Annotated in this window: 102 protein-coding genes and 6 pseudogenes (1 of these 108 running past the window's edge); 86 read left to right on the plus strand and 22 right to left on the minus strand. The window is 56.1% G+C overall.

Annotation, left to right across the window (positions count from 1 at the left end):
- The 6 genes from AC06G8_RS10555 to glnA all read left to right on the plus strand — a co-directional run.
- Positions 1–266: the 3' end of a YdcF family protein gene (locus tag AC06G8_RS10555; protein WP_480285242.1), read on the plus strand. The gene continues 445 nt to the left of window position 1, outside the view; only the last 266 of its 711 coding nucleotides appear in the window; its start codon lies beyond the left edge, outside the window; the stop codon is at positions 264–266.
- Between the two features lie 122 nt (positions 267–388).
- Positions 389–1,402, plus strand: coding sequence for an AAA family ATPase (locus tag AC06G8_RS10560; protein ID WP_447664753.1), 1,014 nt, complete (start codon positions 389–391; stop codon positions 1,400–1,402).
- A 22-nt stretch (positions 1,403–1,424) separates the two neighbouring features.
- Complete coding sequence (hflX, locus tag AC06G8_RS10565) at positions 1,425–2,750, plus strand: GTPase HflX (protein ID WP_480285243.1); 1,326 nt, start codon at positions 1,425–1,427, stop codon at positions 2,748–2,750.
- Positions 2,751–2,769: 19 nt separating this feature from the next.
- A complete protein-coding gene (locus tag AC06G8_RS10570) occupies positions 2,770–4,005 on the plus strand; it encodes a methionine gamma-lyase family protein (protein WP_480285417.1) in 1,236 nt (411 codons plus the stop codon).
- Positions 4,006–4,097: 92 nt separating this feature from the next.
- Positions 4,098–4,511 carry a MerR family transcriptional regulator gene (locus AC06G8_RS10575; RefSeq protein ID WP_048745897.1) on the plus strand — a complete coding sequence of 138 codons (414 nt, stop codon included), beginning with the start codon at positions 4,098–4,100 and terminating at the stop codon, positions 4,509–4,511.
- Between the two features lie 35 nt (positions 4,512–4,546).
- A complete protein-coding gene (glnA, locus tag AC06G8_RS10580) occupies positions 4,547–5,875 on the plus strand; it encodes a type I glutamate--ammonia ligase (RefSeq protein WP_447664676.1) in 1,329 nt (442 codons plus the stop codon).
- Between the two features lie 213 nt (positions 5,876–6,088).
- On the opposite strand, the gene AC06G8_RS10585 is transcribed toward glnA, so the two are convergent.
- Positions 6,089–6,502: a cupin domain-containing protein gene (locus AC06G8_RS10585; protein WP_480285244.1), complete on the minus strand. Its 414-nt coding sequence runs from the start codon at positions 6,500–6,502 to the stop codon at positions 6,089–6,091.
- Between the two features lie 36 nt (positions 6,503–6,538).
- On the minus strand, positions 6,539–7,375 hold the full coding sequence (locus AC06G8_RS10590; protein WP_480285245.1) for an SDR family NAD(P)-dependent oxidoreductase: 837 nt from the start codon (positions 7,373–7,375) through the stop codon (positions 6,539–6,541).
- 209 nt (positions 7,376–7,584) lie between these two features.
- Between AC06G8_RS10590 and AC06G8_RS10595 the strand changes: the two genes are divergently transcribed.
- The 3 genes from AC06G8_RS10595 (at position 7,585) to AC06G8_RS10605 (ending at position 9,647) form a co-directional block, all read left to right on the plus strand.
- Complete coding sequence (locus AC06G8_RS10595; RefSeq protein ID WP_480285418.1) at positions 7,585–8,130, plus strand: TetR/AcrR family transcriptional regulator; 546 nt, start codon at positions 7,585–7,587, stop codon at positions 8,128–8,130.
- Positions 8,131–8,379: 249 nt separating this feature from the next.
- Positions 8,380–8,835, plus strand: a complete 456-nt coding sequence (locus AC06G8_RS10600; RefSeq protein ID WP_480285419.1) for a GNAT family N-acetyltransferase — start codon at positions 8,380–8,382, stop codon at positions 8,833–8,835.
- Between the two features lie 239 nt (positions 8,836–9,074).
- A complete protein-coding gene (locus tag AC06G8_RS10605; RefSeq protein WP_480285246.1) occupies positions 9,075–9,647 on the plus strand; it encodes a hypothetical protein in 573 nt (190 codons plus the stop codon).
- A gap of 136 nt (positions 9,648–9,783) precedes the next feature.
- Here AC06G8_RS10605 and lexA read toward each other — a convergent pair whose 3' ends face one another.
- On the minus strand, positions 9,784–10,407 hold the full coding sequence (gene lexA / locus AC06G8_RS10610) for a transcriptional repressor LexA (RefSeq protein ID WP_447664679.1): 624 nt from the start codon (positions 10,405–10,407) through the stop codon (positions 9,784–9,786).
- Between the two features lie 210 nt (positions 10,408–10,617).
- Here lexA and AC06G8_RS10615 point away from each other — a divergent pair, with 210 nt between their 5' ends.
- From AC06G8_RS10615 to AC06G8_RS10635, 5 genes are all read left to right on the plus strand, one after another.
- Positions 10,618–11,082: a LysM peptidoglycan-binding domain-containing protein gene (locus tag AC06G8_RS10615; protein ID WP_480285247.1), complete on the plus strand. Its 465-nt coding sequence runs from the start codon at positions 10,618–10,620 to the stop codon at positions 11,080–11,082.
- Between the two features lie 161 nt (positions 11,083–11,243).
- A complete protein-coding gene (locus tag AC06G8_RS10620; RefSeq protein WP_447664681.1) occupies positions 11,244–11,435 on the plus strand; it encodes a DUF896 domain-containing protein in 192 nt (63 codons plus the stop codon).
- Position 11,436: 1 nt separating this feature from the next.
- Positions 11,437–12,423, plus strand: coding sequence for an aldo/keto reductase (locus tag AC06G8_RS10625; RefSeq protein WP_447664682.1), 987 nt, complete (start codon positions 11,437–11,439; stop codon positions 12,421–12,423).
- A 96-nt stretch (positions 12,424–12,519) separates the two neighbouring features.
- Positions 12,520–13,035 (plus strand): hypothetical protein, encoded by a 516-nt coding sequence (locus AC06G8_RS10630; RefSeq protein ID WP_232312963.1) that lies wholly within the window; start codon positions 12,520–12,522, stop codon positions 13,033–13,035.
- Between the two features lie 53 nt (positions 13,036–13,088).
- Complete coding sequence (locus tag AC06G8_RS10635) at positions 13,089–13,874, plus strand: HAD family hydrolase (protein ID WP_480285248.1); 786 nt, start codon at positions 13,089–13,091, stop codon at positions 13,872–13,874.
- A 177-nt stretch (positions 13,875–14,051) separates the two neighbouring features.
- On the opposite strand, the gene AC06G8_RS10640 is transcribed toward AC06G8_RS10635, so the two are convergent.
- The gene (locus tag AC06G8_RS10640) at positions 14,052–14,594 is read right to left on the minus strand and encodes a 1,2-dihydroxy-3-keto-5-methylthiopentene dioxygenase (RefSeq protein WP_480285249.1); all 543 of its coding nucleotides are present in this window, start codon (positions 14,592–14,594) and stop codon (positions 14,052–14,054) included.
- Positions 14,595–14,749: 155 nt separating this feature from the next.
- Here AC06G8_RS10640 and metH point away from each other — a divergent pair, with 155 nt between their 5' ends.
- From metH to AC06G8_RS10715, 15 genes are all read left to right on the plus strand, one after another.
- The gene (gene metH / locus AC06G8_RS10645; protein WP_480285250.1) at positions 14,750–18,190 is read left to right on the plus strand and encodes a methionine synthase; all 3,441 of its coding nucleotides are present in this window, start codon (positions 14,750–14,752) and stop codon (positions 18,188–18,190) included.
- Between the two features lie 31 nt (positions 18,191–18,221).
- The gene (rnz, locus tag AC06G8_RS10650) at positions 18,222–19,178 is read left to right on the plus strand and encodes a ribonuclease Z (RefSeq protein WP_480285251.1); all 957 of its coding nucleotides are present in this window, start codon (positions 18,222–18,224) and stop codon (positions 19,176–19,178) included.
- A 498-nt stretch (positions 19,179–19,676) separates the two neighbouring features.
- Positions 19,677–21,923 carry a DEAD/DEAH box helicase gene (locus AC06G8_RS10655; protein WP_480285420.1) on the plus strand — a complete coding sequence of 749 codons (2,247 nt, stop codon included), beginning with the start codon at positions 19,677–19,679 and terminating at the stop codon, positions 21,921–21,923.
- Positions 21,924–21,996: 73 nt separating this feature from the next.
- Positions 21,997–23,337 carry a ribonuclease H-like domain-containing protein gene (locus AC06G8_RS10660; protein ID WP_480285252.1) on the plus strand — a complete coding sequence of 447 codons (1,341 nt, stop codon included), beginning with the start codon at positions 21,997–21,999 and terminating at the stop codon, positions 23,335–23,337.
- Positions 23,334–24,173, plus strand: coding sequence for an HAD-IIA family hydrolase (locus tag AC06G8_RS10665; RefSeq protein ID WP_480285253.1), 840 nt, complete (start codon positions 23,334–23,336; stop codon positions 24,171–24,173). The genes AC06G8_RS10660 and AC06G8_RS10665 overlap by 4 nt, the downstream gene beginning before the upstream one ends.
- 34 nt (positions 24,174–24,207) lie before the next feature.
- Positions 24,208–25,026, plus strand: coding sequence for an Fpg/Nei family DNA glycosylase (locus tag AC06G8_RS10670; protein WP_480285254.1), 819 nt, complete (start codon positions 24,208–24,210; stop codon positions 25,024–25,026).
- Positions 25,027–25,029: 3 nt separating this feature from the next.
- Positions 25,030–25,869, plus strand: coding sequence for a deoxyribonuclease IV (locus AC06G8_RS10675; RefSeq protein ID WP_480285255.1), 840 nt, complete (start codon positions 25,030–25,032; stop codon positions 25,867–25,869).
- Positions 25,866–26,237 carry a cyclic-phosphate processing receiver domain-containing protein gene (locus AC06G8_RS10680; RefSeq protein WP_480285256.1) on the plus strand — a complete coding sequence of 124 codons (372 nt, stop codon included), beginning with the start codon at positions 25,866–25,868 and terminating at the stop codon, positions 26,235–26,237. The genes AC06G8_RS10675 and AC06G8_RS10680 overlap by 4 nt, the downstream gene beginning before the upstream one ends.
- Before the next feature lie 11 nt (positions 26,238–26,248).
- Positions 26,249–27,031: an ABC transporter ATP-binding protein gene (locus AC06G8_RS10685; RefSeq protein WP_480285421.1), complete on the plus strand. Its 783-nt coding sequence runs from the start codon at positions 26,249–26,251 to the stop codon at positions 27,029–27,031.
- Complete coding sequence (locus tag AC06G8_RS10690; protein ID WP_447664692.1) at positions 27,028–28,044, plus strand: SAM-dependent methyltransferase; 1,017 nt, start codon at positions 27,028–27,030, stop codon at positions 28,042–28,044. The genes AC06G8_RS10685 and AC06G8_RS10690 overlap by 4 nt, the downstream gene beginning before the upstream one ends.
- A 125-nt stretch (positions 28,045–28,169) precedes the next feature.
- A complete protein-coding gene (locus AC06G8_RS10695; protein ID WP_480285257.1) occupies positions 28,170–29,732 on the plus strand; it encodes a serine/threonine-protein kinase in 1,563 nt (520 codons plus the stop codon).
- Between the two features lie 143 nt (positions 29,733–29,875).
- Positions 29,876–30,118, plus strand: a complete 243-nt coding sequence (locus tag AC06G8_RS10700; RefSeq protein WP_480285258.1) for a hypothetical protein — start codon at positions 29,876–29,878, stop codon at positions 30,116–30,118.
- 176 nt (positions 30,119–30,294) lie between these two features.
- Entirely contained in the window at positions 30,295–31,854 is a 1,560-nt protein-coding gene (locus tag AC06G8_RS10705) for an ABC-F family ATP-binding cassette domain-containing protein (protein ID WP_447664695.1), read from the plus strand.
- A 140-nt stretch (positions 31,855–31,994) separates the two neighbouring features.
- Entirely contained in the window at positions 31,995–32,693 is a 699-nt protein-coding gene (locus AC06G8_RS10710; RefSeq protein WP_447664696.1) for a response regulator transcription factor, read from the plus strand.
- Complete coding sequence (locus AC06G8_RS10715; protein WP_480285259.1) at positions 32,690–34,063, plus strand: HAMP domain-containing sensor histidine kinase; 1,374 nt, start codon at positions 32,690–32,692, stop codon at positions 34,061–34,063. Before AC06G8_RS10710 ends, AC06G8_RS10715 begins: the two co-directional genes overlap by 4 nt.
- Positions 34,064–34,156: 93 nt before the next feature.
- On the opposite strand, the gene AC06G8_RS10720 is transcribed toward AC06G8_RS10715, so the two are convergent.
- Positions 34,157–34,639 carry a C40 family peptidase gene (locus AC06G8_RS10720; RefSeq protein ID WP_447664698.1) on the minus strand — a complete coding sequence of 161 codons (483 nt, stop codon included), beginning with the start codon at positions 34,637–34,639 and terminating at the stop codon, positions 34,157–34,159.
- A gap of 197 nt (positions 34,640–34,836) precedes the next feature.
- Between AC06G8_RS10720 and AC06G8_RS10725 the strand changes: the two genes are divergently transcribed.
- The 4 genes from AC06G8_RS10725 to AC06G8_RS10740 are packed head-to-tail and all read left to right on the plus strand — an operon-like array spanning position 34,837 to position 37,917.
- Entirely contained in the window at positions 34,837–35,697 is an 861-nt protein-coding gene (locus tag AC06G8_RS10725) for a carbon-nitrogen hydrolase family protein (RefSeq protein ID WP_447664699.1), read from the plus strand.
- Positions 35,698–35,729: 32 nt separating this feature from the next.
- Positions 35,730–36,398: a GNAT family N-acetyltransferase gene (locus AC06G8_RS10730; protein WP_480285260.1), complete on the plus strand. Its 669-nt coding sequence runs from the start codon at positions 35,730–35,732 to the stop codon at positions 36,396–36,398.
- 41 nt (positions 36,399–36,439) lie between these two features.
- Positions 36,440–37,108, plus strand: a complete 669-nt coding sequence (locus AC06G8_RS10735) for a GNAT family protein (protein WP_480285261.1) — start codon at positions 36,440–36,442, stop codon at positions 37,106–37,108.
- Entirely contained in the window at positions 37,108–37,917 is an 810-nt protein-coding gene (locus AC06G8_RS10740) for an MBL fold metallo-hydrolase (protein WP_480285422.1), read from the plus strand. The genes AC06G8_RS10735 and AC06G8_RS10740 overlap by 1 nt, the downstream gene beginning before the upstream one ends.
- 75 nt (positions 37,918–37,992) lie before the next feature.
- Here AC06G8_RS10740 and AC06G8_RS10745 read toward each other — a convergent pair whose 3' ends face one another.
- Together AC06G8_RS10745 and AC06G8_RS10750 are read right to left on the minus strand one after the other, a co-directional pair.
- Complete coding sequence (locus tag AC06G8_RS10745) at positions 37,993–39,828, minus strand: ABC transporter ATP-binding protein (RefSeq protein WP_480285262.1); 1,836 nt, start codon at positions 39,826–39,828, stop codon at positions 37,993–37,995.
- Positions 39,812–41,557, minus strand: a complete 1,746-nt coding sequence (locus AC06G8_RS10750) for an ABC transporter ATP-binding protein (RefSeq protein WP_480285263.1) — start codon at positions 41,555–41,557, stop codon at positions 39,812–39,814. Before AC06G8_RS10750 ends, AC06G8_RS10745 begins: the two co-directional genes overlap by 17 nt.
- 593 nt (positions 41,558–42,150) lie before the next feature.
- On the opposite strand from AC06G8_RS10750, the gene AC06G8_RS10755 reads away from it, so the two are divergent.
- Positions 42,151–44,199 (plus strand): endonuclease MutS2, encoded by a 2,049-nt coding sequence (locus tag AC06G8_RS10755; protein WP_480285264.1) that lies wholly within the window; start codon positions 42,151–42,153, stop codon positions 44,197–44,199.
- Between the two features lie 52 nt (positions 44,200–44,251).
- Here AC06G8_RS10755 and AC06G8_RS10760 read toward each other — a convergent pair whose 3' ends face one another.
- Complete coding sequence (locus AC06G8_RS10760) at positions 44,252–44,911, minus strand: thiamine diphosphokinase (protein WP_480285265.1); 660 nt, start codon at positions 44,909–44,911, stop codon at positions 44,252–44,254.
- Between the two features lie 134 nt (positions 44,912–45,045).
- Here AC06G8_RS10760 and AC06G8_RS10765 point away from each other — a divergent pair, with 134 nt between their 5' ends.
- The 3 genes and pseudogenes from AC06G8_RS10765 to AC06G8_RS10775 form a co-directional block, all read left to right on the plus strand.
- A complete protein-coding gene (locus AC06G8_RS10765) occupies positions 45,046–45,690 on the plus strand; it encodes a trimeric intracellular cation channel family protein (protein ID WP_480285266.1) in 645 nt (214 codons plus the stop codon).
- A complete protein-coding gene (locus tag AC06G8_RS10770) occupies positions 45,690–46,205 on the plus strand; it encodes a low molecular weight protein-tyrosine-phosphatase (RefSeq protein WP_480285267.1) in 516 nt (171 codons plus the stop codon). Before AC06G8_RS10765 ends, AC06G8_RS10770 begins: the two co-directional genes overlap by 1 nt.
- Before the next feature lie 171 nt (positions 46,206–46,376).
- Positions 46,377–46,695: pseudogene (locus tag AC06G8_RS10775) on the plus strand (transposase); the annotation flags it as partial.
- Positions 46,696–47,057: 362 nt separating this feature from the next.
- Here AC06G8_RS10775 and AC06G8_RS10780 read toward each other — a convergent pair.
- Positions 47,058–47,789 (minus strand): alpha/beta hydrolase, encoded by a 732-nt coding sequence (locus AC06G8_RS10780; RefSeq protein WP_480285268.1) that lies wholly within the window; start codon positions 47,787–47,789, stop codon positions 47,058–47,060.
- A gap of 402 nt (positions 47,790–48,191) precedes the next feature.
- Here AC06G8_RS10780 and pdhA point away from each other — a divergent pair, with 402 nt between their 5' ends.
- From pdhA to AC06G8_RS10825, 9 genes are all read left to right on the plus strand, one after another.
- Positions 48,192–49,256 carry a pyruvate dehydrogenase (acetyl-transferring) E1 component subunit alpha gene (gene pdhA, locus AC06G8_RS10785; protein WP_048745914.1) on the plus strand — a complete coding sequence of 355 codons (1,065 nt, stop codon included), beginning with the start codon at positions 48,192–48,194 and terminating at the stop codon, positions 49,254–49,256.
- Positions 49,257–49,298: 42 nt separating this feature from the next.
- The gene (locus AC06G8_RS10790) at positions 49,299–50,276 is read left to right on the plus strand and encodes an alpha-ketoacid dehydrogenase subunit beta (protein WP_447664709.1); all 978 of its coding nucleotides are present in this window, start codon (positions 49,299–49,301) and stop codon (positions 50,274–50,276) included.
- Between the two features lie 117 nt (positions 50,277–50,393).
- The gene (locus tag AC06G8_RS10795) at positions 50,394–51,734 is read left to right on the plus strand and encodes a dihydrolipoamide acetyltransferase family protein (protein WP_480285269.1); all 1,341 of its coding nucleotides are present in this window, start codon (positions 50,394–50,396) and stop codon (positions 51,732–51,734) included.
- 3 nt (positions 51,735–51,737) lie between these two features.
- Positions 51,738–53,153, plus strand: coding sequence for a dihydrolipoyl dehydrogenase (lpdA, locus tag AC06G8_RS10800; RefSeq protein WP_076356085.1), 1,416 nt, complete (start codon positions 51,738–51,740; stop codon positions 53,151–53,153).
- A gap of 271 nt (positions 53,154–53,424) precedes the next feature.
- Positions 53,425–54,219, plus strand: coding sequence for a thymidylate synthase (thyA, locus tag AC06G8_RS10805; RefSeq protein ID WP_480285270.1), 795 nt, complete (start codon positions 53,425–53,427; stop codon positions 54,217–54,219).
- Positions 54,216–54,710: a dihydrofolate reductase gene (locus AC06G8_RS10810; protein ID WP_447664712.1), complete on the plus strand. Its 495-nt coding sequence runs from the start codon at positions 54,216–54,218 to the stop codon at positions 54,708–54,710. The genes thyA and AC06G8_RS10810 overlap by 4 nt, the downstream gene beginning before the upstream one ends.
- 208 nt (positions 54,711–54,918) lie before the next feature.
- Entirely contained in the window at positions 54,919–56,406 is a 1,488-nt protein-coding gene (locus tag AC06G8_RS10815; protein ID WP_480285271.1) for a glutamate synthase subunit beta, read from the plus strand.
- A gap of 221 nt (positions 56,407–56,627) precedes the next feature.
- On the plus strand, positions 56,628–57,752 hold the full coding sequence (locus AC06G8_RS10820; RefSeq protein ID WP_447664714.1) for a hypothetical protein: 1,125 nt from the start codon (positions 56,628–56,630) through the stop codon (positions 57,750–57,752).
- Between the two features lie 46 nt (positions 57,753–57,798).
- Positions 57,799–60,294, plus strand: a complete 2,496-nt coding sequence (locus AC06G8_RS10825; protein ID WP_480285272.1) for a DNA topoisomerase 3 — start codon at positions 57,799–57,801, stop codon at positions 60,292–60,294.
- Between the two features lie 88 nt (positions 60,295–60,382).
- Here AC06G8_RS10825 and AC06G8_RS10830 read toward each other — a convergent pair whose 3' ends face one another.
- A complete protein-coding gene (locus AC06G8_RS10830; protein ID WP_447664716.1) occupies positions 60,383–62,179 on the minus strand; it encodes an ABC transporter substrate-binding protein in 1,797 nt (598 codons plus the stop codon).
- Between the two features lie 204 nt (positions 62,180–62,383).
- On the opposite strand from AC06G8_RS10830, the gene AC06G8_RS10835 reads away from it, so the two are divergent.
- Positions 62,384–62,578 (plus strand): hypothetical protein, encoded by a 195-nt coding sequence (locus tag AC06G8_RS10835; protein ID WP_447664717.1) that lies wholly within the window; start codon positions 62,384–62,386, stop codon positions 62,576–62,578.
- Positions 62,579–62,667: 89 nt separating this feature from the next.
- Here the strand turns inward: AC06G8_RS10835 and AC06G8_RS10840 are convergent, their stop codons facing one another.
- Positions 62,668–63,420 carry an HAD family hydrolase gene (locus AC06G8_RS10840; protein ID WP_480285273.1) on the minus strand — a complete coding sequence of 251 codons (753 nt, stop codon included), beginning with the start codon at positions 63,418–63,420 and terminating at the stop codon, positions 62,668–62,670.
- 259 nt (positions 63,421–63,679) lie between these two features.
- Positions 63,680–63,898, minus strand: a complete 219-nt coding sequence (locus tag AC06G8_RS10845; protein ID WP_076356071.1) for a hypothetical protein — start codon at positions 63,896–63,898, stop codon at positions 63,680–63,682.
- 176 nt (positions 63,899–64,074) lie between these two features.
- On the opposite strand from AC06G8_RS10845, the gene AC06G8_RS10850 reads away from it, so the two are divergent.
- The 4 genes from AC06G8_RS10850 (at position 64,075) to AC06G8_RS10865 (ending at position 68,085) form a co-directional block, all read left to right on the plus strand.
- A complete protein-coding gene (locus AC06G8_RS10850) occupies positions 64,075–64,797 on the plus strand; it encodes a phosphonate ABC transporter ATP-binding protein (RefSeq protein ID WP_447664719.1) in 723 nt (240 codons plus the stop codon).
- Positions 64,798–64,866: 69 nt separating this feature from the next.
- A complete protein-coding gene (locus tag AC06G8_RS10855) occupies positions 64,867–65,475 on the plus strand; it encodes a DUF3298 and DUF4163 domain-containing protein (RefSeq protein WP_480285274.1) in 609 nt (202 codons plus the stop codon).
- 111 nt (positions 65,476–65,586) lie between these two features.
- Positions 65,587–67,203, plus strand: a complete 1,617-nt coding sequence (locus tag AC06G8_RS10860) for an amino acid permease (RefSeq protein ID WP_480285275.1) — start codon at positions 65,587–65,589, stop codon at positions 67,201–67,203.
- Positions 67,204–67,431: 228 nt separating this feature from the next.
- A complete protein-coding gene (locus AC06G8_RS10865; protein ID WP_447664722.1) occupies positions 67,432–68,085 on the plus strand; it encodes an MOSC domain-containing protein in 654 nt (217 codons plus the stop codon).
- Between the two features lie 114 nt (positions 68,086–68,199).
- Here AC06G8_RS10865 and AC06G8_RS10870 read toward each other — a convergent pair whose 3' ends face one another.
- On the minus strand, positions 68,200–69,198 hold the full coding sequence (locus tag AC06G8_RS10870) for a YpdA family putative bacillithiol disulfide reductase (protein ID WP_480285276.1): 999 nt from the start codon (positions 69,196–69,198) through the stop codon (positions 68,200–68,202).
- Between the two features lie 135 nt (positions 69,199–69,333).
- On the opposite strand from AC06G8_RS10870, the gene AC06G8_RS10875 reads away from it, so the two are divergent.
- Entirely contained in the window at positions 69,334–69,840 is a 507-nt protein-coding gene (locus AC06G8_RS10875) for an ADP-heptose synthase (protein WP_076356059.1), read from the plus strand.
- Positions 69,841–69,894: 54 nt separating this feature from the next.
- Here the strand turns inward: AC06G8_RS10875 and xerS are convergent.
- Together xerS and AC06G8_RS10885 are read right to left on the minus strand one after the other, a co-directional pair.
- Positions 69,895–70,968 (minus strand): annotated as a pseudogene (xerS, locus tag AC06G8_RS10880) (tyrosine recombinase XerS); the annotation flags it as partial.
- A 156-nt stretch (positions 70,969–71,124) separates the two neighbouring features.
- On the minus strand, positions 71,125–72,258 hold the full coding sequence (locus tag AC06G8_RS10885; protein ID WP_480285277.1) for a metallophosphoesterase: 1,134 nt from the start codon (positions 72,256–72,258) through the stop codon (positions 71,125–71,127).
- 218 nt (positions 72,259–72,476) lie between these two features.
- Here AC06G8_RS10885 and AC06G8_RS10890 point away from each other — a divergent pair, with 218 nt between their 5' ends.
- A complete protein-coding gene (locus AC06G8_RS10890) occupies positions 72,477–72,983 on the plus strand; it encodes a hypothetical protein (RefSeq protein WP_447664726.1) in 507 nt (168 codons plus the stop codon).
- 45 nt (positions 72,984–73,028) lie between these two features.
- On the opposite strand, the gene AC06G8_RS10895 is transcribed toward AC06G8_RS10890, so the two are convergent.
- The 3 genes from AC06G8_RS10895 to AC06G8_RS10905 form a co-directional block, all read right to left on the minus strand.
- A complete protein-coding gene (locus tag AC06G8_RS10895; RefSeq protein ID WP_480285278.1) occupies positions 73,029–73,748 on the minus strand; it encodes a hypothetical protein in 720 nt (239 codons plus the stop codon).
- A 2-nt stretch (positions 73,749–73,750) separates the two neighbouring features.
- Positions 73,751–74,635, minus strand: a complete 885-nt coding sequence (locus AC06G8_RS10900) for an ATP-binding cassette domain-containing protein (protein ID WP_480285279.1) — start codon at positions 74,633–74,635, stop codon at positions 73,751–73,753.
- 266 nt (positions 74,636–74,901) lie between these two features.
- Positions 74,902–77,247: a heavy metal translocating P-type ATPase gene (locus tag AC06G8_RS10905; protein ID WP_480285280.1), complete on the minus strand. Its 2,346-nt coding sequence runs from the start codon at positions 77,245–77,247 to the stop codon at positions 74,902–74,904.
- 193 nt (positions 77,248–77,440) lie between these two features.
- Here AC06G8_RS10905 and AC06G8_RS10910 point away from each other — a divergent pair, with 193 nt between their 5' ends.
- The 5 genes from AC06G8_RS10910 to AC06G8_RS10930 all read left to right on the plus strand — a co-directional run bounded on the left by AC06G8_RS10910 (position 77,441) and on the right by AC06G8_RS10930 (position 82,825).
- Positions 77,441–77,860 carry an ArsR/SmtB family transcription factor gene (locus AC06G8_RS10910; protein ID WP_480285281.1) on the plus strand — a complete coding sequence of 140 codons (420 nt, stop codon included), beginning with the start codon at positions 77,441–77,443 and terminating at the stop codon, positions 77,858–77,860.
- Positions 77,861–77,966: 106 nt separating this feature from the next.
- Positions 77,967–78,905, plus strand: coding sequence for a tyrosine-type recombinase/integrase (locus AC06G8_RS10915; protein WP_447664731.1), 939 nt, complete (start codon positions 77,967–77,969; stop codon positions 78,903–78,905).
- 216 nt (positions 78,906–79,121) lie between these two features.
- Positions 79,122–80,204 (plus strand): endospore germination permease, encoded by a 1,083-nt coding sequence (locus AC06G8_RS10920; protein WP_447664732.1) that lies wholly within the window; start codon positions 79,122–79,124, stop codon positions 80,202–80,204.
- Positions 80,194–81,660, plus strand: coding sequence for a spore germination protein (locus AC06G8_RS10925; protein ID WP_480285282.1), 1,467 nt, complete (start codon positions 80,194–80,196; stop codon positions 81,658–81,660). The genes AC06G8_RS10920 and AC06G8_RS10925 overlap by 11 nt, the downstream gene beginning before the upstream one ends.
- A 1-nt stretch (position 81,661) precedes the next feature.
- Positions 81,662–82,825, plus strand: a complete 1,164-nt coding sequence (locus AC06G8_RS10930) for a Ger(x)C family spore germination protein (protein WP_480285283.1) — start codon at positions 81,662–81,664, stop codon at positions 82,823–82,825.
- Positions 82,826–82,895: 70 nt separating this feature from the next.
- On the opposite strand, the gene AC06G8_RS10935 is transcribed toward AC06G8_RS10930, so the two are convergent.
- Positions 82,896–83,939, minus strand: a complete 1,044-nt coding sequence (locus AC06G8_RS10935) for a Gfo/Idh/MocA family protein (RefSeq protein ID WP_480285284.1) — start codon at positions 83,937–83,939, stop codon at positions 82,896–82,898.
- Between the two features lie 167 nt (positions 83,940–84,106).
- Here AC06G8_RS10935 and AC06G8_RS10940 point away from each other — a divergent pair, with 167 nt between their 5' ends.
- The 20 genes and pseudogenes from AC06G8_RS10940 to AC06G8_RS11035 all read left to right on the plus strand — a co-directional run bounded on the left by AC06G8_RS10940 (position 84,107) and on the right by AC06G8_RS11035 (position 104,971).
- Complete coding sequence (locus AC06G8_RS10940; RefSeq protein ID WP_480285285.1) at positions 84,107–85,009, plus strand: helix-turn-helix domain-containing protein; 903 nt, start codon at positions 84,107–84,109, stop codon at positions 85,007–85,009.
- A 468-nt stretch (positions 85,010–85,477) separates the two neighbouring features.
- Positions 85,478–86,038: a GNAT family N-acetyltransferase gene (locus AC06G8_RS10945; protein WP_480285286.1), complete on the plus strand. Its 561-nt coding sequence runs from the start codon at positions 85,478–85,480 to the stop codon at positions 86,036–86,038.
- Between the two features lie 104 nt (positions 86,039–86,142).
- Positions 86,143–87,738, plus strand: coding sequence for an amidohydrolase (locus tag AC06G8_RS10950; RefSeq protein WP_480285287.1), 1,596 nt, complete (start codon positions 86,143–86,145; stop codon positions 87,736–87,738).
- A gap of 28 nt (positions 87,739–87,766) precedes the next feature.
- Positions 87,767–87,967 (plus strand): hypothetical protein, encoded by a 201-nt coding sequence (locus AC06G8_RS10955; RefSeq protein WP_447664739.1) that lies wholly within the window; start codon positions 87,767–87,769, stop codon positions 87,965–87,967.
- A 22-nt stretch (positions 87,968–87,989) separates the two neighbouring features.
- A complete protein-coding gene (locus AC06G8_RS10960) occupies positions 87,990–88,976 on the plus strand; it encodes an aldo/keto reductase (protein WP_447664740.1) in 987 nt (328 codons plus the stop codon).
- Positions 88,977–89,019: 43 nt separating this feature from the next.
- Positions 89,020–89,589 carry a DUF1003 domain-containing protein gene (locus tag AC06G8_RS10965; RefSeq protein ID WP_447664741.1) on the plus strand — a complete coding sequence of 190 codons (570 nt, stop codon included), beginning with the start codon at positions 89,020–89,022 and terminating at the stop codon, positions 89,587–89,589.
- Positions 89,590–90,059: 470 nt separating this feature from the next.
- Positions 90,060–91,472 carry a right-handed parallel beta-helix repeat-containing protein gene (locus tag AC06G8_RS10970; protein WP_480285288.1) on the plus strand — a complete coding sequence of 471 codons (1,413 nt, stop codon included), beginning with the start codon at positions 90,060–90,062 and terminating at the stop codon, positions 91,470–91,472.
- Complete coding sequence (locus tag AC06G8_RS10975; RefSeq protein ID WP_480285289.1) at positions 91,469–92,038, plus strand: nitrous oxide reductase accessory protein NosL; 570 nt, start codon at positions 91,469–91,471, stop codon at positions 92,036–92,038. Before AC06G8_RS10970 ends, AC06G8_RS10975 begins: the two co-directional genes overlap by 4 nt.
- Positions 92,039–92,041: 3 nt before the next feature.
- Positions 92,042–92,860 (plus strand): ABC transporter permease, encoded by an 819-nt coding sequence (locus AC06G8_RS10980; RefSeq protein WP_480285290.1) that lies wholly within the window; start codon positions 92,042–92,044, stop codon positions 92,858–92,860.
- A complete protein-coding gene (locus AC06G8_RS10985; protein ID WP_480285291.1) occupies positions 92,853–93,575 on the plus strand; it encodes an ABC transporter ATP-binding protein in 723 nt (240 codons plus the stop codon). The genes AC06G8_RS10980 and AC06G8_RS10985 overlap by 8 nt, the downstream gene beginning before the upstream one ends.
- 51 nt (positions 93,576–93,626) lie before the next feature.
- Complete coding sequence (locus AC06G8_RS10990; RefSeq protein ID WP_480285292.1) at positions 93,627–94,136, plus strand: TlpA family protein disulfide reductase; 510 nt, start codon at positions 93,627–93,629, stop codon at positions 94,134–94,136.
- Between the two features lie 351 nt (positions 94,137–94,487).
- Positions 94,488–95,234, plus strand: coding sequence for a type I methionyl aminopeptidase (map, locus tag AC06G8_RS10995; protein WP_447664747.1), 747 nt, complete (start codon positions 94,488–94,490; stop codon positions 95,232–95,234).
- 174 nt (positions 95,235–95,408) lie between these two features.
- The gene (locus AC06G8_RS11000; RefSeq protein ID WP_480285492.1) at positions 95,409–95,657 is read left to right on the plus strand and encodes a hypothetical protein; all 249 of its coding nucleotides are present in this window, start codon (positions 95,409–95,411) and stop codon (positions 95,655–95,657) included.
- Positions 95,614–95,718, plus strand: a complete 105-nt coding sequence (locus AC06G8_RS11005) for a sigma factor-like helix-turn-helix DNA-binding protein (RefSeq protein WP_447664748.1) — start codon at positions 95,614–95,616, stop codon at positions 95,716–95,718. The genes AC06G8_RS11000 and AC06G8_RS11005 overlap by 44 nt, the downstream gene beginning before the upstream one ends.
- A 289-nt stretch (positions 95,719–96,007) precedes the next feature.
- Positions 96,008–96,502 carry a hypothetical protein gene (locus tag AC06G8_RS11010; protein WP_480285293.1) on the plus strand — a complete coding sequence of 165 codons (495 nt, stop codon included), beginning with the start codon at positions 96,008–96,010 and terminating at the stop codon, positions 96,500–96,502.
- Between the two features lie 90 nt (positions 96,503–96,592).
- Entirely contained in the window at positions 96,593–98,812 is a 2,220-nt protein-coding gene (locus AC06G8_RS11015; RefSeq protein WP_480285294.1) for a hypothetical protein, read from the plus strand.
- Positions 98,813–98,847: 35 nt separating this feature from the next.
- Entirely contained in the window at positions 98,848–100,725 is a 1,878-nt protein-coding gene (locus AC06G8_RS11020) for a hypothetical protein (protein WP_480285295.1), read from the plus strand.
- A gap of 19 nt (positions 100,726–100,744) precedes the next feature.
- Positions 100,745–103,177: a fibronectin type III domain-containing protein gene (locus AC06G8_RS11025; protein ID WP_480285296.1), complete on the plus strand. Its 2,433-nt coding sequence runs from the start codon at positions 100,745–100,747 to the stop codon at positions 103,175–103,177.
- Between the two features lie 448 nt (positions 103,178–103,625).
- Positions 103,626–103,946 (plus strand): annotated as a pseudogene (locus tag AC06G8_RS11030) (ATP-binding cassette domain-containing protein); the annotation flags it as partial.
- Positions 103,947–104,437: 491 nt separating this feature from the next.
- Positions 104,438–104,971 carry a TetR/AcrR family transcriptional regulator gene (locus AC06G8_RS11035; RefSeq protein ID WP_447664000.1) on the plus strand — a complete coding sequence of 178 codons (534 nt, stop codon included), beginning with the start codon at positions 104,438–104,440 and terminating at the stop codon, positions 104,969–104,971.
- A gap of 26 nt (positions 104,972–104,997) precedes the next feature.
- Here AC06G8_RS11035 and AC06G8_RS11040 read toward each other — a convergent pair.
- Positions 104,998–105,396 (minus strand): annotated as a pseudogene (locus tag AC06G8_RS11040) (TetR-like C-terminal domain-containing protein); the annotation flags it as partial.
- 53 nt (positions 105,397–105,449) lie between these two features.
- Positions 105,450–105,657: pseudogene (locus AC06G8_RS11045) on the minus strand (TetR/AcrR family transcriptional regulator); the annotation flags it as partial.
- A gap of 160 nt (positions 105,658–105,817) precedes the next feature.
- Between AC06G8_RS11045 and AC06G8_RS11050 the strand changes: the two are divergent.
- Genes AC06G8_RS11050 through AC06G8_RS11065 form a run of 4 tightly spaced genes read left to right on the plus strand, consistent with a single transcriptional unit; the run spans position 105,818 to position 108,430 of the window.
- Positions 105,818–106,561, plus strand: coding sequence for an ABC transporter ATP-binding protein (locus tag AC06G8_RS11050; RefSeq protein WP_480285297.1), 744 nt, complete (start codon positions 105,818–105,820; stop codon positions 106,559–106,561).
- The gene (locus AC06G8_RS11055; protein WP_480285298.1) at positions 106,533–106,763 is read left to right on the plus strand and encodes a hypothetical protein; all 231 of its coding nucleotides are present in this window, start codon (positions 106,533–106,535) and stop codon (positions 106,761–106,763) included. Before AC06G8_RS11050 ends, AC06G8_RS11055 begins: the two co-directional genes overlap by 29 nt.
- Positions 106,747–107,652 carry an ABC transporter ATP-binding protein gene (locus AC06G8_RS11060; protein ID WP_480285299.1) on the plus strand — a complete coding sequence of 302 codons (906 nt, stop codon included), beginning with the start codon at positions 106,747–106,749 and terminating at the stop codon, positions 107,650–107,652. Before AC06G8_RS11055 ends, AC06G8_RS11060 begins: the two co-directional genes overlap by 17 nt.
- Positions 107,645–108,430: an ABC transporter permease subunit gene (locus AC06G8_RS11065; protein ID WP_480285300.1), complete on the plus strand. Its 786-nt coding sequence runs from the start codon at positions 107,645–107,647 to the stop codon at positions 108,428–108,430. Before AC06G8_RS11060 ends, AC06G8_RS11065 begins: the two co-directional genes overlap by 8 nt.
- Positions 108,431–108,538: 108 nt before the next feature.
- On the opposite strand, the gene AC06G8_RS11070 is transcribed toward AC06G8_RS11065, so the two are convergent.
- Positions 108,539–109,483 carry an NADP-dependent oxidoreductase gene (locus AC06G8_RS11070; RefSeq protein WP_480285301.1) on the minus strand — a complete coding sequence of 315 codons (945 nt, stop codon included), beginning with the start codon at positions 109,481–109,483 and terminating at the stop codon, positions 108,539–108,541.
- 559 nt (positions 109,484–110,042) lie between these two features.
- Between AC06G8_RS11070 and AC06G8_RS11075 the strand changes: the two are divergent.
- From AC06G8_RS11075 to AC06G8_RS11090, 4 genes and pseudogenes are all read left to right on the plus strand, one after another.
- Positions 110,043–110,204 (plus strand): annotated as a pseudogene (locus tag AC06G8_RS11075) (DinB family protein); the annotation flags it as partial.
- 133 nt (positions 110,205–110,337) lie between these two features.
- On the plus strand, positions 110,338–110,718 hold the full coding sequence (locus AC06G8_RS11080; RefSeq protein ID WP_480285302.1) for a MerR family transcriptional regulator: 381 nt from the start codon (positions 110,338–110,340) through the stop codon (positions 110,716–110,718).
- Between the two features lie 198 nt (positions 110,719–110,916).
- On the plus strand, positions 110,917–111,285 hold the full coding sequence (locus AC06G8_RS11085) for a hypothetical protein (protein ID WP_480285303.1): 369 nt from the start codon (positions 110,917–110,919) through the stop codon (positions 111,283–111,285).
- Between the two features lie 1,116 nt (positions 111,286–112,401).
- Positions 112,402–115,323, plus strand: coding sequence for a sensor domain-containing protein (locus AC06G8_RS11090; RefSeq protein WP_480285304.1), 2,922 nt, complete (start codon positions 112,402–112,404; stop codon positions 115,321–115,323).
- Positions 115,324–115,343 lie beyond the last annotated feature (20 nt).

A 115,343-nucleotide genomic window follows, 5' to 3' on the forward strand; every position in this document is an offset into this window, starting at 1 on the left:
GGGCGACAAGCACGTACGAGAACCTGGTGTTCAGCCGGGAGGCCGGCGAGGCTGCCGGCATCAAGTCCTATCTGATCATTACGCATGAATATCATGCCTCCAGGGCGCTCGACATGGCGCGGTTCCTCGGATTTCCCGACCCGGCCGTGAGCTCCGTCAAATCCAAAGTGCTCAACGCGGCAGCCAACGAGACCCGCGAGACGCTCGCTTACGGCAAATGGCAGCTGGACAAGCTGCTCATGCTGGTCGGGCTAAAGTCCGTATGAAATCTCTGCGCAATCGTTCAAAGTCCGATCTGAAGTCTGTCTGATTCTGTTAATATGGCTCTGCTGTCCCGAATACAATTGGTAGAGCCATTCAATTGCAGGAAGGACAGGTGATGCCGCGGATGAACGGACACGCCGCTTCGGGACATCAGGGCGCGAGGCCCTCCCGCCAAATAAATGTCGTGCTGCGAAGCCATGAGACATACGGTCTTGGAGCATCCTCTGCAGCCGCCCAGCAGGTCGATTATCCCGAGCCTGCGGGGGCCGTCAGGCAGGCCCCCGCAGCCGATCCATATGCCGAGATCCAAAAGGAAATGGAGCATATGGTCGGCATGGAAGGGGTCAAATCGCTTATCTATGAAATCTATGCCTTGCTTCTGATCAGCCAGATGCGCACGGAAGCCGGGCTCTCTGGCGGAGCGCAAGTCTATCATATGATATTCAAGGGCAATCCCGGCACCGGCAAGACGACGATTGCACGCATCGTCGCCAAGCTGTTCCAGAAGATGGGCCTGCTGTCCAAGGGACATCTGATCGAGGTCGAGCGGGCGGATCTGGTCGGCGAATACATCGGGCATACCGCACAGAAAACCCGCGACCTTGTGAAAAAGGCGCTGGGAGGCGTTCTGTTCGTCGATGAAGCCTACAGCCTGGCAAGAGGCGGGGAGAAGGACTTCGGCAAGGAAGCGATCGATACGCTCGTCAAAGCGATGGAGGACTACCGCAGCCAGTTCGTCCTCATTCTGGCAGGCTATCCGCTCGAGATCGAGCATTTTCTCCTGACGAATCCCGGCCTGCCTTCGAGATTCCCGATCCAGATCGACTTTCCGGACTATTCGGTGGACCAGCTCATTCAGATCGCGGAGCTGATGGCCAAGGACCGGGACTACTCCTTGCTCCCGCAAACCGTCTTCAAGCTGAGGAGCCATCTGATGCAGGAAAAGACGGCAACGCTCTATTCGTTCAGCAATGCCCGCTATGTCCGCAATCTTATCGAAAAAGCCATCCGCCATCAGGCCGTCAGGCTCCTCAACCAGTATGCGTCTACCAGTCCCGGCAGACAGGAGCTCATGAGCATCCGTCCGGAAGACATGCGCTGGGAGGGGAAGGTCAAGCAGCCTGGTGAAATCGGATAGGGCGAAAGGAGCTTCCCGAAGCTTGGATACGACAACCTATGAAACGGATCACGGCATGCCCGACAGGGCCATTCTCGTCAGTCTGGTCACCCAGGAGGCGAAGCGCGGCCCTTCGGATCCGGAGCATTCGCTCGAAGAGCTCGCCAACCTGGCCGATACGGCCGGCGTCGAGGTGCTTGCTACCGTCATTCAGAACAAGGAAGCGCCGGATCCCAAATGGCTCGTCGGCAAAGGCAAGGTCGAGGAGATCCGCGCCGTCAAGGATGAGCTCGTCGCGACGACGATCATTTTCGACCAGGAGCTGTCCGGAGCGCAGGTGCGCAATCTCGAGGAATCGCTCGATGCCAAAATCATCGATCGGACCCAGCTTATTCTCGATATATTCGCCGGAAGGGCGAAAACCCGGGAGGGCATCATCCAGGTCGAGCTCGCCCAACTGAGCTACCTGCTGCCGCGACTGTCGGGACATGGAAAGAATCTGTCCCGCCTCGGCGGCGGCATCGGCACTCGCGGTCCGGGGGAGAGCAAGCTTGAGACCGACCGGAGGCATATCCGGGGACGAATCTCCGATCTCAAGGCCCATCTGCGGGAGCTGACGCGCACCCGCGAGCTGCACCGGGAGCGGCGGCGCAAGACGGGCGTGACCCAAGTCGCGCTTGTCGGATATACGAACGCAGGCAAGTCGACGCTGATGAATGAGCTCACGCTCGCCGACGTGCTGGTCGAGAACCGGCTGTTCGCTACGCTGGACCCGACCTCCCGGGTTCTCGTGCTGCCAAGCGGCAACGAAGTCGTGCTCACGGATACGGTCGGCTTCATCCAGAACCTGCCCCATGATCTTGTGGCCGCCTTCCGCGCCACCTTGGAGGAAGTCGCGGAGGCGGACCTGATCCTGCATGTCGTGGACAGCTCTTCTCCGATGCGGCGCGAGCAGATGCGCGTCGTCGAGGAGCTGCTTCAGCAGCTCGGGGCATCGGACAAGCCGCTCCTGCTCGTGTATAATAAGAAGGATCTGGTCGGAGGAGCGCTCAGAAGCCTGCTTCCGTCCAGCGGTCCTCGGCAGCTGCTCATCAGCGCCTACGACGCTGAAGACCGGATCCGCCTGCTGGAGGCGATCCAGGACGAGCTTTCGGGGGAGACCCGGTTGTTTGCCTTGCCGGCCGACCGCGGAGACCTGATCGCGCTAGCCTACCGTTGCGGCGAGGTGCTGGAGCGGGAAGCGGACGGCGACGTCCTATTGCTGACGGTGGAGCTCAACCGCGCGGATTACGAAGTGAACGGACATAAGCTGGAGCCATACCGCCAGTCGCGGACCAGCGCCGGAATTACGACACAGCAAGGAGACTGAATACAAGTTGGACAAGCTCATGAAGCTTGCGCAGGCGGCAGAAGCGAAGGTTCAATCCCGATTCGCGGAATTGGACCTCGTCGCCGAGCGCAATCAATGGAAAGTCATCGAAGCGTTTCAGAAGCATAAGGTCAGCGATTTTCATTTCAACGGATCTACCGGATACGGTTACAACGATCGGGGGCGCGAAGTGCTCGATCTCGTGTATGCCGACGTCTTCCGGTCCGAGGCCGCTCTCGTGCGGCCTCATTTTGCGTCCGGGACGCATACGATCAGCACGGCGCTGTTCGGACTGCTCCGTCCCGGGGACGAACTGCTGTACGTGACGGGGCGTCCTTACGACACCTTGCACAAGGTCATCGGCAAGCCCGGCGACGGCACTGGCTCCCTTCAGGATTGGGGAATCCTCTACAAGGAGGCGGCGCTGGCGCCGGATGGCGGCGTCGATTGGGAAGCAGTGGAGACGCTCATTACGGAGCGGACCCGCGTCATCGGCATCCAGCGCTCGAGGGGCTACGACTGGAGAGCTTCGTTCACCGTCGATCAGATCGGAGAGATGGTCCGCCGAGTAAAATCCTTGAAGCCGGATGTGCTCGTGTTCGTCGACAATTGCTACGGCGAGTTCACGGAATTGTCGGAACCGACCGAGGTCGGAGCCGATCTCATCGCAGGCTCGCTCATTAAGAACCCCGGCGGCGGACTTGCCGCGACAGGCGGATACATAGCGGGCAAGGCCGATGCCGTCCAGGCGGCCGCCTACCGGCTCACGGCGCCGGGCATCGGCTCCGAGGTCGGAGCGATGCTGGATACGCTGCGCGGCATTTATCAAGGACTGTTTCTGGCTCCGCATCTCGTCGGGCAGGCATTGAAGGGAAGCGTGCTGTCGGCGACGATGTTCGAGGAGCTCGGGTTCGAAACGTCCCCGGCCTGGAACGATCCGCGCACGGACCTGATCCAGGCGATCCGTTTCGGCTCTCCTGACGCTCTCACGGCATTTGTGCAAGGCATTCAGGCGGCGGCGGCTGTCGACTCGCATGTCGTGCCGGAGGCATGGGACATGCCGGGATACGAGCATCCGGTCATCATGGCGGCCGGCGCGTTCATCCAGGGAGGCAGCCTGGAGCTGTCTGCCGACGCGCCCATCCGCGAGCCTTATATCGCGTACATGCAAGGTGGATTGACCTACTCCCATGTCAAGTACGCTTTGCTGCAGTCGCTTCAAAGACTGGAGCAGCAGGGCATTATTGTCAGTTAAACTTACACAAGAACCTAACATGACTTGACACCTTTATGTCGCGCGATTACAATAGGTTCATAACTTATCGCGATTGGAAGGTTGATGTGAACATGGCTGACGATATACGCCGCAATATGGCTTTGTTTCCGATCGGAATCGTGATGAAGCTCACGGACCTGACCGCACGCCAAATCCGCTATTACGAGCAGCATGAATTGATTGTCCCGGCGCGGACTTCGGGCAACCAAAGGCTGTTTTCCTTTAACGACGTGGAGCGGCTGCTTGAGATCAAATCCCTCATCGAGAAGGGAGTCAACATCGCCGGAATCAAGCAGGTGATGAACCCGGTCTCCAAGGAATCCGAGGATGCGACCATCATGACGGAGATTTCCGAAGTGAAGCGCCGCGAGCTCAGCGATTCCCAGCTCCGCCTGCTCCTGAAGCAGCAGCTGCAAGAGAAGCGCCCTGGCAAAGCTTCGCTCATCCAAGGCCAGCTGAGCCGTTTTTTCCCGAACAAACGCTGACAGCAACCTATTATATGATGTGAGGAGTAGATACGGTGAGTTACAACAAAGAAGATATCAAGCGCATCGCCAAGGAACAGAATGTCAGATTCATCCGTCTGCAGTTCACGGATCTGCTGGGCACGATCAAAAACGTCGAGATCCCGGTCAGCCAGCTTGAGAAAGCTCTCGACAATAAAATGATGTTCGACGGCTCCTCGATCGAAGGATATGTCCGCATCGAGGAATCCGATATGTACCTGTATCCCGACCTCAGCACATGGGTCGTATTCCCGTGGGTTACGGAGGACCGCGTCGCCCGCTTGATCTGCGACATTTACATGCCGGACGGCACGCCGTTCGCCGGCGATCCGCGCGGCATTCTGAAGCGCGTGCTCAAGGAAGCCGAGGATATGGGCTTCTCCGCGATGAACGTCGGCCCCGAGCCTGAGTTTTTCCTGTTCAAGACAAACGAGAAGGGCGAGCCGACGACCGAGCTCAACGACCAGGGGGGTTATTTCGATCTGGCGCCGATGGACCTCGGCGAGAACTGCCGCCGCGAAATCGTGCTGACGCTCGAGGAGATGGACTTCGAGATCGAAGCTTCCCACCACGAGGTCGCTCCCGGCCAGCATGAGATCGACTTCAAATATGCGGACGCCATCAAAGCGGCCGATCAGATCCAGACCTTCAAGCTCGTCGTCAAGACTGTCGCGCGCCAGCACGGCCTGCACGCGACCTTCATGCCGAAGCCGCTGTTCGGAGTCAATGGCTCCGGCATGCACTGCCATCAGTCGCTGTTCCGCGGCGGAGAGAACGCCTTCTATGACGAGGACGACCAGCTCGGACTCAGCCCGACGGCGCGTTATTACATGGCCGGCCTTCTGCGCCATGCACGCGCGATGACCGCCATCACCAATCCGACCGTCAACAGCTACAAGCGTCTGGTGCCTGGTTACGAGGCGCCGAGCTACGTCGCCTGGTCGGCAAGCAACCGCAGCCCGATGATCCGCATTCCGGCTTCCCGCGGCCTCAGCACCCGCGTCGAAGTGCGGAACCCGGATCCGGCGGCGAATCCGTACCTGGCTCTGGCCGTCATGCTGAAGGCGGGCCTGGATGGCATCAAGAACAAGCTGCCGCTGCCGGCTCCGATCGACCGCAACATCTATGTCATGACCGACGAAGAGCGTCTCGAGGACGGCATACCGAGCCTGCCGGAGGATCTTCGCGAAGCTCTGAACGAGCTGCTGCGCAGCGAGATCATTACGGAAGCTCTCGGCGACCACGCCTTGGCGCATTTCTACGAGCTCAAGGAAATCGAGTGGGACATGTACAAGACGCAAGTGCATGAGTGGGAACGCGATCAGTACCTGACTCTGTACTAAGTGGAGAGAACCGCGTTGTAGCCAGAGTGCTCGAATGGCAGCAGCGAGGCAAACGGCTGCGGTTGCAGGGACGCCGTGCCAATGGCCGAGTCGCTGCATGAACCGATCGCTGCGCTCATAGTGACTATGCGCCTGAATTCTCCATGCAAAATTTAAGCCCCGCTGACCAAATGGTCAGCGGGCTTTGTCGTTTCAAACTCAACCATGAAGCCTCTACTGGGATGCCTTTTCGTAAACTTCATCCGATACGGGCTCCAGCCATTCCGGCTTGCCGGCCGTAATGGCAAGATGCTCGAACCAGCTGTCCTTTGCCGCGCCATGCCAATGTTTTACGCCATCATGAGTAACGACAACATCGCCGGCTTTCAGCCGTTGAGCAGGCTTCCCTTCTTCCTGATACCAACCTTCGCCCCCCGTAACGAGCAGAAGCTGGAATCCATCCCGATGGATATGCCAATTATTCCGGCATCCGGGTTCAAAGGTCACATTCCCGACACCGACATTTACTTTAGGGTCGGCAATCAAGGTTTTGAGATAACTTTGGCCTATGAAATAGTTTGCATAGGCTTCATTTTTTTCTCCAACGGGAAAGATAACTCCATGTTTTACTTCTTCATATTTTGCCATCCTTGATTTCTCCTCTGTTAAATGTTTTTCCTTCACTTACTCATAAGACAGAGACGTGGACAAGCCGCGATAAGCATCGATCTGCTTCTGAAGTTCATTCACCTTTTGCTCAATAGCAGCGACTGCATCTGCGCCGGCAATCCAGCGCAGCGGAGGCTGCTTCTCGCTGGCGATGGTCAGCAGCGCATGGGCAAGCTTGGATGGATCCCCGCTTTGTTTCCCGTTCATTGCTTCCCATCCGGAGCGCGTTGCTGCTGTGCGGCTGGCGTAATCGTCAATGCTCAGCTCGGACCAAATGGTCGACTCCGGCTCAAGCAGCTCGGTCCGGAAGAATCCTGGCTCGACAATGGTGGTGTGGATTCCGAATGGAGCGACGTCCAGCTGGAGAGACTCCATCCAACCCTCAAGGCCAAATTTCGAAGCCGAATACGCCACGCAAAAGTCTTGGCCAACGATGCCTGCGAGCGAAGAGATGGAAATAATATGTCCGGAGCGAGCTTTGCGCATGACGGGAAGAACGGCTCTCGTAACATTCATCGGTCCAATGAGGTTGGTGTCGAGTTGCTTCTGGATTTGCGTCGGGGCCAGCTCTTCAAAGAAGCCTGCATAAAAGCTGGACGCATTATTGACAAGCACATCGATCGTGCCGAAACGCTCAACGGCTGCCTGTACGGCTGATTTGGATTCCTCAAGGCTGGTAACATCCAATCTGACAACGAGGAGATTTTCGTCATCTCCGATTGCCTGCTTGACTCTATCTGTATTGCGTCCGGAAGCAATGACTTTATGTCCCGCTGCCAAGGCTGCCTTTGCAATATCAACCCCCATGCCGCGTCCTGCACCTGTAATAAACCATACTTTTTGTTCCGACATAATGACTGCCTCCTGGTCTAGTTTATTGTGTAAGCTGGTGTAGCAAGTCGTGCAATTAACTGCATGTTAGTGCGATATCGCACATATGTGTATAATATAAGATGGCAGATGACTCTCTGCAAGGATCAATCTGGCTGCGTTTGCGCCTTATTGCACAAGGCGAAGTGAAATGTGCGATAAATTCCAAAAAAAGTATGGTGATGGCTAAAGTGTCGACCGTGGATAGAAGAATACTGAAATCTAAAGAAGCCATCAAGAATGCTTTTGTTCAACTCCTATCAGAGAAGAGCTTTGATGAGATCACCATGCAAGATCTTTCTGACCGGGCGAACGTTGGCCGCAGAACGATATATCATCATTATTTGGACAAGTATGACTTGCTGGACCAATTAATCGAAGAGCATATCGGCGAGCTTGGAAAGCTGTGCGCAGTCGGATCCGATCTGTCTTTTGCAGAAGGGAATTCACTTTGGTTCGACTATTTTGAACGGCACTATTCCTTCTTCTCGGCCATGTTGTCGAGCAAAGGAGCCCCTTTTTTTCGGAGCCGCTTCCTTGATTTCGTCATCGAGGAATTAGAAAGCGAAGTGGATGCTGCGGCAGGGAGAAATGCCGGTCTGAGCAAAGAGGTGGTTCTGCAGTTTTTTGGTGCGGCTGTAGTCGGAATTGTGGAGTCATATTTCAAAGAAGAAATACCCGGTTCTTCTCAAAGCATAGCAGAACAAGTAGGCATGCTCTTGGACAGGAACCTTTAGAAAGGCAGAGGGTGATGCGGTTGCCGGCGATCGGAGCGCGAATTGGAACAACGATACAAGGAAACCCGATCGGATGCGTTCGGAAGCTGCCGAGATTGCAATGAACGCATACATGCCGCTGATGATCAGCCAGCCTGGTCTAAAAGCAAGGCGTAAAAGAGGAACATTTTCTTTCCGCATCTCCCTATTTTTCTGGGCTGAACGCCGATATAATACGGTAAACGGATTGGTTAGGGGAGAAAGCGAATGATGCGCATAACCGTGGACGACTTGAACGGACCTGAAATCCAGGCATTGATCGGGGAACATCTCCAGGCGATGGCCGACAATTCTCCGCCTGAAAGCATGCATGCCTTGGATCTCAGCGGTTTGAAGAAGCCGGAAATTACGTTCTGGAGCGTATGGGACGGGGATGAGCTGCTCGGCTGCGGCGCTCTCAAGGAGCTTGACAACAGTCATGGCGAGCTCAAATCCATGAGGACGGCTTCAAGGCATCTGAGGAAAGGGGTTGCGCGAAAGCTTCTTGAACATATCATCGGGGAAGCGAAACGAAGGGGCTACGTTCGGATAAGCCTGGAGACGGGCACCATGGCTGCTTTCGTTCCGGCCAGGGATTTGTATGAGAGCTTCGGCTTCATTGAATGCGGACCGTTCGCCGACTATGCGGAGGACCCGAACAGCGTATTCATGACAAAACCGTTGTAACATAACGGAGCAGACGATAAGGGACTCCAACAATTGGTGTGATCTGCGGTATCCGCCGCTGCAGCATTGCGCTTTCGATACGTGCTTTGCTCGCACTCTATAGGCCTTTAACAGCGGCTGTCCTGTCGGACAAGCCGTTTTTTCTTTGTTCTCAGACAATCTGAGAGGGCATAGGCTCATACTCATAGGCATCTTGCCGGAGGATTGCGGTCCTGATCCGGTCCACAGGGGGGAAGAGCGTGGCAAGACAATCAAAGCCGCGGGCTCGGGTGTCGGGAATCGTGCTTGCGCGGACAGCCTCCAGCATGCTGCCGCTATACGCCCGGTTCGTTCGAAGCCGTCCATTCGCTGAGGAATGGAGCGCTGCTGTACGAGCGGCGGATCTCGACACGCTGTTGAAGCTGTTCAGGGAGGAGGTTCTGCTTGCGCCGGTCAATTCGTTCAGTACGAACGGCATCGGTTTCTTCGTGGACTTCAAATATCCGCCGCCTGTTCAGACGTACACGAATGCGACGACCATTCCTCCCGGAACGGCGCAATCCGCTTTCTCTGCAGCAATGCTCCGCAGGCTTTCGGGGGCCGTGCTGCCGCTCTACCGGCAGCTGGCCGGCAGCGGCATCTTCGCCAGGGAGGCGGCGGTTCTGATTCGAAGCGGGCAGGAGGAAAGGTTCCGTCGATTGATCAGGCCTTATGTGCGAAGCCGGCACTTGACCGGAATTCATCTTGAATCTTTCGGGTTCTACATGAGTTTTCAATACCCTGGCTCCAAGCATATCTACCGGAACGAATTTTTCCATGAAAAGTTCCAATGAGCATGCGAAAAGCAGCGAAAAATAAGAACCTTTGAAAAACAAACGCGCACTCTGTCAGAGTGCGCGAATGGCTGAATAAAGCCGAAAGCATGGGGGTAATGGAAGAGACTTCCTATTCGCCGGAAAGGGACAAGCCTCAGTGAAGATTGCGGAACAATCCGATTACCTTGCCGAGTATCGTCACATTCTTGAGCCGGATCGGCTCCATGGAGGAGTTCTCAGGCTGAAGCCGGATATGGTCGCGTTCCTTGTAGAACGTCTTGACCGTCGCTTCGTCATCTTCCGTCATGGCCACGACGATATCGCCGTTGCTGGCGGAAGGCTGCTGGCGGACGATGACGTAATCGCCATTATGTATGCCCGCTTCGATCATGCTCTCCCCGACGACACTCAGCATGAACACCTCGTGGTCGCCGACATAATCAGCCGGCAAAGGGAAGTACTCCTCGATGTTCTCGGTCGCCATGATCGGCACTCCGGCCGTTACCTTGCCGACGACGGGAACGCGGCTGATCGAGACGGGAAAGGGCAGCATGGCGGCATCGTCGCCGTCGAGGATCTCGATGGCGCGCGGCTTGGTAGGGTCGCGGCGGATCAGGCCCTTCTTCTCCAGGCGGTCCAGATGGCCATGCACCGTGGAGCTGGATGCCAGGCCTACCGCCTCGCCGATCTCACGTACTGAAGGTGGATAGCCTTTGTCCCGGACTTCGTTCTTGATGAAGTCAAGAATGGCCTGCTGGCGGTTGGACACTTTAGACATCGCAATCACTCCAAAACTAGAAATTAGTAGAAAGAAATATGTAGGCAAAGTATAGCACAGAACCCGAGTTCGTACAAACATAAGTTCGAGAAACAGCCGTTCGCATCGGGCATGCGCGTTCTGCGAACATACGTTCCAAATAAGCGTTGACCAAAACAAATGTTCGTGTTATTCTGTGAATAAGAACAAACGTTTGGGGAGTGAACGGTCATGATGACTTTATCTGGATATAGCACGCCGGAGCGCGGCTCTAAGGCAACGGTCCGCAGGCAAGAGCAGAAGCAGGAACATATTTATCTCAAGGAATGCTTCCGTCCCGGAGCAGGCGCTGGCGATTCCAGTTTCATCACCCGTTCCTCCGCTGGCTCTGCAAGGCCATCTGGGAACAGCCGTCTGCGCCGCCTGCTTCCTTATGTCGCGTCAATCCTCCTGTTCCTTCTGATCTTCTCCAGCTTCTGGGGATTTTCCGGAGCGAGCTCATCTCTCATCCCCCCCGCAGCTGAAGGCGAGCTTACAATTACGGTGACGAGCGGCGACACTCTATGGTCCATCGCCGGGAATTCCGGCCTTTCCAACGACATCAGGCGCAGCGTATTTATGATCAAGGAGCGCAACGGGCTGAAGGATTCCGATTTGCAGGCGGGACAGACCTTGATCATTCCCAAGCAATCTTGAACAGCTTCTTTTAGAGCTTCAGCTTGCTTGGTAGAGTCTAATTCCATCTCGATAGGTATCAGCTCCGGCGGACATCGCCGGGGTTTTTTGGCTTTCTTGACAAGCTCTTCTCCGTAGTTCAAAGTTAGAAGGAAACGTCAAGGAACAGAGGTGAACGACTAGTGGATATCGATACCTTGATCGCGAGGATCAACGAGCTTTCCCGCAAGCACAAATCTGTCGGGCTGACGCCTGAGGAAGTCATAGAACGGACGCAGCTCAGACAGCAGTATCTGGCCAATTTCAAGCGCAATTTCAAGCAGCAGCTGGACACCATTGAATGGGTGGATGACGAGAACAAGGGGGGCCAATAAAATGGAATACCGATTGCTCGGCAAAAGCGGGCTGGCCGTCTCGGAGCTGTGTCTCGGAACGATGATGTTCGGCAATACGACATCTGAAGAAGAAGCGACTCGCATGATCCACCATTTTCGCGGCGAGGGCGGCAATTTCCTGGATACCGCCAACGTCTATGCCGGAGGCAGATCGGAGGAGATCGTCGGACGGGCGATGTCAGGCAATCGGGACGAATATGTGCTGGCCACCAAGGTCCGCATGCAGACGGAAGAGCATATCAACGGAGCCGGACTGTCGCGCAAGCATATCGTTCAGAACGTGGAAGCGAGCCTGAAGCGGCTCGGCACCGATTATATCGACCTCTATCAGGTCCATGTATGGGATCATGCGACGCCGCTGGAGGAGACGCTTCGCGCTCTGGACGATCTCGTCTCCGCCGGCAAGATCAGATACATAGGATGCTCCAACTATTTGTCCTGGCAGATGATGAAGGCGCTCGCCATGAGCGACAGCCGGGGATGGTCGCGCTTCATCAGCGTGCAGCCGCAATACAGCCTCCTGAACCGTGAGATGGACCGGGAGATGGTGCCTCTCTGCCTGGAGGAGAACGTCGGCATCATTCCATGGGCGCCGCTCGGCGGAGGCTTCCTGACCGGCCGTTACGGGCGCCAGGAGCCGACAGAAGGCAGGCTGACTGCGAATGCCGGCGAGAGCTCCTGGCAATACCGGAATACGGATGCTAACTTCCGCATCCTTGACGTCTTGATGGAGGTCGCTGCGCAAGCCGGCAAGACGCCGGCGCAAACGGCTCTCCGCTGGCTCATCCAGCAGAAGGGCATCACGTCGCCGATCTTCGGAGTGAGCACTTACGCGCAGTACGAAGAAAACATGGGAGCCGCGGGCTGGGAGCTGACGAAGGAGCAATTTGCTGCTTTGGACGAAGCGAGCCGCCTTCCTTCGGAATATCCGACGCGATTCCTGGAGAAGTTCCGCAGGCCTCTCTGACAGACGGCCGTCGGCGTCTCCGCGCGAAACGGGAGGCGCCCCGCCTACGTATATGGACAAGCCGCCCTGACAAGGCCAACAAAATCAATCGCAGAGGTGACCCTATTGTCTCGTTCCTGGGAACGCAAAGTACGCCGCAATTCGGCGCAGATCAATGCCACTAGAAAGAAGAGGGGACAGACCGCCATCAAGCCCGCGGCGTCCGGGGATCGTACGGAACGGTTCAAAGGCCGCAACTACATCTCCCCGATCATGCTCGTGCTGTTCGTCGCCTTGTATGTGCTGATCCTTCCAAAAGATGAAGGAGCGACGAACTGGAACTGGATCGTCGTGGCAATGTATGTCTTCCTGGCCCTGATGTTCTTCCTGCGGCGCCCTTATTTGGCGGTCGGAGCCGATTTTGTGCAGACACGCCGCATGACCGGCGACAAGCGTCTGAATAAAGAAGCCATCAAAGGCATCTCGGTCATGAAAAGCTATGTCGTCATCGAGCAGGTCAAAGGGGCGAACTGGGTGTTCTCCCGGGTGCTGAACCGTTATCCTACGGACCGGATGGCGGTCAGCCTGGAGCAGTTCGCCGCCCGCAACGGCATTCCTTTTACGCAGAAATGACATCCGGCTTGCAGCCGTCAGCATGGACATAATGGTTCGAGGGGAAGAGAGAGATGGCGAAGAAAGCGGTACTGTTTGATCTGGACGATACGCTCCTGTGGGATGAGCGGAGCGTGGACGAAGCTTTCCAGGCCACTTGCGAATGGGCGCAGCAGCAGTCCGGCGCAGATCCGAAGCGTCTGGAGGCGGAGGTGAAGCGGGAGGCGAGAGAGCTGTACAGCTCTTATGAAACGTTCCCGTTCACGCAGCAAATCGGCATCAATCCGCTTGAAGGGCTGTGGGCCCGCTTTTCGGAGGGGGAGCTGGAATCGTTCCGCAAGCTGGAGCAGCTGGCTCCAGGCTACCGCAAGGATGCTTGGACCCGCGGCCTCTCGGCCGTCGGGATCGACGATCCGTCTCTTGGAGCGGAGCTTGCCGAGCGCTTCCCGAAGGAACGCCGCGAGCGGCCGATCGTATACGAGGAGACCTTCGAGGTGCTGGACGCCCTCAAAGGCAAGTACAAGCTGCTTCTGCTCACAAACGGATCCCCGGATCTGCAGCAGGAGAAGCTGCTCGGCGTGCCCGAGCTGACCTCCTACTTCGACGAGATCGTCATCAGCGGCAATTACGGCAAAGGCAAGCCGGATGCCGGCATATTCCGCCATGCGCTTGAGCTGCTCGGAGTGGATCCGGAGGATGGCATCATGGTCGGAGACAAGCTTACGACCGACATTCTCGGAGCGAACACGATCGGGATGACATCGGTATGGATCAACCGGGGCGGAAAGGCGAAAAATCCGGAAATCGTGCCCAGCCATGAAATTACGAGATTGGATCAGCTCATTCCGCTGCTTGCATAAGGCGTCGCAAGACGGTTCCGATATGCACGCAAGCATCCGCGTCCCGAGCGACAGGCTGCGGGAACGCGGCCGGCATCGCGAATCGGCGATTGGAATCATCATCCCATAAGAAAAAGGCTGCCGCCCTTGTCGTCTTCATTCGAAGTCGACGGGCGGCAGCCTTTTTGGCGCCGGCAATCAAGCTTTCTGGAATTCAGGATCGGAGTAGTTGTGAGCGATCCAGCCGTCTTTCTCGATGAACAGGCGTACCGCGACAATCTTGCGGTTATCCATCAAGGTGAAGAAGTGGGGCTTGTTCTCCGGCACGGAGATGACGTCGCCGGCTTCAAGCTCTACGTCGAAGTAGCCGACTTCGTCGGAGCCCTTGATGATGAAGATGCCTTTGCCGGCTGTGATGGCGCGGATCTCATCCTCGGTATGGGTGTGGACGTTCTCGAATTTCTGGAGCAGCTCGTCCAGATTCGGCGTCGACTCGGACAGAGTGATGATATCCCAGATCTGATAGCCTCGGCGGCCGGCCAGATCGCGGATTTCGGAGTCGAACGTTTCCAGGATGGAAGCTTTTTCGTCGTCGCTCAGGGTGAACTTCTCCTGCAGGGACGCATCGAGCTTGCTCATGTCCCAGTGCTCGTAAAGCACCTCTTGGGAATCCAAAAATGCTTTCACCTGCTCATCGCCGGAAATGCGTTCGTTCGTATTGCGGATGCGGATTTCAGCCATCGGCAATTCCCTCTTTTCCCATTGAAATGAATTGAATATATCGCTAATTTCTATTATAAATCAACTTTCGGGGGTTGTCGATTACAGTTCTTTTCACTCCAGCGTTCATCTGATAGACTAAAGGATAACGATTTTTGACGGAGAGGTGCAGAAGATTGTCGAAGCCAAGTTTGCAGGAAATGCTTGAGAAGCGCATCTTGATACTGGACGGGGCCATGGGCACGATGATCCAGCAGGTCGATCTGACGGCCGAAGACTTCGGCGGTGAGGAGCTGGAGGGCTGCAACGAGATGCTCGTGCTGACCCGGCCGGAGGTCATCCGCAGCATCCATGAGCAGTACCTGGAGGCGGGAGCGGATCTCATCGAGACGAATACGTTCGGGGGAGCGAGCATCGTTCTCGCCGAGTACGACATTCCGGAGCGGGCCCGGGAGATCAATCTCGCGGCAGCGCGCATCGCGAGGGAAGCGGCGGACAAGTATTCCACCGCCGAGCATCCCCGTTTCGTCGTGGGCGCGATCGGTCCGACTACGAAAACGCTGTCGGTGACAGGCGGCGTCACCTTTGAAGGCTTGGTAGACAGCTATTTCGAGCAAGCGGTCGCCCTGATCGAGGGCGGCGTCGACTGCATGCTGCTGGAGACATCCCAGGATACGCTCAACGTCAAGGCGGGCAGCATCGCGATCCGCAACGCCTACGAGGCGACAGGAAAGACGCTGCCGCTGATGATATCCGGCACGATCGAGCCGATGGGCACGACGCTGGCCGGCCAGAACATCGAATCCTTCTACATCTCCCTGGAGCATCTCAATCCGATCTCGATCGGGCTCAACTGCGCGACCGGTCCGGAATTCATGCGCGACCATATCCGCACGCTGAGCGATATCTCGCTGGCGGCCGTCAGCTGTTATCCCAATGCGGGCCTTCCGGACGAAAACGGCCATTACCATGAATCTCCCCAGTCGCTTGCGCTCAAGATGGGCGCATTCGCCGAGAACGGCTGGCTGAACATCGCCGGCGGCTGCTGCGGCACGACTCCGGAGCATATCCGGGCGATGGCGGAAACGATGAGCCGATACGCACCGCGCGGCCGCGGCGGCAATCATCCTCCAGCCGTGTCCGGCATCGAGACGGTCTACATCGAATCCGACAACCGTCCCTACATGGTAGGCGAACGGACGAACGTGCTCGGCTCGCGCAAATTCAAGCGCCTCATCGTGGAAGGCAAATACGAGGAAGCGGCTGAAATCGCCCGCGCTCAGGTCAAGAAGGGCGCCCATGTCATCGACGTCTGCCTCCAGGATCCGGACCGCGACGAAAGCGAGGACATGAAGAAGTTCCTCGAGATCGTCGTCAAGCTTGTGAAGGCGCCGCTCGTCATCGACACGACCGATCCCGCGGTCATCGAGCTGTCGCTCAAATACAGCCAAGGCAAAGCCATCATCAACTCGATCAACCTGGAGGACGGCGAGGAGAAATTCGAGCAGGTCGTGCCGATCATCCACCGCTACGGGGCAGCAGTCGTCGTCGGCACGATCGACGAGCGCGGACAAGCCATCACGAGGGAGGACAAGCTCGAGGTCGCCAAGCGGTCTTACGACTTGCTCGTGAACAAATACGGCCTCCGTCCGGAAGATATCATTTTCGATCCCCTCATGTTCCCTGTCGGAACGGGCGACGAGCAGTACATTGGATCCGCGGAGGAAACCGTCGAAGGCATCCGGCTCATCAAGCAGGCGATGCCAAAATGCCATACGATCCTCGGCATCAGCAACATCAGCTTCGGGCTGCCGGAAGCCGGACGCGAGGTGCTCAACTCCGTATACTTGTACGAGTGCACCAAGGCGGGCCTCGATTACGCGATCGTCAATACGGAGAAGCTGGAACGGTACGCATCCATTCCCGAGCATGAGCGCAAGCTGGCCGAGGATCTGATCTACCGCACGAACGACGAGACGCTGGCCGCCTTTGTCGCCGCATTCCGCGAGAAGAAGGTCGAGAAGAAGGAGAAGGTATCCAATCTGCCTCTGGAAGAGCGGCTTGCTTCCTATGTGGTGGAAGGAACCAAGGAAGGATTGTTCGCCGATCTGGACGAAGCTCTCGGCAAATACTCCGCCCTGCAGATCATCAATGGCCCGCTCATGAAAGGCATGGACGAGGTCGGACGGCTGTTCAACAACAATGAGCTCATCGTCGCCGAGGTGCTTCAGAGCGCCGAGGTCATGAAGGCATCCGTCGCGCATCTCGAGCCTCACATGGAGAAGACCGAGTCGTCGGTCAAGGGCAAGATCATCCTGGCCACCGTCAAGGGCGACGTGCATGACATCGGCAAAAACCTGGTTGAAATTATTCTTTCCAATAATGGGTATCATATCGTCAACCTGGGTATCAAAGTGCCGCCGGAACAGCTGATCGAAGCCCAGCGCAGGGAAAAGGCGGACGCCATCGGCCTCTCGGGTCTGCTGGTGAAGTCCGCGCAGCAGATGGTCATCACGGCCCAGGATCTCCGCAATGCCGACATCGACGTGCCGATCATGGTCGGCGGAGCCGCCTTGACCCGCAAGTTCACGAAAACGCGGATCGGTCCGGAATATGACGGCTTGGTGCTCTACGCCAAGGACGCCATGGAAGGCCTCGACCTCGCCAACAAGCTGATGGACAAGCACCATCGCGCCCGCATGGATGAAGAGCATGCCGAAGCGAAAGCCAGCGGCGCCGTCGCCGTGGAGGAGAAGCCGGAGCTGCCGCAGCAGAGCCGCGCGGTCCGCTCTTCCATCAACCGCGATGCTCCCGTGTATTTGCCGCCGGATCTGGACCGCCATATTCTGCGCAATGTCCCTATCCCGCATATCGTTCCTTATGTGAACATGCAGATGCTGCTCGGCCATCATCTCGGCGTGCGCGGCAAGGTGGAGGAGCTGCTGGCAGCCCGCGAGCCCAAGGTGATGCAGCTGAAGGATACGGTCGATTCCATCCTGCATGAAGCGGTTAAAGAAGGAATTATCCGGGCACACGGCATGTACCGGTTTTTCCCGGCCCAGTCGGAAGGCAACGATATCGTCGTGTACGATCCGCAGGATCCTTCCCGGATTCTCAAGCGCTTCAGCTTCCCGCGCCAGCAGGTCGAGCCTTACCTCTGCCTGGCCGATTATCTGAAGAGCGTAGACAGCGGCATCATGGATTATGTCGGATTCCTCGTCGTGACGGCGGGGGAAGGCGTCCGCGAACTGGCCGGAGACTGGAAGGACAAAGGCGATTACCTGCGCTCCCATGCCCTGCAGTCGGTCGCTCTCGAAGTGGCGGAGGGGATGGCGGAGCGCATCCACCATATGATGAGGGATATGTGGGGCATCCCGGATTCTCCGGACATGACCATGAAGCAGCGCCACGGCGCTCGTTATCAGGGCGTCCGGGTTTCGTTCGGCTACCCGGCTTGTCCGAATCTGGAGGACCAGGGTCCGCTCTTCGAGCTTCTGCATCCCGAGGATATCGGCGTCGAGCTGACCGAGGGCTTCATGATGGAGCCGGAAGCATCCGTGTCCGCGATGGTGTTCGCCCATCCCGAAGCCAAATATTTCAACGTCGACAAAGCATAAGGAATTGGAATGGAAGGGGGAGCCTCCATAAATGGAACTGACATTATTGGGAACCGGCGCCGGCAGGCCCTCGCGCCTGCGCAACGTGACTTCCGTTGCCCTGACGCTTCCGCAGCCGCGCTGCTCGGTGTGGCTGTTCGACTGCGGAGAGGCGACCCAGCATCAGCTGATGCGCACTCCGCTCAAGATGAGCAAGGTCGAAGCCGTGTTCATCACTCATATGCACGGGGATCATGTCAACGGCTTGCCCGGACTGCTCAGCAGCCGCTCCTATCACCCTGGGGCGGGCAAGCTCCGTCTGTTCGGGCCGGAAGGAATCCGAGAGTACGTGCAGGCTGTCTTCCGGCTGACAGCTTCGCATCTGGACTATGAGCTCGAAATCACCGAGCTGGCGCCCGGCGTCGTCTACGAGGATGAGCTGTATATCGTCGAAGCGGACAGGCTGGACCACCGGGTGCCGAGCTGGGGGTACCGGATCGTCGAGAAGGATAAGCCGGGCGCCCTCGATTCCGCCAAGGCACGCTCATTAGGCGTCCCGTTCGGCCCTCAGCTCGGGCTGCTCAAGCAAGGAAAGGACATCACCCTTGACGACGGACGCGTCATCCGCAGCAGCGACGTGCTCGGGCCGGCATTGCCGGGGCGGATCGTCACCGTCCTCGGCGACACGATTCCTTGCCCGGCGATCGTACGCTTGGCCAAGGATGCGGATCTTCTTGTCCACGAGGCGACGTTTGAAGGCGCGATGGGGGACAAAGCGAAAGCCTACGGACATTCCACGACGCTGCAGGCGGCTGCCGCAGCCGCTGAAGCGGGCGCGCGCAGGCTGGTCATGACGCATTTCAGCAGCCGCTACCGCGATGAGGACATGCCGGCGTTGGTCGCCGAGGCGCGCGGCATATTTGCAGAATCCTATGCGGGAGCCGACCTTCTGACCGTACCTATCCCCAGACAGGGTGAGGAGGAGCCGGAGGGCTCCTGCTGGATTTGAGCCGGAAGGCGGCAAGACTGCCGCGATGCCATTGTCTATAAGGTTCCAATAACGGCCATTTTCCGTATCGGCGGAAAATGGCTGTTTGCCTTTCGATTGCTCGTCTGCCCCCTGAAGGATGCGGATGCAGCGCTGTTCTCGCCAGGCGGCATCCGGACCGCCAGGGCAGCTGGCAGCTGGCGGGTTCTGAAGCTGAATAAAGCTGGATATAGACGGTCCCGGCGCCGAATCAAGCCGAATTCAGCCGTGTCCTGCACATTCCGATGAGGAAGGCTGTCGAGGCATGGCAAAAGACATTGATGGCTGTGCGGACGGAGTAAATCGAGCCTATATTTGCTTATATTAATAGTTAATGCTGCTAAATATAAAGGGCACGAATGGTTTGAAGCGCCGAAGGAAGCTCCGAGCTCCCGTCTATCTCGGGAACCTCTTTCTATTGTTCTGGCAAAACGAACAGATATTCGCTAAAATGTCACTAGAAGAGGTGACAGCATCATGATGAAAAAGAAAACTCTTTCCGAGCTGATCGAGGAACTGCGCGGAAATGAACATATAGCCAATTGGCATGAAATCGAGCCGCAGGAGGCGCGGACCCGGCCGATGCCCGAGAGCGTCGACCCCCGGATCAAGGACGCCCTCGGCAAGCGGGGCATCGCGGAGCTGTACACTCATCAGAGCAGCGCGTACGAGACGGTCCGCAAAGGGGAGAATGTCGTTGCGGTGACGCCGACCGCCTCGGGCAAGACGCTCTGCTACAATCTGCCCGTGCTGCAGCAGATCGCGGACGACGATTCGAGCCGGGCGCTGTATCTCTTCCCGACCAAAGCGCTCGCCCAGGACCAGAAGAGCGAGCTGAACGAAATCATCCAGGAAATGGGCATCGACATCAAAAGCTATACGTACGACGGGGACACTTCTCCGGCGATCCGGCAGCTCGTGCGAAAGGCCGGGCATATCGTCATCACCAACCCGGACATGCTCCATTCCGCCATTCTGCCCCATCATACGAAGTGGGTCAGCCTGTTCGAGAACCTGAAGTTCATCGTCATCGATGAGCTGCATACGTATCGCGGAGTATTCGGCAGCCATGTCGCCAACGTCATCCGGCGGCTGAAGCGGATTTGCGCTTTTTACGGCAGCAATCCGGTGTTCATCTGCACGTCGGCGACAATCGCGAATCCGCGGGAGCTCGCGGAGCATCTGACCGGCAGCCCGATGCGGCTGATCGACGACAACGGCGCTCCGAGGGGGCGAAAGCATTTCGTCTTCTACAATCCGCCCGTCGTCAACCAGGCGCTCAATATCAGGCGGAGCGCGACCGTCGAGGTCAACAACCTGGCCAAGGAATTCCTGAAGAACAAGATCCAGACGATCATCTTCGCCAGAAGCCGGGTCCGGGTCGAAATCATCCTGAGCCACATCCAGGAGCTCGTGAAGAAAGAGATCGGGCCGAAGTCGATCCGCGGCTACCGGGGCGGCTACTTGCCGAACCAGCGGCGCGAGATCGAGAAGGGGCTCCGCAGCGGCGATATTCTTGGCGTCGTCAGCACGAACGCGCTGGAGCTCGGCGTCGACATCGGACAGCTCCAGGTATGCGTCATGACGGGTTACCCCGGCAGTATCGCCAGCAGCTGGCAGCAGGCAGGCCGGGCGGGACGTCGCCATGGAGAGTCGCTGATCGTCATGGTTGCCGGATCGACGCCGGTCGACCAGTACATGGTGCACAACCCCGACTACTTTTTCGAGCGCAGTCCGGAAGCGGCGCGGATCAACCCGGAAAATCTGATCATCCTCGTCGATCATTTGAAATGCGCGGCGTACGAGCTGCCCTTCAAGGAAAGCGAGGAGTACGGTCCGCTGGATGTCGGCGACATCATGGAGTATCTGGTGGAGGAGCGCGTCCTGCACAAAAACGCCGATACGTTCTACTGGGCTAACCAGTCGTTCCCTGCGAGCGGCATCAGCCTGCGCTCCGCTTCCCAGGAAAATGTCGTCATCGTCGACCAGTCCGACGTCGCGAACGTGCGGATCATCGGGGAGATGGACCGGTTCAGCGCCATGACGCTGCTGCATGACGAGGCGATCTACCTTCATGAGGGCGTCCAGTTCCAGGTGGAGAAGCTCGATTGGGACCACAAGAAAGCCTACGTGCGCGAAGTGGACGTGGAGTATTATACCGACGCCAATCTCGCCATCAACCTCAAGGTGCTTGAAATCGACAAGACGAAGGAGCGGCAGGATGGTTCCCTGCACTTCGGAGATGTCACCGTCAATGCCATTCCGACGATCTTCAAGAAGATCAAGATGACGACGTTTGAGAATATCGGATCGGGGCCGATCCATCTTCCCGAGGAGGAGCTGCATACGTCTTCGGCCTGGATCGAGATCAAGCAGGTCGACGACGATATCGGCGCCAAGACGCTGGAGCAGCTCCTGCTCGGCATCGCCCATGTGCTCAAGCATATCGTTCCTGTCCTGGCGATGTGCGACCGGAACGACATCCATGTCGTGCCGCAGATCAAGGCGGCGCATACGCAGCTGCCGACGATATTCGTATATGATCACTATCCGGGAGGCATCGGCTTGGCGGACGAGGTGTACAAGCGGTTCGACGAGGTCCGGGACGCGGCGCTGAACATGATTTCCGGATGCCCGTGCAAGGACGGATGCCCTTCCTGCATCGGCACGGAAATAGAAGGAAGCGACCTCAAGCGCAGAAGCATCCGGCTTCTGGAGCGGTTATGAAAGCTCACAGGATCGTCAAGGCGGATAGGCTTGCAATGAAGGATACAGGACGCGAGAAGAGAGGAGGCGGCTCATGAGCAGCCTGCGCGAGAAAATGAACCGGCTGAAAGGAATCAAGCCCGCAGAGGATCAAGCCGCCGAGACTCCTGCTGCCGCTGATCTTCTGGAGAACGACCCGATGAAGGGCGCATCTGCATCCGAAGCGGCAGCGGGCGGGCTTGCTTCGGCCGGTCCGGAATGGGACCGCCACGGCGTGAAGCTCGTCGCCAACGCAGCCGGCGATTGCCTGGAGAGGCGGATCACGCTGCCGCTCGGCCACCGGAGCGGGCATCATTCGCTCTCGGAGTGGACGGGGACGGCCGGACAGCTCGGCGCCTTCCATCCGGACGCAGGCGAGGCGCCTGATGCCGAAAACGTCCTATTCCTCGACCTGGAGACGACGGGCCTCGGAGCCGGAACGGGCAACGTGCCGTTCATGATGGGGCTGGCGTATTTCGAAGACGGAGCCTTCATCCTGCGTCAGTTCCTGATCCGCCATCCCGCCGAGGAGCGGGCGATGCTGCAGGAGCTGCTGCTCCTGCTGCCGCGCTTCCGCTGGCTCGGAACGTACAACGGGCGCTCCTTCGACTGGCCGCTCGTCCAATCCCGGTTCATCATGAACGGCTTCCGCGGGACGCCTGAGCTGCTGCATCTGGATTTTCTCCATCCGTCGAGAAGCATATGGAAAAACACGCTTGTCTCCTGCAAGCTGAGCCATGTCGAAGAAGAGCGTCTCGGCATCTTCCGAACGGACGATGTGCCGGGATCGCTGGCGCCGGCGCTCTATTTTCAATATTTGGCGGAAGGCGATCCCGATGTGCTTGAGGGCGTATTCCGCCATAACGAACAGGATATGGTCACCCTTGCCTGCCTGGGCATCCGCTTCGGCCATTTGCTCGCCGGTGCTGTCGGAGAGCGGACGCCGATGCCCGAGGAGAACGAGGAGCGGCTGCGCACCGGATTATGGCTGGAGAAGATGGGCCGGACGGCTGACGCCGAGCGTCTTTTCGCCTTGGTGGAAGCCTCGGAGAAGCCTGCTCCTTCGGCTTGGCACACGCTGGCGATGAGGGAGAAGAAAACTGGCAATTGGGACCGGGCTGTGGTATTGTGGCAGAAAGCCGCCGCCTGCATGAGGACGGCGCTTATTCCGAACGTGGACGCCCATGTGGAGCTGGCCATGTTCTACGAACACAAGCGCAAGGATGTCCACTCGGCTCTCGCCTATGCCGAGGAAGCGATCGAGCTGTTCGCGGGCAGGCCGCATGATTACCGCAGCGCCAAGCGGCGGGCCGAGCAGGAAGCCTTGCTCAAGCGGCGCGACAGGCTCCGCCGCAAATGCGGAGGGAGCGGCGCCATGCTGGAGGTTGACAGATGAAGAAAACGTACAGCTTGCCGGGAATGCCGGCGCCGGACCGGCCGATCGGCGGCCTCCTGCTCGACCTCGACGGAACGGTCTATCGGGGCGAGCAGGCTGTCGATGGGGCCGGTTCTCTTGTGAGGGCGCTTCGCGATGCCGGAGTTCCCTACAAATATGTGACGAACAACTCCTCCTCCAGTCCCGAAGCCGTCGCGAAGAGGCTGCGGGATATGGGCGTGGATGCGAATGCGGACGAAGTATGCACCTCTTCCCAGGCGGCAGCGCGATATGCGGCCGAACGCTTTCCGGGCGGCAAGGTGTTCCTGATCGGGGAAGAAGGCTTGGCGGCAGAGCTGGAGCAAGCGGGCCTGATGCTGGTCGAACGGGATGCCGATCTCGTCGTCCAGGGCATCGACCGCGCCTTCTCCTACGCCAAGGCTTCCGAGGCGGTGAGAGAGCTGCTGGCGGGAGCGGAATTCATCCTGACGAATCCGGATCTGCTGCTGCCTTCCCATGGAGGCCTCTTTCCGGGAGCGGGCTCCATCGGGGCGATGCTTGCCGCCGCGTCGGGAGCGAAGCCTGTCGTCATCGGCAAGCCGGAGAAGATCCTGATGGATTATTCGCTGGAAAGGATCGGCTTGACTGCAGGGGAGGTATGGGTCGTCGGCGATAACTTGGCGACCGACATCGCCGCGGGCAAGAACAGCGGCTGCGGCACGATTCTTGTGCTGACGGGACTGACGAGCCCGGACAATTATGCCCGCTTCGCGGAAGCGGCGGATGCCGAGCCCGATGCCGTCTGCGGCTCGCTCGCCGATCTGCAATCGTATATATTGAAGTACATAGGGCGATAAAAAGAACAACACGAGGGAAAGGAAGCGAGACTTCATGCCGGAATATCCTGAAATGGACCACTATCGGATGCTGCTGGGCGCTTCCGTCGCCGGACAGCGGATCCGCAAAGTCGCCGTCGAGCGGGAGAAGTCGGTCAATCTGCCGGCCGGCGAGTTCGTCTCCAGGCTGGAGGGCCGTACGATCTGGTTCGTCGAGCGGCGCGGAAAGCATTTGATTTTTCATTTGGACAACGGAGAAAGGCTGCTCCTGCATCTCATGCTGGGGGGCTGGATGTTTTACGGCTCCGAAGAAGAGCGGCCAGACAGAACCGTTCAGGTTCAATTGGACCTCGACAGCGGCAACCTGTATTTCATCGGACTGAGGCTCGGTTACCTGCATCTGCTCTCCGCCAAGGAAACCGAAGGGAAGCTTGCCGCGCTCGGTCCCGAGCCTTTCGATCCGAGATTGACGCTGGCCGCGTTCACCTCCAGGCTCCTGGCCAAGAAGCGGAGCGCCTTGAAGACGGTGCTGGTGGACCAGAGCGTCATCGCCGGCATCGGCAACTGTTATTCCGACGAGATCGCCTGGGAAGCGAAGCTGCGCCCGGACGCCAAGCTAGGCGGCCTGAGCGAGGAGTCCTTCTCGCGGCTGTACGACGCGATGCATTCCATGCTGCTGGAAGCGCGCACCCGAGGCGGTTATATGGAAAATCCGTTCCAGGCCGGCGACGAGTCGACAGGCGGCTATAACGACGATTGCAAAGTTTATGACCGTCCGGGCGGCGAATGCTACCGCTGCGGCGGGACGATCGAGCAGCATGAAATGTCTTCGCGCAAAGTATTCTTTTGTCCGGATTGCCAGAAGGAATCCTGAGCCATGCCTGACAACCGGATCGGCTGCCATCTCAGCACTAGAGGGGGATACCGGGCCGCGGCGGAAAGGGCTTCGGCCCTCGGCTGCGGCTCTTTCCAATACTTCCCGAAAAATCCGCGGAGTCTCGGCGTCAAAGCTTTCGATCGCCGCGACGCCCAGCGCTGCAAGGAATGGTGTCAGGAGCATGGACTGTCGTCCATCGCCCATTCCCCTTATCCGAACAACCTGGCTTCGGAGGATGCTTCCGTCCGCGAGCGGACAGCCGAATCCTTGCTCAACGATCTCGACATCGCGGAGGCTTGCGGATCGCTTGGCGTCGTCGTCCATTTCGGCATCTACAAAGGCGCGGATCCGCTGGAAGGCTACCGGCTGATGATCGGGACGCTGGATGGAATCACAAGCAGCTGGGACGGCAAATGCAAGCTGCTCATCGAGAATCAAGCCGGCAATCACGGCTTCATGGGCATGACGCTGGAGGAGCTGGCGCAAGTGCGCTCGCTCTGCCGCGAGCCCGCCAAGATCGCCTTCTGCCTCGACAGCTGCCATCTGTTCGCGAGCGGAATATGGAAAGGCGATGCCGGGGCGCAGTGGCATGCCGACGCGGAGAGGGCCGGCAGCCTGGACCATATCGCCGCCCTTCATTTCAACGACTCCGCATACGGCAGCGGTTCGCGGCGCGATCGCCATGCCCGGCTGGGCGAAGGCGTTGTAGGCGATGCCGGACTCCGGTGGCTGCTTGAAGCGCTCCCCGGCATTCCTGCCGTCCTTGAGACGGCTTCCGGCGCAGACGGCACGCACCGCGAGCAGCTGTCGATCATGAAGTCATGGGAGGAACGGACTTGATCCATGTCTATTTAGATGATTTCCGCCGTTGTCCGGAAGGCTTCGTCCACGCCCGCAATGCCGAGGAGTGCATCGCCCTCATCGCTTCCGAGGACATCGGCATCCTCTCCCTGGATTTCGACCTCGGCTGGGGCCAGCCTACGGGAATCGAAGTTGCCCGCTATATCGCGGAGAGCGGCCGTTATCCGCAGGAAATCTATCTGCATACATCCAGTACGGATGGCAGGCGAATGATGTACAAGCTGCTGTCGGACTCCCTTCCAGAAGGAAGCCGTCTTTCCTCTGCCTCCATGCCGGAAGAAACTCTTGCCAGGGCGGCAGGCGGCGAAGCGGCGGATGCCGCATCAATTCAAGAGAAGAACGGGTGAGCAGCATGGCAATCATATCTTTGCAACATTTGAGGCTGCAGCGAGCGGAACGCGAGATTTTGCAGGACGTAAGCCTGACCGTGCAGCCAGGCGAGCATTGGGTTGTGCTGGGCCGCAACGGCTCAGGCAAAACGACGCTGCTCGAAATGCTGACGGGATATATGTTCCCGACTTCCGGGACAGTCGAGGTGCTGGGCAACCGATACGGGGAATGCGATGTCCGCGAGGTCCGCAAGAGGATCGGCTACATCAGCCAGTCGCTCGTGGAGAAGCTCGCTCTTGCCGACCCTGTATGGGAAGTGGTGGCTACCGGAGAGTATGCTTTTTTGCGCTTTTATCAAGAGATCCCGGAAGAGGTGCGGGGCAAGGCGCTGAGACTCCTTGAGGAGTGCGGGCTTCGCCATGCCGCCCTGCAGCCGTTCGGAACGCTGTCGCAGGGGGAGCGCAAGAAAGTGCTGCTGGCGCGAGCGCTCATGAGCGACCCGGCCATCCTGATTCTGGACGAGCCGTGCTCCGGCCTGGACCTGTACGAGCGCGAAAAGCTGCTCGCGGAGACAGGCAAGCTTGGAAGCCGCAGCATGACCGTCATTTATGTCACTCATCATATGGAAGAAATCATGCCTATGTTTACTCATGTCGCCTTGCTGCAGGACGGAAAGTTGATCGCTTCCGGACCCAAGAAGGAAGTGTTGACGGAAAGCGTGCTCGGCGCTGCCTATGAGCTTCCGTTGACGGTGGAATGGGCGCATGGCAGGCCTTGGATCAAAGTAGGAACGGATGGTGCAGCAGGTTGAGTCAGTGGATCGGAACAGCGAATAAAAGTTATGCATCCTACGCGATGGAAGAGCTTCGGCGGCAGTTCGAAGGCATCTCCATCACGCAGCTTTCCCCAGGGGAAGCTTTTCTTTTCGAGGTGCCGCTTGAACAAGAGGCGGTGCTGGCGTCAATCAAGGCGGAGCAGCCGATTTTCCTTAGGCATCTGCAGCCCGTGGACGCGGTTCGGTCGATCTCGGCCGATGCGGACGATCTGGACTGGCTCAGCGATTGGATCCGGCTCTCTCGCGGCAAGCTCGAGGGCAAGCGTACAGGCGTCCACATCCGCAAAGCGGAAGGAAGCCCTTATCCTTATTCTGCGGCGGATACAAAAGCCGTTGCGGATGCGATGCTGGAGCAGTGCGGGGCGGAGCCGGAACAGAAGCATCCCGAGATTCTTGTCGCGGTATACGCATCCCGGGATACGCTGTATGCCGGCATCGGAACGCCTGCCGAGATGCTGTCGGATTGGCCGGGCGGAGCTGTACGTTTCCAGAAGGAAGAAGGACAGATATCGAGGGCCAAGTTCAAGCTGCTGGAAGCGGAAAGAGAGTTCGGGCTGAATTATGCCGCCTTCCGGAACGCGCTCGACATCGGCGCCGCCCCGGGAGGGTGGACGTCGCTCTTGTTGGAGAGGGGACTCCGCGTGACCGCTATCGATCCTGCCGAGCTCCATCCGTCGCTGCTGTCTTACCGGACCTTGACCGTGCTGCGCAAAAACGCGGCCGAAGTCAGCTTCCAGCCAGGCACATTCGACCTGCTCGTCTGCGATATGAGCTGGAGCCCGATGCAGATGACCAAGCTTGTCCTTGATCTCATCCCGGCGCTGCAGGAGGGCGGGACGGCGATCGTGACGGTCAAGCTGATGCATCGCAAGCCGCTGCAGACGATCCGGGAAGTGAAGAGCCGCCTTTCAACGGCGTTCGACATTCTCGGCGCAAGGCAGCTTTTCCACAACAGGGAGGAAATGACCCTGTATTTGAAGAAGAAATAACTCATCGATTTTATAACAAGCGGCAAGCGGGAAAGCATCCCGGCTATGCGCAGGCTCTCTTTGGAGATGCTGCGCCATAGCCGGGTTTTTGCATTCCAGGCCGGATAGAGGGAGGCTGAGCGTTCATGGAAGAAGATACGGCTGATATTCATCCGCTTCGGGATGGCTTGACTGCAGGCAGCTTGGTTGGCGGCCGGTATAGGGTGGCGGCGGAAATCGGGTGCGGAGGGATGAGCCGAGTGTACGCCGTGGAGGATACCCGGCTGAACAATAAATTAAGGGCATTAAAAATAAATGCAGCCAACCATGCTGCGCTGACGGCGGAGGAAGCCTTCATGCTCATGCGGCTCGAGCACCCCCACTTGCCTCAGCTCCTGGATTATTATCCTCCGAACTCGGCGTCCGCCGAGATGCTCGTCATGGACTACATCGATGGCCAGACTCTTGAGCAAGCGGTCCGTGCGCGGGGCAGAGGGCTGGAACTCCATGAGACGGCGGCGATATCGCTGCAGCTGTGCTCGGCGCTGTCGTATTTGCATCGCCAGCAGCCTCCGGTCATCCACCGGGACTTGAAGCCGTCCAACGTCATGATCGATAAGGAGGGAAGGGTCAGGCTCATCGACTTCGGCATCGCTCGCAGCTACAAGCCGGGCAGCCGGTCCGATACGCGCCGTCTGGGAACGCCGGGTTTTGCGGCTCCGGAGCAGGAGTCGGGAGGGCAGAGCGATTCCCGCACCGACGTATACGGACTTGGACGTCTCATTCGTTGGCTGATGATCGGCGGCGAGTCCCGCGATGGATTCCAAGCGAGGAGCGCAGGGGAACGGCTGCCTCCATGGCTCTTGAACATGCTGGAGCGGCGGCCGGAAGACCGGCTGCATTCCATGGAGGATGCGGCCAGGGAAATCCGATTATGGGCCGATAGCGCCGGCGCGGGCTTGTCCGGCAAGGGCAAGGCATCTGCATTCGGCCTTGCCGGAGGCGCTTTGCCCGGAACCGTGTCGGTGCTGTCTCTCTCACCTGGCAGCGGGGCGACGTTTTTGAGCCTGATGCTTGCTCGGCATTTGGAGGAGACGGGCCAGCCGTTCCAGCTGATCGAGGCTCCTGGAGGAGAGCCGGAATATTGCGCCTTGATCGGTAGTCCGGTGCTGCCGCCTGCGCCGGACGGGCCCGACCCTCGCTACCGGCGTCTCGGAAGCGTCCGCGCATCCTGGCAGGTGCTCCATCCCGAGCCTGCTCCCGCCGCGGCCGCCGATCAGGATGCGCGCTTCCGCCTGATGGCTTCGGGAGGCGGGGAGGGCGCCGTCATCGTCGACTGGTCCTCCCGCTGGCATGAAGTCGCCTTGGCGGAAGAGTGGGCTTCCGTTTCCGGGCTGCTCGTCGTCTGCGCGGATCCCAATCCCGCACGGTGGAGCAAAGCGAGGATCGCCGGCCTGAACCGGCTGCTGCGGATGCGGGAAGCTGCGGGGCTCCCTACGGTGTGGGCGGCATGCAAGGACGCTCCGTTTCCGGAAAGGGCGGAATGGCTGGCGCTGCTTCCGGAAAAGCCGGCCATCGTAATCCCTTATTTGGAGCCGTCCGAATGGTACGCGCTGCTCTGGAGAGGGATGCCGCTGCCGCGAAAAGGGAAATCGGCCGCTGCGCTTCGCCAGGCATTGGCGGCTTTGTCGGAAATGCTTCCGGGATAGAGGATCAAAACGATTTCTGCATGGAGCTTCGTGATGCGAGTCCGTTTCAGGCAGCTGATGTCCTATTCCCCAAGACAGTGCAGCCGCTCGCATTTTCTCCATTTTATGGTAAAATGACGAAAAGAGAAGCAGGAGGTGCGGTTATGAAAGCAGGCTACATTCTGATGGCGGCTCTAGGGATAGCCCTGATCGTTTTCGGGCTTTTGCCCGTTGCTTATGCGTACCCTTACAGCAGCGGCCCCGACTCCGGCCCGAGAAACTATTGGGAGCTTCTGCTGATGATTTCTTATGAAAACGGCACTGCGAGCGTCGCCATCGGAATTCTGCTCCTTCTGCTGGCGGCTTCGATGTTGTTCTTTTTCAACAAAAAAACGGCAGCGGCCTAGTCATCCGGCCGGACCTGTCGCAGGCGGCGGAATGTAATCCGCTTCCAACATGGCGATCATTGCCTCTTCGCGGAAGGGGGAGCCAAGAAGCCCCATAATGTGATACAATATCCCATTAGGAACCCTAATCGGGATATTTTCTCTGCATAAAGACAGGAATGGAGAATGGAACTTACATGAGCTTACTGACCGTTGAAAATTTATCGCATACATTCGGAGACCGCGTCCTGTTCAGGGACGTGTCGTTCCGCCTGCTCGCAGGCGAGCGCGTAGGATTGGTCGGCGCGAACGGCACCGGCAAATCGACGATGATGAATATACTGACCGGCAAGCAGCTGAAGGACGAGGGCAGAGTAGAATGGACGCCTAAGATCCGTTACGGCTACCTCGACCAGCATACGAAGCTGGAAGCGGGCAAGACGATCCGCGACGTGCTGCGCGACGCCTTCGGGCCGCTGCTGGAGCTGGAGAAGGAGCTGAACGAGGTGACGGCCGCCATGGGCGAGCCGGACGCCGACCTGGACGTGCTGCTGGAACGCATGGGTGAGATCCAGGAAGAGCTCGAGATCGGGGATTACTACCTGCTCGACGTGAAGGTGGATGAAATGGCGAACGGCCTCGGGCTCAGCGCCATCGGCCTCGACCGCGACGTCACGGCGCTCAGCGGCGGACAAAGGACCAAAGTACTGCTCGCCAAGCTTCTGCTGGAGAAGCCTACGGTCCTACTGCTCGACGAGCCTACGAACTATTTGGATGATGAGCATATCTCGTGGCTGGCGAACTATCTGCGCAATTATCCCCATGCCTTCATTCTGATATCCCATGATACCGGCTTCATGAACGCAGTCGTCAGCGTCATCTATCACCTGGAATTTTCCCGCCTGACCCGCTACACAGGCAACTACGAGAAATTCCTGGAGATGGCCGAGATGAATAAAGCCCAGCATCTGGGAGCATACGAGAAGCAGCAGGAGTTCATCAAGAAGCAGGAAGACTTCATCCAGCGCAACAAAGCCAGGGCTTCCACCTCCGGCCGGGCGAAGAGCCGCGAAAAGCAATTGGACCGGATCGAACGCATCGACAAGCCGGAAGAAGCGGGGAAGCCGACGTTCACCTTCAACGAAGGGCGGACGAGCGGCAAGACGATCTTCGAGGCGAAAGGCCTCTCCATCGGCTATTCGAGCCCGCTTCTTCCGAAGATGGACATGCTCATCGAGCGCGGCGACAAAATCGCCATCGTCGGCTGCAACGGCGTCGGCAAATCGACGCTCTTGAAAACCATTTTGGGCCGCATCGAGCCGCTCGACGGAACGGTGTACCGCGGCGATTACCTGCTGCCGGCCTACTTCGAGCAGGAAGCGAAGGCTCCAGGGCTGACGCCGCTCGAGGATGTTTGGAACGAGTTCTCTTTCATGAACCAGCATGAGGTTCGCGCGGCTCTTGCCCGCTGCGGCCTCAAGAACGAGCATATCACCCGCAGCCTGAGCCAGCTGAGCGGGGGCGAGCAGGCCAAAGTGCGGCTGTGCAAGCTGATGCTGCGCGAGAGCAACTGGATCCTGTTCGACGAACCGACGAACCATCTGGACGTCGTAGCCAAAGCCGAGCTCAAGCGCGCGCTCCAGTCCTACCGGGGCACGATCGTCCTTGTCTCCCACGAACCTGATTTTTATGAGGATTGGGTGACGAAGACTTGGGATGTCGAAGCCTGGTCGATGGAGCAGCAGGCACAGAATTGATATAGGGCATGCTGTTTCAAGCGGGCATCATGAGATTCCGGCTGTCAGGATCCGTCGACCGCGGTTCCGGATCTTGACAGCCGTCTTGGCAGCCAGGCGGCGGCGCCGCCAATCTACCGGAAAGCAGGTGACATCCAAGAATGAATGAACGTGTGCTGGTTATCGAGGATGAAGAAAGCATCGCGCGCATCCTCCAGCTGGAGCTGGAGCATGAAGGCTATCATGTCGGCCATGCACCGGACGGGCGCAGCGGCTTCATGCAGGCATCCTCGGGAGAGTGGGACCTGGTCCTGCTCGACGTCATGCTGCCGGAGCTGAACGGCATCGAGGTGCTGCGCCGGCTCCGCCAGGCAGGCAATCCCATCCCCGTCATTCTCATCACAGCCCGGGATACGGTGCCGGACAAGGTCAGCGGATTCGAGCACGGCGCCAACGATTACATCACCAAGCCCTTCGCGATGGAGGAGTTGCTTGCGCGCGTGCGCAATCTGCTGCGCATCTTCCAGCAGAATCCGAAGGAATCCGAAGGCTCCGATCTGCTCAAGATCGGCGATCTGACGGTCGAGCTGCGCACGCGCAAAGTATTCCGCAAAGAGCTCGCCATCGACCTGACGCCGCGCGAGTTCGAACTGCTCGTCTATTTGGCGCAGCATAAGAACGAAGAGAAGTCCCGGGAAGAAATCCTGTCCGAAGTATGGGGGTACGATTTCATGGGCGAGACGAATCTCGTCGACGTGTATATCCGGTACCTCCGCCAGAAGCTGGACAAGGGCTTCCGCCACAAGCTGATCCATACGGTGCGCGGAGTCGGCTACATGATGAAGGAGCCGGAGGCATGACTCTCCGCAAGCGGTTCACCCTATTCACGATCTTCTGGCTCATCTTCATCCTCATCCTGTTCAACATCTTCGTCTACTTGTTCATGACGAAGATCACGACGCGCAGCGAGCAGCAGGTCATGATGAACAAGGTGAACCTGATTCTGGAGAACAACAAGCTGAACGACAAGACGCATCTGGCGGACGAAGGGCTGCTCAGGGAGTTCTACAACGTCAACGAGCTGATCCGGATCATCAGTCCGGAAGGCAAGACGGTCAATCTGCAGGGCTCCGATACCGACCTTCTGGCGCTCCCGGTCAAGTTCGTCGCCTACCGGGAGTCCGGGGAAAGGTTCGTCGGCAGCACGAGGGTTCTGTTCATGAAGGTGCCGCTGTATCAGGATTCCGAAATCATCGGCATGCTTGAGATCGAGCGCAAGCTCAACCTGCAGGACAGCTACATGAAGGTGCTCGTAGCGGCTTTGTCCGTGACCAGCATCGGCGCCATCCTGTTCGCGATCTTCGGCACGTACTGGTTCACCTCGAGGCTGACAGCCCCGATCCAGCAAATGGTGCAGACGATGAGGGAGATCGACCGCAGCGGCAAGCTGCGGAAGATCGAGATGGGAGACAAGGAGGAGTCGGCCGAGCTGCTTCAGCTCCTTCGCGCCTTCAATCAGATGATCGAGAGGCTGGACCGCACGTTTGCCCGTCAAAAGCAGTTCGTCGCGGATGCGTCGCATGAGCTGAAGACGCCGCTTACTGTCATCGTCAGCTACGCGGGCATGCTGAAGCGCTGGGGCCGCGACGACGCCGCGGTCCGCGAAGAGGCGATCGATGCGATCGCCAAGGAGGCGGAGCGCCTGCAGAACCTCACCAAGTCGATGCTCATGCTGGCCCAAGCGGAGCAAGAGGATTGGCTGAATCTGGAGACGTTCGACGTCGTGCAGATGGTCGACGAGATGGCCGGCATGCTGCAGGCGACGTTCCAGCGCCCGATCCGGGTCCATACTTCCGCAGGCGGACTGAAGATGTCGGGCGACAAGGACAAGATCCGCCAGCTGCTCGTCATCCTGCTGGACAACGCCATCAAGTACAGCAAGGAGCCGATCGATGTCACGGTGAGCGCGGTCAAGCAGTCCGTGCGCGTCCAGGTGACGGACAAGGGCATCGGCATTCCCGAGAACGAGATTCCTTATCTGTTCGAGCGGTTTTACCGCGTGGACGGGGCGCGGGGCCGCACGACCGGCGGCGTCGGGCTCGGGCTGTCGATCGCCAAGAGAATCGTAGAGCTTCATGAAGGGCAGATCGACGTGTTCAGCAAGCCGGGCAAAGGAACGACGATTACGTTCCAATTCCCGCAGACGCTGAAAGGAAACGGCGGCAGGTAGCGCTGCGGCCTCATGGCCGCAGGGAAGCAAAAAATCCGCATCGCCTTCGGTAACGAAGGCGATGCGGATTTTATATCATTCGTAAAAGATTGTCTACAGGATGCGCTTGGCGGTGACGTAGTGATTGTTCCAGTAAGAGGTGCCGAGGCTGGAGATCGTCACGCCTGTTTTGCCGTATGTGTGCAGGATCTTGTTGGAGCCGGCGTAGATGGCGACGTGGCCGATGCTCTTGCCGGAGCTGCCGGTGAAGAAGACGAGATCGCCTTTGCTGAGATAGCCGCGGGTCACCTTGACTCCTTTGGCCGCCTGCTGGGTAGAAGTCCTTGGCAGGGAGACGCCGGTTTTCTTGTAGACGTATTGGGTGAACGAAGAGCAATCGAATGCGTATGTAACGCCGCTTGGAGCTCCGAGGCGGTAAGGAACGCCTAAGTACTGCTTGCCGTAGGAGAGAAGCTTTTCAGCCTGCGGCGTCGCGGCATGTGCTGTCGATGCAGAGCCAAGAGCGAGTCCCGACACTCCAATGACAGAGCATAGGCCGATGTTCATGATTGTTTTTTTCCATTTGCTTGTGCGCATGTCTTGTGGTGTCCCTCCATCATGGTGTACGTTGAATATGTTGTGTTGCTTACAAAAAGGATCATAACACACCTTTTGTATCCTAATCATTTCCAGAAAGAAAGAAAACCCAACCAAATCGCGATGCTGAGGGCTTTATGAGAATACGATGAGAATCCTCTCATAATTGGTTGGCTGTATATTAAAGGAGGTTAATAATGAAATTCCGCGTAAGTGCGGTCCAGTATGAGCTGGCCGATATCGATTCCTTTGACGAATTCGCCGCTCAAGCCGCCCATTATGTCCGCAACGCCTCGGAATATGGAACCCAGTTCGTGCTGTTCCCGGAATTCATGACGACGCAGCTCCTCAGCATCAGAGGGGAGGATGGCCAAGCGCAGGGCATACAGTCTCTGCCGGATTTCACGGAGGCGTACGAAGGGCTGTTCGCCGGCCTTGCTCAGGAATACGGCATGTACATCATTGCAGGCACCCACGTCGTCCGCACGGCGGAAGGCAAGCTGAGGAACACGGCGTATTTGTTCGGACCCGACGGGAGCATGCGCACGCAAGCCAAGATCCATCTGACGCCGACCGAGGTGGAGGAATGGAACATGTCCGCCGGAGACGGCCTGGAAGTGTTCGACACTCGGTACGGCAGGATCGCGATGCTGACTTGCTACGACATCGAGTTTCCCGAAATCGTGCGCATGGCCCGGGCCAAAGGGGCGGACGTCATCTTCTGTCCTTCCTGCACGGATGACCGCCACGGCTTTTACCGCGTGCGCTACTGCTGCCATGCCCGGGCCGTCGAGAACCAGGTCTATATCGTGGCGACCGGAACGGTCGGTTCCTTGCGCCGGGTAGACTTCATGAGAGCCAATTACGGCCAGGCGGCCGTCATTACTCCGAACGATATTCCGTTCCCTCCGAAGGGCATCATGTGCGAAGGGACGGAAAACCGCGATATGCTGATCGTGGCCGACCTTGACCTGTCCTTGCTCGAGGACGTCCGCCGGAGCGGCTCCGTGACGACATGGAGAGACCGGCGTACGGATCTGTACGGAGATTGGAGCTGACAGAAGCGGGGGGAGAAGGAAGGAATCATCGGATGCTGAAAAAACTCTACGTGATCCACGCAGGCAAGCCGGTAGAAGCGACGATTCGCCGCTACGGCCTTGATGATGCGGAGGGATTGATCCGGGTGCAGGAAGCGAGCTTCCCGCCTCCTTATCCTCAGGAGCTGCTCTGGAACCGGGAGCAGATCCGCGAGCATGCAGCCCGCTTCCCGGAAGGAGCTCTATGCGCCGTCGTGGAAGGGGAGATCATCGGGTCCATGACCGGCATGCTGACGGATGGAAGCCTCGCCGGAAGCCATGACTGGGCAACCGTAACCGACGGCGGCTATATCCGGAATCACGATCCGGAGGGGGACACCCTCTATGTCGTGGATATATGCGTCCGGCCCGAGTACCGCAAGAGCGGCATCGGCAAGTGGCTGATGCAGACGATGTACGAAACGGTCGTGCATCTAGGCAAGGGAAGGCTGCTTGGCGGCGGACGTCTGCCGGGCTACCATCGTCATGCCGCCGAGCTTAAGCCCGAGCAGTATGTGGCCGCCGTGCTGAAGGGCGACCTCCATGACCCGGTTTTGTCTTTTCTGCTCCGCTGCGGCAGGATGCCGGCCGGGATCGCGGAGAACTATTTGGAGGATGAGGAATCATGCCACTATGCCGCCCTGATGGAATGGCGCAATCCGTTCCTCATCCAGGAGTCTTAAGAACAGATCGTAATGAAACCGATAAGGAGTTGATCATAACGATGGAATTCCACCGCATCGTGTCCATTGAAGATCCGGAGTTCCCCAAGCTCCACCGCCTGCTGCAGGAGGTGTTTCCGCCGGAAGAGGTGCTCGCCTACGACCTGTGGCGGGAGCCGCTGCTCGACCCGTCCATCCATGTCTGCGTCGCCCTGCATGAGGGCGAGGCGGTCGGCGCCACGGAATACCGCTATTACCCGGACATGCGCGTCGCCATGACGGATTTCACGATCATCGGCCGGCCGGGTCTCGGCATCGGGCGCTTCCTGATGCGCAGCCGCGAGCGGGAGCTGGACCGGCTGGCCAAGCAATCCGGGGCGGAGCCGCTCGGCATGTTCGCGGAGATCTACGATCCTTACCGCACCGGGCATGAATTCGGAGGCGTCAGCCCGATGAATCCGATCGTCAGGCGCGAGGTGCTGTCCCATATCGGCTACAAGCGTCTGGATCTCGCCTACGTCCATCCTTCCTGGGATTTGGAAGGCGGAGCGGTAAGCGGCCTTGACCTCGGCTTCCTGCCGAAGGACGAGCTGCAAGACGAGATACCGGGAGCTCTGGCTGCGCAGTTTCTGGAAACCTACTATTCGGCGATCGAACGCAAGCCTCAGGAATGGTACGACATGGTTCAGGGCATCCGCGATCGGGAATCGATCGCCCTGCTTCCGCTCTGATGGCTTCCGCTCCGGCGGTGCTGACCTTCCTCGGCACCGGCGATTCGCTTGGAGTGCCGAGGGTTTATTGCAGCTGCCCCGTATGCGAGGAAGCAAGAACGACGGGCAGGAACAGGAGGCTGCGCTCCCTCGTGCGGATCGACGGACTTGAAGGCGGCGGTTCTCCGGACGATGTGACGCTGATCGACTGCGGACCCGATTGGGGCAGGCAGATGGAAGCGGCCGGGCTGCGCTCGGTCGGAAGAATACTGCTCACGCATGCCCACTTCGACCATATAGGCGGTCTCGTGGAATGGGCGGATGCATGCAGGTGGACGAAGCAGCGGGGCATGGCATACGCTCCCGCCGAAGTCATCCCCGATATTCTGGCCCGCTTTCCCTGGCTGGACCGATGGATCGATTTCACGCCGATCGAAGAGCCGCTCGTGATCGGCTGCTGGAGCATTCGAAGCTGGCGTGTCCATCATGGACATAACGGCTATGCGTACGCCTATCGGTTCGACCATGGCGAGACCGGATACGCCTGGGCGTACTGCTCCGACTCCATCGGCCTTGACAATATGCAGAAGGAGCCGCTGCGCGGCGCCGATCTGATCGTGCTCGGTACGAGCTTTTACCATGAGCCCTATCCTTACGCCGGACGGTCCGTATACGACGTCACGGAAGCTCTGGAGCTGCGGGAGGAGCTGCAGCCGGGAGAAATGCTGCTGACGCATATGTCGCATGATATCGATCTGCGCCGTCCATACGGCTTGCCGGACAACGTGAAGTACGCCGAGGCGGGAATGCGCCGGATTCTCGATAAATAGAAGCCAAAAAACAAGCAGCCCCCGACGATGCGGCATCCGCATTCGTCGGGGGCTGCTTGTTTGCCTGCGAGCTGTCTAGCCGGCTCCGCGTTCTTCCGGGCGCCCCTGGGAATGGCGGAACAGCTGCTCGTAGTAGCCGCGCTGCCGGACCAGCTCCTCGTGGCTGCCCTGCTCGGCGATGACGCCGCTCCGCATGACGATGATGCGGTCCGCATCCATGACGGTCGAAATGCGATGGGCGATGACGAGCGTCGTCCTTCCCGCCGCAACGGCGTCCAGCGCCCGCTGGACGAGCTGCTCGGTGCTGGAGTCTAGATTCGCCGTCGCCTCGTCCAGCACGAGAATGGCAGGCTGATAGAGCACGATCCGGGCAAAGCTGAGCAGCTGCCGCTCCCCGGTGGACAGTCCGCTGCCTTTTTCGCTCAGCATCGTGTCGTAACCGTCCGGCAGACGGCGGATCAGGGCGTCGGCGCCGACGAACGTGCAAGCCTGCATCGCTTGCTCCCGGCTGAAGCGGGTGTCGAACAGCCGGATGTTGTCAATGATCGAGCCCGAGAACAGGTACGGCTCCTGCTGGACCAGCCCGACCGTCCGGCTGAGCGTGGCGAGAGGGAGCTTCCGCACGTCGATTCCGTCGATCTGCACCGATCCCTTCCGCACGTCGTAGAACCGGCACAGGAGGCTGATCAGCGAGCTTTTGCCGGCTCCTGTCGTGCCGACGATGCCGATCCTCTCTCCGGGACGGATACTCAGGCTCAACGCCTTGATGACCGGTTCGCCATCCCCGTAGCCGAACGTCACGTTGCGGAAATCGATGGCGCCGCTGACCTGCGGACTGCCGCTGCCGCCGTTCAAGGCCGGGAAGGAGGCATCTCCGTCATCCGGAAGATCGGGCTTCGTGCTCAGCAGGCCCCAGATCCGGTCCATGGAGACGGAGGCGGATTGCAGCGTGTTCCATTGCTGGGTGATCGCATTGATCGGCTGGAAAAACTGCCGGATATAGGTGATGAAGGCGTACAGGATGCCGAATTCCAGGCTTTCGCCCAAGACGGCGCGGCCTCCGAGCCAGGCGATGAAGGCGACCGACAGGTTGCCCAGCAGGTCGAAGGAGCGGTTGAACAGCACGTTCGTGCGGATTTCCCTCAGATTGGCCTCGAAGTACGTCTCGTTCTTTTCGGCGAACTGGCGCTCCTGCTCCTTCTCCTGATGGAAGGCCTGCACCAGATTCATGCCGGACAGGTTCTCCGCCGTGAAGGCGATCAGGCGCGACAGCCTGCTGCGCGACAGCTGGTACGTCTTGCGCATATAGCTGCGGAAGGAGAACGCGATGATGCCGATGACGGGAAGCAGCACCATGCTGTACGATGCGAGCACGGGGTCGAGCTGGAACATGAGCGCGATGATGAGCAGCAGCGTCATCCCGTCCCGCATGAGGCTCATCAGCACCTGGGTGAAAAATTGGCTGACTGTCTCCGTGTCGCTGGATACATGCGTCACGAGGCTGCCGCTCGACGTCCGGTCGAAGAAAGACGGCGACAGCCTCGATATATGGCGGAACAAGTCCTTGCGAAGGCTTGCCACGATGCCTTGGCCGGTACGCTGGATCAGATTGTTCTGCAGATAGGAGAACAGCAGGGCGAGAATGGACAGAAGAAGATACAGGGCGCCGATGAGCAGCAGCGGCCGAAATTCCGTCTTGCCCTGCATCAGATGGTCGTCGATGACGATCTTCACCAGATAAGGCTGGAGCAGGTCTGCGATAACCGCGATCAGCGTGCAGAAGAATACGCCTGTGAACGCCTTGCGGTACGGCTTGGCATAGATCATGATGCCTTTTCGGGCTTCCTTGGAGCGGGTCTGGTTTTGCTGCTGCTGTTCCGCTGCTTCGGCTTGCTTAACCGATTTGGCCATGTGAAGTCCCTCCTTGCTGCAGGGCGAACAGCTCCGCATAGATGCCTTCCTCCGCCAGCAGGCTTTCATGCGTTCCCTGCTGGACGATCCGGCCTTCGTCCATGACGACGATGACATCGGCATGCTTGATCGCGCTGATGCGATGCGCGATGATCAGCGTTGTTTTGTTCTTGCGGAGCTGCTGGATATTGCGGATGATGGCCGTTTCGGTGACGGCATCGACAGCGCTGACGCTGTCGTCGAGAATGAGGATCGGAGCGTCCTTGATCAGGCCTCTGGCCAGGCTCGTGCGCTGCCGCTGTCCGCCGGAGAGCGTGACGCCGCGCTCGCCGAGGCGGGTCTGGAAGCCCTCGCTGAATTGCTGGATGCTCTCGTAGATGCCGGCTTGACGGGAGGCGTCCTCGACATCCCTCTGCTCGGCATTGCGCCTGGAGAAGGCGATATTGTCGCGCATCGTCGTGCTGAACAGGAAGCCGTCCTGCGGGACGTAAGCGATGTTCTCGCGCAGGCTGCCGAGGCCGAGCTCCCGGATATCGGCCTCGCCGATCCGGATCGTGCGCGGGGGAGCTTCGTAGATCCGCAGCAGCAGCTTGGCGATCGTCGTTTTGCCGCTGCCTGTGCGGCCGATGATTCCGGCAGTCGTGCCAGGCTTAACGGAGAGATGGATATCATGCAGCGCTTCCACGGGCGAGCCGGGGTAGTTGAAGCTGAGGCCGCGCAGCTCGATTCCGGATCCGGAGAGCGGGACGGACTGCTCCGCATCGCTTATGTCGGGGATGATGGATAGAAGCTCCTGCAGCCGCTCAAGGCTGGCGCGCGACCGCTGCATCGTGTTGATGACGTTGCCGATCTGCTGCAGGGGATTGATCATCAGCCGCACATAGAGAGTCAAGGAGACGAACATTCCGATCGTAATGGCTCCGCTCAGAGCCTGGTAGCCGCCGTAAGCGATCGTGACGACCAGCGACAGGGCGCCGAGAAACGGAAGCAGCGCCTGGAAGAAGGAAGACATCCGCACCAGTCCCAACTGGCTCTCCCTGATCCGGTCGACGGTGCCGCCGAATCTCTCCGCCATGACGTCCTCGGCGGCGAATTTCTGGGTGACGCGCATGCCGCCGAACTGCTCTTCGGCCGATTCGGTCATGCGCGCGAGCGCGTTCTGCACGATGCGCGAGCGCTTGCGGATGCGCGGTCCGAAGTAGACGACCAGGAAAGGAATAAGCAGCAGGGGGGAGACGCAGGGAACGATGAGCCCCCATGGAAGCCCCGATGCGGCCATCATGACGAAGGCCGACAGCAGCAGGATGACGGCGTTGGCCGTCTGGTTGAGGCATACCGAGATGGCCTCCCGGACGGAGGTGACGTCGTTCATGACGTAGCTCAGCATTTGTCCGACGCCGTGCTTGGCGTAGTAGGACTCGCTCAGCCGGGTGAAGTGGCGGAACAGCCGCTTGCGCATCAGCCGCTCGAAGCCTCGGCCGAGCCTCATGATCAGGTATTGGCCGAATCCGGCCATGGAGCCGTAGCAGACGGCGATGGCGACGAGCATGAGCGCGTACATGCGGATGTCGGTCATCGCGATGTCATCGTTTTTCAGCCGGTCGATGAACTCGCCGAGAATGTGCGGGTAATAGGACTGGATGATGTTGCCGGCGGCGATCAGCAGCAGCGAGGCGGCGTAGAGCCAGCCTCTTGAAGCCAGGTAAGGGGTCAGCAGCCTTAATTTCATCTCGTACCTCCTGCGATGTATCGTTGGTTCCATTATAAGGCGGCTCCGAAGATAATTCACTGCTAAACGAAAAAGGGCTGGAGGCCGCTGGCGTCCGAAGGCGGCAGCTGCTTGACGAAAGCCGATTTTCTTTGTATGCTCATGGAAGCTATACGATTCCAGCCGACTTTATCCAAAGGGGAGCTATTGATGATTACAGGTGTTCTTAACTCTTAAATTTTATATAGCGCTTCTCGAACTCATTACCCCTTCTGAATGGAATCATTCACGAGGTTATTCGGGCGCGCTTATGAAGAGTTGAGAACATGTGGATACTCACCCTGAGCGATGGTCTGCGGACAATCGTCTTACCGGTATTCCGTGCTCCTTCGAGCACGGATTTTTCGTTTCTCATGCACCTGCCGCCAGAAGCCTGTTCCACCGAGGCTTCCGGCATCCGGTCATGGGAGGCATACACAGGTAGAGACGGCAGCAGGTACCTAGCCCGACAGGAGTGGAGCGCTTCCGCGTTCCCTCCTGTTTTTTTATGTCCTTGAACGCCTTCATGCGGCTGGGTCGATATGGACATGAGCAATTTCGGGGAGGAAATCAAGTTGAATCAAGCATCCATGGCAAGACTCGAATACAACGCCATCCACGAGCGGCTATGCGGCTTTGCCGTATCGGAGCCCGGCTTGAGGCTGGCTGAGAAGCACCGTCCCAGCGCGATCTGGAGGCAAGCGGCGTTATGGCAGCGCGAAACGGCAGAGGCGGAGTCGCTGCTGGCGGCCGGAGCCAGCGTTCCGCTGTCTGCGATGGAAGGAATCGAACCCTTCCTGGCGCTGCTCGGCAAGGGAAGAATCTACGACGAGCGCGAGCTGTCGGGCTTGTCCGCATGGCTCGGCTCCGTGGCGCAAATGAAGCGGTACATGGAGGCGAAAAGCGAAGCCTCGCCGCTTCTGTCGGGATATGCCTCCTCCATGAGGGACTGTCCGGAGCTGAGGGCGGAGCTGGACCGCTGCATCCGAGGGGGATGGCTTCACGATCATGCTTCGCCTGAGCTGTCCAGGATCAGGCGCGCTCATGGAGTGGCGGAGGACAGGATACGGAGGAAGCTCGACGCATCGCTGGCCAAATATCGGAACGCCCTTCAGGAAGCCGTCATCAGCCAGCGCAGCGGAAGGTTCGTCCTGGCGGTCCGGCGCGAGCATCGCAAGCTCGTGCCCGGAACCGTGTGGGATGAATCCGCCAGCGGCCAGACGCTGTTCGTGGAGCCGGCGGACATTGCCGACCTGCAGGCGGAGCTGTCTTCATGGAAAGCGGCCGAGGAGCAGGAGCGGCAGCGCATCCTGGCCGGGCTGTCGGCTCTGGCAGAGGAGCATGGGCCGCAGCTCGGCATCAACCTGGAGACGATGGCGATGTTCGACTTCATTCTCGCCAGAGGCAAGCTGGCCATCTCGTACGACGGGACGGCGCCCGTGCTGGAAGCCGAGCCCGCCGTAAGGATCGTCTCCGGGCGCCATCCGCTGCTCGGCAAGCAAGCGGTTCCGATCGATGCGGAGCTCGGCCTGGGCTGGGATCAGCTGTACATTACCGGTCCCAACACGGGAGGCAAGACGCTGGCGCTCAAGACGATCGGCCTGTTCGTGCTTATGGCCCAGGCAGGCTTGTTCCTGCCGGCGGCAGCAGGAACGGCGATCGGCATCTTCGACGACGTGCTCGCCGACGTCGGCGACGGGCAGAGCATCGAGCAGTCGCTGAGCACCTTCTCCGCCCATCTTGCCGTTCTTCGCGAAGTGCTGGATACGGCGGGAAGGAGAACGCTCGTCCTGCTGGATGAGCTCGCCGCGGGCACCGATCCGGGGGAAGGGATCGCGCTCTCGATCGCCGTGCTGGAGGAGCTGGGACGGAGAGGATCGAAGCTTGCCGTGACGACTCATTTCAATGAAATCAAAGCCTATGCCGCGCGCACCGGGCGCTGCATGAACGCCCGCATGGCATTCGATCCGGAATCTCTGCAGCCGCTGTACCGGCTGGAGCCGGGAGAGGCGGGGGACAGCTATGCGCTGGCGATCGCCAAGCGGTACGGACTGCCGAGGTCCATTCTCGACCGTGCGGAGCAGCTGAGACATCATCGATCTCCGGAGCTTCAGCTTCAGCCTGTGAAGGCAGCGGAGCCGCCGGCAGAGGAGGCGGCTGCAGTTCATCCTCCAGCGGTACAGGAGAAGAGAAGAGCAGCGGCTGAGTCAGATGGGGAGCCTGCCGGAAGGAGGCGCAGCGATCCGGAACGAGCGGAGGCCAGGGAACGGACAGCGGCGGAACACGCTTCGGATCGAGAGGCTAAAAAAGGAAAGGGAAAGGAGAAAATGCCGCTCCGCGTCGGAGATTGCGTTTGGATCTACCCGATCCGGAGAACGGGCATCGTCTACCGTGAGGAGGATGAACGGGGAGAGGTCGGGGTCCAGGTCCAAAAGGAGAAGAGAACCTTCAATCGCAAGCGGCTGGCCTTGTATATCGAGAAGGAGCAGCTCTATCCGGGAGCGGAGTACGATCTCGACATCGTGTTCGATTCGAAGGAAAACCGCAAGGCCAGAAAGCTGATGTCCCGCAAGCATGTAGACGGGCTGAAAATCGAAACGCCGGGTGGCGGCGGCAAGGAATAAGCGGACGGGAAGCTGCGAACGGAAGCAGCTTCAGATTTGGCGGACGGGGGAATCAGCCGATGCTCTCCATCACGAGGAGCCAGCCATCCGCCGTGGATACGGTGCCGGCTTCGGCGGCCAGCGCATTGCTGATGCCGAGCGACTGGCCGAGATCCAGAGCTGCGTCGGTCAGCGGATACCGGAATCCGATGAGGTTGATGCCGGTCACGCGCAGGCTGAGCGGGAGCAGCGAGATGTGCTCGAAGCGACTGCGGCTAATGGCCAGCGTGGAGCCCGGAGGAAGGACGCGGACCCGGTTCGCAGCGTCTTCAATGGAGGCGGAAATGCCCTGTACCGCTGCCGATCGCAGCAAGTGGACATTGGCTATGGTATGGTCGAGCCGGCTTCCCGTCGCTCCCAGCAGCAGCAGGGAGGACGGCTTCAGGTCCAGGCCGCGCCGGAAGGCCAGCTCCGTATCCGTGTAGTTTTTGTCGACGGGATCGAAGGAAGCAAGCTCCAGGCTCCCGGCTTGAATATCGTGCCGCTCCTCCGGGCTGACGGAATCGAAATCGCCGAGCGACAGATGCGGCTTGAGGCCTTGGCGTACGAGGAACAGGGCTCCGGCGTCGGCGCCGATGATGTAGTCGTCTTCTCGAATAAGATCGAGCGCCCAGCTGCCGAGGCTTCCTCCGGATACGATGACGACCCGGCTATAAAAGGTTGACGGTTCCAAGGTTTTCCATCCTTTCGGTATTGAATCTGCCGACATTATAGCTTGTCCGGAGACGATGCCGCAATGACGGTTGCGTCCTGCATCCCTCGCGGCTATTATAGGTAGGATGATGGAGACTTAAGGGGCGTTAGAACTTGTATACCGATATTTTTGCCGTATTCAGCATTATCGGCACGATTGCGTTCGCGGTCAGCGGAGCGATCGTCGCCATGGAGGAAGAGTATGATATTCTGGGCGTCTTCGTGCTCGGTCTGGTAACCGCATTTGGAGGCGGCGTCATCCGCAACCTGCTCATTGGGGTTCCGGTCACGACATTATGGACTCAGGGCCTGCTCATCAAGGTTGCGTTGGCGGCGATGACGATCGCCTTCCTGCTGCCGGTCGGATGGATCCAGCATTGGCGCAAAATGGAGGCGCTGTTCGATGCGATCGGGCTGTCCGCCTTCGCGATCCAGGGCGCCTTGTACGCGGAGGGCATGAAGCATCCGCTCAGCGCGGTCATGGTCGCAGCCACGCTTACGGGCATCGGAGGCGGAATCATCCGCGATCTTCTGGCCGGGCGCAAGCCGCTCGTACTGCGGGACGAGATCTATGCCGTATGGGCCATTCTCGCCGGCGCAGCGATCGGTCTCGGATGGCCGGGAAGCACGGCCGGGCTGATCGTCCTGTTCGTGCTGATCATCGTCATGCGCATGTTCTCGGTCATATACAAGTGGAGGCTGCCGAGAAGGTCGCTGCGTCCCGCTTCGGGAGACATGAGAAAAGGGGGCTTGTTCTGATGGCGGACAAAGAGAAGGCTAAGGTTCTGTTCGTTTGCCTCGGCAACATCTGCCGTTCCCCGATGGCCGAGGCGGTTCTCAGGCACAAGGCTGAGGAAGCAGGTCTTAGCGGCATCGTCGAAGCCGGCAGCTGCGGCACCGGAGACTGGCATCTCGGCCATTCTCCTCATGAGGGAACGCGCCGGATGCTGGACTCGGCCGGAATTTCCTACAAAGGCATGATCTCGACGCTGGTCAGCCGGCAGGCTCTGGAGCAGGCCGACTATATCGTCTGCATGGACGAGAAGAACGAGCAGGATGTAAGGGAGCTGCTTCAAGAGTGGTCCGTGGAACCGGACGGCAAGCTGCTCCGGTTCATGGAGCTGCTTCACGGGCAGGAGGGGACCGGCGTACCGGATCCTTATTATACCGGCGACTTCGAGGAGACATTCCGGCTTGTGAGCGAAGGCTGCGGCCGGCTGCTGAATCGGATCAGCAACGATCAGGCCAGGCTTGCCGGCCAAACGCGCGGATAGAAATGAGCAGCTGGCAGCGAAATGGCGGATACGAATTAAAAAGGGAAGCGGCTTTCAGCCGAGGCCACTGAAAAAGTCCGTTTACTAGAAAAGGTGCAGTCCCCCAAGAAATTGAGGAGGCTGCACCTCTTTTCGTTTATACTTAAAACATCATGGAGAGCAGGTGAACGGATGATTCGGCAACAACAATCCCTCATGTTAAGTCCATACGCGAAGCTGTACGACATCCTTATACCCAAGGACAATATGCTTCGTAGATCAACGATTTGGTGGACTTTCAGTTCATTTACGATGAACTCAAACATAACTACAGCTTGGACAACGGCAGGAACGCTATAGATGCAACTGCATGTTCAAATACTTGCTCTTGAAAGCCATTTTCGAGCTGTCGGATGTCGACATCGTGGAACGCTCGCTGTACGACCTGTCGTTCAAGTACTTCCTCGGCATGGCGCCCGAAGACGACGTCATCGACTCGAGTTCGTTGACGAACCACGGCAGCTGTCATCACGACAGGCGAAAAGAATGACGGCAAGCAATTGCAGATGCTCATCGAGAAGAGCCAAGCAGCGGGGACACGGGTACGATGTCGCCACATCCTCGGGTCTGCTTGGCATGCAGTTGCAGGGCGCGATGGCGATCTTTGCGGTAAATCTGAAGCGAATGTTGAAGATTGCGGAGTAGGAGTAGGCAAGGCAAGTCCCGACGAAGACCAAAAAGAAGGCATCCATCCCAGTATTTGGGTGTATATGCCTTCTTTTTAGGATTGGTTTTAGAGGTCGCTTGAAAAGTACGGGTTTTTCAGTGGCCTCGCTTTCGGCTGCTTCCCTTTTTTTTGCGCGATACCTGCAATCAGCGGATGAAATGCTTGAGGCCGTCGGGAATTTCCCGCTGCCAGAAGCCCCATTGATGCTTGCCGTCTTTTTCCGTATAGAGAATCGAAGCGCCCTTGCCCTCCAGCAGCTCCCGCATTTCGCGGTTCAGCGTGACGAAGTCGTAGATGCCCGTATCCGTCTGGTAGTCGGTCTCCTGCAAGCCGACATATTGGTACAGCTTCAGCCAGCCAAGCTCCTGCTCCTGTGCCGCAAGCTGCTGCGAAGCCGCATAAAACGCGCCGGACAGCGAGAGGATGCGGCTCCATATGTCCGGGTAGCGGAGCGCGAGATGGAGGGAGACCGTGCCCCCGAGCGAATCGCCGACGAGCAGCCGCTCCGAGCGCTCGCGCCGGACGGGGTAGCGTTCCTCGACAAAAGGAAGCATCTCTTCCGCGAAGAAGCGGACGTAGGCATCGTGCAGGCTTCCGCCCGGAGAATATTCGGCCGTGCGCTTCTTTTTGTCCACGTCGACTCCGACGATGATGAAGGGCTCGATCTCGCCGTCGATGATCAGCTTGTTGGCGAGCGTAGCGATCCGCCCGAAGTTGAACAGATCCTCGCCGTCCTGGCCGTACACGACGGGATAGCTCAGCACTTCGTTGTAGCCAGGGGGAAGGTAGATCCGCAGATCCCGGGAGCCCGTTTCCAGATAGGCGCTCGGCACCGTCTCCTTTACAATGGTCCGTTTCAAGTATTTGTCGTCGGTCATGCTTATGTCCTCCTTGGGCTGCATGGGAAAGCGGAGCTTAGGGTAAACAATAAGGAGATGTCCCGCGCCCCGCCGTTCCAATCGGCAGCTGTTTTTCATTCTTCTGAAATGTGGTTCTGAAGGGAGGAAATCCCATCCCGTCGCAGCCGGCTCTCGCCGTTGCTTGGAATTCAGAAAGTCCGCCGCTTATGAAAACGCTTGTTGTACTATTCTGTACTACTGTAATTGCAAGGCTGTTACACATACAATTCATGCACATATTTCTTGAAAATCATGAAAAAGCGCCGCTTTCACGCAATTCTTTTTGACCGTTTCAAGGTAACAGGTTTATAATAATTCTATAACAGAGCAGATCAAGATTCAAATAACAAATCGAGGTGAACCTCCCTGATGAGCAAGCTCATGAACAAGCATTCTTACGAAGTCCACAGTGATAACGTAGAGCCGCTTACGATTCTTTCGCCGGAGGGCGAAGTCGTGAACCCGGATCTCATGCCGGAGCTCAGCGACGAACAATTGAAGGAACTGATGTACCGCATGGTCTTCACGCGCACTTGGGATGAGCGCGCCGTGAATCTCGGCCGTCAAGGCCGTCTCGGCTTCTACGCGCCGGTATCCGGCCAGGAAGCTTCCATGATCGGCAGCGAATACGCGCTGAACAAGGAAGACTTCATCTGCCCGGCTTACCGCGACATGCCGCAGATCGTCTGGCACGGCCTTCCGCTGTACCAGGCGTTCCTGTACTCCCGCGGCCATCAGCACGGCGGACAGATTCCCGAAGGCGTCAACGTCCTGATGCCGCAAATTATCATCGGCGCGCAGATCCTCCATGCGACCGGCGTTGCGATGGCGTTCAAGAAGCGCGGCGAGAAGCGCGTCGCGATCACGTACACCGGCGACGGCGGCTCCTCCGAGGGCGATTTCTACGAAGGCCTTAACTTCGCGGGCGCTTACAAGCTGCCAGCGATCTATGTCGTTCAGAACAACGGCTATGCGATTACGACTCCTTACTCCAAGCAGACGGCTGCCCAGTCGATCGCCCACAAGGCTCTCGCTGCCGGCATCAAGGGCGTGCAGGTTGACGGCATGGACGTATTGGCTGTCGTCAAGGCGGTATCCGAGGCTGCCGAGCGCGGCCGGAACGGCGAAGGCGCGACGCTGATCGAGCTTCTGACCTACCGTTTCCGTCCGCATTCCCTCTCCGACGATACGACCAAGTACCGCACCAAGGACGAGGAAAGCGAGTGGACCCAAAAGGATCCGATCATCCGCTTCGGCAAATATCTGGACAAAAAAGGCCTCTGGACAGAGGAAGATACGGCTCGCGTGAAAGAAGAAGCCAAAGCAGCCGTGAACGATGCGATCAAAAAAGCCGAAGCGACCGAGAAAATGACGGTCGGCGGCCTGATCGACTCGATGTTCGAGAACACGCCTGCGCATCTTGAAGAACAAAAAGCCGATTTCTAAGCGGCCAAAGCGGCCGATCCACCGAAGGAGGAACCTGTTAACATGGCTCAAATGAATATGCTTGAAGCAATCCGCGACGCTCTGCGGACCGAGCTTAAGCGTGACGATAATGTAATGCTGTTCGGGGAGGACGTCGGCCATACCGGCGGCGTCTTCCGCGTGACGGAAGGTCTGCAGAAGGAATTCGGCGAGGAGCGCGTATTCGATACGCCGCTCGCGGAATCGGCTCTCGCCGGCATGGCTGTAGGCCTCGGCGTCCAAGGCTTCCGCCCGGTTGCGGAAATCCAGTTCGTCGGCTTCATCTATGAAGCTCTGGACCAAATGTTCGTTCAAGCGGCCCGCATGCGCTACCGTTCCGGCGGCCGCTACAACTCGCCGATCGTATTCCGCACGCCGTTCGGCGGCGGCGTCAAGGCAGCCGAGCTGCATACGGATTCCCTGGAAGGCCTCGCGATGCAGACTCCGGGCATCAAGGTCGTCATTCCTTCCAATCCATACGATGCCAAGGGCCTCATGATCTCCGCTATCCGCGACAACGATCCGGTCTTCTTCATGGAGCACTTGAACCTGTACCGCGCTTTCCGCGCCGAAGTGCCGGAAGAAGAGTACACGATTCCGCTCGGCAAGGCCAACGTCGTCCGCGAGGGCAGCGACGTGACGATCGTAACCTACGGCATGATGGTCCACACCTCTGTGAAAGCAGCCGAGGAGCTGGAGAAGGAAGGCGTCAAGGTCGAAGTCATCGACCTGCGCACGCTGATGCCGCTTGACATCGATACGATCGTGGAGTCCATCAAGAAGACGAACCGCGTCATCGTCGTCCAGGAAGCGCAAAAGACTTCCGGCGCTGCTGCCGAGGTCATCGCGCAGATCAACGAGAAGGCCATCCTCCATCTGGAAGCGCCTGTCCTGCGCGTTGCCGGACCGGATACGGTGTACCCGTATGCGCAGATCGAGGATCAATGGCTTCCTACGCCGGCTCGCATCGTCGCAGGCGTGAAGAAAGTTCTCGACTTCTAATCCATCCGGCCGGCTTGCGGCCGTTACCGATGGCGGGGGAAGGGCTGGCCCGGCTCTGCCGGAGCTTGTCCCGCCCGCGGCCATCTCCAAGCTCTAAACGCAAAAGGAGGTACATCCGTGGCAAAATTCGAATATCGGTTCCCGGAGCTCGGCGAAGGTCTGCATGAGGGCGAGATCATGACCATGCATATCAAGCCGGGCGACAAAGTGACCGACGATGATATCATTATGGAAGTCCAGAACGACAAAGCCGTCGTGGAAGTGCCTTGTCCGGTCAACGGCACCGTTCTTGAAGTATTCGCGAAGGACGGACAGGTGTGCCATGTAGGCGAAGTGATCGCGATCATCGATGCCGAAGGCGATCTTCCGGAAGGCGCGGCGCCTGCCGAGGACAGCCCGAAGGATGTAGCGAAGGACGAAGCGGCCAGCGTCGCTCCTGGCGCTGTCAAGGCTGATGCCGAAGTCACGGCGAAAGATGCTGCTCCCGCAGCCGCCCAGCCTGCCAAGGCCGAAGGCGCAGCCAAGGGCAGCGTGCTTGCTACGCCTAGCGTGCGCAAATTCGCCCGCGAAAAAGGCGTGGACATCACGGCCGTCCAAGGCTCGGGCAAAAACGGCAAAGTAACCCGCGAGGATGTCGAGCAGTTTGCGGCAGGCGGGGGCAAATCCGCTCCAGCGGCAGCTGCGGACAATGCGGCTGTTGCAGCCAAAGGCGCAGGAGAAGCGAAAGCCGCTCCGGTGGCATCCCAAGGCGGAGACCGTCCGGAAGAGCGCTTGCCGTTCAAGGGCATCCGCAAAATCATCGCCGGCGCGATGGCGAAGTCCGCTTACACGGCTCCGCATGTTACGCTGATGGATGAAGTCGACGTGACCGCTCTTGTCGAGCTTCGCCAAAAAGCGAAGCCTGTCGCCGAGAAAAAAGGCGTCAAGCTGACTTACTTGCCGTTCATCGTGAAAGCTCTCGTAGCGGCCTGCCGCGAGTTCCCGATCATGAATGCGATGCTGGACGAGGAATCCCAGGAAATCGTGCTCCGCAAATACTACAACATCGGCATTGCGACGGACACCGACAACGGGCTTATCGTTCCGGTCATCGAGCATGCGGACCGCAAGAACGTCTGGACGATCGCGGATTCCATTCGCGACCTGGCCGTCCGCGGACGCGACGGCAAGCTTACCGGCGCCGAGCTCAAAGGCAGCACGATCACGATCACGAACATCGGCTCCGCCGGCGGCATGTTCTTCACGCCGATCATCAACTTCCCTGAAGTCGCGATTCTCGGCGTAGGCCGCATTTCCGACAAGCCGGTCGTCAAGAACGGCGAAATCGTTCCTGCATCCGTAATGGCCCTGTCCCTCAGTTTCGATCATCGCATCATCGACGGTGCGACGGCACAGAATTTCCTGAACTACATTAAGCAGCTTCTGGCCGACCCTCAGCTGCTCGTTATGGAGGTATAACTCATGGTAGTAGGAGATCCATCTCTCGATATCGATACACTGGTAATTGGTGCAGGCCCTGGCGGGTATGTAGCGGCGATTCGCGCCGCCCAGCTCGGCCAGAGCGTCCTCTGCGTGGATAAGGAATATGTAGGCGGCGTCTGCTTGAACGTCGGCTGCATTCCTTCCAAGGCTCTGATCTCGGCTTCCCATCAGTACGACACGGTCAGCCACTCCGAAGCGATCGGCATCACGGCCGCCGACGTGAAGGTCGACTGGTCCAAAATCCAGGAGTTCCGCGGCAGCGTCGTCAAGAAGCTGACGGGCGGCGTAGCCAGCCTGCTGAAAGCCAACAAAGTCCAGTACTTTGCCGGCGAAGTCATGTTCATCAACGAAAACGAAGCCCGCGTCTTCAACGATCAGGAAGCGCCGCGCTACCGGTTCAAGAACTGCATCATCGCTACGGGCTCCCGTCCGATCGAGCTGAAGGCATTCCCGTTCGGCGGACGCATCGTGTCCTCCACGGGCGCTCTGACGCTGCCAGAGATTCCGAAGAGCCTCGTCGTCATCGGCGGCGGCTACATCGGCATCGAGCTGAGCCAGATGTACAGCAAGTTCGGCACGAAGGTGACGATCCTCGAAGGCTCCGACTCCATCCTGCCCGGCTTCGACAAAGACATGTCCCAGCTCGTGGCGAAGAAGCTCAAAGCCAAAAAAGCCGACATCATCACCGGCGCGATGGCGAAAAGCTCCGAGCAGACCGACAAGGACGTCACGGTTACGTACACGGTCGGCGACAAGGAAGAGAAGATCACTGCCGACTATCTGCTCGTAACGGTCGGACGCCGTCCGAACACGGACGGAGAGCTTGGCCTTGACCTCATCAACATCAAGATGACGGACCGCGGCCTCATCGAAGTCAACGACGAAGGACGCACGAGCATTCCGCATATCTTCGCTATCGGCGACATCGTTGCCGGTCCTGCGCTTGCCCACAAAGCGATGTATGAAGGCCGCGTCGCGGCTGAAGTCATCGGCGGAGAGCCGAGCAAAGTCGACTACAAGTGCATGCCTGCGGTCTGCTTCTCCGATCCGGAATGCGCAAGCGTCGGCCTGACGGAGAAGGAAGCCAAGGACAAAGGCTACAACGTCCAAGTCGGCAAATTCCCGTTTGCAGCGAACGGACGCGCGCTTTCCCTGAACGCTGGAGAAGGCTTCGTCAAAATCGTAGCCGACAAAGACAGCGGCCTCGTGCTCGGCGCCCACATCGCGGGCATCGAAGCTTCCAACATGATCTCCGAACTCGGTCTGGCGATCGAGATGGGCGCTACGCTTGAAGATATCGCCCTCACGATCCATGCTCACCCGACGCTCGGCGAAATCGTGCTGGATGCGGCGGAAGTGGCTCTCGGCCACCCGATCCACGTTTTCGTCAAGTAACATGCCCAGCTGCCGATTTCCGGCGGCTGCTGCAACAGCCGGCACCCCGAGTGCCGGCTGTTTTTGTTTTTCATTCTTATTTCGTTTTTCCTTCCTTTCAGTGATCTTTATTGCCCCTAATCGTTACCGCGCCAAAAGATTATGCAACGATTCGATCGCTTTCTTGCGACATTTCCTTGCATAATGGAGACAAAACTCGGCTGCGGATGGTAGAATAGGAAAAAGGTTTTCAAGCGGGTTGTAGACAGATTGGGACAAAGGGGAAGGTTGCATGAAAAATTACTTGGAGCTTTTGCAGGATATCCTGGACAACGGCACGGAGCGTTCCGACCGGACGGGCACGGGAACGATTGCCGTCTTCGGCAGGCAGCTCCGCTTTGATTTGTCGAAGGGATTTCCTTTGGTGACGACCAAGCGGGTGCATGTGAAGTCCATCATCCATGAGCTGCTGTGGTTTTTGAGCGGAGACACCAATATCCGTTATCTGCAGGAGAACGGAGTGCGCATCTGGAACGAATGGGCGGACGAGAACGGCGATCTCGGGCCTGTGTACGGCTCCCAGTGGCGGGCATGGGAGGGAAAGGACGGCACGGTCCACGATCAGATCCAGAGAGTCGTGGATTCCATCCGCTCCAATCCCGATTCGCGCCGTCATATGGTGAGCGCCTGGAACGTGGCGGAGGTCGACAATATGAAGCTTCCGCCATGCCATTTCGTCTTCCAGTTCCAGGTGGCTGCCGGCAAGCTGAACTGCATGTTCACGATGCGGTCCTCGGATACCTTCCTTGGGCTTCCGTTCAACATCGCCCAGTATGCGATGCTGACCCATATGATCGCCCAGCAATGCGATCTGGAGCCCGGCGAGTTGATCTATTCCGGCGGAGACGTCCACATCTACAGCAATCATCTGGAGCAGGTGAAGCTGCAGCTGACCAGGGAGCCGCATCCGCTGCCGCAGCTGGTGCTGAAGAGGCGTCCTGAATCCATTTTCGATTACCGGTACGAGGATTTCGAGATCGTAGGCTACCAGCATCATCCCACCATCAAGGCCGAGGTAGCCATATGATCACGATGATCGCATGCATGGACCGCGACCGCCTAATCGGGCGCGGCAACGACCTTCCGTGGAAGCTTCCCGAAGACATGAGCTACTTCAAGGAGCGGACGATGGGCAAGACGGTGCTGATGGGACGCAAGACGTTCGAGTCGTTCGGCGGCCGGCCGCTCAAGAACAGGCGCAACGTCATCCTGACCCGGGACGCCGGCTTCAAGCCGGAAGGAGCCGAAACGGTGCATTCCCTGGAGGCGGCGCTGCGGCTGGAGACGGAGGGGGAGGAGCTGATGGTGATCGGCGGCGAGCAGATCTACGAGCTGCTGCTGCCTCATGCCGATTGCCTGCTGCTTACGGAGATCGACGCTTCTTTCGGAGGCGGAGACGCCTTCTTTCCTTCCTTCCGCGAGGAAGAATGGAAGCTCGCGGATTCCTATCCCGGCAAGGGCGACGAGAAGCTGGGAGTCGCTTACCGCTTCAACCGTTATGAACGGGTGAAGGATTAGTCTTTATTGCTGTCATGCGACAAAGTGCAAATGATTGTACGCTTACTCCATTATGATCGACCGGTCAACAATGCTACGATGAGGTACAAGTATGCGCTGGAATGCAACTTTTTGCTTTTTCCGGCAGCGGCATTCGGGGCTGCGTCCTTTGGAGCCGACAGACAGATGACATAACGATAGGGACCTTACGGATGGAGGAATGGGCAAGATGTCGACACCTACTGGTTTTATGGACTACAAGCGCGAGCTGCCTGCGGACCGCAGCCCGCTCGAGAGGGTCAAGGATTGGGAAGAATTCCACAAGCATCTGCCGGATGACCAGCTGCGCACGCAGGGAGCCCGCTGCATGGATTGCGGCACCCCTTACTGCCACACCGGCATGGAGATTGCCGGCGGCGCTTCCGGATGCCCTGTCAACAACCTCATACCGGAATGGAACAATCTGATCTATCGCGGCCTATGGCGCGAAGCGTTGGAGCGCCTCCACAAAACGAACAACTTCCCGGAATTCACCGGACGTGTATGTCCGGCGCCTTGCGAAGGCTCCTGTACGGTCGGGCTGATCGGCGATTCCGTCACGATCAAGACGATCGAGCAGGCGATCATCGACCGCGGCTTCGATGAAGGCTGGGTCGTCCCGCAGCCTCCGAAGATGCGTACGAGCAAGCGCGTCGCGGTCATCGGCTCCGGACCTGCAGGCATGGCCTGTGCCGCCCAGCTCAACAAAGCCGGCCACACCGTGACCGTCTACGAGCGCGCGGACCGGATCGGCGGCCTGCTCACGTACGGCATTCCGACGATGAAGCTCGACAAGGGCATCGTGCAGCGCCGCGTCGATCTGATGGAAGCCGAAGGCGTCAGCTTCGTGACGAACACGGAGATCGGCAAGGATATCGGAGCGGAGGAGCTTCTGGAAGGCTTTGATGCCATCGTCCTTTGCGGCGGCGCCACCAAAGCCCGCGGAGTAGATATCGAAGGCTCCACCCTTGGCGGCATTCACCCTGCAATGGACTACCTCAACGGAACGATCAAGAGCTACCTGGATTCCGGTCTCGAAGACGGCAACTTCATCTCGGCCAAGGACAAGGATGTCATCGTCATCGGCGGCGGCGACACCGGCACCGACTGCGTTGCGACCGCTCTGCGCCATGGCTGCAAGTCCGTCACCCAGTTCGGCACGCATGCCAAGGCTCCGCTTGAGCGGGACAGCATCAACAATCCATGGCCTCAGTTCCCGAACGTGTACACGCTCGATTACGCCCATGAGGAGGCCAAGGCGGTCTACGGCGAAGATCCACGCGCCTTCTCCGTCCTGACGAAGAAGTTCGTCGGCGACGAGAACGGCCAGCTCAAGGAGCTTCATACGGTTCAGATCGAGCGCACGGTCGACGAGACCGGCCGCAAGATCTACAAGGAAATTCCCGGTACCGAAAAAGTATGGCCGGCCGATCTCGTGTTCGTCGCCGTAGGCTTCGAGGGTCCGGAATCCACCCTTGTGGATGCGTTCTCCGTCGAGCAGGACCGCCGCACGAACGTCAAAGCCCGCAAAGGCGATTATCGCACAAGCGTGGACAAGGTATTCGCCGCAGGCGACATGCGCCGCGGACAAAGCCTCGTCGTCTGGGCCATCAACGAAGGCCGTGAAGCCGCCCGCGAAGTGGACCGTTATTTGATGGGATCGACGATGCTGCCTTAATGCCTCACTTTGCACGGCTCTAAAAGCGCCTTTCCGGCGCTTTTTCTTTTTCCATCGAAAAGGACGGAAGATAAGAAAGCCAGCGCCAGATGGAATGGTGTCCGGGTGTCCAGGAGGAGAAACAGGAGAAGAGCCAGAATGTGGAGCAGCCTGCACGATGGGACCTATGGTACAATACTCGTATTGTCCATAAGTCTGTGTACCTAAAGGAGAGACTGCCCGTGAACACAACCGAAGGCGCATCTGTCTTGACGCCGGCGGATATTCACCATATCAGAACCTTTATCGATGTGAAATACTTTGACAAACCTCAAAGTGAACGTTCTGAAATTCTATCCGACGCTATTCGCCGAATCATCTTCCAACAGCTCCCTGATTTCGCCGAGACGATCAAGAAAGAGCTGACGGCAAGATTGATTCGTACCCATATTATCTCCAAAGCAGGCATTGTCAACAGCGACGATATTTTTGCCGCCTGCCTGAACCTCAACTTCCGCGATCAGCGCATCGCCCGTCCTCTGATGAACTGGGTGGAGAAAAAGCTGGACGTGTCGCTCGAGCATGACGAATTCGAGCGCATTCTCAGGCGCGTCAAGCCGTTCGCGGCTTCACGCGAAGAAGCGCTGCTGGCTGCCGTGGCGGATCATCTCAACTTGCCGGAAACCGTCTCCGATCCGTCCGCTAAACGAGAATCCTCCATGCTTGGAAGCAGCAGCACCAGGGTTCTGATGATGGCGGTATTGTCCGTCATGCTTCTTGGAGGTACACTTGTATATGGCTGGTCGCTGTTCCATCGCCATGCCGCTGCGATTCCCGTCGCGGCCTCAGCAGAGGCTGCCGTACCGGCTCCCAAGGCACAGCCCGTCGCCAAGAAGGCGCAATCAGCGCCCGTGGCGCCTTTAGCCAAAAACGAGCTTCCACAGTCGCTTCAATATGCCGATATTGAAGTGGAGCGCCTGACGGCTTATTTGGAGAGCCGCTCGTCGATGCTGGCCAAGCCCCGTTATATGAACGCCATTATCGCGGCCGCCAAGCAGTACAACGTGCATCCGCTGCTTCTGTTCGCCATTACCGGCCAAGAACAGAGCTTCGTGCCCGACGACCACAAGCGCGCGGTCAAGATGGCCAACAATCCGTTCAATGTGTATTACAGCTGGCAGGATTTCAACACCAGCATCGAGGAGTCTTCGCGGATCGCAGCCAAGACCGTCGTCAACTTGAGCAAGAACAGGCCGCAGAATGCCGACCCGTTGACATGGATCAACCGCAAATACGCGGAAGACCCGAAGTGGTCCCGCGGCGTCCGCCAGATTTTCGCGATGCTTCAGGAAAAGGTTGCCGCTTGACGCCATTGTTGGCCAAGGACCACCCGGAATAGAAGGAGGCGGTTCCTTGAAGACATTGATTATCGCAGAAAAGCCGGATATGGGCCGCAATATCGCGTCCGCGATCGAGCCCGGGGCGACGAACCGCCGCACGCATCTCGAAGGCGAACGTTATATCATCACCTGGGCAATCGGGCATCTGGTCGGCCTCGCGGAACCGGATGATTACGATCCCCGGTACAAAAAATGGCAGGCGCAGGATCTTCCCATCATACCGGATACGTTCAGGCTGTCCCCCAATCCCCGCACCCGCGACCAGCTTAAGGTCATCGGCGAGCTCGCCCGCAAATGCGGACGGCTCGTCAATGCATGCGATGCGGGGCGGGAGGGCCAGCTTATTTTCCATTTGATCCGCCGGTATTTGAAGCTCCATCAGCCCGTAGACCGTCTGTGGATATCCGATTTGACGCCGGAGACGATCCGCAGGGGATTCGACCAGCTGGGCAGCGACGAGAAGTATGCGCCGCTCACGAGGGCGGCTCAGGCCCGCAGCGAGGCCGACTGGCTGATCGGGATGAACGCCTCGCGCGCCTTCACGATCCGCCATAAGTCGCTGTTGTCGGTAGGACGGGTGCAGACGCCGGTGCTGGCGCTGCTGTACGACCGCCATCAGGAAATCGCGGCGTTCAAGCCGGAAACGTATTACAAGATCAAGGCTTCCTTCGATCAGAAAAGCTCCAAGTACAGCGGCATCTGGCAAGGCGACAAGCTTACGGACGGGGCCAAGGCGGAAGCCATCGCAGCCAAGGTCAAAGGAAAAAAGGGAACAATCGTCCGCTACGACAAGGCCGAGAGCAAGGAATATCCTTACCGTCTGCATGATCTTACGCTGCTGCAGCGCGAGGCCAACGGGCGATACGGCTTTCCCGCCAAAAAGACGCTTGATGTGGCGCAGGCTTTATACGAGAAGCATAAGGTCATCACGTATCCGAGAACGAATTCGAACTATGTGACGGAAGAAACGGTTCCCGTCATGGGCAAGGCGCTCGACATGCTGCGGGGAACCGAGTATGCGGAGCTTGCCGCCGGGGCGGACAGGTCCCGGGTACATAAAGGCAACAAAGCCGTCTGCAATCCGGCCAAGGTGGAAGATCACCATGCGATTTTGCCGACACCCAAAAAACCCGGCTCGCTGAGTCCGGACGAAAAAAAGATCTATGATCTTATCGTTCGCCGTTTCCTGTCCCATTACTACGGACCCGCCTTGTATCTCAACCATACGGTCATGACCGAGGTGGAGGGAGAGACGTTCCGCACCCGCATCAAGCAGCTGCTTGATCCCGGGTGGAAGGTGACCCAGGGAGCTGCGGAGACGGAGGACAAGCCCAAGCGCGGCAAGGGCAAGGCCAAGCAGGACGAGGATGGAGATGAGGAAGAGCAGGAGCTGACCGATGCGTCCTTCCATGTCGACGAATCGCTCCCGGTGTTGTGCAAGCAGGCCAAAGCCGAAGAGAAGTCGACGCAGCCGCCAAAGTCCTATACGGAAGGAACGCTTCTGAAAGCGATGGAAAGCGCCGGCAGGGCCATGGAGGACGAAGAGCTGCGCGAGACGATGAAGGACAGCGGCTTGGGAACGCCTGCGACGCGCGCGGCAACGATCGAGCGGTTGAAGACGGTAGGTTATATCCGTGCCAGCGGCAAGAAGCTGGAGATCGAAGCGAAAGGCTGCGCGGCCATCGAGCTGATCCGGGGAGCCGGCGTAGAGCTTCTGGCTTCGCCGGTCATGACCGGACAATGGGAGCGCCGGCTCAGCCAGATTGCCAGGGATGAGGCATCCGACGCAAAGTTCATGGAGCAGGTCAAGCAGTTCGCTCGGATGATCGTCCAGAAGGTAGCGGAGCAGGCGCCTGCGCCTGCAGGAACGTTCGCTGAGCCGGAGCGGGGCAAGGTGGCCGCCAAGGGCGGCGGCTCGCGGAGAGGCAAGGCGGCTGAGGGGAGCGGAGCTTCCCGCTCTGGAGCAGGAGCGAGCCGCACAACAGCCGGTGCATCCCGCTCTGGAGCAGGAGCGAGCCGCACAGCAGCTTCAAGTGCTGGGCGCAGCGGGAACTCGGAGACTTCTGGCTCCGCCCGATCGTCCGCTGCGGCATCTGCTTCGAATCCACCGCAGGTTGCCCGGGCGCGGGCAACTTCGATAGCGGCAGCTGGTCTGCCATCAGGAGCAGGAAAAGCCTCTGCATCCAAGCAAGCATTCCAGTCCGGACAAGCCTCCTCGCCAGGGCAGTCGTCTTCGGCCGGTCTGAAGCCGCTAGGAACTTGCCCGAGCTGCGGCGGCAGCATCGTCGAAGGCAAGCGGGGCTACGGCTGTTCCCGGTTCCGGGACGGCTGTAAGTTCGTCCTCTGGAAAGAACAGCATGGCCGGACGCTGACGCCGGCCATGCTGCAATCGCTTCTCGCCAAGGGGAGCACGGCATCGGCCGCATTCCCCGGTCCGGAGGGCAGCGCCAAGGGCCGTCTGCGGCTCAAGGATGCTCGAACAGGCGATACCGTCGTGGAATGGACATGACGGACAATTAAGGCCATGAATCAAAAAACCTCATCCGCCTTCTTGGTCCAAGAAGATGGGATGAGGTTCTTTTTTTTCCTATCTGAAGTCAGACCGGATTATCCGAGACAAGCCAAATATCCTTGAAGTCCATCCATCCGAACGTATTGATGCCGATCCCGCGGACCGAGGGATGCACATAGGTGTTGAGGGAGCGATGCTGCAGGAAAAGCACCTGGCCTTCTTGCACTAGCCGCTGCTCGATCTGGTTGAACAGGGTGCGCCGGGTATCGCGCCGATCCGATGCGAGAATGGCATCGGTCACCCGGCGGATCCAGCGTTCCAGAGCGGGATCCAGATGCTGCCGGATATAGCTGTGCTCCTGCAGGTACGTCTCCAGCTCTCCGACTTCCTCCTCGGCCATGACCAGGCTCATCAGGATGCAGTCGGCTTCCTTGACGATATCGCTCGAATGCACGATTTTGTGCTGCTCGCAGCGGATGTCCACGGGAATGCCGATCTCCCCGCAGCGGTCTTTGATCCAAAGCGCTTCCTTGGCATGCTGGTTCGTTGTCAGCAGCTTGAGAGGAGCGCCGTCATAACCGTCTTCCTTCAGCATCCGGATGGCTGTATCCGGTTCGTAGCGCTCTGCCGACAGCTCTGCGCCTGGAACGGGGAAGAAGCCATACGCCGGATAGCTAAGTTCGCCGCCGGCGCCAATCATGCCGACCCGGTCCATGGAAAGCCCTACGGCCTGCCGGAAGGCGAGCGACTGCTGCGGCCCTTCGTTGAGACGGTTCCAGCTGAGCAGCGTGCATCCTTGATGGACGGTTCTGATCATGCCCCAGCCTTGCTCATCCTTGGAAGCCATGCGGGAATCGCTGGCCATGATCTGCCCCCATTTAAGCCTCAATTCGGGTGGGATGTCCTCGGGCATGAAAGCGATCTGAACCTCGTCCAAATAAGCTCTTCCTTGGAAGTATTGCTCGTGGACGGACAAATCGATCCGATCAGATGTCCAGCAATCGACCCGGAAGGGGCCAGTGCCCGATGGAAGCATCCAGTAGCGCTTCTCGTCTTCCTGGACGAGATCGGCCGGGAGAATGGAGGCGGCCCCGGAGCACAGCAGGCGGGGGAGAAGGCGATTGGGCTTGTTCAGCGCGATGCGGACCGTCCGCGCATCCAGAGCGGTGATGGCTTCGACCGACTCCAGGAGGAAGCGATTGGGCTGCCCGTCGGCCAGCCTGCTCAGCGTGAAGCAGACGTCGGATGCGTTCAGCTCCCGACCATGATGGAAGCGGACGCCTTTGCGAAGATGGAAGGTCCATGCCGTTGCCGAATCGTTGCTTTCCCAATAATGGGCCAGACCAGGAACGAGCGATTTGGTATCATCCTCGAATCCGAGCAGCCGGTCGAAAATCTGATGGATCAAATGGGAGTCGAAGGCGAAGAACAGCTTGCCGGGATCAAGGGAATAAGGGGGACGGTAGACGGGAAGCCGGAATACATCCCGCTGCGCGGGGGAGCCTTCCTCGATCCGGTCAGATCCGAAATGTCCGCTCAGCCATTCGACAAAGCGGTCGCGGGCGGAAGTATGCTCGCCATGAATTTGAAGCAGCTGGAAGGCTTGCTGGTAATCCCCTTCCGAAGCAAGCGTTTTGGCGAGATCGAGCAGGAAGCGTTCCCGGCTTTTCAGGAAATGGATCTTGGAGAGGTTGCCCCTTCCTTTGCCCGGAACCCAGCGGATCCAGCCTTCCTCCTCGAGTTTGCGCACGATGAGCTTCACATTGCGTTCGGTGCAGTGAAACAGCTCGGCCAGCTCGTCCAGAGCGGTCTCGGCATCAGTGTCTGGCTCTTCGATATGGAACCGGTTGAGCAGCAGTAAGTATCGTTCGGCGTTGAGCATGCGCGCAGATTTCTCCTTTTCGCTCGATATGACCCTTCATGCAAGCGGCATGGAGGAATGGAAGCCCTTTCCAAGCTGTAAAAGAGGAAGTCATTTGAAATTATTGTACACTTTTTGTTCCTCATATGTCATGAGATACTTGATTCAACGGCAAGGAGCGATGAAAACCTGGCCGATAACGAAAAACAGGGAGTGTCACTGACAATGAATTACGAACAGGTATACCGAAGCGAACTGGAAATCAAACGATTCCACCAGTCCAACCACGAGAGGAAACACGCGGATTCGATTTGGAAACAGGCTGTCGAACCCAACCGGACCGATTACATGGGCAGAGCTAGCCGCCAAGTATGGAAACCGGTACACGCCATGATCTTGTTCATGGGCATGAAAAAATGAGCGGCCGCAAGCGGCAAGCCGCAGCGAAGGCAAGCAAAAAACGAAGGGCATGGCTTAACCGATAAAACCGGTTGAACCATGCCCTTCGTTTATTTATTTGCCAGGATGTAACGCTGGATGCCATCCGGAACATCTCTCAGATGATGGAGCTGCAGGAAAGCGCCTTGAGGAGCGACTTCGATGGAGATGTTGTTGTATTCCCATTCGGTCTGCGCTTCCACATGGATCGCGTGGATGCCTGCGGTCAATGCAGGCACGACATCCGTGCGGATCGAATTGCCGATCATCCAAGTGTTCGGGCGGTCGAAATGCCCTTCCGCCAGAATTTGCTCCAGCGCTGCGATATTCTTATGTTGGCGGATATAGATCTTGTCACCGAAGTAGCGGTCCAGGCGAAGCCTGTCCACCTTGCGGCGCTGGATCGCCGGCTCGCCCCCGGTGTAGAGATGCAGGTCATGACCTTCGTCCTTCAGCCGCAGGAGCGTCTCCTCCATATCGGGATAGGGCTCTGCCTCCTGCTCGTAGACGCTCTGTCCCATGCTCCAGAGCAGGTCGATCTCGTTGGAATCCTCCGGCCTGCCGGTCAACCGGGTAAAGTCGACGTAGGTGTCGAGGAAGGATTGCGGAAAGTGGTCGCTCTTGAACCCGGATGCTTGTACGCCGGCGATGTCGATTTCGATCTGCTTGCGGCGGATTGCTGCTTCCGTCATGTCCGGATAAGCGTGGAACCAGGTCAGCATGGCATCCACGAACTGATCGATGACCAGGTTGAAATATTTGTTGCAATGGATGAGCGTATCGTCGAGATCGAACAGAATCGTTTGTCTGATTGGCGCGTTCATGGTGGTCTAACCCCTTTTGTAAGCTTGCGTCGGATCTATTTTCATCCAATCTACAGCAAGGGAATGCGCGCAGTCAATTCCAGCCTTGCGGGATGAAGCCGGTGCAAGCTCGAATAAGCGACAGGACAGAAGGAATGAGAACGGAAAAAAGCCCCGGATGGGGCTAGGTCATGGTGTCAATCTATGAGGACGATTGAAGAAAGGAAACTCAATCGGAGGAGAAGCTTGAAGAAATAATCCCGGCGTAGGCTCGGCAAAATCAGGCGTACTTCTGCACCTTGCTCTGCAGATCCTTCTTGATGAAGGCGATTCGCTTGCGGACATAGAAGTCCCGGCTATCGCCGCGAAGATCGTTGGGAGTTACGATGGATTCGGATTCGTTGTCAATAATGGTGAGACGCCCGTCGTCATAGAACTTGAAGGTCAGATCGCGGAAAGGGCGATGACGTTCAACAAAGCGAAAATGCTCGCAGCTCATCGGAACTCACTCCTTCGGGAAAGAGAGGTTTAGGAACGTTTGTTCTGTTTTGATTATAGCAAACATTTGTTCGGGTGGAAAGAGAAATTTTTATCCCGTACACTGAAGAATAAGCTGGACAACCCAGAGCTTGCCGGCAATTGTCCGGAAGCGGCCAAAGGAGTGCTTCATCTTCCATGATCCATATAGCCCATCTCAAGAAACAGATTCCGGCGGGACCTCTCGTGCTGGACGATATCAGCTTCCGCGCGGATGAAGGCGAATTCATCGCGATCAAAGGCGGCAGTGGGAGCGGCAAGTCGATGCTGCTTAAATGCCTGGCCCTCCAGGAAGGATGGACATCGGGCTCTTATAAGATAGACGGCAGGCAAATACAGACATCGGCTATCGGAAGGATGCGCATCCGCAGGGAAGTGACGCTCGTCGAAGAGAAGCCTTTCCTGAACGCGAACAGGACCGCTCTCAAAAACGTCTTGATCGGATCGGCCGCACAGGCTTCGCTCCTGCGCCGCGCAACGGGCATGGTCCGCAATGACGATTATATGGGAGCCATGGATATGCTCGAGAAGGTCGGACTCCTGGACAAGGCGCATAACAAGGCGGACAAGCTGAGCGGAGGCGAACGCCAGCGGGTCGCGATCGCCCGCGCTCTTGTGCACGGGGCCAAGGTGCTGCTGCTGGACGAGCCGATTTCCGGCCTCGATCCCCATGCCGGGGAACAGGTGTTGGCGGACCTCAAGCAGCTGTGCAAAAATCAAGGACTTATCGTCATAGCCGTTCTTCATCAAGGCGATTGGGCGGAGAGATTCGCCGACCGGATTCTAGGTCTGAGCGGAGGCAAGCTGGTGTTGCAAGTGAGCGGCAGGCGGCTGACGAGCAAGGAGAAAATGCTGCTCTAGAGCATGAACGGGGATCTGCCACGCATAGGATAGGAGCAAAGATCCCATGCAGGAAGCAGGTGGCGCCCCATGGCATTCGAGCCTCCCGTATCGGTCCACACGACCAAGGTTACCAGGCTACGCACAGAGCTGTTCATTCCCGTCGTAAGCCTTGAAGGCGGGGAGCTGGCTGCGGCGCATATGAATTCCGCCATCCGCAGATCCGTTCGACAGATGATCGAAGATCAAGGCTCCCTGGCCGACCCGTCCTCCGAAATGATCGCTTATTATGAAGTCAAAACCAACGAGAGAGGCGTCTTCAGCCTTTCTCTCTTCAACTATGCCTTCACGGGCGGAGCCCATGGCTTGACGCTGCAGCAGTCGCTTACCTTCATGACTACAGACGGCCATCCGCGCAAGCTCGCCAGCCTATTCAAGCCCGGATCCGATTACAGCGCCAGGCTGAGCGCGCTGGTGGCAGCGCAGATCAAGAGACGGCAGATCGAGCTGCTGCAGCCGTTCGAGGGCATCCGGGCCGATCAGGATTATTACATCGCGGACCGTGCGCTCGTGATTTGGTTCAGCATTTACGAAATTACCCCTTACGTGTACGGCTTCCCCTATTTTCCGATCTCCGTTTATGACCTGTCCGACATTGTCGCCGACGAAGGCCCTTTATCCGTAATGAATGAAAATTGACGGTCCGATTTCCTGCTTGCCCGCGCCTGTTGACCTGCGACGGGTTGTTTGCCGCGGGCGCCTGCTTGGAGACGATGGATAGATATTCGATACGGACAGGGGGCATGGAGCATGTTGATGTGGACGGGGTTTGCTTTGTTTTGCCTGGTGGCGGTCGCTTGGCTCGCTGCCGCAGCTGCGGCGGAGAACGGACTCAGGAGAAGCGGGTATCGTTCCATGACTCGCTACGCCGCTTATATCCAGTTCATGCAGGACAAAAGGGAGCTGAACAGGCTCGGCATACCGCAGCAGCTCAAACGCGCTTTCGGACCGTTCGCCGCCTTCGGCGTCTCGTTCAATGCCTTGTCGCTGCTGGGAGGAGCGGCGCTGTTCTACGCGTATGCCTGGAATACAGGCAGCGAATGGCTGCTTGTATGGGCCTGGCCCGTCCTCGGCTTGCTGGCGCTCTCGGTCCATGCCGCGCAGGCGGAGCTGATGTCGGCCGTTCCTTCAGCCGGGGGCAGCTACCATGCCGCGCTGCTTCTGGGCGGCAAGGGAAGGGGCTTCCTGACGGGCTGGCTGCAGCTTGGCGGCCAGATCAGCATGCTCGCCTTCGTGAATTTGGCGGCAGCGGATTGGATTCAGGGCCTATTGGCTCCATGGAACGGATGGAGCCATGCAGCAGGCACGGCCATGCTGTTTGTCGTCCTGATGCTGGTCCAGCTGTCCTTATGCCTGTTCGGCAATTACGGCTTCTCAACGCTGCAAAAAAGCGCGGCGCTGCTGCAAATCGCATCCGTCGCAGCAGTGATCGCCGTCATGACGGCCTACTTATGGCCTTCCTTCGGATTGGAGAAGCTCTATTCCGCCCGGCCGCTCGCGGCTGCCGGGGAACCGGGAGCCGTCGGAGCGGGATGGATCATGGGTCTGCTCCTGCTTTACCGGATGTTCATGGGGTCGGCGACGGCGGAGCATTTGTCGGAAGAGACGGTCGAGCCGAGAATCAGGCTTCCATGGGGGCATGTGCTGTCGGGGGCGTATGTATACGTCGGCGGATTTATCCTGCTTGGGCTGGCTGCTATGACGCTCCTCAAGCTTCCGCTGGGAGCGGAGCCAGATTTCTTTCTGCAGGCTGCTGCCCCTTGGGGCGGCGGCTGGAGGGCGACAGCGGCAGCAGCGGTGGGGGTCAGCCTTTGCGCATCCGGCGGATCGGTGCTGTTCGCTGCAAGCAGGCTCGCTGGAAGCCTCTCGAGGGATGAGGCTTTGCCTTTCAGCAGGCAGTTGTCCTCGATTGTTCGCAAGGGCAGGACATTCGCCTGGGGTGCTTGCGCTGCCGCAGCTTGCGCAGCTCTGCTGGCGCTGGCGGCCGGCATGCTGATGAATGCGCTGACGGGTGCTGTCCTGTTTTTGCTGGCGCTGGCGATCCTGCTGCAGCATGGAGCCCAGCTGATCCCTCTCGTCTTGTCGATCACACGGGAAGGGAATGACAAGCTGACGGCCATGCAGCCCCTCTGGTCGCTCGGAAGAGCGGGCTCTTATGCGAAGCCGCTCGCCGTCGCGACGCTGGCGGCGATGATGGCCGCAGCGGCATTCGCGGCTCCTGCCGCAGCCGCAGCCGCGGCAGCATGGCTGCTTGTCTCCGGAGGCATGTTCCTGCTCATGGGAAGACATCGTTACGAGGGCATGGAGAAGGGAATGAGGCTCAGCCAGGAAGAGCTGCTGCGGACGGAGAGGTATCATCCCCAATAAGAACAGAAAACGGCTTGTGGGCAGAGCAGCGAGAGAGCGGGAAATGGCTCATTTCCCGCTCTCTATTTCCCGGGGAAGCGCACAAAGCAACAAGATGGAGAAAAGTTCGACAGCCCGTTGTCGTCAACGCGGCCTGAATGTCGAAACGTGAGAGCTCCGGCCGCCCGCAGCCATTTCTTTCCTTCGGTCAATCCTTTATAATGGAGCCTGAAAAAGGGGGGGGAGCCCATGAAATTGGGAACGATCACATCCGTCAACACAGGGCTGCCGGTCGAGATGGCCTACGGCAGGCAGACGATTATGACGGCAATAAGCAAAACTCCGAGCAAGGGAGCGGTCCGGGTCGGATGGACTGGCCCGGAAGGCGACGGCCAAGGAGATCTTGAGCATCACGGGGGACCTGACAAGGCCATATGCGTTTATGCTCATGACCATTATCCTTATTGGGAGAACGAAATGGGCAAGCGGCTCGAGGCCGGTGCTTTCGGAGAAAACGTCACGCTGGAAGGGACGACGGAGCAGGATGTCGTCATCGGAGATATTCTGGCGGCCGGAACGGCGCTGCTGCAAGTAAGCCAGCCGCGGCAGCCATGCTTCAAGCTCGGCCTTCGGCATGGACAAGCCGACCTGCCGGCGAAGGTGCAGCAGACAGGCAAGACAGGGTTCTACCTGCGCGTTCTTCGGGAAGGGGACATTCAGGCAGGAGACAGCTTGACGCTTGTCAGCAGGCCGGAGCACGGGATGACTGTGGCGGCAGCCAATGTTATCTATTATTTGCACAAAACCGATGAGGCAGAAATGGGGAAATTGGCGGCCATTCCTGAACTGTCCAGCAACTGGAAAGAAACCTTAACGACGCGAATTAATAAGTTGAACAAGTAAAGATAATTATGTAAACCATAGATGATCAAAATTAAAAAAAGGGCCGAAAGGGGAGAAATCCAAAATCAGCCCTGGATCGAACTCGAAAAAACAAATAGCAGTCTCAACTCTTGTTCAGCGTGTGCGGAGCCAATGATCGGCTATTCGCTGTCCGTGGAATCGCCCGGACTCGATGAAGATTTCATTGGCTTGATGCCTGGAAGCAACGACTCCGGCGAGATAGATGCCGGGAATATTGGTTTCCATCGTCTCCTCGTCGAAGCGTGGGTAACCCTCGGCCTCGATAGCGACGCCAGCCGACATCAGGAACTCGCGGTCGGGATGGAAGCCGGTAAGAGCAAGCACGAAGTCGTTGTCGAGCTCGCGGATGCCGGCCTCATCCTGAATGACGAGGGTGCGCGGCTTGATCTCGATGACCCGGGAGCTGAACAGCATGGCGATCTTTTCCTTGGCGACCAGGCCTTCGAAAATCGGACGAACCCACGGCTTGATCGATCGGGAATAGTCCGGCTTGCGGTAGACGACCGTCACCTTGGCGCCGGCGCGGTTCAGCTCGAGCGCGGCATCGATGGCGGAATTGCTTCCTCCGATGATGGCGACCTCCATGCCGGTATAAGGATGAGCTTCCCGGAAGAAATGGGATACTTTGCCCATCTCCTCTCCAGGGATGCCGAGACGGTTCGGATGGTCGAAGTATCCGGTCGCCACGACGACGGCTTTGGCCGAATAGGCTTGTTTTTCCCCGTAGCGGTTTTCGGTTTCCAGGACAAAGCCGCCATTGGGCCGGGCTGTTATCGAAGCGACCGCTTCATAGGCGTTCACGCGGACGCCGCTGCGCAGCGCCACGGTCCGGTAATAATTCAGCGCTTCGAGACGGGAGGGCTTCTCCATTGCCGTCGTGAAAGGAATGCCGCCGACCTCGAGCATTTCGGGAGAGCTGAAAAATTGCAGGTAAGTAGGATATTGGGAGATGGAATGGACCAGATTCTCTTTCTCGATGATCAAGGAACCGATGCCGCGGCTCTGGAATTCGACCGCTGCGGCCAAGCCGCATGGACCGGCTCCGACGATGATGATTTCTTCTTCTTGCACTTGCTGACAACCTCCGATCATGCAACTGTAACCTATATTGTACAATTCAAGCCGGTGAGGGGCAAGCTGTGCAAGCGCCTCTGTGTACGGCGCCTCTATTTCATGTATAATGAATTCATTGATTTCAAAAGTTTATTGGGTGAGGGGGGATCTGGGATGCGGCGGAGATTCGTCATTGAAGCGGTCATGGTAGCGACCTACGGACAGCTGCTCGTTCCGAGCCTGCCGGTCGACTTCGTGCTGCCTTATTCCACCATTCTGGAACTCTACGAAATGAAGGACAGCACGGAGCCGATCATGGACGATCCGGCCGAGGATGTGTTCGTGCGAGGCAAAGTGGCCGAGCTGATCCAATTTTTCGAGGATTCGCTGAATCGCAAAAAAATCGAGAGGGCTCTCCAAGTGCCGTGGAGGGAAAGCTCTCCGCTTATATTGGATGAACGGATTCAATTCACGGTCGTGAATGCCGTAGACAATGCGCATTACGGGGATTATTTCGACCCTGTGGAGACGGAACTGCTGCTGACGGCATCCAAGCTTCAGATTCCGCTCTTGTCGGATCAGTACGAGTTCCAGGATAAGCTGATCGAGGCCGAGGTGCCGGTGCTTGTGTTCGACATCGAGGATTTCGATTATGCGCTGGAAGAGGCGCCGCAGCTTTAACGGTACGGCATCAACGAAGAGGAACAGCCCGCGGAGCCGCGGGCTATTCCTCTTTTTGTTCCGGTCGATCGCCTCGGACATCGTTTTGTCGGTCAGATGCGCGTAGATCTGCGTCGTATCCGGAGAAGCATGGCCGAGCTGCTCCTGCGTCTTGTACAGGTCGTTGCGCAAATAATAGTCGGTGGCGAACGAATGCCGGAGCTTGTGGACGGACAAATAAGGCTTGCCGAACCGCTTGGCATATTTGAGCACCATCTGCTGGATGGCTCTCTTCGTCATGCGCGAGCCTTCCTGATTGCCGTTGGCAATGGCGAGGAACATCGCCTTCTCGCGGCGCGGCGCCTTATAGCGGCTGTCTCGAAGCTGCATATAGCCGCCCAAGTCGTCGAGCGCCTCCTGGCGGAAGTAGACAGGCGTCTTGAACGTGTCGTCGTTGCTCCCTTTGCGGTAGACGTAGGTAAGCTTCTTCTTCAGATCGAGATCATCGACGTTGAGATTGACGACCTCGGAGACTCGCAGTCCGGAGTGGAGGATGAGGCTGACAATGCACGCATCCCGGACGGAATTGCGCTCGTAGGCCGACAAAGCCTGCTTGTTGTTCGCCACATCGGCGCCGTAGCCGACACGGACATAGTGCAGGAATTCGGAGATTTCCTCCTCCTGAAGCAGCTTTCCCTCCAGCTTCGCCGCTGTATCCTTGGGCTTGTGGGTGCGCTTGATCGCGACCTTGGCCATGATGTTCCGCTTCAGCAGCGGGTAGAAGTCGTCATCCTCGGCAATTTGGCTCAAGTAATGGAAGAGCGAGCGGAGAGAGCTCAGCTTCCGGGATATCGTCGTCCGCGTATTGGCGTGTTCGGGGCGGGAAGCCAGGTGCATCCGGTAATGGTCGATGCTGTCCATATGCAGCTTCTCGAGCTCCTCCAAGGCAACATCCCGGAGGGCAGGGCCATTGGACAAGCCTTCGGCGATCATCCACCCGAAGAAGGTTTCATAATCCCGCACATATTCAAGCAAGGAAGAGGGGGAGAGGTCGGGCAGCTTGTAGTTGATGAACTTCTCCACATACCAGGGCATGGAGGGGATGCGCCGGTCGAGCTCTTGACGGTCTTTTATTTTTAAAATATTCATGGCATGAATGGCCTCCAGTCTAGACTCTTTATTTTATCAAGACAGGACGTTTCCAACAATCGCCTTATAGTAAGAATAGTTATGTAAACCATATTGATGAAAAAAAAAACAGGCCGGAAATAGGCCTGTGCCTGGAAATCATATTCAAGTCAACGCTTAAACAAAATTAATTTTAATATGCAGAATTTCGCTGCGGCTGAACAGCCGAATCGGCGGTCCCCATGTTCCGAATCCGGAAGAAACGAGCACATGCATGCGGGACTTGATCATATATCCCCAATCCAGCTCGAACAGGCGGCGAGTGACGAGGTGATTGGGAGCGAACTGGCCCCGGTGGGTATGGCCGCATAACAGGAGGTCGGCTCCGGCAGCCGCGGCTTTGTCGAAGGCGTAAGGCTGATGGTCCATGACGATCAACGGGGCGGATGGATCGGCGCCGCTTACGAGCTCCTGTACGGTAAGACGGCCGCCGAAGGCCGGGCTTTCGGCGGTTTTGTCCTTGCGTCCGGCGATGAAGACGCCGCCGGTCTCGACCAGCTCGTCCTGCAGGACCGGGATGCCGGCTTGTGCCATGGCTGCCACATACTCTCCAATATGGCCACCGTAATATTCGTGGTTGCCGAGAACGGCATACGTTCCGAGCGGAGCCTTTAGCCCCCGGATCGTAGCGGCCATTTTGTTGCGCAAAAACGGCTTGACGCTGTCGTCGATGACATCGCCGGGAAGCAGGATCAGATCCGGCTTCAGTTGTTCGGCCTTGCGCACGAGCTTGCGCAGATGCCTGTTGCCGACGATGTTGCCCAGGTGGATATCCGATGCGACCATGATTCGGATGCTGGTTCGTCCGGGCACGGATTTGGCGATCTCAAGCGTGTGCTCTCTGACGACAGGACTCCATGCGTTCCGAGAGCCCCAGATGAGCAGAATCGCCAGCAGTGCCAGCACCGCCCATCCGGCTGCTTGGACGTAAGCTTCCGAATCGCCGCCTGCGGCGTTCCATGCGAAGCCGATCAATCCGGCAGCGGGAAGGAGAAGAATCAAGTATTCGAGAATCGCAACGTAGAAGGAAGAAACGACTTTGACCCCGCGTATCAGCGCCGAATCCCAGACGCGGATGAGAGCCATAGCCGCAAAGTAGGAAAGGGCGAAGAAAATGACGGGCAGCCAAATCCAGCCCGTCTTGAGATGGTAGGATTGCATGAATGCCGATGCGGACCATCCAATATAATAGGTAATGGCCGCGTAGATAAGCATAAATACCGCGGCGCCTGCGCTTCTTTTTACCTTCATGTTGTCGTCTGGCAGCTCCTTTTTATTGTCCGCGCTGAAATCCCTTTGGACAAGAACATAGTCTTTAAATACAGGTTACAGCCTTTTGTAACTTTGTTGCAACTTCTTGGGGAGATGAGCCGTTTATAATAGGGAACAAGGGCAAATGATTCAGGGCGGACGGGAACGGGTAATATGCCAATGAATCGGCCTGCGAAGAGAAAGGGAGTCGAACCCCAATGAAAAAAACGATGTTCAGCATGATGGCTGCAGCGGCAATCGTATTCTACTTCATCTCCACGGCCAATGCGGTCGGCGGCGATTATCAGCCCGTGAAGAAGACCGCCGATACCCAAACGGATTATATTAATGGAATGACTCATAAAGACGGCAAATGGTACATAACCGCCGACAAGATCGACTGGTACGAAGGCGCTCAGGCGGATGAGCAGTTCCTCAAGCATGAGCCGGATTCCGGCTTGGACGGAGCTCCGGACGGTTATTACATCGTCAATGACGATCCTTCCGTCAAAACCTACGAGGTGGCTCCGGATGCAGAAGTCCTGATGCAGATCTATGACAAAGGAAACGACGCGGCGGATACCGAGTGGAACGAGCCGATCTCGCTCGAGAAATTCGCCAAGCTTTATCCGCAGACCGACGTGCTTGATTTGAGCTATTTCCCGTATCATATTACCGTCAAGGACGGAGTCGTAACGAAGATCGTTCAACAATTCGTGCCTTGATGAATGCGAAGCCCCGCTGATCAGCGGGGCTTTTTTTGTTCCGGGTTACTTGGCTGGAAGATCGAGCTTGCGGCTGTTCATAAGCTTGCCCGCCAAGACAGCCGCGACGGCTCCGTACAGCAATGGAAATGCAAGCGCTGCTATTCGGGCTGCAAAGGCTTCGCCGTTGTACTGCGTCAGGGTGCGGACCATGTTCCAAGCCGGAGGAGCTAGCCAGGCCAATCCGTTGGCCGGCATCGGAAGCTTGTCCAGGATGCCTTGTCCCGAGAAAGAAAGGGCAAGGACGGCCAGCAGCAGCAGATAGGAAATCGAGCGGGAAGCTATCAATCTGCTGTTGAACAACGATGCAAGTCCGACGCCAAGTACGGACATCGAGATGTGGCTTCCGAATGAAAAGGCCAATTCGGACAGCTCGGGAGCTCTGGCGAATTTATGGAACAGGGCAGGGTAGAGAACTGCGAATGCGGCCAAGGGCAGCGAAAAGCACCAAGCATAGAGCAGCTTGGAAGCGAAGAGCCGCAGGAACGAACCTGCCTGCAGGGAAAGGATCATGTCTTGATTGGCCTCTTCGCCTTCCATGACTCCGATGCAGACCCAGATCATTATCAAGAACAATAAGGAGGAGGAAAAACCATAGCTGCCCATGACCGGATTCGGAACCTGGGCGTAGATGAACAAAAGGGCCAGCAAGAAAAGCGAGAGCGGCGCCGCATAGCGGTAAGAACGAAGATGGCAGCGGTAATGGTAGGCCAGCAGGTGGCGCATTTTCAGCATTCCTTTATCGGAATCATATGGTCGACGACCGCCCCGGCTTGCAGCAAGGCAAGCAGCAGCGGCTGCGACTGTCCATGGGGAAGATGAATAATGAAGTCATTGGCCCCGGTCAAATCTTTGGACTCGACAGGCTGACGCTTGACTTGCGGATATCGGATCAGAATTTGTGCCAGCACGTCAGTCTCGGCTCTGCCTTTGATTTCGACCTGGCTGTCCGGGGCCGCTGCTGCAGGTCTTGATTGACCGCTCGATTCCACCGAAAGGATGCCCTTGTTCAGCTGCAGCATGGTGCCGCCAAGAGCCTCGATCAGCAAGGAATCATGCACGGCTGCCACAACCGCTGTGCCTTGGTCATTGATCTTCTGCAACGCTTCGAGCAGATGAGCTTGCGATTCCGCATCCAGACCGGACAGCGGTTCATCCAGCAAAAGCAGATCCGGCTTCTGCAGCGAAGCCTGCATGAGGTTTACTTTTTGGAGCATCCCTTTGGAATAGTGGAGCAAATAGGAGGAGGAATCGGGATCCAGCTGAAAGAGCCGATGGAGCTCGAGGATTTTGTCCGTTAAAACATGCTTGTCCATGCCGGCTATCCGTCCCATATATCGGAGGTATTCGGACGAAGACAATTTCAGCTTGGGAAGATGATCGGGCGCGTAACCGATCGTAATGGTTTTACATGCGGCAACCTTGCGGATTCCGGAAGAAGGAGCCACCAGGTTCGCGGCGATCTTGATGAGCGTGCTTTTGCCGGAACCATTGCTCCCCTGCAGCATATAGACATGTCCGGGTTGAACGGATAAGTTAACGGAAGATAATATTTTGCGCTTTTCATACGATTTGGAGATATTGGAAAGAGTGATGATCGGTTCTTGCTCCACAAGCCTTGCCTCCCCTGAGTTTTCGCTTCAGCTCGTATCCAGCGTAACTTATTTGACTGCGGAGAGGCAATGTCTGGAAAATTCCGTTCGATAGAGAGGGGGAAATGGCTGAATGAAGATCGATTGGGTTCATGGACAAACCTTTGCGGTACTTATCTGGCGGCTCCACAATTGGGGAAACGGAGATGCCGTCGAAGACGCTCTTGCCCTGCATGTAACCGGAATATAAAGGCGCCTTTCCTGGTGGAAAGGCGCCTTTAGGATGTCTATGAATGGGCTTTATCTTTTTTTCGTGCAGGAATGAGCAGCGTTAGACTGACCAGCGACACGAAGATCGTGGCGCCCATATCCGACAGGATCGCGATCCAAAGCGTCAGCCAGCCCGGAATGGTGAGCAAAAGGGCGATGAGCTTGAGGCCGAGAGCTACGGCGAGATTGAAGCGGATGATCCGATTCGTTGTCTTTGCGGTCCGGACAGCGGAGGGAAGCTTTGTCAGATTGTCCTGCATGAGCACCAGATCGGCCGTTTCAATGGCGCTGTCCGTGCCTTTTCCCATGGCGATGCCGAGATCGGCAGCCGCCAAAGCAGGAGCATCATTGATGCCGTCGCCGATCATGGCTACCTTGCCGGATGACTTGAGCTCTTGAATGCGCTTGACTTTATCCTCCGGCAGCAGGCCGGCATATACATCGGTCAAGCCGGCTGCCTTTGCCATGCGGTCCGCGGATTGAGCATTGTCGCCGGTCAGCATGACCGTGCGCCTGATGCCTGCCCGGCGCAGCCTCTGCAGCACCGTGGGGCTTTCCGGCCGCAGCTCGTCAGATATGCCGAACATGCCCAGCACGCGGGTACCGTCGGCAACAAGCACAAGTGTATAACCTTGCTTCAAGAATGCTTCGACCGACGGCCTGATATTGTCATAGCCGGCAAGGCCAAGACTCTCGATGAGCTGCTGGCTGCCGAGGGTATAGGTCGTTCCGTCCTTCGTCGCCTTCAGCCCGCGCCCCGCGGCCGTCTCCGATTCCAGCGGCTCGACAGGTACGGAGTGCTGCTTGGCATAATCCAGAACCGCTCCCGCAAGCGGATGGGACGAACCGCTCTCGATCGCGGCCGCGATCGGCAGGAACCGGTCATCCCAAGTTTCCGCGGCTGCGACATGCGGCCGGCCTTTGGTCAGCGTTCCGGTTTTATCGAAGGCGATAATGTCGATTTTGCCGAGCTGCTCCAAAAAGGCTCCGCCTTTGACAAGAATTCCTTCGCGCGCCAAGCGGGTAATTCCGGCCAGGATGGCAACAGGCGAAGAGAGGATCAAGGCGCAGGGACATCCTACGATAAGGACGGCCAGCCCTTCATAAAGCCAGTGGTTCCATGAACCGCCGAGCAGCAGCGGAGGGATGAGGATGACGAGAAGGGAAACAAGCATAATAAAGGGCGTGTAGTACCGGGAGAAGCGGTTGATGAACAGCTCTGTCGGCGTTTTCGATTCCTGGGCTTCCTGCACGAGCTGCAGGATTCTGGCCAGCGAGGACTGCTGGTAGGCCCGGTCGATCCGGACTGTCAGCGTGCCTTCGTTGTTGAGGCTGCCGCCGAAAACCTGATCGCCGATCTTCTTGTCGACGGGGAGCGACTCGCCTGTGATAGCCGCTTCGTTGACAGAGCTCTGGCCGCTTACGATCGTGCCGTCCGATGGAATCTGCGAGCCTGCTTTGACGAGCACGAGATCGCCTTCAAGCAGTCGGCTTGCCGGGACGGATTGCTGGCTGCCGTCAGCAAGCAGCACGGCTTCCTTCGGCGCCGCCTGCAGCAGCCGGTCCATGGAACGGCGGGCGCGGTTCATCCCGAGACCTTCAAGCAGCTCGTTGATGCCGAACAGTATGGCGACGAGCGTCGCTTCCTTCCATTCCTGAATGGCTGCTGCCCCGATCAAGGCGACGGTCATAAGCGTATCGATGTTGAAGCGAAGGCGCAGCAGATTGCGGAACCCTCTCCAGAACGTCGACCAGCCGCTCAGAACGATCGCCGCGACATATAAGACGACTTGCATCGTGCCGGAGAGAAGCGATCCTGACCATGCCGCCACAGCGAACAGAAGGAAGGATGCGCCTAATAGATATAAGGTCGATCGGCTTCCGTCCCCATGATCGTGGTCATGATGATCGCCGTCATGATCATGCGTGTGGTCATGGCTGCGGGTTTGAGAACCTGCGTGAGCATTGCCAGTGTCTTGGGCGCCGTCTGAAGCAACCGCCGCAACACCAGTAGTGCTGTTCAATTTCGAGTGGTTGTGGTTGTTGTGGCTATGGCTATGGCTATCTTCGCTGCTGCCATGTTCATGTTCCGACGCATGACCGTGGCCTGATTCCGGCAAACCGCAAGAAGAGGAATCTCCTGCAGCAGAGCCTGAAGCAGCCACGGCTGAACCGATCAATGCCGCTCCGTCGGATTTCAATATTTTGCGCAGCTTATCAAGCGGCACCCGCTCGTCGATGACAAGCCGAGCGGAGGAATAGTGAAGCGTAGCTGTATCGCCGTAAGGAAGCTTGCGGATTTCACGTTCGAGCTCGAGCGTGCAATTGCCGCAGCTGAGACCTTTCACGCGGTATTCCGTCATCGTAGGTACCTACTTTCCAGAAAGAGAATAAATATAACATATGATCACTTGCTCATATAATATGATTAAACCATTGGAGTGTCAATGCAAACAGCCCTTTGAAGGATATCTTTTTTTATTATCCGTAAAAGTTCCGCATTAACTCCACGTTTGATATAATGAAACAACCCTAGAGAAACCGGAGTGATGAAGAATGACCGATGAAACATCCTATTCTTCGGCTGAGCGGCCTGATTCCGGTGACGGGCTGCAGGAGACGGCCGAATTGTTGGACGAGGACTCCTGGGAAGGCTCGACAGCCAATCTGGATGCTGTGCGAGCATCGATGCTTGACGGGAATTCCGCCGGCCAGCTGGCCGATTGGATGAAGGCCTTTTCGGATCCTACGCGCGTGAGGCTGGTCGGCGCACTGCTTCATGCCGAATTATGCGTGCATGACTTGACCGTGCTGCTGGATATGAACCAGTCGGCTGTATCCCATCAGCTTCGTTATCTGCGCAACATGCGCATCGTCAAACGCCGCAAGGCAGGCAAAACCGTGTTCTACTCCTTGGACGACGATCATGTGGAGCAAATATTCACGCAGACGCTGCAGCATATCCGGCATTCCTAGCATAGGATTGCCGATTTTTGTTGCCTTCAAAATGGCGTGAAATACATATTTTACGCAACTTCGATTTTAAAGCAATAAAAGTACTCAATGCGGGAGGTTGGAGGACTTGTTCACAACGTATCATGAGCTTCAGGACACCTATGGAACGGAACTCGAGCTGTTCGGCATCTGGATGAAAAACCAGGGCATGACTGCCTCGACCGAAAGAGCATACAAAGCCGATGTCGGCCAATATCTCGCGATGATGCATCCCGCTCCGCTGGAGCAGTCCACCAAGCTCGACATTATGCGTTATTTGTCGCGCACGAGGGAAGCGGGGGCCGGGGATGAAGCGCGCAACCGGAAGCTGTCTTCGCTGCGCGCCTTTTACAAGGCTCTCAACGAGATGGACCTGCTGAATGTGAATCCGGCCGCGCTGACGGCCAAATCCAGGCAGCAGAAAAACCGTATTCCGGTCTATCTGGAGGAGGAGCAGCTGCAGCTGCTGTTCGAGCATGTCGAAGGCAAGCATCGCGAGCGCAATCTATCGATCTTGCTGCTGATGTCTTATGCCGGACTTCGGGTCGGAGAAATCCATAGGCTCAATCGCCACGACCTGACGTCTGAAGGCATGCTGTCCGTACTTGGCAAAGGGCGCAAATGGCGTTATCTGCCGCTGCCGTCGTCGCTCGCGCGGCTGCTGCTCCAAATGATGGAAACCTCCGAGCTCAAGATGAAGCAAGGAAAGGAGCAGCCGATGTTCGTGTCTCAGCTGGGCAGGCGCCTGTCGATCCGGATGATTCAGAACATGGCGGACTCCACGCTCTCCAGGCTGCAGGCCAGCCTGCCGGAGCTGTCGATGAAGAAGCTGTCGAGCCATAAGCTGAGGCATAGCTTCGCCACGATGCAGATCCGCAGCGGCACGGATATCCGGACGCTGCAGGAGCTGCTCGGACACGCGAGCATCGAGACGACTCAAATCTATACGCATATCGACAACAAGCAGCTGCGAGAGGCGATGGATTCCGTTGCCGGCAAAATACCGACATGGGTGAAGAGGGGATAGTCGCATGGAAGTTCCTGGTCCAACGATTACATATTAAGCCTGCCGGCAGCATCATCTCCTGCCGAACGCATCTTCAGCCTTTGGCCGAAGATGCGTTTCTTTTTTTATACGCTCGGCAACTAGAAAGCATAGTCGCCTGCAAGGTTTGCTGCCGAATATCCATGGATGAAAATGGATACTCTAAGCGTTACTTGCTGCAATGGAGGCGAAAACAACATGTACTCACGGACGCAGGTTATTTTTCTTCTCCTGTTATCGCTGGGCATATCGAATCATGTTCTCATCCTGCCGCAGCTGCTGAAGACTTCCGGAAGGGACTCTTGGATCAGTGTCCTGGTCGCATACGTATTTCTGCTTGCATGGGGCCTGTTCTTTGTGCGGATATCCAAATCCATCGGCAAGGAGAAGCTGTACGGTTGGCTGAAGTCGCGCATGGGCATCTGGATCGCCGTTCCGCTCATCGCGGCTTTGGCATTGAACTATTTTCTCGCGGGGTATATTGCCCTCTTCGATATGGTCGAGGTCGTGGCGATTTTTTTCCTGCCGTTTACGCCCATCTGGATTATTACTGTATTGTTCATGCTGTTCGCCCTGGGCGCCTCTTACAAAGGAGGAAGCACGCTGTTTCAAATGTCGGCCATGCTTCTGCCGATCGTCTGGATTTTAGGTCATTTCGTTTCGGCATTTACGTTTTACGCCAAAGACTACGGCTATTTGATGCCCGTCCTGGCCAACGGAGCAGGACCTGTGCTCAAGGGGAGCATGATCGTCGTAGGCGGAACGACGGATCTGCTTCTGCTGCTGCTGCTTCAGCATAAGCTCCAAAAGCCTCTCAACTATATCAGCCTCGTCATCCTGATCACGTTGTTGTGCGGGCTGGTCATTGGCCCCGTAACGGGCAGCCTCGCTGCTTTTGGACCTTCGGTTGCGGGCAGCTTGCGTTTCCCTGCCTTCGAGCAATGGAGGCTGCTCATTGTCGGCAAGCGGATATCCCATGTCGATTTCCTGGCCATTCTGCAGCTGATGACCGGCTCGGTCGTTCGAGTCGCTCTGATGCTTTACTTGTTGACGGATATTTTGGAGACAAAATCGAAGAGATTCCGGCAGTGGTGGACAACGGGAATGGCGCTTGCCCTGGTCGTGATGATCCTGCTGCCCATCAGCGACATCACGATGCAGCAATTCATGGAGTTCCTTTATTATCCGGGTCTTGTCCTGTTCGGTCTTGCCATGCTGCTGATCTTTTTCATCGCCAGCTTCATTCCGCCTGGAAGAGGGATGAGCCGAAATGAAGGATAAGCAGAAGCAGCCGCCGGCGATTGTTCGTCTGGAGGAACTGCTGGCGGAGGGCAAGCTGAAGGAGGGGGATTTGAAGCAAGGACTTTCGGTCTATGCGGATCTACGCTTTGCTCCCGTTCCGGAAGGATATGCATCCAAGTTCGCTGTCTTCTATTGCGATGGAATGATCGATAATGCCGAGCTGAACGAATACATGAATCCGCTTATCGCTTGGCTCGACAAAGGGGGGAGCGAGCAGGACAGCCCGCCAGTGTCCCCGCCAATCATCGAGGCGGACACCGCCGGCCGGATGATCGATCTGCTTTTCACCGGTTATGTCCTCTTTCATCAAGCGGGGGAGCGGAGGTTCCATGCCCTCAACATCGCAGATATTCCGAAGCGGCAGCCTGCCGAGTCCAATACGGAAATTTCCATCAAAGGGCCCAAGGATTCCTTCACCGAAGAGGTGAATACGAACCTCGCCTTGATCCGCAAAAGGCTGCAGACGTCTCATCTATTCAGCGAGCAGTTCGAGATCGGGTCTTTGAGCCGCACGAAGGTATACCTGGTGTATCTGGATCATAAAGCCGATCCGGTCCTTATCGAGGAAATCAGGAAGCGGCTTTCCAGCTTCGAGACGGAGAGCATCATTGGGAGCGGCCAACTGGAGCAGTGGCTGTCGGACCGGTCTTTTTCCCTGTTTCCTCTCTTCGATTACATTGCCCGGCCCGATTTTGCAACGGAATGCCTGCTTAGAGGAAGGTTCATCGTTATCGTCAACGGGTCTCCGATGGTGCTGATCGGACCGATCAATTTCTTCGAGGTGCTCAAGTCGCCGGAGGATGTGCATTTCCCGTATCATTTCGTCATTCTTCAGCGGCTGCTCCGGATGATTGGATTTCTGATCGCCATTTTCCTGCCCGGCTTCTGGGTCGCAATAGGCTCGGTGAACGTATCCCAAATCCCGTTTCAGCTGCTGGCGACGGTGGTCGTCTCCAGAAGCGGCATTCCGCTTCCTCTGGCGCTCGAGGCGCTTACGCTCCTGATCCTGTTTGAACTGCTCCGGGAAGCGGGGGTCAGGCTGCCCAAAGCGGTCGGCCAGACGGTAGGCATCGTCGGCGGCATCATCATCGGAGATGCCGCCGTCCGTGCAGGACTTGCTTCGCCTACCATGCTCGTGGTCATCTCGACATCCGCTGTCGCGACGTTCGTGCTCGTCAACCAATCCCTATCCGGCACGGTGAGCGTCATTCGGCTCTTCGTCCTGCTTCTCTCCTCTTACCTGGGCGTGTACGGATTCATGCTGTCCGGCATCGGCATCCTGATCTATCTTTGCCGGCTCGATTCGTTCGGCCTCAACTATTTGGAGCCGATCGCTTCGCTGAACTTCCGGGAGTGGTTGTCCGCTTTTGCCTTGAATCCGCGCCAAAGGCGCAGCTATACGGCAACGATGCTGAAAAAACGGAAGAAGGGATAGAATGCTCCGACATGTGCTTGGCGGGATCGCCGTCTTGCTGACGATGACATCCTGCTCTGGAAGAACGGATATCGTCGATCCCCAGGATCTGAATTACGTTACCGCGATCGGAATCGACTACGTGGACGGCAAGTACGTCGGGTATTATCAAATGCTCGATTTCGCATCCGTCGCCAAAACGGAAACCAATGCGAACGCTCAGAGTCCGATGATCTGGGTTGGTCATGGCGAAGGCTCCACGCTGAACGACGCGATGTTTCAGATCTATAAAACAAGCCAGTCCATGATTGTATGGTCTCATATGACGGCGATCATCTTCGGCGAAGGAGCCATTCGCCACGGACTCGAGCATGTGTTCGACAGCTTGCCCCGTTACCATGAGATCAGGCTGACGCCTTGGGTATACGGGACCAAGGATAAGATGGAGGACATCCTTATGATGAACGGATTTTTCCGACAATCCGCTCTGAATACGATCTTGCATGAGCCCAAGTCGATCTTCATTCAGGATTCGCAGCTGCAGCCTGTGCAATTGTTCGAATTGATGAGAAGCGCATTCGAGCCGGGAGAAACCGCATATATACCGGCTGTATCCATTAATAAAACGCAGTGGAGGGACCAGAAAGGAAAAGAGGAAAAGCCGTATGTGAGCGGGGCTTACTTCATCAAGGAAAAGCGGCTGCAATCGCTCGTTCCGATCAAGCAGCTGAAGGGACTCCGCTGGCTCGCCGAAGAATCGAACCGGATTTCGCTGCTTGTGCCTTCGGAGGACAAAACGGACGTGCAGATCATATTTCTGGATCCGAAATCCAGCATTTCCGTCCGCCCTGGCCCGACACCAACATTCGAGATCGAAATCCAGACCAAAGGGTACATATCGTCGAGGCAAAACGAGAAGTACTTGTCTTTGTCCCAGCTGGAGTCGGCTTCCAGCAAGAAAATTGAAGAAGAGGTCCGCCAGATGGTCGAGCAATCCATCCGCACCAAGACGGACCTGCTGAATTTGGAGCATGCCATGTACAAAAAAGCCAATCGCGCATGGAAAGCGTTGGGGAACGATACGTCTCTGTTCGACATGAACCCGGTTGTGGAAATCAAGGTGAATTCGCGAATCAGCCATTCCGGCGCTCTCAAGAACGACATAATCGGAGAGGTCACCCGATGACAGCTCTAAAAAACGGAATGATCGGAGAGATCATCCGGCGATGACATCTCCGATCAAAGAAAAGTCGCAGCTAGCGTTGGAGAAGCTCCGACATCAGCACTTTCCGCCCGCTTCTTGAGCTTTCCATAGCGCCGAGCACCATAGCCATGCTGTAAAGGTTGTCGCGGCAGTCCGTTTCGGCGCGGCGTTCCTCCAGCAGGGAGGCGAACATCTCGTCCAGGCAGCGGTGATGCCAGGAGTCACCGCCGGCTTCAGGGGAGGAATCGATCCGCTTCGTGGCCTTCAAGAAGGCTTGCTGCTCTTGCTCGGGGGCGAGTATTTCCGCATAAGGGCGGTCCGCGCCGTTCCATATCGCCGTTCCGGCAGAGCCCGTAATCCGCCACTGGGCTTCCCACGAGGTAGGAGCGCCTTCTGCGCACCAGGAGCCCCGATAGTTGAACACGGAGCCGTCGGACATTTCGAATATGCAGACGGCAGCCGCACTCCCCGCATACCAGGAGCCGGCAGGGTTGAATTCATGGCAATAAACGGATATAGGGTCGGCGCCGAGAATAAGCCTCGCCTGGTCGAATGTATGGATGGCCATATCCAGAATGAGAGGACTTTCCATGGCATCCCGGAAGCCGCCGAAGTGAGCGCCGATAAAAAAGTCCGCTCCGGCGAATCCCGGCTTGCCGATCGTTCCTTCCTCGATCAGGCGCCGCAACGCCCGTATATTCGGGTCGAAGCGCCTGTTCTGCATGACTGCATGACATCGTCCCGTCTCATCCGATACCCGGACGAGATCGAGGCAGCCATCAAGCGATTCAGCGAGCGGCTTCTCGGAGAATACGTCGCAGCCAAGCTTCATCGCAGTTGTACCGATCTCGTGATGGCTGGCCGGGATGGTGACATCGAATACGAGATTGGCTCCGTTTTCCCGGATTGCTTCCTCAAGCGACACATACTTCCTGCAGCTCAGCCCATGCCTCTCGGCCATATGCTCAGCGGACTCCAGACGGATGTCGACGAGTCCGACAACCTCCGCGTCCTGCCTGCCCATGGCGTATTCCACCCAAGTATTCGCCATCCCGCCGCATCCGGCGACGACAATTCGAAACGGCTTTTCTTTCATTAGCATTAGCCTCCTCTAGCCAGGCCCTTCCTATCGGGCTTGTCATCCACTCTGATTTTGAGCTATAGTAAACGCTGTCAAGAGAATTATAGCGCAATTCAGCCCTGTATTCTCGATCCTAAATTGCGCAAAAACACTCTTATGTTGTGCAGGTGAAGCCGATGGAGATGAACCGGGAACATTGGGAGAACAACCCTCTGGACCGCAGCTATCCTTTCAAACTGTTTTTCAACGCTTCCGGAAAAACGAAGCCCGGCCAATGCGTCCTGTTCCTGCACTGGCATGAACATTTCGAGTTCATCCTGATGCGGCGGGGACGGGCTGTATTCCATATCGGCAGCCAGGTGTGCGAGGCGGAGCCGGGAACGCTGCTTATCGTGCAGGCAGGCGATCTGCATACGGGATTCAGCCGCAGCTCGGAGCAAGTGGAGTATGTCTCCATCGTGTTCAACGGGGCGCTGTTCAGCGATTGGGCCAAGGAAGAGGACTATGACGCGTTGCTGAGTCCCTATCTGGAAGGAAGGGCTTCCTTGCCTGCCTACCCGGGCCAATGCGGAGAAGAAGCGTCTCGCCTGATCGACAAGGCTGTCGGGGAATGCGGGACCGGGTCCTCCGCTTCCGGACGGATGATCGCCAAAACCTATCTGTTCCTTGCCTTTGCATTGCTGGCTCGGACTCATCTGCCTCCGGGACAGGCGGGTCGGGCAAGGGAAACCGGATTCCAGCAGGAACGGTTCAAGGAATTGATCCGGCGCGTGGAAGGCAGCGGCGGAGCGCCGATGGGAATCAGGGAAGCGGCCAGTATGGTGAGCGTGAGCCCGCATCATTTCTGCAAGCTGTTCAAGAGGCTGACCGGAAGGACGTTCACCGATTTCGTGAACCGCTGCCGGATGCAGGAAGCAGCCAAGCTGCTCTTGGAAACCGGCTTGTCCGTCACCGAGATCGCAGAACGCGTCGGCTGCAGCAATCCCAATTATTTCACGAGGCTGTTCAAGCAATATGTCGGCATGACGCCGTCGCAAGCGAGGAATAGAGCCTTTCCTGACATGACGCAAGGAAACGGCGGATAGGTAGAGACATCCAGCGGGATCTATAGGGTGCGGCGCCTTGGGCATGGAGCAGCGGCTTGGAGCTGGAATGGGATACACAGGGCCGAATGCTGTACGCTCTGTTTTGCCTGGCTGCCCGGGAGCCGAATCAGGAGTCATTCAGCGGCAGCATTGGTTGGAAAAGGTCCTCAGCTGTCTCCCGCTGCGGCGGAGCTGCTAAGCGAGCAGGCATTGGCATTTGTATACTGTTTGGAACAAACGTTCGGACATAGGCGATGCCAACTTCTCCAAGCAAGAGAATGTACTACTACGGGGATTGATGCCTCGTATCACTTTCGGCCAGGGCGCCTGCCAAGGCGTCCTTTGTCTATGTTCCGGTCCGGAAGGATGGTGAAAAACGGGTTTAACCGATTCCGGTTCTGGACAGGCCGCACGGACGCTGGTAATCTCTTGGAATAATGCGTTCAATAGAAAAGGGGAACAGCCATCATGAAACCTGTCCGATTTCTGGAAGGAGAATCCGTCTATCTGAGACCTGTGGAAGCCTGGGATGCCGACTGGTATTACGCCGGCCTGTACGAGTCCGAGACGCGGATGCTCACCGGCACGCAGAAGCACTATACGAGGGAACAAATCGCGGATTATCTCCACGGCAAGGAGAAGGATGCCTCTTCCGTCCTTCTGCTGATCGCTCTCCGGGATACGGATGAGCTGATCGGAGACATCGCGATCCAGGACATCGACCGCAACAACCGCAATGCGGGCATACGGATCGCGCTGAACGACAAGTCCCATCAGGGCAAAGGCTACGGAAGCGAGGCTATGCGGCTCATGCTGGATTACGGATTCGGCATCCTCAATCTGCATCGCATCGAGCTGAATGTATTCGCGTTCAACGACAGGGCGGCGCATGTGTACGAGAAGCTCGGCTTCAAGCGCGAAGGCGTGCAGCGCGAGGCGCTGTATTATGATCATGCCTATCATGACTCCATTCTGATGGCCATTCTCGAGGACGAATACAGGCAGCTGCATCTGAAGAAATCGCCATAAGCCTCGGAGCATTAGGCACAAGACCGTCACGCGCGTGGCGGTTTTTTGTCTTTCACGGCTGCGGCGATTTGGTATAATGAAGGAAAAATCGGGGAGGGGTCGCCATGTCTGCCGTCTTATTCGTACGTGGCAATCTGTTCATGACCGAATCGGCCGCGGCCGATTCGGTCTACGTCGAGAATGGCATCATCCGCGCGATTGGAACTGCTTCCGAGCTGGAGCTGCAGCTCAGCGGGCGTCCTTATGCGAAAGTCGATTGGAACGGGGCGCAGGTGCTGCCCGGATTGGTCGACGCCCATATGCATCTCGGGATGCATGGCATGAAGCTCGGCATGCTGGACTTTACCGAAGCGGCATCGAGGGAAGAGATGCTGGCCATGATCTCCGAGCGGGCCGCCTCCACGCCGGACGGCGAATGGATTCTCGGACTGAACTGGAACGAGAACAATTTCCCGGACGGAACGGCGCCGCATCGGACCGAGCTGGATGCAATCACGGAGCGGCATCCCGTCTATCTCACTCGGACCTGCTTCCATGCGTTTCTCGGCAATTCGGAAGCGTTCCGTAGAGCCGGCGTTGCGGCGGACACTCCCGATACGGAATCGGGCGCCTTCGGCAGAGATGCCGGCGGACAATTGAATGGCTGGATCTATGAGAATGCATCCGCTCCTTTCGCCGCCGTCCAGCCTGTGCCGGATTACGAATTCCTGAAGAGCTCGATGAGGCGGGCCAGCGAGGACGCGCTCCGTCTCGGACTGACGGCCGCCCACACCGAGGATCTCCGGCTGCTCGGCAGCGTGGAAGCGATGCTGCGCATCCAGAGCGAGCTGCGGGAGGAAGGGCTGGCTTTCCGAACCCATCAGCTGATGTTCCACGGCTTCCTGGACGAGATCAAGGAGCTCGGGATGCGGGCAGGCAGCGGCAGCGACTGGCTGCGGATCGGAGCGGTGAAGCTGTTCGCCGACGGGGCGGTCGGCGGCCGCACGGCGCTGCTCAAGGAGCCTTATCACGACGCGCCCGCCTCGCTTGGATTGGCGATGCATACAGCGGAGGAGCTGGCAGGGATTGTCGGCAAGGCGCGGCAGCTGGGATATCCGATCGCCTTCCACGCGATCGGGGACGGAGCCGCCGAGATGATGGCGGATGTGCTGGAGGCCCATCCGCTGGCCGCGGACGCCAAGCTCCCGGACCGCTTCATCCACGCCCAGATCGTGCAGCCGGCTACGGTGGAGCGCATGAAGAGGATGAATCTGGCCGTCGATCTGCAGCCGCGGTTCGTGCCGAGCGATTTCCCCTGGGTCATGGACCGGGTCGGCCCGGAGCGGACAAGCTATCTGTATGCCTGGAAGAAATGGCTGCAGACGGGATTGCCCTGCTCCGGAGGCAGCGATGCGCCGATCGAGCCGCTGAATCCGTTCCTCGGCATTCATGCGGCGGCAACGAGGCGCAAGCCCGGCGAGCGGCATGAAGGCTACTTGCCGGAGGAGAAGCTGAGCATCTCGCAGTCCATCGGGCTGTTCACGCACGGCAGCGCTGCCGCTGCGGGGGAGGCCGACAGGAGAGGCTCGATCGGGATCGGCAAGCATGCCGACTTCACCGTCGTCGACCGCCGGATCCATGACGGCATGGATCCCGACGAGCTGCTCCATGCCAAGGCGCTCATGACGGTCGTCAACGGCATCGTCGCTTATCAAGCCTGACATTAAATAAGTCGATAAGGAGATTGTCATGTTCAGTTATATTCTCGTAGGGGCCGTCATACTGGCGGCGATCGGCGCTACATTGGCGGTTGGCTTTTCCAAGGAAAATCGAAATGGAAACCCTGCTTACGACCGTGCGCATGGAAAAAAATGGGCAAGGCTCAGCATGCTGTATGCGGTGACGGCCGTGCTCAGCGTCGTCGCTCTGATCTGGTTCGTGTTCAACTAATCATCGGAGGAGGAATGGAATCATGGACTATACGTACTTGGGAAGATCGGGACTGGAGGTTTCTCGCTTCTGCCTCGGCACGATGACTTACGGCAGCTGGGATATGGATGAAAAAAGCTCTCTCGCGGTCATTGACCAGGTGCTGGATTCCGGAATCAATTTCCTGGATACAGCCGATACCTACGGCAAGGGCACGTCGGAGGAGATCATCGGCAAAGCCTTGAAGGGACGCCGGGACAAGGTCGTTGTCGCGACCAAGTTCAAGGTGAGGACCGAGGAAGGTCCCAATGGAGAAGGAGCGAGCCGCTACCGGATCATGAAGCAGGTGGAGCAAAGCCTGAAAAGGCTCGGCACCGACTACATCGATCTATATCAGGTCCATCGTCCGGATCCCCATACTCCGCTGGATGAAACGTTGAGGGCGCTGGATGATCTGGTCAAGCAGGGCAAGGTCCGTTATATCGGCTGCTCCAACTTCGAGGGCTGGCGGATCGTGGAGTCGCTCTGGACCAGCGACAGGATGAACCTGGAACGGTTCGTCTCGAATCAGCCTTCCTACAGCCTGCTGGACAGGACGATCGAGCAGGAGATCCTGCCCGCTTCGGAGAGGCATGGATTGGCTACAATCGTTTATTCGCCCCTGTCCGGCGGCTGGCTGTCGGGCAAATACAGGCAGAATCAGCCGCTTCCCGCCGATTCCCGCGGCGAGCGCTTGAACCTGGCCGAGCCGAGGAACCAAAAGAAGCTTGAAATCGTCGAGCAGCTGGCCGCTCTTGCGGAAGAAAAAGGGGTCAGGCTGAGCCAGCTGTCCCTGTCCTGGCTGCTGCAGCGGAAAAACGTCATTCCCGTCATCGGCGTCAAAAACCGCGAGCAGCTCGAGGAGAACCTGGGCGCTCTGGCCGTTCAATGGACGGGCGAAGAGCTGGATGCCATCGATGTGATCGTGCCGGGTCCTTACCGGGATTATTCCCGCGACGGAAGCTTCTGGATTTCTTCCCTGTCTCTATAGATTCCTTGCGGCGATGACAAAGAGCGGAGCGGAGAGATGAGCGATGGCGAATACAAAGAAGGATATGGATGCTGCAGGCGAAGAGGTTGAACAGGAGGCCGAGCTTGCACGGGACGAGCTGAGCCGGTATTCGTCCAGGCTGAACGGACTCGTAGCCGAGTTCGAACAGCGGATCCATTCCAAGGTGAACGAGGAGTACGATAAAAATACCCGCTGGCCGGACAAGCTTGCGGACCGGATCGCCCAGTTCGGCGGCAGCTGGCGGTTCATCGTCATCTTTTTTGCCGTGCTGGCCCTATGGATCGTGATCAACAGCCTGGCGCTGACGAAGGCGATCCGCTTCGACGGACCGCCATTCATCCTGCTCAACCTTGTGCTGTCGTTCCTGGCGGGCTTTCAAGCTCCGATCATCATGATGAGCCAGAATCGCCAAGCGGCCCGCGACAAGCGCGAGAGCATGATCGATTATGCGATCAATTACAAGGCCGAGCTGGAAATCGACGATATGCAAGGGCATCTGCATCGCCTCGAGGCGGACTTTGCAAGCTTCCGCAGCGAAACGAAGAGAGATCTGGAAGAGATCAAAGCTCTGCTGCGGTCAAACGGCGCCTAAGGGAAAGCCGATTGATTGGGCGAGCGGAGAAGTTAAAGGCTTGATCGATATTTGATGTAATATATCATTAATGATATTAATTGTTTGCCTCCGATTGTTGACCTAGGTTGTTAATGTCCTTAATAAAAGATACAAAATAAAAAGAGAGCGCCGATCCGGCGCTCTCTTTTTGTTTGCTTGCGGGCAGTAGGTTGAGCTCGTCAGCAGTCCTGTCAGCGTTTGCTGCATGTTCACGCCGTTTCGAGTCAGGGATGAACGGCTTGCTTTCCGGTTTTAGTCCATCCCGGCAGCGGCATTCCGATCCTCTTGTATTCGGTTCTTCCGCCAAGCAAGCATGGATATCGGAATAAAAATACCGGTCTGACACGGTCTGAGACGGCCTGTCACGGGATCGTCAATGCTCATAGCCCGAAAGGGTTATGTGCAAAGTCCCCGTTTCTTTTATGATGGTCGATGGGGAGAAACGGGCTTTGTACAGAGGGGGGAGTTTCCTGGCCATCCATACTGACCATCATTACCGATTAGGAAGGCTCGCCAGGCGAGCAGCCATCCTAGCCGTATGCAAGGCATGCATACTGGGAGCATGGGGCCATACCGATCCGGCTGCGGCTTCCTCGGCAGAGATTGGAGCGGCTTCGCTCCAAAAAATGCTGGATGCAGCCAAGCCGGGAGAAGCCGTAACACTGCCGCCTGGACAGTACGCGGAAGCGATCGTCATCTCGAAACGGCTGGTCGTGCAAGCCGAAGGCGTGACCTTGACCGGGTCGGGCGGGGATGCTCCTGTCGTGAAGCTTGCAGCGGAAGGAGCGGAGCTGCACGGAATGGCAGTGGAAAAAGAGGCTGCAGGCGAAGCTCCGGCCGTTCTGATATCCGCCGACAGAGTCATTGTAGATGGGCTTAGGATCAAGTCGCGCTCCTACGGCATCCAGCTCCGAAAATCCGACGGTTCAACCATTCGAAGCTCGATCGTCGCACCGACGGATGATCTCAAGGGGAAATCGGCTCGCCAGACCGACAAGCGCAATGGAATCGATCTTTTTCAGTCCAACGGCAATGTCATTCAGGAAAATCGGGTGACCGACATGTTCGATGGAATCTACATGGAAAGCAGCCATGACAATACCGTCCTGAGCAACGAGATCGACCATTCGCGATACGGCATTCATTGCATGTATACCAACGGTACGATCATGAGAGGGAACAGCGGCGAATACAACGTCACCGGCATCATGGCCATGATCGTCAAGGGAGCCGAGGTGACCGGCAACGTCTTTACTCGGCAGAAAGGCAGCGTCAACTCGCAGGGCATGCTGTTCTTCGATGTGCAGAATAGCCGGATCACAGGCAACGAGCTGACGGGAAACCGTGTCGGACTCTACATCGAGATGTCCCGGAACAACGTATGGGAAGACAATGACGTATCGTACAACTTCGTCGGCATCCAGCTGCTGGACTCCCAGAGCAACCGGCTCGAGAGCAATCGCTTCGTCTCGAATGTCATCGAAACGCAGGCGGACGGGAGCAAGGACAACGAGCTGCTCCATAATTATTGGGATGCCTTTCAAGGACTGGATCCCAGCGGCGACGGGATCAGCGATATCCCGTATGCGATGAATCCTTTTTTTCAAAGGCTGACGAAAGGAATACCGGCTTATCAGATTTTTTTCCAGTCTCCGGGCATGAAGTTTCTGGAAAGTCTCTTCACTGCGGATGCAGAGCAATGGACTCAGGATCGCGAGCCCAGGATGGAGCCTTCATTGCCATCAATCGCTTCATCCGTTAGGCGGACGGATCCATGGAGAGTGGAGACGGGAATTGCGGGAGCGGCTCTGCTCGTCGCGGCTCTGATGATCATTACATTGATGGGGGTCAAAAAATCATGAAAAAAATCACGCTCATGCTGTTCGTATCCTTATTCACCATCTTGCTGGCTGCCGGTTGCGGCAAGCAAACCTATGAGCCGGTACCGATCGACGAGACGGTGGACAAATGCGCTATTTGCAACATGCAGATAAAAGACGACGCTTTCGCCACTCAACTGACGACAACCGAAGGCAAGACATTCAAATTCGACGATATCGGCTGCATGAACGAGTGGAAGGAGAAAAACGCCGAAGCTGAAATCGGCGGCGAATTCGTCCGTGATTACAACGACAAAGAATGGATCCCTTACGACAAGGCCGCTTATGTGTACAATGCCGATTTCAAATCGCCGATGGCATACGGGGTCTACAGCTTCAAGGACAAAGCTTCAGCGGAAGCTTTTACGAAGGAACAAGGAAAAGGCCAGCTCATGACAGCCGCCGACCTGGCTTCGCATGAGTGGACGCAAAACAAAACTCAGATGGGCATGGATATGGGAGAAGGACATTCTCATGACGAGGGCGGGGAGATGGATATGGGAACCAATTCGGGAGACAACGCGAACATGGGCTCCGATTCCCACTAAGCGATGAATATGCTGCATATCGCGCGCAGGGAAATCAAGCTCGGCTTCCGCAACCCTTGGGCCTACTCGTTTCTGGCGCTGTTCACCCTGTTCACCCTCGTTCTGCTGCTGATTCATGCCAGCAGCTCGATATCGGGCTACACAAGCACGACGGGCTCCATGTTAAGCTTGATTTTGTATCTGCTGCCTCTCATGACGCTGCTGATCGGTTCCTTTTCCCTGACGGCGGAAAAAGAGGAAGGGAGCTGGCAGCTGCTGTCCACCTACCCTCTGCGGACATGGTCGCTCATTCTCGGCAAATATGCCGGGCTCGCCATTGTGCTGATGACGGTCGCCGCCTTCGCTTACGGCGTGAGCGGAGTGGCCGGAGCGCTGGCAGGAGGAGGCTTCCAGCTTCAGACCTTGCTGCTGTTCCTGGTGTTCTCCGTCCTCCTGATTCTGCTCTTTCTGGCCGTCGCGCTGCTGATCGGGACTGCGGCACGCAACCGCTGGCAGGCGCTCACTTACGGGGTCGCTTTCTGGTTTTTCACCGTCATCGGCTGGCCGGCGCTGCTGATCGCGGGACTTGGGTTTGTTCCCTATCTGTGGATCAAGCCGGCGCTGATTTTCCTGACGTTTCTCAATCCGGCCGAGCTGGTGCGGTTATTCGTCGTGGTGAAGCTGGGCGGCGGTTCTATCCTCGGTCCCGATTATTACAAATGGGTGGACGTCATGAGCGAGCCGCGGGGAACCATCCTTTTTGCAGCCGTATGCCTGCTCTGGATCGCGGCGGCGTCCGGAGTCTCAGCCTGGGCTTGGGAAAGGGGGCGTTCCCGTGGATGAACCTGTTCTTCGAGTCGAGGGAGCCGGCAAAACGATCAAAGGCCAGACGATCCTTCGTCCTGTATCCTTGTCTTTGCAGAGAGGTGACGTTTATGCCCTTTGCGGCGGCAACGGAGCGGGCAAAAGCACGCTGCTGCGCATGGTGATGGGCATCCTTCAGCCGACGACAGGGCGGATTGAAGTGAACGGCCTCAGCTGGAAGGATAACCGCCGGTCCTACGCCGGGCAGTTGGGCTATATGCCGGACGACTACTCCTTTGCCAGAGGGCTGACAGCTTGGGAAACGTTGAGCTTCTGGGCTTCGCTGAGGGGACTGTCCCGCGGGAGGACCGAGGAGGTCCTGGAAGAAGTCGGCTTGACGGGAGTAAGGAACAAGCAGGTCACCTCTTTTTCCAAAGGCATGCGCCAACGGCTGCTGTTCGCTCAGGCGCTGCTTTCACGGCCGTCCTTGCTCGTGCTGGATGAACCGACCAACGGCCTGGATCCTTACTGGATGGATGCTTTTGTGGAGCTGGTGAAGAGGGCCGGCGAGGATGGCCATGCCGTGATATACTCGACTCATCAGCTGCCCGTCGCCGAAGCTTCCGCGAATTACGTCTTGTTCCTTCAGGAAGGATCGGCCGTCAAGCAAGGCGCTGTTTCATTCTTTTTGGAGGAATACGGTCCAGGCGGGCTGCATGCGGCCTTCAGCGATACGCGCCCTGTATCCGGATAAGGAGGAATTATGAAAAGAGGCCGCATCATTTCTTTGCGAAGGCCAAAGGTCATGCTGACTTTGCTTCTTCTCGCCGCTGCTCTCCTTGTGACCGTCGCCACTATCGTCGACAACCGGCCGCAAGGGACGGACGCTTCGATCAAAGAAGGCTCGGCAGCTCCGGATATCGGGGTCAAGTCTCTGACCGGGGACAGCATCCGTTTATCCGACTATCGCGGCCGGGCGGTGCTGATCCACTTTTGGGCCAGCTGGTGCGTTCCTTGCGTCAAGGAGCTGCCTTTGATCAGCGAAGCAGCCCGCTCGGCTCTGGCTGGAAACACGACGGCCGTGCTAGCCGTCAATGTGGGGGAAAGCCGCGGAACGATCCATGAATTCATGGATGCCAATCATATCGACATGCCCGTATTCGTGGATATAACGGGAGAAGCGGTCAGCGCCTTTCGGGCAAAGGCGCTTCCGACTTCCATTCTTATCTCTCCGGAAGGGAAGATCGCCCGCATCGTCCAAGGCCAATTCCAAAGTGTCGGGGACATCGAGAAATCCCTAGCAGAGGCATTATGAATAACGAAAAATCCGCTTCGATCGAAGCGGGTTTTTCGTTTATCTTTTCATCGTGCTCGTTTGACATGAAAATGTTCCGCTTCCTCCGGAACCGGCAAGCTCGAATGCAGGCGAGGTCCAGATCAACTCCGTAGCGTTCAACGGCCGAAGAATCAATTTGAGCCTTGGGGAGGTCGGGGCTCCGGTAAGAACGGGCACGGACATGCATGCGCCGGAGCATTCGTCCTGATTGCGAACATCGCTTGCGCGAGCCCAGGAGCCGTAGTTGAGTTCCAGAAGGAAAACGAGGCTCTTTTTCGTGTATACTGAAATTAATCGAGAAAAATATATTGCAAACCGGAGGTTTAAAACTTGTCTATCGAATCAGAACACGATCTAATCGCTTTGCAGAGGATCGGCCGTATCGTCGCAATGGCCCGTGAGGAGATGCTGTCCTCTGTCGGGGCGGGAGTCACTACGGCAGAGCTCGACCGTATCGGCAAAAGGGTGCTGGATGAGCATGGAGCCGTCTCCGCGCCTGGTATCACCTACGGATTTCCGGGAACAACCTGTATCTCCGTGAATGAGGTTGTTGCGCATGGCATTCCAGGTCCTCGGGTACTGGAGGAAGGTGACGTCGTTAATATTGATGTGTCGGCGGAGCTGGGCGGATATTTTGCTGACACCGGGGCAACGATTGTGGTAGGAACCAGTTCGCTGCACAAGGAAAAGCTGTGTCAAAGCTCGCTTCGCGCGCTGCATCAGGGGCTCCAGAGGGCCAGGGCGGGTGCGAAGATCAGCAGCATCGGACGGGCGATTCACAACGAAGCCCGCAAGGACGGCTTTACCGTCATCCGCAATTTGTCCGGGCACGGCATTGGCCGCGAATTGCATGAGATGCCGGATAGCATTCTGAATTACTATGATCCGCGAGACAGCAGGCTGCTTACGAACGGACTGGTGCTTGCGGTGGAAACCTTTGTATCGGACGGAGCGGAGTTTGCAGATGAGAGCGCTGACGGGTGGGGCCTGCTGTTGCCGGACCATCACTACGCCGCCCAGTTTGAGCACACGATTGTCATTACCAAAGGTAAGCCGCTCATTTTAACAGCGGTGTAATGTAGCCTCGGATCTAAGAATATGAAAAAATCCAAGGCCATTACGGATGTAATGCATGGATGTGCGGCAGAGTTGCCATGGATGAACACGTTACTTTCGGACACAAAATAGAATTGAAACAAGATCACAATTTGACGATCCCTAGAACGGATTATGTCGTAAAGATGCTAAATTATGAGGAAGTACAACACGCAGATCGAATCCTGGGGACCTTTTGCCGAAGGCCGGAAGGACTTCTTTCTCAATCCAGTCTTGAAAGCGATCGGAGACCGGTATAACAAATCAATCGCACAGGTAGCTTTGCGGTTCCTGATTCAGCAAGCCGTCATGGTGATTCCCAAAACAAACCAGAGGGAAAAGAGAGCAGGCTGCAGCTATCTTGCGATCGATACTAGAAAGGGAACCGGATTTAAAACAGGGTGAAATTGCTAAAATGATGGGTCTTACTCAGGGGAGAATTTCGCAGTTAAGAAAATACATATAGGCAGAGGAAACCAGCGTAGGTATGGTGCATTACTAAAAACGAACAGGTCTTATCAGCGGACCATACTCTTTCATGTGATTCAGTCAATATACGTATAAGTCAATAATATTTTACTTAAATTCCACTTGACGGATATTCGTTTACTCTGCATAATAAATTTTAGAATATTTTAACAACTATGAGCCGCCAGTTCTTATGGGATGTACCACATCGCATTCCATGCTTCTGGCGGCTTTGTCATGTTCGGTCAGCGTTCCGCAAATCGATAATGTGAGAGGAGCCAAGTAAAATGACAACGAATTATGAACCAAGCATGAGCTTTGGATTCAACATCACGATCGGGCTCGGCAAGGACAACAAGGAAGTTAACATTACGGCGCAAGATCTGAACCATGTGAAAGAGAAAGGCTTGCATTTCCAACTGCCGACCGACACAGAGGTGGATCTCGGCAGTTTGAGCGACTTGATCACTTGGCTGAACGACAAGATAGGCGGAGTTGAAACCATTCCTACAGAGGCAGGTCCAGAATGGCCGGACACGATCAAAGAAATTTTTAACGGCATACTCAATACCAACGTTAAAGTAACCAGCCTCTCCATCGATCAGGACAAGCAGGATGCCGACGGCGATTACCCGCCGATGAAGCTGAACATGGCTCTAACCGGCACCGTATTGGATCCGGATACACATGAGCCGAAGCCGATTCCGATTATTGGAGACCTTTTCAGCGTATTAGGCGGAGGCATTTCCGTGAATCGTACATACACAACAACAACTACATAATCACAAAGCAAAGCAAAGGGCGATTTTCGACAATATCTGTTGGGAGTCCGCCCTTTCTTTTTATCTTCAGCCTTGTTAGGGGATAGAATAATGGATTACAATACGACGACGCAAGGCACGTTATATTTGTTATCCTTGATGGAATTCGACTTAGACTCAGGTTCTCCGGTCCTCCTTTACGGCGACATGGAAGTGAGTACGGGAAAGGAGCTTATCTTTACTGTACCAAGTAGAATACCCTGTGAACCGTCTACGCTCCATTCGGAATCCATAACAACGTCCGTTGACAATCCGTTGGGCATGACCGGCGTACGCTTGAAAGAGTTCAAAGTAAGCGCAAGGATTTATAAGCTTAACGGCAGCGTGACGGCAGATACGACGTTCAAGGCAACGGCTACATTCCCAAGCCTTGAGGCATTTACCTTGTCCGGTCTTATTGTGTTTGAAGCGTCTTCTCCGAGATTGGTCCGGGTCGAGTTATCCGCCGATCCGCAGTTGACTTTAACCGACTTCATTACTAAAGTGATTGGCGGTTCATGGGACTGGGCAGATGAAGTAACGAATCAATTCGCTTTTAAAAGAGGAGCTTTGTACGCTCTAAAACCTCCTCCCGATGCACACGATAATTATACCTATTCGTATAAAGACCCCGAGAACCCGTCCCAAACTATCAAGCTTAATCCCGGTTACTATGCCGAAGCGTTTCTGACTATTTTCGGAAACTATGACTTTGCCGTCTCTCTCGGTGTCAAAGAGAAGACGTTCAAGCTGACGGCCCGAAGCCTGCAGCCGTTCGATTTCGATTTTTTCGTGCTTAAGGATGCCGTTCTTGAGATATGCTCAACGGCGGGAGACAAATATTTCAAACTGGACACCAACGTCGTCATTATGAACACCCCGATAGCTAGAGTCAGCGCCAGCTACGATTTGTCCCAAAGCGCGTTTGTCGGCAGCGTCAGAGTTCCTTTGCACTACGTCGAATTGCCTACCGGAAATGGAAGCAGCAGCCAGGAAGTTACGCTGGACATAGAGTTTACATGGACTCGGGGAACCGACTCAAACAGCGGATTCCACATTTCGAAGCTGAACGGGCTGCCGTCCAACACCGTGGACTGGATCAAGGATTACTTGTCTGTTCTCAACAGTGGAGACAACTGCCGGAAAATCGAATCGGATTGGCTCGACGGGTTGACGGAAACTTCGTTGAAGCCCGAACTGAACGGCAGCCCGAGAAAAAACGACAGCGGACTGATGGAAATTCCGCTCAAGCTTAACTATACGATTAAAGCCGGCGGTTCCAAAATTGCAAACAATGAAATCACTTTCACAGTCATGTTCGCCATCCCTGCCAGCGTGCATGATTTGCCGAACGCATTATGGACCTCTTTGGTTTCCAGCTCACAGTCCGTCATCGGCGAAATGCTGCAGCAGGAAGATACATATAAGGCCATTGCCGAATATGCCGCGCTGAAGGGTGGCGCCAGTGCCGTCGCCCGCTTCATCTGCCGCGCCTTGGCGAAAGGGCTCGAGAAGCTAGCCAAGGCGCTGGCCGAAGCGGCTAAGAATTTGGTGAAGGGAACGCTCGCCGAATTGGCCGAATTGGCTGCGGCACTAGCTGCCGTAGCTTTGCTTGGGATTCCGGCATTAATCAGCGGGCTGGCAGACTTGTTTGAAGAGCTGTGGGATTGGCTGACGGGGAAAGACGAAGAGAAGGAGCGTCAAGCCAACGAACAGCTCGATGCGGCAAGGCAAAAAATTCAGGACGCTATCGACAAAGTGATGGCCGTTATTCGTCAGGTCAAATCGAATGTTCAGGTCCAAGGCTTAATCGTAGGCATTGCACCAAACGGCGACTATTACGCTGAATGGAAGATGGGTGGGGAGCCCGGCGGGGAGGCTGTGATCCAGTATAATTTCCAGCTGCTTCAAGGTGAAATCGGTTCCCAATCGCCGATCTGGGACGGGACCACAATAAAAGTGTGTAACAAGTTAAGGTACGACGTGCCTTTCGATAGCATCCCCCGGTATGAAAAGTACGGCATGAACGCATCTGTGAATGCTGTTGTCAAGAACCTTACGTTTATATATCCGGACACCGTTGCAGGCATTAAAGTTGCCATCGACCAATTGGCGGGCATCGATAACGACAAAGCCAAGGAATATGCCGACGATCTTCGCTGCCAGCTCGAGCAGTTAAAGTCTTACAACACGAACGGAGTAATAACGGATACGGTCTACGCCAAGGCGGCAATCCCGGATTATATGACCATCGGGCAAAGCCGGATTGGCCAAAACACCCGAATCCCTTAGCACGACTCACGATAAGCGAAAAAGGATGATGAACAATGGCCATAACGACCGTTCCGACGATCATTAAAGAACGGTATTATTCAAACCAGCTTTTGGGCGTCGAGGATTTTGAAAGAGAACGGGATTATCACGTATCGGAGCGTGAGCTGCTCGCCGTCTCCTTATGGGAAGCCGGTATACTGTATGGTTTGGCCGTGAGCGCGGTTGTGAACGACAACACCGGTGCGGTCAACATCTCCACCGGTGTTGCGCTAAATGCGGCAGGTAAGCTGATATCATTATCCAACAGGGCATCTTTTGCGGGTCAAGAAGTTACCGTGCAGTCCAATGTCGTTACGATTCACGCGGGGGCGACCGACTTTGCGGGGAAAACTTGGATTTTGTCTATTGAACCGAATGAAGAGCCGATCCCACTGACGGATAATCAGCTCCAAAGCGTTCCCTTGTTAAGTTTGACGGAAGAAGGCAGCAGCTTGACACCCGGTCAAATTCCTCTTGCAAGGCTAACCGTTCACGCTGTCAACGAGTCCGCTCCCGCAGCCTATACGTTAGACATCGACACTTCGGTACATAAGCAAGTAACGTTGCAAGACGGGCGGCTTGGTGCCCTCCATGCCGGGATGATTCAGTCGGGGCAGCTTGATATCGCCCGGATTCCGAAATTAAGCGCGGATCAGATTGATTCCGGGCAATTTGCAGTTGAACGGCTGCCCGGCTTGGACGCGGACCGAATCGTGTCCGGCACGCTTAGTCCGGACCGAATCCCTACGCTTCCGGCGGACAAAATAAGAGGCTTAAACGGATCCGAGCTTACAACATACTGGGCGCAGAGCGTCGCTGTTTTGCCTCACGGAAGCGGTCTTAAAGCTTACCCTCTAGCTGCTGGCAAAGAGGAGGGAACCGTGATCGGGCTGCTACGTACCATGACGGACAAAGGCAATGTTTATTACTCAATGGGCATCGGCTTTCCGCAAACGCTGGTATCGTTTGTATCCAACGAGCTGATGTTCTCCGGGCTCGAATGCAACGTGTACTTGGATCGTCTACAATACAATCTTGCTGCGGAAGGCGGGACGGCCGAAGAGACTGTGACCGGCTTATCCTTTACCGGTGTGAGCGAGGCGTTCCAATTTTCCCTGCTGACGCCGGAATCCGAACTGCCTCCCGAACACCGAAACAAAATCATCGGCTTGGTCACTTACGGAACGCAGCGGTATCAAGGCTCAGCAACCGCTCCTTTAGGCATTGGAGAAATCGTCGCCAACATCCGTGACGCCGTGTCGCCGTTTCAGTATTGGGCTGTCGCCAACCCGTCTTTTTCACTTCCGACGGTGGAAACGTTGGCACAGCAGCTTAAAAACAACGGCTTGATCGCCCCTGATGCGGCTCCGATATTGGTAAGCCAAAAGCCTTTGCTTCATGCCAATGCGCTTTTGCTAATTGAACTGTTGGTGAAGGTGTTCCCCGAATCTGCCGCACAGCCCGCCCAAGTGGCTTGGTCGCTGAGCGCGGCACGCATTTCCGCTGCTCACGCGAGCGCGGCGCTGGGTGTATTTTATAAAGGCAAAATCAGCATGCAGGATTTTATTACGCTCACAATCGGCTCCTTTCCGGCGCCATCGGTAAAACAAGTCGTTCTGCAGCTTCAGCAGCAAGGCAAAACGGCTCAAGAGGCGGTCGCGACGATTAAAGAAAGCGATTCGCAGTTCGACACTCAACCTGTGCAGTTAGGCATCCTGCTGCGAGTCTACTTTACGGACAGCTCCAATACGCCTTTGCTGATGGCGCAAACGTTCTTTAACGCAGGGTACAAGGACAAAGAGGCATTGTCGGCAGCGCTGGCCACATTGTTCCCGCAGTCGGCCCCAAATGACATTCGGAACGCCATCGATTCGGCATTCAACAAATCGTAAACATGAGGGGCGGGAGAGAATGGACCCGAAAATCACGCTGAACGAAGCCTTGGATGTATTCCGGCCCTTAATACTGCCGTCGGGCGGTGCTAAGTATCCAGCTATCATTGAAGCCGATGCTTTCGCAATCTCAACGGAGCATGACGCAGCGGTTGAAGCCATCTCTTACCAAGCATGGTTGCTGCGCCTGGCGTTTCCGCAGAAGGAAGCCGCCGACATTACGCAAGCGATTCATGAAGCCTACACTTCGCTTACTTCCGTTCAGATGACGCTGGTTTTGAAGCATGGCGAGCCATATCCCGTTTTCCCCGATTTGACGCCGGAAGCCACCGCTTCCGTGCTGATCCGGCCGGAGGTCGGTTATGGCCAGCCGCCGGCTGTTGCCCAAGCGCTTCATTTATCCGGTGTGTTTCCAGAATTGCCTCATGCGTTAGATACCGCGAAGGTACTGAAATCGGCGCATGTATTTCCTCAACTGGATAAGGAAGCGATGAAGAATGCATTGCTGTCGGCCCAGTTCAATGAAACTGAAATCGCTGAAGCACTCGCTGCGCTGTATCCCGATCCGATCGTGCTGCAGCCGCCTTCAGGGTTATCCCTGCAGTATGCGGCGATTCAACAGCGAGTCGACGCTGCATGGCAAGCCTCCGTGCTTCCTCCGGCTTTACAGGGGAAGACCGCGTTATATTCCATCCGGCTCTTTTCAGCCAATTACACGTTTCAGACTGCTGTGCAAATGGACGGCCTGACGAATCCAGCAGCACAATTAACGCTGGATAACGGTCAGCCTTTTGCGGAAGGAGATCAATATTCAGCGCAAGTGAAAGTTACAGTGGAAGGCTACTCAAGCGACTGGAGCACACACAGCAGCCCGGTGACGATTATCGGCCTTCAGCCGCCGCAGCAAGTAGCGATCGCTGCACAATCGGATTCTACGCTTCTGCTTTCCTGGAGCCCCTTGGCGGGAACAACCGATTTTCAGATCCGGGTCACGAACGAAGCGGGTCAACCGATCGACCTACAGCCAAATTACGCTATATCCGGAAACGAAGGAAAAGTAGACATGACGCCTCTTCCGCGGCCTGCACGTTATAACGCCCAAGTGCGCGGCATGTTCCAAGTACAAGCGGGACCTTGGTCTGCACCGGTTCCTTTTACCATTGGCAAATCCGGTCTGGCAGCCAACTTCAGCATTAACCCGCCGCAGCTGCAAGGGTTCGGCATGGTCCATAGCGACGGTGCCTTTGAAAACGATCATATTAAGTTAGGCATTAGCCAAAATGTAACTCTTTCCTTCAATTGGGACGCCGTAGCCCATACATCGGACACCGCAGCCTTATCTTTAAGCGCGCTTGTATCCAGAACATCGGAAGGTGAAGGGTATTCGCCCATTACTATTTCGGTTAACGGAAATACCGTCATCGCCGACTACACGATTCCGGGCGGTGGTTACGGAGCTTATCCCAATTTCTTCATCATTCCGCCGGTCTATCTCTTTCAAGGAGCCAACCAGTTGCAAATTCAGACTTCCCCGGCTGCTCGAACCTACTTGTGGCTGTATAACTTAAACTTGAATATCTTTCGCTACGTTCAAGAAAACGATGTCGCGGATTTCTCGAAAAACCCGCCGGCTGTAAACCAAAATCTGCGGCTGATCGAGAATAGTGGCAAGTTTGCGGGCGATCATATCCTGATTGCAAATAACGGCCGCGTTGCCGTTGAGTTCGGTTCGGGCGACTTTCAGAATCAATTCGGCCACACCTTGTTTTCGGTCTATGGGCTTGTATCCAGAAGCAGCCAAAGAGAAGGGTACTCTCCCATTACGTTAACGGTAAACGGCCAGCCTATCGTATCCAACTTCACCGTTCCAGGAGCAGGCTTCAGCCCGCATCTGATTCAATTTGTGATCCCTTCGTCACAGCTGGCTAATGGGACGAATACAGCCCGATTGCAGGTCGCTTCTGATGCACGAACGTTCTTTTGGCTGTATAACTTGCAAATTACTAGACTCACGTATTTTCAGGAAACCACTAGCTGCAATCTGTCGACAAACCCGCCGGCTACCCACAACGTATCGGTTCAACGCAATGACGGGAGGTTCGCAGGGGATCATTTTGTCTATGACCGAAACGGCACCTTCCAAGCGTCAATGGAATTTCAACAAGGCTACGCTTTCCCGGTTGTTGTCAATTATAACGGACTCGTTTCCCGAAACCGCGATCAAGCAGGAAACGCGCCGGTTGAAATCAGCTTTAACGATCAGCCGCTTGCTGCCAATTACAAGTTTCCCGGCGCGGGATTCGGTTATGTAGACAGCTACTTCGCGGCGGAGATTCCGATTCTACGTCCGGGCACCAACACAACTTCATTAATTGTGAATGCCGACTCGGTCACTTTGTTTTGGCTCCGAGGGCTAAAAATCTATCAATTGCAAGGCGGCGATGGACTATGAGCGCGGAATGGTTATTGGGGTATTGGTTAGGATACGAAGCGGAGGCAACAAGCTGGAGGAAGTTCCTGCAGAGGTCGACATTGTCGCTTTGGCGTTCGGAGTTACGTATCCCGGAGATTCGATCGCAACGGATTTCTTGACAAGCAAGCACTCTCGGGAAGAAATCATGAACGGCATTGCCGTTCTCAAAGCCAGGGGCCAGAAGGAATGCCAATCATATCGACATGCCCGTATTCGTGGATATAACGGGAGAAGCGGTCAGCGCCTTTCGGGCAAAGGCGCTTCCGACTTCCATTCTTATCTCTCCGGAAGGAAAGATCGCCCGTATCGTCCAAGGGCAATTCCAAAGTGTCGCGGACATTGAGAAATCCCTTGCTGAGGCATTATGAACACCGAAAAACCCACTTCAATTGAAGCGGGTTTTTCGTTTTTCTAAAGTCTGCGCTAAAACCTGTCGGATGGAGAGAAGCAGCGGCTCGCGCTGGCGCGGGCGATGCTCCGCAACGGACGGTTATGGCTTCTGGACAAACCGACGTCATCGCTGTGGACTATGCAACCGACAACGCGTCATGCGGCAGCTATTCAGACAGGCTACGGACGATACGCTCCTCCTGATTTGCCATCGGCTTGCCGGTTTGGAGGCGATGGACCGAATTGTGGTCATGGATCAAGGCAGCATCGTGGAAACGGGTACTTTGCGGAATTGATGGAGCGGAAGGGTTATTTGTACGAGATGAAGCAAATCGAGCTGCAGGTTATCGGAGAAGCGGGAGAATTGTCCAGAAGGTTGAGTCAAGGTTCGGAGACGCTAATGACTATTCAAAAAGTTGCCCCCAGTACACTTTGGATCGAGCTGTTATATGAGCCTACTCAAGAAAAAGTGTTGAGCTACGCGAAAGACGTCCTATCGAATGGAATGCCTCCAGGCGTCATCATGATCGGATCGGAATGGCGGGACGGCGATTCGCAAGTGGTGGAACGGAAGCTGGAGCGCGGTGCTGGATTGCACCAACCCTGCGGCAATCGAGTGGATGCATGTACAGCTGGAAACTCTGCAGCGCGAATATGGGATCGATGGCTTCAAGCTGGAAGCCGGCGACCCCGACCCAGGCCGCTTTATGGCTTGGGTTTCTCTTGTTGAGCATTTGAATCATCCAAGAATACGGGTTAGACTGACAATACGAGTCAGCATACGTTTTGAAAGGTTAGATGATGATGGCAGATAAAATACATGACCGAATGGTGGAGAGAACGCGCCACTTGATAAAAGAAACGCTCCTGCTGTTGATTGAAGAAAAAGGGTTCGCCAATGTAACCGTCCGGGATTTGACGCAACGGGCGAAAATAAATCGAGGCACCTTCTACCTCCACTATCTGGATAAATATGACTTGCTCGAAAAAGTGGAGAGCGAGCTGCTGGATGGTTTGCAGCAGCATATGCACGCGCTCGATTATCAAGAGATGATGGACAGCCATAAAGAAAACAAGCCGCATGCTCCGTTGGTCGACGTTTTTCGCTATTTGAAGCAGAACGGGCCGATATTGAAAGCATTGCTTGGCGCCAAAGGAGATCCTGGATTTTCACCGAAGTTGAAGGATTTTCTGAAAAACGGCATTTTCAAAGAAATCAACGATCACTTCCAGGATATCTCGATTCCTAAAGAGTATTTTTCCGCGTTTGCCACTTCCGCTTATCTTGGAGTCATTGAAGATTGGCTGAACAGCGGAATGCGGCAATCTCCGGAAGAAATGGCGGTCATTTATGTGAAGATCAAATTTTTCGCAATCAAGTAAAAGGAAAGAGGAGCGGGCTGAGCTTGTCAGCCTTGCTCCTCTTTTGGTGTTGTTTCAGCATCCGGCAGCAATTGTTCGGCCTTCAGCCCTGCAGCTGTGAAGGGACCTTTTACCGTTATGGTCGACAGGATGCGAGCCATCTCTTCCGGCGTTTCCTTGCCGTCTCCATTCAACCATTGCTGAAGGACGCCCATATGGGCCGAAGCGATGTAGGCGATCAAATATTCGCTCGGGACGAGCAGATTTTCTTGCTTGATGAGCGGAAATTCTTTTCGCACAAAGAGAGTGTTCCACATAAAGTCCTTCAGCTTCGTTTGGAAAGTCAGATCTCCTTTTGGGCCTGATACCGCTCTCAGGATTTCTCGATTGACATCCAGATAGTTGAAAAGGGCGATCGAGACCGCAAGCGGCGCCGTTGAGGGCACAAATTCGTGTTGATTCTCTTCCAAGCCGGCAAAGTTCTGTCTGACGATGTTGGCCAGCTCCATCATGATATCTTCCTGGCATTTGGCCATCAAATCGTATTTATCCTGATAGTGCGCATAAAAAGTGCCGCGGTTTATTCCAGCCCTTGTCGTAATGTCTTTCACGGTAATCGCTTCAAAGCCTTTTTCCTCGATGAGATGAATCAATGCCTTTCGAATCGATTCCTTCGTACGAATAATGCGCAGATCCGTATCTGCCATATTTCATTCATCTCCTCAGAAAAGATAAACACATTTACATATGATGTTGGATAACAGACATACGAGACCTTTCTGATCATTGTTTCGCTGATGCACGATGTTTGTTTGAGGGGATCTGAGTAGGTCATAAGAGTCCATATCATGGAGAAGGGGGTTTATTATGCCTATCATTGAGATTGAACATTTGACCAAGGATTATGGTCATAACCGGGGGATTTTCGATGTTTCCTTCAACGTCGAAAAAGGAGAAGTATATGGATTCCTGGGACCAAACGGAGCCGGCAAAACGTCGACGATCCGTCATATCATGGGTTTTTCCCGTCCGCAGAAAGGACGCACCTTGGTGCATGGACTCGACAGCTGGGAGCGTGCGAGCGATATTCAGAGAGATCTGGGCTACTTGCCCGGTGAAATCGCCTTGCCTGAGTCATTGACAGGGACTGAATTCATTGGAATGATGGCCGATTTGCGAGGGATATCGGACATGACCCACACTCGGGCCTTGATGAAAAAGTTTGAGCTGGATGCGTCCGGAAGCTTGAAGCGCATGTCGCTCGGCATGAAACGGAAACTTGCGATTGTAACGGCATTCATGCATGACCCTGCCGTGCTTGTGCTTGATGAACCGACGAGCGGATTGGATCCCATCATGCAGACTTTATTTATTGAATTCATCAAAGAAGAAAAAGCGAAGGGAAAAACCATCCTGATCTCGAGCCATATCTTTTCCGAAATCGATGCGACCTGCGACAGGATCTCGATCATAAAAGACGGCCGGCTGATCTCTTCTTTCGTAGCGGATGACTTGCGCCATAACGAAATCAAAACCTACGAGCTGGAATTCCAAACGGAAGCCGCCTTCAAGCGGTTCAGCGATGAAGCGAAGACGATCCTTGCAGCTTGAAGTGCTTTCATTATCGCCTCAAAAGCTTCAGGCGACACTGAGCGTCAAGGATAAGGATATCAACAGCTTTGTTTCCTTCATAGCCGGATTCGAGGTGAAGTTTTTCTCGGAGATCAAATTTACGCTGGAGGATTATTTCATGAAGTTTTATGACCGCAGCTCGGAAGCAACTGGAGGTGCCGGACATGATGCCTTACATTGAAATCAAGGATTTGACCAAGGATTATGGAGATGGAAAAGGCATTTTCAACCTGGATCTAACGATCGAGAAGGGCGAGGTTTTTGGTTTTGTAGGCACGAATGGAGCAGGCAAGACGACGACCATCCGCCATATGATGGGCTTCCTGAAGCCGAATAGCGGTACGGTGACGATCAACGGAATGAACGGCTGGACGGATTCAGCGGAGCTCAAGAAGCTGATCGGATATATTCCAGGAGAGATTGCATTTCCGGATGCCCCCACGGGAACGGAGTTTCTGAAACGGCAGGCGGAAGTAATGGGACTGACGGACATGTCCTATGCAGAGAGCATGATAAAGAAGCTTCAGCTCGATCCGACAGCCAATCTGAAGCGGATGTCCAAGGGAATGAAGCAGAAGACGGCTATCGTGGCCGCATTGATGGGCGATCCTGACATTCTCCTATTGGATGAGCCGACGACAGGTTTGGATCCGCTTATGCGGGCTGAGTTCGTTGAACTCCTGAATGAAGAAAAAAAGAAAGGCAAGACGATATTCATGTCCAGCCATATGTTCGAGGAAGTCGAGCATACCTGCGACAAGGTGGCTCTGATCAAAGACGGAAGGCTGATCGCGGTCAAACGGACCTCCGAGGTCAAGCACAATGAAAACAAGGAATACAAAATCGAGTTTTTATCCCCGAACGATTATCGGCGGTTTTTGTCCGAGCCGTTTCATTTCGTGAAAAAGCGCGATGAACACAATCAAGTGGTGATCCAAATCCATGATGCCGATATCAATAGGTTGTTCGGAACGCTGAAGGGCTATTCCATCAAGTTCATCAAGGAAATCAAATATACGCTTGAGAATTACTTCAAAGGGATTTACGAGGAGGATAAGGCCCATGCTTAGCAAAGCGATTTTCAAACAGACCTTGAAGGCGAACATGAAGCTATGGCTCGTGTTCACGGTTATCATGACCGTTTTTCATGTCGTGCTGATCGCGGTTTTTGACCCCAGCACCATCTCCGATATGTCGGGCATGGTGAAGGACACGCCTCTGGCCAACCTGCTCGGCGAGGCTACGTTCCTCGGCATGCTCGCCAAGACGTTTTATGGCATTCAAGGGATCCTGCTGCCGATCGTATTCATCATCATGACCGCCAACAGCCTCATCGCCTCGCAAGTGGATAGGGGCTCCATGGCGTACCTGCTGTCGACTCCGACGAAAAGAAGCACCGTTGTTTTGACCCAAGCGGCTTATTTGATCTCATCGCTCATCCTGATGATTCTGATCGTCACGATAGCGGGCTGCGCTTCGATCCAGCTCTTCCAAGGCGATACCGATTTCCAGCAGAGCAGCTATTTCATGCTCAATCTCGGCTTGTTTCTGTTGATGTTCGCGACAAGCGGCATTTCTTTCTTCTTCTCCTGCGTATTCAATCTCACCAAAAACTCATTGGCATGGGGAGCAGGAATTCCAATGGCCTTTTTCCTCCTCAACCTGATGGGAGATGTCGACAGCAGCTTGGAAAAGCTCAAATATATATCCATGAACGCTTTGTTCGACACGAGCGCCGTATTGAACAACGGCAATTATGCGATTTCGTACGCCTTGCTTGCCGCAGTCGGCATAGTCCTTTATCTTCTTGGAGTTCGAGTCTTTAAAAATAAAGATTTGCCGCTGTAGGCGTACAAGGCTCCAATCAGAGCGAAGATGAAGCTCGAATAAGAAAAGGCCCTAGGTCAATCCTTCCGGAAGGACCTAGGGCCGTTCTATTTTGTCAGGTTAAGGCTGTCAGGACTCGACATCGTCTACAAGAAGCAGGACTTTCCCACGCATTTGCCCCATTTTTTCATGAACGGAAGCGAGATTGCTGAGCGGATGTCTCTCGGTAATGAACGGGCTGACAGCGCCGGCATCGACAAGCTGAGCGATCTGGGACAATTGCTCCGCATTGCGCTGTACAGCCATCCTCTCCGCATGAACGCCCAGCTCTTTCGCCGCTTCTTCATCGGCAGGATTCAATGCCGTGACCAGCTTGCCGCCCTCCTTGAGGAGGCGAAGCAGCTTTGTTACTTCCTCGGAAGGAATCGGGGCGAGATTGAAGATCAAGTCGACTTTCTCAGTCACTTTCTCCTCTACAGCTTCAGTCTTGTAATCGATGATTTCATCGATTCCCAATTGCTGAAGGGCAGAGAAGCTGCTCTCGGAAGCGGTCCCGATGACGTAAGCGCCTTTCCATTTCGCCATTTGAACGGCAAAGGAGCCGACGCCGCCGGCAGCGGCCGTAATCAAGACACGTTGGCCGGACTGCAGATTCCCATGGTCGAAGAGGCCTTGCCAAGCGGTCATCGCTCCACCCGGAACAGCTGCAGCGTCCTGGAGGGCAATCGTTGCCGGCGCAATAGCGACATCCGCGGCCTTGCTGACTACATACTCGGCTGCCGCGCCGTTGCGGGTCATATCAAGAAAGGCAAATACCTTGTCGCCTACATTCAGGCCAGTAACGGAATCTCCCACCCTTTCAACGATGCCGGACACGTCCACGTTCGGGATGAAAGGCAGCTCCAATGGCAGGAAATCTTTCAATGCGCCCATTCTCACCATGGCATCTGACGGATTGAATGCTGTCGCCGCCACCTTGATCAACACTTCATCTGTGCTTGCTTCCGGAATCGGAGCTTCCTCGTACTGAAGCACGTCTGCCGCTCCATATTGATGATATCGGATTGCTTTCATCCTTTAATGCACCTCTGCTTCCATTTGATTTCAATGAACAACATGTTGATCGTCATTCAATCTGGTTCTATCTTAGAATAGAGGCTGCTTATATTCAATCAACACTATAATCCTGTGTGTTGAGCGTATGATATCCCGTTATTAGCATGGACGAGGAGGGTTTAAACGATGGATTTGCAGTGGTATGACATCGCATGGCCATGGGCAGGGACGGCAGGGGCGCTTGTCCTTCTTTATTTGTTGTTCAAGACGGATGGACTGCGCGGTGATAAAACCAAGTCAAGAGGGTACGATCCGGTCTGGCTGTCATGGGCGGCAGTGGTTGCCTATCTGGCTCATAACGTGGAGGAGTATGACATTGATTGGAGAGGGAGGCTTCACGAATTCCCGAATATGATGGCAACGATGCTTAGACGGCTGTTTCTCAAGGCGGGACTTCCGCCCGTATTCACAGGTGAAGGCTGCACGCCAGGCCTGCTTACTTCCTTGATCCTATTTCTGCCCCTCTGCGGATGGGCTGCGCACCCTTGCTTCGGTCCTGCTAAGGAGAGTCCCAATAATGAAGACTCTATTCCAATACAACTGGCAGGTTCGCGAGGCTCATGGTGCGAAGATATATCTGAAGAAGAATTGCTCAAAGCCCGAATTGGCGGTGTTGGAGAAAATCCTCCAAACACTGTCTCACATCGTTAATTGGGAATATAGCTGGATTCGCAGCATTCTGCACGGAAAGGGAGAGTTTGATCAAGAGCGCAATATCCAAACCTAAGATGACTCGCTGCGGCGATCAAAAAAACCTTGACCTGAAGTTCACTTCAATTGTTATGCTTCGATAAGGGAAGGAGACGATTTGTATGATAATTTCAGAGATATCCGAGAAATTCGGTATTTCATCCGATACGCTGCGTTATTATGAGCGAATAGGTCTTATTCCTCGTATAAGTCGAAACAATAGCGGGATAAGGGGATACTCGGAGCTTGACTGTAAATGGATTCAAACCATCATCTATATGCGTAAAGCAGGTATGTCCATAGAGTTGTTGCTTGAATACGTAGAAATGGTACATCAAGGTGACGAGACGAAGCAAATGAGAAAGGAATTATTAATTGAACAACGAAATCAGTTGGCTGCAAGAATGGATGAACTGCAAAAAACCTTGGAGCTTTTGAATCGAAAAATTGAGAACTATGAACAGTCAGTCGTACCGGTTGAAAGAAACCTGAGAGCAGATTAAGAATTAAGTAATGGACTGAGGAAATGAACATGACTTCACAGAATAAATATCTTAGTTTCATATTGGCTGCAGGTGCCTTCAATTGCTTTGCATTTTGATATCAGTGTAGCCAAAGCAGGTCTCCTTGTAAGCCTCTTTGCCCTTGCTGTCGCACTATCCGGTCCTATTATGCCGTTATTGTTGTCGGGAATGAATTAAATGACGGTCATGCTGCTCGTACTTGGTATTTTCGTTGCCGGCAACATCGTTTCTTTGTTTGCTTCAAGCTTTACCGTTTTACTAAATGCTCGCGTGATTCTGGGAGTAACCGCTGGCATGATTATTGGTGTCGCAATCACAAATTTTATAGCTAGCGGAGCTTTCATATACGGAGAAAGACTTTCTTATGGCTCCCAAATAAGCGTATTGAAGAAGCCGGTTCTTTGGCTGGCCATTGCTGCTGTTGTTTTTATAGGTTCAGCAACTTCGAGCATTAATAGTTTCATCACAGAATATCTTGGAATTGTAACGAACATGTCGGGAAAAACCTTAACGTTCGCCTTATTTTTATTTGGTTTAGCAAGTTAGTCTGATTGGAAATTTTGCAGGAGGCAGACTGCTTACCCGAAATGCCATGAAGGCGGCAATATTGTTTCCAATCCGTGTTTATATTGGTTGTTCTGATTGTACTTCAGAAATTATGGTCTCATTAGATAAGCCTCTTGCAGAGGCAGAAAAAATAAGTGGGTGATCTCGGAGTCCAAGAAGAGCACCGGATGCTGCTCGTGGTAAGGATGAGAAGCCTGGCGGACATTCCGCGTTGGCAAGGAGATCGTTGTAATATTGCAATTCCATAATTGTCGGAAGTCAAAAACATTGTCAAAATAAAAGTCGCATTAATCGCGGCTTTTTTGCTTTATGGGATCAAGTTCTTGTCACTGGCCGATGTCAAGAACATGATCCCATTTCCGATGCGTGTCAAGAACATGATCCCATTCCCGATGACTATCTGTAACGCGGAATATTTACAAAGTGGAGCGTCAAGGGCCTGAGCAGATGTGCTGGAACATGCAAACTAAATGTTGAGACGTAAATAATTTAGATAGTTCGAGGCTGGTCGTCCATGTTGAATGAATCGGGGGAAACGTAGTAAAATATTAATATTACTAATCTGTACAAAAACAACGGCGCGGCATTCAGCATGCTGCCCAATCAGCTGCAAAAAGGTGCTTCGCGAGACTTCCGACAAACGGATGTATGAGCGTTATTTGGCGGTTCTCCACCGCCTTGAGGGCAGTACGTGCTTTTGACATTTCGAAGATGATCACCACATCCGCAACGTCACCGCCTTCATGAAACTCGTCAATGCCAGGCCGATGGGTCATCGATAGGCTTTGTGTCCGCATGTAATTCAAAAGTTCAGTCTAAATATCCGGTTTTTAGAGACCTTCCTATCGTAATAACTTCCATACATAGCTGTTGGCAAATAAATCCTCATATATTCCTAACATCGATGTGATATGTTCACACGGAATTGCCTTTTACGGAAAAACAACTTAAATCGCTCGTATGAATCGCTCGTATGAATCACCTCGAATCTAAAAAACTGCGCGCCGCCGCAAATAGGTTTCTCATACCTGCTCATAGCAATGCGGATACAAATGCAACCATGATCCTTAGAAAAGTACAAAGGAATGACGGTCGATGCGGAAAAGTACCATCAAAAGCTTTTTGGAAACCACATATGAAAACATATTCAAGTTAAATACCAAGCCTCCCGTAGAGGATGAATATGTCTATAAAAACGATCTATTATTTGCTGTTATTGATACCTTCGGCTATTTGATCAGCAGAGACGGGGAGGGACGCATCAACAGAGTCAGTGAAGGATTATCTTCCAACCTAAAAATAAAGGATTATACCGGAAAAAAGGTTGATCAGGTAATCCGAATCGCGGACAACCATGAACAATTGATGACGTTTACCCAAGAATCGGATCGAATCACGTGGGAATCCAAACAAAAATTTCAACTGCAAACCTCTCTTATGCTTGGCGGAAACTCGGCGACCTTTGATGTCGTAAAAATTCCCATTTTTAATCCGGACCATTCCCGCCGTGAAATCCTTACCTTTCTGTTTGACATCACGGCTCGAAAAGAAATGGAAAACAAATTGAGGAAAAGTGAAAACCGGCTTGCCTACGCTCAAAAGATGGTTCAGACAGGCAACTGGGATTGGGATCTCGTAAACCGCAAAATACACTGGTCCGACGAATTATTCCACATTCACAGCATAGAAAAATCCTCGAGTTTTTCATTGGATGACCTAAAACAATCACTTCACCCGGAGGATGCTGATGAAGTATTCCGCTTTTTTGGAGACATCATCAACGGAGGCCAAGAATCATCGGAGATCGAGTACCGGATCAATCGTGGTGCCGGGGAAGTACGCACTTTATTGGGGAGAGCTGAAGTCGTAACGGATGAATCCGGCAAGGCTAAAGAACTTCTCGGTATTGTTCAAGATATCACCGAGAAAAAAGCGATCCAGGATAAACTGCGGGAATCCGAATTGATTTATCGCAGCCTGGTTACGGAGGCCCTGGTTGGCGTCATCATCTTGCAAAATGGGAAACTGACTTATGCCAACCCGTATATTATCCATAAAACCGGTTACAGCGAGTCGGACCTGCTCCAAATGGATGTTCTTCAGCTGTTGTCGCCCGAGTACAGGGATGCCATGAGAGAAAGAATAAGCGACATCGTGAACGGGTATCCGAAAAACAGTTCGGAACGTATAAAGATTATCCAAAAAGACGGGCAATTAATGGATGTCGAAGTCTATGTGAAATTATTGATTTTGGGCGGGATTCCCTCCTTGGTAGGAACATTGGTTGATATCACGGATGAGGTGCGCGCGTCGGCCGAACTCCATCATCTGGCCTTCTATGATTATTTAACGGGATTGCCGAACCGGAGATACCTGGAAAACGAAGTAACCGATACGATCAAATCCACGATCGAAAAGAAAAACAAAATCGCCGTTATGCAATTGGACTTGGACCGTTTTAAATATGTGAATGAAACATTGGGATATTCATACGGCGATGAGCTTCTAAAAATGGCGGCCAAACGAATAAGCTCGTGTATCGGCGCCGGTAATACGATATTGTCTAGGGTAGGAGAAGACAATTTTACGGCAATCGTTCGTGATCTGAAAAGCGAAAAGCAAGTAAAAGTCTTGTCTGCAAATATTTTAAAAGAGATTCAAAAGCCTTTCTATATCGATCAATATGAGCTGTTCCTTACAACCAGCATAGGCATAAGCATCTTCCCTTTTGACGGTAACGACGGCGAGACATTGCTTAAAAATGCCGATATTGCGCTGGCTCGCGCCAAGGAAAACGGTAAAAACAATTACCAATTTTACACTTCATCGATGAACGTGAATACCTTTCGGATCTTCTCGCTTGAAAAAGGCCTGCGAAAGGCCATATCGAATGAAGAATTCGTGATTTATTACCAGCCCAAAGTGTGCCCTCGATCCGGAACGATCCTGGGCGCCGAAGCGCTCATTCGGTGGAACCATCCGGAGTGGGGCATGGTCTCGCCGGAGGAATTCATCCCTCTGGCCGAAGAGACCGGACTCATATTACCCGTGGGAGACTGGATATCAAGAACTGTATGTGAACACCTGTCCAGGTGGGATCGGCTCGGTCTGAAAAAAGTGCCCGTATCGATCAATATCTCTCCCAAAAGCTTTTTGGAGAGAGACTATGTGTCGAATTTGCATGATACGCTCCAAACCTTTGGCGTACAAGGGAAATGGATCGAGCTCGAAATAACGGAAAGCGTCTTTTTGCAGCATGAAGAATCGCTTCAGGATACCATGGCCGAATTGAAAAACCTGGGCATCAGAATGGCCTTGGACGATTTCGGCACCGGTTACTCCTCTCTGTCCTATCTGACTCGTTTTCCTATTGATATTTTAAAAATCGACCGGTCCTTCATCAAAGAGGTAACCTCAACAAACAGCAAGGAAAAGTCCATCACACAAGCGATCATCCAGATGGCCAAAAGCCTGAACATGACAATTGTTGCTGAAGGCGTAGAGACCTTGGACCAGCTTCAGTTCGTGAAAGAGCATCTTTGCGATCAAGTACAAGGCTACATATTTAGCCGTGCGGTTCCCGAGCATGAATTTATCATGTTGCTGAGCCGGGGTACACTGCCTCCCAAAGAGGCCGAGTCTGAGAGCGGCCTTCAAGGAAAAGACAGAAAAGCCGGGAAGCGAAGTTATTTCACACCTCCCTTACATGCAGATATGACCATAATCAAAATAAAGGACGAAGATATTAAATTAGGCGTAACGGAAGTCGAGATTAAAGAAATAGGCATCAACGATCTGCATTTCGTATCGACATTGAGTCTGCCTGTAAGTCGAGACTTTGTGATACAAATCAGGGCCAAACTCCTTGATCGAACGATCCGGTTCAAAGGGAACATTGTTTTTAAGAACGAATTGGAAGATATAAATGAATATGGATTGGTCTGTGACCTTCATGATAAAGACCGCACTTTATTAAATCAGTATTTGAGCAGCTTGACGACAGGAACGTCTATCTGAACTATGAAGTGCTCAAAAGG

Source organism: Paenibacillus sp. SJS-P3 (assembly GCF_056711585.1).

Bases quoted from the DNA above. Each gene is read 5' to 3' on its own strand.
- AC06G8_RS10635 (WP_480285248.1), top strand. From the start codon at position 13,089: ATGGCGAAGAAAGCGGTACTGTTTGATCTGGACGATACGCTCCTGTGG.
- rnz (WP_480285251.1), top strand. From the start codon at position 18,222: ATGGAACTGACATTATTGGGAACCGGCGCCGGCAGGCCCTCGCGCCTG.
- AC06G8_RS10840 (WP_480285273.1), bottom strand. From the start codon at position 63,420: ATGAACGCGCCAATCAGACAAACGATTCTGTTCGATCTCGACGATACG.
- AC06G8_RS10780 (WP_480285268.1), bottom strand. From the start codon at position 47,789: ATGACCGACGACAAATACTTGAAACGGACCATTGTAAAGGAGACGGTG.
- AC06G8_RS11025 (WP_480285296.1), top strand. From the start codon at position 100,745: ATGGACCCGAAAATCACGCTGAACGAAGCCTTGGATGTATTCCGGCCC.
- AC06G8_RS10815 (WP_480285271.1), top strand. From the start codon at position 54,919: ATGTCGACACCTACTGGTTTTATGGACTACAAGCGCGAGCTGCCTGCG.
- AC06G8_RS10625 (WP_447664682.1), top strand. From the start codon at position 11,437: ATGGAATACCGATTGCTCGGCAAAAGCGGGCTGGCCGTCTCGGAGCTG.
- AC06G8_RS10955 (WP_447664739.1), top strand. From the start codon at position 87,767: ATGTTCAGTTATATTCTCGTAGGGGCCGTCATACTGGCGGCGATCGGC.
- AC06G8_RS11055 (WP_480285298.1), top strand. From the start codon at position 106,533: ATGAAGCGAAGACGATCCTTGCAGCTTGAAGTGCTTTCATTATCGCCT.
- AC06G8_RS10710 (WP_447664696.1), top strand. From the start codon at position 31,995: ATGAATGAACGTGTGCTGGTTATCGAGGATGAAGAAAGCATCGCGCGC.
- AC06G8_RS10585 (WP_480285244.1), bottom strand. From the start codon at position 6,502: ATGGCAAAATATGAAGAAGTAAAACATGGAGTTATCTTTCCCGTTGGA.
- AC06G8_RS10735 (WP_480285261.1), top strand. From the start codon at position 36,440: ATGGAATTCCACCGCATCGTGTCCATTGAAGATCCGGAGTTCCCCAAG.
- AC06G8_RS10655 (WP_480285420.1), top strand. From the start codon at position 19,677: ATGAAAAAGAAAACTCTTTCCGAGCTGATCGAGGAACTGCGCGGAAAT.
- AC06G8_RS10930 (WP_480285283.1), top strand. From the start codon at position 81,662: ATGCTCCGACATGTGCTTGGCGGGATCGCCGTCTTGCTGACGATGACA.
- AC06G8_RS10965 (WP_447664741.1), top strand. From the start codon at position 89,020: ATGGCGAATACAAAGAAGGATATGGATGCTGCAGGCGAAGAGGTTGAA.
- AC06G8_RS10940 (WP_480285285.1), top strand. From the start codon at position 84,107: ATGAACCGGGAACATTGGGAGAACAACCCTCTGGACCGCAGCTATCCT.
- AC06G8_RS10665 (WP_480285253.1), top strand. From the start codon at position 23,334: ATGAAGAAAACGTACAGCTTGCCGGGAATGCCGGCGCCGGACCGGCCG.
- AC06G8_RS10960 (WP_447664740.1), top strand. From the start codon at position 87,990: ATGGACTATACGTACTTGGGAAGATCGGGACTGGAGGTTTCTCGCTTC.
- AC06G8_RS10845 (WP_076356071.1), bottom strand. From the start codon at position 63,898: ATGAGCTGCGAGCATTTTCGCTTTGTTGAACGTCATCGCCCTTTCCGC.
- AC06G8_RS11090 (WP_480285304.1), top strand. From the start codon at position 112,402: ATGCGGAAAAGTACCATCAAAAGCTTTTTGGAAACCACATATGAAAAC.
- AC06G8_RS10670 (WP_480285254.1), top strand. From the start codon at position 24,208: ATGCCGGAATATCCTGAAATGGACCACTATCGGATGCTGCTGGGCGCT.
- AC06G8_RS10855 (WP_480285274.1), top strand. From the start codon at position 64,867: ATGGCATTCGAGCCTCCCGTATCGGTCCACACGACCAAGGTTACCAGG.
- AC06G8_RS10575 (WP_048745897.1), top strand. From the start codon at position 4,098: ATGGCTGACGATATACGCCGCAATATGGCTTTGTTTCCGATCGGAATC.
- AC06G8_RS10790 (WP_447664709.1), top strand. From the start codon at position 49,299: ATGGCTCAAATGAATATGCTTGAAGCAATCCGCGACGCTCTGCGGACC.
- AC06G8_RS10560 (WP_447664753.1), top strand. From the start codon at position 389: ATGAACGGACACGCCGCTTCGGGACATCAGGGCGCGAGGCCCTCCCGC.
- AC06G8_RS10865 (WP_447664722.1), top strand. From the start codon at position 67,432: ATGAAATTGGGAACGATCACATCCGTCAACACAGGGCTGCCGGTCGAG.
- AC06G8_RS10640 (WP_480285249.1), bottom strand. From the start codon at position 14,594: ATGGCTGAAATCCGCATCCGCAATACGAACGAACGCATTTCCGGCGAT.
- lexA (WP_447664679.1), bottom strand. From the start codon at position 10,407: ATGTCTAAAGTGTCCAACCGCCAGCAGGCCATTCTTGACTTCATCAAG.
- AC06G8_RS10715 (WP_480285259.1), top strand. From the start codon at position 32,690: ATGACTCTCCGCAAGCGGTTCACCCTATTCACGATCTTCTGGCTCATC.
- AC06G8_RS10870 (WP_480285276.1), bottom strand. From the start codon at position 69,198: ATGATCGGAGGTTGTCAGCAAGTGCAAGAAGAAGAAATCATCATCGTC.
- AC06G8_RS10730 (WP_480285260.1), top strand. From the start codon at position 35,730: ATGCTGAAAAAACTCTACGTGATCCACGCAGGCAAGCCGGTAGAAGCG.
- AC06G8_RS10860 (WP_480285275.1), top strand. From the start codon at position 65,587: ATGTTGATGTGGACGGGGTTTGCTTTGTTTTGCCTGGTGGCGGTCGCT.
- AC06G8_RS10615 (WP_480285247.1), top strand. From the start codon at position 10,618: ATGATGACTTTATCTGGATATAGCACGCCGGAGCGCGGCTCTAAGGCA.
- AC06G8_RS10935 (WP_480285284.1), bottom strand. From the start codon at position 83,939: ATGAAAGAAAAGCCGTTTCGAATTGTCGTCGCCGGATGCGGCGGGATG.
- lpdA (WP_076356085.1), top strand. From the start codon at position 51,738: ATGGTAGTAGGAGATCCATCTCTCGATATCGATACACTGGTAATTGGT.
- AC06G8_RS10600 (WP_480285419.1), top strand. From the start codon at position 8,380: ATGCGCATAACCGTGGACGACTTGAACGGACCTGAAATCCAGGCATTG.
- AC06G8_RS11080 (WP_480285302.1), top strand. From the start codon at position 110,338: ATGATAATTTCAGAGATATCCGAGAAATTCGGTATTTCATCCGATACG.
- AC06G8_RS10570 (WP_480285417.1), top strand. From the start codon at position 2,770: ATGAAGCTTGCGCAGGCGGCAGAAGCGAAGGTTCAATCCCGATTCGCG.
- thyA (WP_480285270.1), top strand. From the start codon at position 53,425: ATGAAAAATTACTTGGAGCTTTTGCAGGATATCCTGGACAACGGCACG.
- AC06G8_RS10905 (WP_480285280.1), bottom strand. From the start codon at position 77,247: ATGACGGAATACCGCGTGAAAGGTCTCAGCTGCGGCAATTGCACGCTC.
- AC06G8_RS10890 (WP_447664726.1), top strand. From the start codon at position 72,477: ATGAAAAAAACGATGTTCAGCATGATGGCTGCAGCGGCAATCGTATTC.
- AC06G8_RS11050 (WP_480285297.1), top strand. From the start codon at position 105,818: ATGCCTATCATTGAGATTGAACATTTGACCAAGGATTATGGTCATAAC.
- AC06G8_RS10745 (WP_480285262.1), bottom strand. From the start codon at position 39,828: ATGGCCAAATCGGTTAAGCAAGCCGAAGCAGCGGAACAGCAGCAGCAA.
- AC06G8_RS10740 (WP_480285422.1), top strand. From the start codon at position 37,108: ATGGCTTCCGCTCCGGCGGTGCTGACCTTCCTCGGCACCGGCGATTCG.
- AC06G8_RS10850 (WP_447664719.1), top strand. From the start codon at position 64,075: ATGATCCATATAGCCCATCTCAAGAAACAGATTCCGGCGGGACCTCTC.
- AC06G8_RS10895 (WP_480285278.1), bottom strand. From the start codon at position 73,748: ATGCGCCACCTGCTGGCCTACCATTACCGCTGCCATCTTCGTTCTTAC.
- AC06G8_RS11085 (WP_480285303.1), top strand. From the start codon at position 110,917: ATGACGGTCATGCTGCTCGTACTTGGTATTTTCGTTGCCGGCAACATC.
- AC06G8_RS10835 (WP_447664717.1), top strand. From the start codon at position 62,384: ATGAATTACGAACAGGTATACCGAAGCGAACTGGAAATCAAACGATTC.
- AC06G8_RS10830 (WP_447664716.1), bottom strand. From the start codon at position 62,179: ATGCTCAACGCCGAACGATACTTACTGCTGCTCAACCGGTTCCATATC.
- pdhA (WP_048745914.1), top strand. From the start codon at position 48,192: ATGAACAAGCATTCTTACGAAGTCCACAGTGATAACGTAGAGCCGCTT.
- AC06G8_RS10920 (WP_447664732.1), top strand. From the start codon at position 79,122: ATGTACTCACGGACGCAGGTTATTTTTCTTCTCCTGTTATCGCTGGGC.
- AC06G8_RS11070 (WP_480285301.1), bottom strand. From the start codon at position 109,483: ATGAAAGCAATCCGATATCATCAATATGGAGCGGCAGACGTGCTTCAG.
- AC06G8_RS10720 (WP_447664698.1), bottom strand. From the start codon at position 34,639: ATGCGCACAAGCAAATGGAAAAAAACAATCATGAACATCGGCCTATGC.
- AC06G8_RS10980 (WP_480285290.1), top strand. From the start codon at position 92,042: ATGAATATGCTGCATATCGCGCGCAGGGAAATCAAGCTCGGCTTCCGC.
- AC06G8_RS10770 (WP_480285267.1), top strand. From the start codon at position 45,690: ATGGCGGACAAAGAGAAGGCTAAGGTTCTGTTCGTTTGCCTCGGCAAC.
- AC06G8_RS11015 (WP_480285294.1), top strand. From the start codon at position 96,593: ATGGATTACAATACGACGACGCAAGGCACGTTATATTTGTTATCCTTG.
- AC06G8_RS11000 (WP_480285492.1), top strand. From the start codon at position 95,409: ATGAGGAAGTACAACACGCAGATCGAATCCTGGGGACCTTTTGCCGAA.
- AC06G8_RS10990 (WP_480285292.1), top strand. From the start codon at position 93,627: ATGCTGACTTTGCTTCTTCTCGCCGCTGCTCTCCTTGTGACCGTCGCC.
- AC06G8_RS11010 (WP_480285293.1), top strand. From the start codon at position 96,008: ATGACAACGAATTATGAACCAAGCATGAGCTTTGGATTCAACATCACG.
- AC06G8_RS11020 (WP_480285295.1), top strand. From the start codon at position 98,848: ATGGCCATAACGACCGTTCCGACGATCATTAAAGAACGGTATTATTCA.
- AC06G8_RS10660 (WP_480285252.1), top strand. From the start codon at position 21,997: ATGAGCAGCCTGCGCGAGAAAATGAACCGGCTGAAAGGAATCAAGCCC.
- AC06G8_RS10945 (WP_480285286.1), top strand. From the start codon at position 85,478: ATGAAACCTGTCCGATTTCTGGAAGGAGAATCCGTCTATCTGAGACCT.
- AC06G8_RS10705 (WP_447664695.1), top strand. From the start codon at position 30,295: ATGAGCTTACTGACCGTTGAAAATTTATCGCATACATTCGGAGACCGC.
- AC06G8_RS10885 (WP_480285277.1), bottom strand. From the start codon at position 72,258: ATGAAGGTAAAAAGAAGCGCAGGCGCCGCGGTATTTATGCTTATCTAC.
- AC06G8_RS10975 (WP_480285289.1), top strand. From the start codon at position 91,469: ATGAAAAAAATCACGCTCATGCTGTTCGTATCCTTATTCACCATCTTG.
- AC06G8_RS10590 (WP_480285245.1), bottom strand. From the start codon at position 7,375: ATGTCGGAACAAAAAGTATGGTTTATTACAGGTGCAGGACGCGGCATG.
- AC06G8_RS10700 (WP_480285258.1), top strand. From the start codon at position 29,876: ATGAAAGCAGGCTACATTCTGATGGCGGCTCTAGGGATAGCCCTGATC.
- AC06G8_RS11065 (WP_480285300.1), top strand. From the start codon at position 107,645: ATGCTTAGCAAAGCGATTTTCAAACAGACCTTGAAGGCGAACATGAAG.
- AC06G8_RS10750 (WP_480285263.1), bottom strand. From the start codon at position 41,557: ATGAAATTAAGGCTGCTGACCCCTTACCTGGCTTCAAGAGGCTGGCTC.
- AC06G8_RS10875 (WP_076356059.1), top strand. From the start codon at position 69,334: ATGCGGCGGAGATTCGTCATTGAAGCGGTCATGGTAGCGACCTACGGA.
- AC06G8_RS10725 (WP_447664699.1), top strand. From the start codon at position 34,837: ATGAAATTCCGCGTAAGTGCGGTCCAGTATGAGCTGGCCGATATCGAT.
- AC06G8_RS10810 (WP_447664712.1), top strand. From the start codon at position 54,216: ATGATCACGATGATCGCATGCATGGACCGCGACCGCCTAATCGGGCGC.
- AC06G8_RS10925 (WP_480285282.1), top strand. From the start codon at position 80,194: ATGAAGGATAAGCAGAAGCAGCCGCCGGCGATTGTTCGTCTGGAGGAA.
- AC06G8_RS10910 (WP_480285281.1), top strand. From the start codon at position 77,441: ATGACCGATGAAACATCCTATTCTTCGGCTGAGCGGCCTGATTCCGGT.
- AC06G8_RS11060 (WP_480285299.1), top strand. From the start codon at position 106,747: ATGATGCCTTACATTGAAATCAAGGATTTGACCAAGGATTATGGAGAT.
- AC06G8_RS10675 (WP_480285255.1), top strand. From the start codon at position 25,030: ATGCCTGACAACCGGATCGGCTGCCATCTCAGCACTAGAGGGGGATAC.
- AC06G8_RS10695 (WP_480285257.1), top strand. From the start codon at position 28,170: ATGGAAGAAGATACGGCTGATATTCATCCGCTTCGGGATGGCTTGACT.
- AC06G8_RS10950 (WP_480285287.1), top strand. From the start codon at position 86,143: ATGTCTGCCGTCTTATTCGTACGTGGCAATCTGTTCATGACCGAATCG.